Origin of the sequence: Kerstersia gyiorum (assembly GCF_004216755.1) — a bacterium.
In the GTDB taxonomy this organism is placed as follows: Bacteria; Pseudomonadota; Gammaproteobacteria; order Burkholderiales; family Burkholderiaceae_B; genus Kerstersia; species Kerstersia gyiorum.
Genome location: NZ_SGWZ01000004.1, coordinates 205,829 through 319,724 on the forward strand (window position 1 = coordinate 205,829; position 113,896 = coordinate 319,724).

The window sequence follows — 113,896 nt, forward strand, 5'->3', positions numbered from 1 at the left end:
AGCTGTTGCCTGCCGAATGGCGCGGCATTGCCGCACGGCGGGTGTTCAGTGAACTGCACCGGGTGCTGAAGCCTCTTTCGGCGCGTTACGTCGACAGCCTGTCGCAAGCCTGTGTCTGACTGTCAGGCCTGGGCTGTATTCCATACGCCAGCAGTTCCTGTGCGTTGTCTGCCTGATACCCCTGTGTAATGGCACTGGCGGCAATCAGCGTATTGCCCGGAACCTGGGGCAAGTCATGCTGGCGCCAACGCCGCGCCCGCCTGCGGCGTTTTGTGGCCGCGGGAATCAGGGGTGTTCCATCAGCATGACGGCACTGGTGTCCGGAACCAGCGCTTCGAAGATATGGGTTTCATCCGCAGGATAGCTGGCGTAGTCGCCAGGGCCGAGTTCCACGGTCTGGTTGAGCGGGCCGACGCGCGCGCGGCCATGGCAGATGACAACATGCTCGGCAGTGCCGGACGGGTGGGGGATGGACACCCGGGGCTTGCCCGGTTGCGCGACCAGGCGGTACATATCGCGCTGCATGCCGGCCGGGCAAACCGCCAGCAGGGTTGCCACATAGTTGGCCTGTTCCGATGCCAGGGCCATGCCTTCGCCGGCACGCAGCACCTGTATCGGCGGCCTGGCGGGCGCAATCAGGCGCGTTACCTGGATTTCCAGTGCCATGGCGAGCGACCAAAGGGTTTCGAGACCAGGGTTGCCGATGCCAGCTTCGATTTGCGAGAGCGTGGATTTGGCTACGCCCGCTCGCTTGGCCAGTTCCGAAACTGACAGGCCCATGCGTTCCCGTTCGCGTCGCAACGAAGCGGAAAGAATAGTGATCGGAGAAGAAAATGGCGCTTCAGGCATGCATGAATCCTTGTTCAACGGGCTAGCCAGGCTATTTGACCATGACGTATTGCCGTGCGTGCTGTTGGATTAGTGATGCGCCGCGCCGGCGTGTTGTACAGGGCTGGTCCGAAGGAGGCCTTTCGGGCATGGGCAGGCTGGCCTGTCGGGCTTGGAGGAGTCTCTTTTTGTTCATTTTACAGAACGTTTGTTCAGTTTGGCGAACTTGGAATATTTGTCCATTATATCGTCCACTTGTTTTATTTATAGAACGGTGGTCTGGCACACCCTAGACTGGAGAGGTGCTGCAGACATGCCGATACATGGAAAAGAGATGGATAGACGGACAAGCGGCGTGGTGGAAATGATCGTGGCCATGGTGATTTCCGGCACGATAGGCTGGTTGGTACTGGAAACCGACATGCCGGTCATGACAGTGGTGTTCTGGCGTTGCGCATTCGGCGGCCTGGCCATGTTGCTGGCCTGTATCGTCCTGGGACTGCTGCGAGGTGCCTGGCCCGGCCGGGGCCAGGCGGCGCTGGCCGCGCTGGGGGGCGTGGCGCTGGTGGCCAACTGGTATTGCCTTTTTTCGGCCTATTCCTATTCATCCATCGCGCTGGCCACGATTACCTACCATACCCAGCCATTCATGCTGGTGGCGCTGGGGGCAATTTTCTTTGGCGAGTCGCTGAGGCTGCGCCAATTGGCCTGGCTGGCACTGGCGTTCTGCGGTGTGTTGCTGATCGTCGCCGGCGGCCAGCATGCGCAAGGCGATTCGCAGGCCTATCTGGCCGGAATCGGGCTGGCACTGGCCGCTGCGTTCTTCTACGCGGTGGCGGCAGCGATCACGAAACGCCTGCGCGATGTGCCACCACACTTGATCGTACTGATACAGATGGGTACTGGCTTGCTATTGCTCTGGCCTGCTGCCGCCGTTCCGCACGGGAGCAATGCGGCCGGTACCTGGGGGTTGTTGCTCATGCTGGGCTTTGTCCATACAGGCTTCATGTCCACCTTGCTGTATGGCGCCCTCCAGAAAATATCCACTGCCTTGGTGGGGGCGCTGTCATTCATCTATCCTGTCATGACGGTCATGGTAGATGCCTGGGTCTTCGACCATCGGTTGGGCCTGCTGCAATGGGCGGGGGCGCTGGCTATCCTGCTGGCGGTGGCGGGTATGAACTTCGGCTGGCGAGTGCCGGGTCTGCGCCGAAACGCTTCTGTAGCCGGCCAGGGGTAACACCGTTGTTCAATTGCGCCGCAACAGGTGGGGCGTGCATGCAGGCATGGCAGGCAATATGGCAAGGCAGGGTGACAAGGCGGCGTAGATTGGGGGGCGCATGGTGGCATGGGCGTGATGGCCATGAATAGCGCGAGAGCAACAGGCTGTAGCATGAATGAAGGCCAGCGCCGATATGATCGGTTGCGGGTACGCATTCTGCCATTGGTTTGAGCGTTCTCCCGGCCAGTGCAAACCGCCGAACCATGTCCGGTGTGCGGCGCTCAGCTTGCCTGGCATGGTCCGCGCCAGTACGGCACAAGGCGTCGTGCTGGAAAGCATCCGGGGTTGGTGGCATTCATGGAAACAACGATGAACACAGCAGCTGCATTGGTCTGTAGTGCTTTGGCAGGTACTAGCGTTCTGCCGGGCGGCCGGCAAGGATGCTCAATCATGCCGGCAGTCGGAGGCTGAATGGCCAGGCGACGGCGCCAACCGGCATTGGCCAAGATAATTTCCAGGAATCTGGCGGCTTTTACTCGCCAGGTCGTGAAAAACGGCGAAAAGGCAGCGCGCCAGGCCTGGCAGCCGGTAACGGCGGGATTCAAGGCGCCCGGAGGTGCGGGTGACTGGATCTCGGGAATAGCGGTCGGCCCGGCGGGTATGCGCCGCTTCCAGCTATACCGGCCGCCAGGCGCGCACGCCGGTGAGCGGCTGCCCTTGATGGTCATGCTGCATGGTTGCGGACAGAATGCGCAGTCTTTTGCGGCCAGCACGAGAATGAACCGGGTCGCGGCAAGGGAGCGCTTCCTGGTGCTGTACCCCGAGCAGGATCGCCTGTCGAATATGCAGGGTTGTTGGAACTGGTTCGATACCCGTACGGGGCGAGCCCAGGGAGAGGCGGCCCTGATCATGAGCGCGATAGACCAGGTTTGCTTGCTGCATGGCGCGGACAGCAGCCGCGTCGCGGTCGCCGGGCTGTCTGCCGGCGCCAGTATGGCGGCCCTACTGGCAGTGCGCTATCCCGCGCGTTTTGCTGCACTTGCGATGCATTCGGGCATTGCGCCGGGATGGGCGGATTCCAGCCGCTCGGCGGCACGCGCCATGCGTGGCCAGCTGGCCCCTGACGAAGCCCCGGACCTGACGCTCATGGATACCAGGGAGGCCTGGCCGCCCTTGCTGGTCATCCAGGGGAGCCTGGATGCGGTCGTATCGGGCAACAATGCGCAGGCAGCCGTCGGCCTGTGGACAGGCATGGCAGGCGCGCGTGCAGGCAGGCCGCGCGAGGTACAGCGTGGCAAGCGCCGGGCCATGACCCTGACGGATTACAAAAGTGCGGGAAGATTGGTGGCGACGCTGGCGCTGGTCCAGGGCCTGGGGCATGCCTGGAGTGGCGGTGCTGCCGCACAGGCATTCAGCGACCCGGAAGGGCCGGATGCCGCCCGCTTGATATGGACCTTCTCGGCCCGTCGTTTTCGCGACCGCCCGTCATCAGGCTGAGGCAGGCGCCGTGCGGCGCCTGCCTCGCAGGGCGCAAACCGGCCGCCACCTGGACGCACCGGGAGGTGGGCCAGGTGGCAGGGGCGGGATCAGCCCTTGATGACGGCAGCGATGGCGTTGGCCACGGCGTCGATGTTGCCGCTGTTCAGGGCGGCAACGCAGATGCGGCCGCTACCCACGGCGTAGATGCCGTGGTCCACGCGCAGCTTTTCGACCTGGTCGGCCGTCAGGCCGGAATAGGAGAACATGCCGCGTTGTGCCTTGACGAAGCTGAAGTCACCGGGCACGCCGGCCGCAGCCAGCTTTTCCACGAGCTGGGCGCGCATGGCACGGATGCGGTCACGCATGCCGGTCAGTTCCTGTTCCCACTCAGCAAACAGTTTGGAGTCGCCCAGAACGGTAGCGACGACGCGGCCACCATGCGTGGGTGGGTTGGAGTAGTTGGTGCGGATGACGCGCTTGATCTGGCTCAGCACGGCCTTGGCTTCGTCGCTGTTGGCGGCAACCATGGTCAGCGCGCCGACGCGCTCGCCGTACAGCGAGAACGATTTCGAGAACGAAGAGCTGATGAACAGCGTCAGGCCCTTGTCGGCAAACAGGCGAACGACTGCGCCATCTTGCTCCAGACCGTCGCCAAAGCCCTGGTAGGCGATGTCGAGGAAGGGAACCAGGTTCTTTTCCTTGACGATTTCGGCGATTTCGTCCCATTGCGCCAGCGAGGGGTCCACACCGGTCGGATTGTGGCAGCACGCGTGCAGCACGACGATGGTGCGGGCCGGCAGGGCGCGCAGGCTGGCCTTCATGCCTTCGAAGTCCAGGCCATGCGTGGCCGGATCATAGTAGCGGTAGGTCACGACAGGGAAGCCGGCGCGGGTGAACAGCGCGCGGTGGTTTTCCCAGCTGGGATCGCTGATGGCGACTTGCGCGTCAGGCAGCAATTCCTTCAGGAAATCGGCGCCGACCTTGAGGGCACCGGTGCCGCCCAGGGCTTGTACCGTGACCAGGCGGCCGGATGTCAGCAGCGGGGAATCTTGGCCAAACAGCAGCTTCTGTACACCGCTGTTGTAGTCGCTCAGGCCGTCGATGGGCAGGTAGCCGCGTGCGGCAGCCTTGGCGGTCAGCGCTTCCTCGGCTTGCTTGACGCAGTTGAGCAGGGGCAGGCGGCCCTTGTCGTCGTAATACACACCAACGCCAAGATTGGCCTTGTTGGGACGGGTGTCCGCTGCGAACTGTTCGTTCAGACCCAGGATTGGGTCGCGCGGTGCGACTTCGACGGATGCGAAAAGTGAACTCATGATGGAAGGGAGAGTAGAGAAGATGGACGCAGTGATGCGTGACAGGGATAATGTAGAGCTTTCCCCGACTTAAAAGTCTAGCATGAGCACAGCGGCCTCTTCCGATGATTTTTCAACGCGGCCCGATGGTGAGGGCAATGAAAGCAGCGGGATGACCCACGGCGGTGAGGGCGTGTTCCAGCGTTTTCCCGGTAGCCCGTTCCTGTTGCACCAGCCCTATCCGCCGGCCGGCGACCAGCCGAACGCCATCGAGGCGCTGGTCGAAGGCGCCAACGACGGCTTGATGCGCCAGACTTTGCTGGGTGTGACGGGCTCCGGCAAGACCTACACCATGGCCAATGTCATCGCCCGCCTGGGGCGGCCCGCATTGGTGTTAGCCCCCAACAAAACGCTGGCGGCCCAGCTGTATGCGGAAATGCGCGAGTTTTTCCCGCGCAATGCGGTCGAGTATTTCGTTTCCTATTACGATTACTACCAGCCCGAAGCCTATGTGCCGTCCCGGGATCTCTTCATCGAGAAAGACTCGGCGATCAACGAGCACATCGAGCAGATGCGCCTGTCGGCGACCAAAAGCCTGCTGGAGCGCCGTGATACGGTGATTGTTGGCACGGTGTCGTGTATCTACGGTATTGGTAATCCGGGCGATTACCATGCAATGGTGCTGATCCTGCGCACTGGCGATCGCATTGGCCGCCGTGAAGTGCTGGAGCGCCTGGTGGCGATGCAGTACACGCGCAACGACGCCGAATTCACGCGGGGCGTGTTCCGTGTGCGTGGCGACACGATAGACATCTTTCCGGCGGAAAGCGCGGAGCTCGCCGTGCGCGTCAGCATGTTTGACGACGAAGTCGAAACGCTGGAACTGTTCGATCCGCTGACCGGGCGCGTGCGTCAGAAAATTCCGCGCTTTACAGTCTACCCTGGGTCGCATTACGTGACGCCGCGTGAAACGGTGTTGCGAGCCATAGAAACCATCAAGCAAGAACTGAAGGAACGCCTGGCGCTGTTTGTCGCGGACGGCAAGCTGGTCGAGGCGCAGCGGCTGGAGCAGCGCACCCGTTTCGACCTGGAAATGCTGCAGGAGCTGGGCTTTTGCAAAGGGATCGAAAACTACTCCAGGCATTTGTCCGGTGCAGCGCCCGGCGATCCCCCGCCGACGCTGATCGACTACCTGCCAGCAGATGCCCTGATGTTCATCGACGAAAGCCACGTCATGATGGGGCAGCTGGGCGGGATGTACCGGGGTGACCGTTCACGCAAGGAAACGCTGGTGACCTACGGTTTCCGGCTGCCTTCGGCGCTGGACAACCGCCCGTTGAAAATGGATGAGTTCGAGGCGCGCATGCGCCAGTGCGTCTTCGTTTCCGCCACGCCCGGCCCCTACGAGAACGGGTCGTCGGACAACGTGGTCGAGCAGGTGGTACGCCCCACCGGCCTGGTGGACCCGGTGGTCGAGGTGCGGCCGGCCATCACGCAGGTGGACGACCTGCTGGGGGAAATCCGCTTGCGCGTGGACCAGGGGGATCGCGTCCTGGTGACCACGCTGACCAAGCGCATGTCCGAGGAACTGACCGAGTACCTGACGGAAAACGGCGTCAAGGTACGCTATCTCCACTCGGACATAGATACGGTCGAACGGGTGGAAATCATCCGGGACCTGCGCCTGGGGGTGTTCGACGTGCTGGTCGGCATCAACCTGCTGCGTGAAGGGCTGGATATTCCGGAAGTGTCGTTGGTGGCGATTCTGGATGCGGACAAGGAAGGTTTCCTGCGGTCCGAGCGCAGCTTGATCCAGACCATCGGCCGGGCGGCGCGCAACCTGAACGGCAAGGCCATCCTGTACGCCGACCGGGTGACGGACTCCATGCATCGCGCCATTGGCGAGACAGAGCGCCGCCGGGCGCGCCAGGTGGCCTATAACGCCGAGCATGGCATACAGCCGCGCGGTGTGCACAAGGCGGTGCGCGAACTGATCGACGGCGTGGTAGCGCCGAGCAAGGAACTGGACGTCGCGCCTGCCTATGATATGACCGGCATTCCCCAGGATGAAAAAAGCCTGGCGCAGGAAATCCGCCGCCTGGAAAAGGCGATGCTGGAACACGCCCGCAATCTGGAGTTCGAGCAGGCGGCCGCTGCCCGCGACGCACTCAAGACGCTCAAGGAAAAAGCTTTCCGTTGATGGCTTGGCGAACTGCTGGCAGCCGGTCCTGGACCCATGCTGCCGGGTGAAGGCCGTGAGGCTGTCCGGCAATACGGCCATCTGGCCGCATAGGCTCAGGCGCCTGGAGCGCGGCGCAAGTGTTCGCCGCTGCTGGCGGCCATGCGCATGACATCGACGACTCCCAGGACGGCGATCAGCGCGACACACACCAGCGCAAAGCGGTAGCTCAGTGCGGGGACGTGCTCCCAGGCCGGGAATTGAGGCGCCAGGCGGCTTTGCAACCATTCGCCCAGGCGGATGCAGATTGCGCCAAAGGCGATACCCAGGCCCAACGCCATCTGCTGGATGGTGCTGGCCAGGGTATTGGCAGCCGCCATCTGTGGCGCCGGCACATCGGCAAAGGCCAGGGTGTTGATGGCCGTGAACTGCATGGAACGGCACAGGCCGCTGACGAACAGCACGGCGACGATCACGAACGTGGGGGTGGCAGGGGTCAGCATCGCGCAGGCCAGCAAGGCGAGCACGTTCAGGATGCCATTGATGGCCAGGATGCGTTTGAATCCATGCCGATGCAGCAGGCGCGTCGTGAACAGTTTCATGGACAGGTTACCCGCAAATACTGCCAGCACCAGCATGCCTGCTTCCACGGCGCTCAGGCCGAATCCCAGCTGGAACATCAGCGGCAGGATGAAGGGCAAGGCATTGATGGCCAGGCGAAAGCAGCTGCCGCCACGTACTGATACTGCATAGGTGGGAATACGCAGTGGGGCGAGATCGACCAGCGGATGCCGGGTGTGCAGCAAATGGCGCACCGTGATCGCCAGCAGTAGCGCACCGCCAGCCAGATAGGCGAGGATAGCGCTGGTTCCTGCGCCCAGACCGGCCAGTTCCATGCCATAAAGCAGCCCGAGCAAGGCCAGGCCGCTGCCCAGGAAGCCGATGAGATCAAAGGGGCGGGGCTGGTCTGCGCGCATGCCGGGAATCAGCAGCCAGGCGGCCAGCAGGGCCAGCAGCCCGATGGGTAGATTGATATAGAAAATCCAGCGCCAAGAGGCATAGGTGGCGAACAGGCCGCCAAGAGGCGGTCCCAGGACCGGCGCGATCAGCGCGGGCCAGGTAATCATGGAGATGGCCGCAATCAGTTGCTGCTTCGGTGTGTGGCTGAGCACGACCAGCCGTCCCACCGGCACCATGAGGGCGCCGCCCATGCCTTGCAGCACGCGCATCGCGACGAATTCCGGCAGGCTGTCGGCTTGCGCGCACAGCAGCGAGGCCAGGGTGAACAGAACGATGGCGCAGCAGAATACCCGGCGTGCACCCAGCCTGCCGGCCAGCCAGCCGCTGGGCGGAATACAGACGGCGAGTGTCAGGAGGTAGGCGCTGACACCGAGATTCAGGTCGACGGCGGAAACCCCGAAACTGAGCGCCATCTGCGGGAGCGCCGTCACGATGATGGTGCCGTCCAGGTTTTCCATGAACATCACGGCGGCGACCAGCAAGGCGATCAGAGCCGGGCGCGGCGGCCGCGAGGCATCAGAGTGGCTGGAGGAGGGAGGCATGCTGGTCATCGGAAATAACGGTAGGCAGGCAAGCAGCGTTGGTGCTTGGGGCGTTCAGGTTGGCAGATGCCCGGGCTGCAGGCCAGCGCACAGGACGGCACCAGCGCTGCTTGCTGCCGCAGATTTTTAGGAACGTGAGAGACGAAGCGATCCCTGGCGATGGCCGCGATTCTAGCATTCGGCCATCGGCCAGTTTAAAGCTCCGGTGGGCCTGCGGGTCTCGTGCCCGTCTGCAGCCAGTATCCGTACTTGCGCCAGTTCAGGAAAAAAAGAGCCCTCACGTTTGAACGGCACGCCGGAAGTTGGACACTTATCTGATCCCTGGGATGCAGTGCACTTGCAGCCCAGGGGGAGCTTGGGGCGGCGGCCCTGCGATCAAAAAGGCTCTCCTCACGCTGCGCCTTCGGCTTGCTGCCCCCCGGGGGCGTATTGGTCTTGGGGCGGTCCTGCGATAAAAAACGCCCCGGCGCCCGGAAACTTGCGTCCGGGCGCCGGGGCGTGAGCCGACTGCCTTGCACCGACTGGATGCAGAGGGCAGGCTGGCGCGCCGGATAGTGTCTATGCGGCGGCCAGCAAAAGGGCAGGATCAGCGTTCAATGGCGATAGCCACGCCCTGGCCGCCACCGATGCACAAGGTGGCCAGGCCCTTCTTGGCATCGCGGCGGTTCATTTCATGAACCAGCGATACCAGGATGCGCGCACCCGACGCGCCGATGGGGTGGCCCAGTGCAATGGCGCCGCCATTGACGTTGACCTTGCTGTTGTCCCATTGCAGTTCACGGGCAACGGCCAGCGATTGTGCTGCAAAGGCTTCATTGGCTTCGATCAGGTCGAGGTCCTCCAGTTTCCAGCCAGCCTTTTCCAGCGTCTTGCGCGTGGCCGGGACCGGGCCCAGGCCCATGACGGAGGGATCGACTCCGGCACTGGCGTAGGACTTGATCCAGCCCAGCACGGGCAGGCCCAGTTCCTTGGCTTTTTCGGCGCTGGCCAGCAACAGGGCGGCGGCGCCGTCGTTCAGCGTGGATGCATTGCCGGCGGTGACAGTGCCGTCTTTCTTGAAAGCAGGGCGCAGGCGGGCCAGCGTTTCCAGGCTGGTGTCCGGGCGCGGCTGCTCATCGGTTTCGATGCGTACGGGGTCGCCCTTGCGTTGCGGGATTTCGACCGGAGCGATTTCGTCCTTGAAGCGGCCGGCCTTGATGGCGGCGCCGGCTTTCTGCTGCGATTCGTAGGAGAACTGGTCCAGCTCTTCACGCGTCAGGCCATAGCGCTCGACCAGGTTTTCCGCCGTGATGCCCATGTGGTAGTCATTGAAGGCGTCCCACAGGCCGTCCTGGATCATGCTGTCGAGCAGCTGGGCGTGCGCCATGCGCAGGCCGGTACGCGCCTTGGGCAGCACATAGGGCGACAGGCTCATGTTTTCCTGGCCGCCGGCGATGATCAGGTCGGCGTCGCCGCTGCGGATGGCCTGGGCGGCCAGGTGCACGGCCTTGAGGCCGGAGCCACACACCTTGTTGATGGTCAGCGCGGGCGTTTCGACGGGCAGGCCGGCATGGATGCTGGACTGGCGTGCCGGGTTCTGGCCCGAACCGGCTGCGAGCACCTGGCCGAGGATCACTTCGTCGATGGCTTCGGCAGGGATGCCGGTCTTGGCGAGCAGGTGCCGGATGACCGTTGCACCGAGCTCATGGGCAGGGGTATGGCCCAGGGCGCCCTGGAAGGCGCCGATGGCGGTGCGGGATGCGGCGAGAATTGCAACGTCACTCATGATTCGACCTCATTGAGACATAACAGAAAAATGACCACGCGCCAAAGCGCAAGCCCCGGCCTGCTGGCCGAGGTCAAGCAGAGCATTGTCCATACGGTGCCGAAGTTGCCCCGGTATGGTGGTGGCGCATCCCGGCCAGCCAGCCTGGGTGCACCGCCGGTATCCGGACTGCACACCTGCCGGTGTTGGGGCCGGGCAGGCGAGAGTTCGGATAATCCTTATATCAACACTGTATTGCATTTCTGCCTGCCCGCAAACCTCCGGGCAGAGACAGACGGGACGGTATCAGGCCATGCGGGTAATGGTTTTCCGGAAGCGGCTGAGCGAAAACCCGAACAGTGCGCAACCGATCAGGAAGAGCACCAGGAACGGCTGCCAGACCACATCCAGGCCGGCGCCCCGGAACAGGATGGCCTGGCTCAGTTCCACATAGTGGGTGTTGGGCGCGAAGTACATGATGTCCTGCACGAACTGCGGCATGCTTTCACGTGGCGTCATCGAGCCGGAAAGCAATTGCAGCGGTAGCAGCGCCAGAATCAGCAGCAGGCCGAACTGCGGCATGCTGCGCGCCAGAGTGGCGAAGAAAATCCCCATGGACGTGGTGGCGAACAGGTGCAGCGCGGTGCCGGCAATGAAGAGCAGTACCGACCCTTCCACCGGTACCTTCAGCAACTGCATGACGACCAACAACAGCGAAAGCGAAGCCGCCACCAGCACGACCAGTCCCATGGACCAGACCTTGGCCAGCATGATCTGCGTGGGCGTGACGGGCATGACCAGCAGGTGTTCCACCGTGCCATGCTCGCGCTCGCGTATCAGCGCCGCACCCGTCAGGATGATGGACAGCATGGTGACGTTGTTGATGATCTGCATCAGCGCGCCGAACCAGGACGGTGTGAGGCTCGGGTTGAAGCGCATGCGCATCGCGAGCTCCACCGGAGCGACCTGGGCGCCGCGATAGCGCTGTAGGAACTCGTTGACCTCGGCCAGCACGATCTGCTGGATATAGCTGCTGCCGGTGAAGGCCTGGCTGACGCGGGTTGCATCGACATTCAGCTGTACTTCGGGGTTGAGGCCCGCCAGGACATCACGCTGGAAGTTGGGCGGAATGTCCAGGACGAAGGTGTATTGCCCGGAGTCCAGCGCGGCGTCCATCTGTTGCGGTCCTATCATGTCCGGCGCTGTGAATTGCGGCGGGTAGAAGGCTGACGCAATGCGTGCCGACAATGGGGAATCATCTTCATCCACAACGGCGATGGAGGCGTGGTTGAGGTTCTCCGGCATGGAGGTGGCGGCAGAGTAGACCGACACGGTGAAGGTGTAGACGATCAGCACCAGCATGATCGGATCGCGCGCCAGGCTCCAGAGCTCCTTGACGCCCAACCGGAATATATTTTTCAGCCCTTGCATGTGGTTTCCTTCAGCGCTCCTGTTTGTTCAGCAGGGCGATGGCCAGGCCCAGAATGATGGGCACGGACACGGCCATGGCCCAGAACTCGGGCCGCAGGTCTGAGATGTAAAGCGCCTTGTTGAAAATGCCGCGGCTGATGGTCAGCATATAGCTGGCCGGATGCAGTTCACCGATGATGCGCCCGGAGCCTTCCAGCGACGACACCGGGTTGATCAGGCCGGCGAACTGAATGGCCGGTATCAGGGTGCCGATGATGGTGAAGAACATGGCGGCGATCTGGCTGCGAGTGAAGGTCGAGGCCAGCAGGCCGAAGCCGGTCGCGGCCGTGCAGTAGATCAGTGCGGCCAGCGTCAGCGACAGGAAGCTGCCCTTGACCGGCACGTCGAAGACCACGATGGAGAAAATCACCATCAGCACGAAGCTGATCATGGCCAGCACTACATAGGGAATCTGCTTGCCGAGCAGGAACTCCGCGCGGGTGACAGGCGTGACGTAAAGATTGATGATGGAACCCAGCTCCTTTTCACGTACGACCGACAGTGCAGTCAGCATGGCGGGCAGCATCAGGAGCAGCAGGGGAATCACTGCGGGCACCATGGCGACCAGGCTCTTGACGTCCGGGTTGTAGCGGAAGCGGGTTTCCACCGATGCCGCGTTGGCGTAGTTGATGCCCAGGCGTTCCTTGGCTTGTTGCTGCAGCCAGGTCATGTGCATGCCCTGCACGTAGCCCTTGACCGTTTCTGCCCGTGAGGGCATGGCGCCGTTGACCCAAACGCCTATCTCCACGGAATTGCCGCGACTGACGTCGCGGGCGAAGCCCGGGGGGATTTCGATTGCCAGGGCCAGTTCGCCGCTGCGCAGGCGCTTGTCCACGTCTTCATAGTCGCGCAACGGCGGTTGTTCGACGAAGTAGCGTGAGCCCGATAGGTTGAGGGCGTAGTTCTGGCTCAGCCCGGACTGGTCATGGTCCAGGACGGCGAATTTCAGGTCCTCGACGTCCATGCTGATCCCGAAGCCGATCACGAACATGAGGATGAGGGAACCCAGCAGCGCCAGCGTGGCGCGCAGCGGGTCGCGCTGCAGCTCCAGCATTTCGCGCCACATGTAGCTGAACATGCGGTTGACGCTGAACGCCTGGTGCTTCTGTGGCGGGTGTGCGGTATCGGGTGCACCGCTGGCGACCAGCGCGGGCGCGGCATCACCGGCCTGCGCCGCCTTGGCGTCCTTTTCGGCGGCGGCGTCTGCCTTGGCCTGGGCCGGATCGTTCTGTTCGATGGCCTCGACCAGGTACGAAATAAACGCTTCTTCGAGATTGGCCGAGCCGCGCTTGCGTACCAGTTCTGCCGGCGTATCGCTGACCAGCACCTTGCCGGCGTGCATCAGCGACATGCGGTCACAGCGCTCGGCTTCGTTCATGAAGTGGGTGGAGATGAAAATGGTCACGCGATCGCGGCGTGCCAGTTCTATCATCAGGCGCCAGAAATTGTCGCGCGCCACCGGGTCCACGCCCGAGGTCGGTTCGTCGAGGATCAGCAGTTCCGGCTTGTGCACCATGGCGACGGCCAGCGACAGGCGCTGGCGCACGCCCAGCGGCAGTTGCTCGGGCAGGGTTTCCATGACGTCCTGCAGTGCGAAGCGCTCCGCGCTTTCCTCGACGCGGGCCGGGATATCGGCTTCCGGGACGGAAAACAGCCGTGCGTGCAACACCAGGTTCTGGCGTACGGTCAATTCGCCATAGAGCGAGAAGGCCTGCGACATGTAACCGACGCGGCGGCGCGTTTCGATATCGTTGGCGGCAATTTCCTTGCCGAACAACCAGGCCTGGCCTTCGCTGGCCGGCAGCAGGCCGGTCAGCATCTTCATGGTGGTGGATTTGCCGCAACCGTTGGAACCAAGGAAGCCGAAAATTTCGCCACGGCGAATGCGGAAGCTGACATGGTCGACGGCAACAAAATTGCCGAAGCGCATGGTCAGGTCCTTGGCCTCGATGGCGATTTCGTCGTCATCGTCGTCTTGCAGCGGGGTGATCACGACGGCTTCGTGGTCGCGTTTTTTTTCTTCCGGCAGCAGCTCAATGAAGGCTGCTTCCAGCGAGCTGGTACCGGTACGCTGTAGCAGCTCCTTGGGCGTTCCGGTATCCAGAATCTTGCCGCTGTCCATGGCGACCAGCCAGTCAAAGCGCTGGGCCTCGTCCATGTAGGCCGTGGCCACCAGCACGCTCATGCCGGGGCGCTCGGTGCGGATGCGTGCGATCAGGTCCCAGAACTGGGCTCGCGCCAGCGGATCGACCCCGGTGGTCGGTTCGTCGAGAATCAGCAGGTCGGGGTCGTGGATCAGCGAGCAGCACAGCCCGAGCTTCTGCTTCATCCCGCCGGACAGTTTGCCGGCCGGACGATCCAGGAACGGGTGCAGGCCGGTGGCGCGTGTCAGGTCATCAATGCGGCGGCGGCGTTCGGCGGCATTGTGGCCGAACAAGCGTGCAAAGAACTGCAGGTTTTCTTCTACCGACAGGGTGGGATAGAGGTTTTTCCCCAGCCCCTGGGGCATGTAGGCGATGCGCGGGCAGACCGAATCACGGTGCGCCTTGCTGCGCATGTCGCCACCCAGCACTTCGACGGTACCTTGCTGAACTGCGCGGGCGCCAGCAATGAGCGATAGCAGGCTGGACTTGCCGACGCCGTCTGGGCCGATAAGGCCGATCATGAGGCCGGCAGGAATATCCAGCGTGAAGTCCCGCAGCGCGGAGACTTCGCCGTAATTCAGGCTGACGCCTTCCAGCCGGACGGCGACGTCCTGCGGGGATTGAGAGGGCTGCGGCATGATTACTCCGGCAGCCGGACCTGCAGGGATTCAGGCCATTGGGCGTTGCTGTCGATCTTCACCCAGGTGACGCCGGGCAGGCCGGTCTTGACTTGCGTGAGGTGCTTGCGCAGCAGTTCCGGGTCGATGCGGGCCTTGACACGGAACATCAGCTTTTCGCGTTCGCTGGCGGTTTCGACGGTCTTGGGTGTGAACTGCGCGGTGCTGGCCACGAAGGATACCGATGCCGGGATCACCAGCTGCGGCGCGGCGTCGAGGATGATGCGCGCTTCAGAGCCGAGCGCCACCTTGCCGGCTTCCGTCGCCGGCAGGAAGAATGTCATGTAGACGTCGGACAGGTCGACGAAATTGAGCACCTTGCCGCCGGCGCCCAGCACTTCACCGGGTTGTGCCACGCGGTACTGCACGCGGCCGTCGCGCGGAGCGATCAATTGGCTGTCCTTGATGTCCGCTTCGATGCGGGCAATGGTAGCCTGGGCGGCGGTGACTGCAGACTCGGCACCTACGACCTGTGCCCGGGCCGCTTCGATGGCGGCATCAGCGGCTGCAACCTGGGCCTTGGCGGCCTCGACTGCCGCCTGGGCGCTGCGCACCCGGGCGCGGTCGTCGTCCAGTTCCTGGCGCGAGGTCGCGCCACGCTGGGCCAGCGTTTCAGAGCGGTTCAGGCGTTGGCGCGCAGCCAGGTGTTCGCTTTCGCGTTGCAGCACGGCAGCTTCGGCAGCACGCTTGTCGCTGATGCGGGCTGCCACCTGGGCCTTGGCGCCGGCCACGGTGTTGATGGCCTTCTGCAGGTTGGCCTTGGCCTCGTCGCGCTGGGCTTCCAGCACGTCTATCTGCATGGCGGCCAGCGGTTGCCCGGTAGTGACGAAATCGCCTTCATTGACCGCGATGGATTCAACCCGGCCGGCCAGCTTGGTCGACACGTCGATTTCCGTGGCCTCGATGCGGCCGTTGCCCTTGGCGAAGCACGGTCCGGGGCCTGCATTCTGGGATGCCTGCCAGGCGTAGTAGGCGCCGCCAGCGATGGCGATTACCAAAACGGGGACGATGAATTTCCTGATTTTTGGGTTCATGCGTAGTGCCTGCTGAGTTCTGATCCGGAGCCGCGCTGGGCGGACTCAATTGAGAATGTGAAAAGCGTTGTCTACGAACAGCGTGCTGCCGGAAATGGCACGCGCCGCGTCCGATGCGAGAAAAGCGCAGAGGGCGCCAGCGTCTTCGATATCAAGAGTATGCCGCAATGGCGCGCGTTCCATACTGTCCTTGATCAAGGAATCGAAACCCGCGATGCCGGAAGCCGCCCGTGTTTCCAGCGGCCCGGGAGAGACGGCATTGACACGGATGCCGCGGGGCCCCAGTTCGCTGGCGAGATAGCGGACGCTGGCTTCCAATGCTGCCTTGACCGGGCCCATGATGCCGTAGCCGGGCATGACAGCCTGGGCACCCAGGTAGCTGATCGTCATCATGCTGCCGCCTTGGGCCATCAGCGGCTCGGCATCCCGGGCCAGCCGGATGAAGGAATGGCAGGAAAGATCCATGGCCTGGGCAAAGCCTGCGGCGGAGCTGTCCAGCACCCGGCCGTGAAGGTCGTCCCTGGGGGCGAAGGCAACCGAATGCACCAGGAAGTCCAGCCGGCCCCAGCGCTCGCGCAGCGTGTCGAATAGCGCCTGCTGTTGCGCGGTGTCGCTGACATCCAGCGGCAGGCGCAGTGTGGCGCCGATTTCATCGAACAGTGGCGTGACATAGGGCAGTGATTTGTCGGAGTACCAGGTCACGGCCAGCTCGGCACCCGAGGCGCGCATGGCACGGGCTGCGCCCCAGGCAATGCTCTGATCGTTGGCGATGCCCACGACCAGGCCTTTTTTGCCGGCAAGGTTGGCTGAACGCATCCTACTTCTCCAGGACATACTGGCCGGGCGCAGCTTCCAGCGGGCGGTAGCCGGCCTTGGCGGCGCCCATTGCCGGCGGATTGACCTGCTGTGAGCTGGAATGGCGGGCAAGCCACTGCTCCCAGGCCGGCCACCAGGAGCTTTCCTGGCGCGCAGCGCTGGCCTGCCAGTCATCCGGGGACTGGTAGGGCGCGTCGTGGGCGTGGGTGGCGATCTGATAATGGCGGCGCGGATGCCCGGGAGGCGACACAATGCCGGCGTTGTGCCCGCCGCTGGTCAGCACGAAGGTGATCTCGGTCGTGGTGAGGTGGTGTAGCTTATAGACGGATTGCCATGGCGCTACGTGGTCGGTCACCGTGCCGACCGCGAAAATCGGTAGCGAAATGTCGCTGATCGCGACCGGCCGGTTGCCGACCGGGTAGCGGCCATGCGCCAGGTCATTGTCGAGGAACAGGCGGCGCAGGTATTCGCCGTGCATGCGCGCGGGCATGCGGGTGGCGTCAGCGTTCCAGGCCATCAGGTCGTTCAGGCCACGGCGGTCGCCCAGCAGGTAGTCATTGACCATCTTCGACCACAGCAGGTCGTAGGAGCGCAGCATCTGGAACGCGCCGGCCATCTGGCTGCCCTTGAGGTAGCCCGTCTCGCGCATCTGCGCTTCCAGCATATTGACCTGGCTTTCGTCGATGAACAGGCTCAGCTCGCCCGGCTCGCTGAAGTCTGTCTGGGCGGCAAACAGCGTCATGGTGGCCAGGCGCTCATCTTTGTCGCGTGCCATCGCTGCGGCGGCAATGGCCAGCAGGGTGCCGCCCAGGCAGTAACCCACGGCGTGCACGCGCTGCTTGGGCACGATGGTGTTGACGGCAGCCAGGGCGGCAAAAATACCGCTCTGCAGATAATCATCCATGCCGAGATCACGTTCGGCGACGCCAGGATTCTTCCAGGAAATGCAGAAAACGGTATGGCCCTGGTCGACCAGATACTTGATAAGCGAGTTGTCCTGCGACAAATCCAGGATGTAGTACTTCATGATCCAGGCCGGAACGATCAGCACTGGCTCGGCATAGACCTTGGGTGTTGCGGGCGAATACTGGATCAACTCCATCAGCTGATTGCGCAGGACCACCTTGCCAGGCGTGGCGGCCACCTGCTTGCCGGGAATATAGTTTTCCGCACCCTCTGGCGGTTCATCGCTGCGCAGGCGGGCGATATCGTCGAGCAGGTGCATCATGCCGCGATAAAGATTGGCGCCGCCCTGGTCGCGCGTTTGCTGCTGCACGACAGGGTTGGTCAGCAGCTGGTTGCCGGGAGAGAACACATCCAGCCACTGGCGCGCGGCGAAGGCGACGACATTTTCGTGATGCTTGCTGACCCCGCGAATACCGGTGGTGGCCTCATGCCACCACTGTTGCTGCGCCAGGAAAAGCTTCTGCCAGAACGAAAACGGCCATTCCTGCCACGCGGGCGCGGCGAATCGGCGGTCCTGGGGAGCTTGGGATGTCTCGCAAACCCCGGCCATCTGCGGCAGGGTGCAGAGCAGGTCCGAATACTGCCGCGCTGCCAGCGCACCCAGGCTCAGCTGCTTGCCCGGCGACATGGCCAGATGCAGGCCCCAGTCATACGCCGCCAACAGCATCGAGGCCGGCGACAGCCCGCCGGTCATGCGGGCCAGGGCAGCGTAAGAGGATTGATCCAGTTGGGCTGCGGCGTCTTGCAGTTCTTGCGATACGGGCATGGCGGCGAGTTGTTCCTGATATGAGAGCTAGGAGGGGGCTGAAGAAGGAATGCGATAGAGTGTTGAGCGTATCAACCTAATTTGAAGTTTTTCTTATTTTTGCATAACGGCAGGGTTTTTTGTCTGTTTGTAACGCATTGTGATCCCACGACGAGAACAAGGCGCGTTTACCCTGTTTTCAATTTGATAATTTGAGTGAAGGCGTATGAGTCCGAGCAATAGTTTGCGATAATCGGAGCTTTGCCAGCTAGATAAATCATTCCAATGATGCAAGTGTTATCGGTTCGTTCGGAAAGTCGCAGCCCCTTGTTTTTTATGGTTTTGGTGGCGTGTTTATTGACGGCATTAGGAGATTTGAGAAATGTATTGACTCCGCTGGGATATTGGATTGCATGGGCAGCATGGGCTGCTGCATCTTTGTGCCTGCTGGTGTGTCAGGATCGTCGCTTTCTATCTCGGCTATGGTCGGATATGCCTTGGCCCGTTCTTTTCGCATTCATGCTGCTGATTGCAGGAATGCTGTTGACGGCGTTGATTGTGCCGCAATATCTGGCGCTGTATCAGGCCGTCAAGTTGTTGGTCATTGCATTTCTTTTTTTGGTCTTTTTAATGGTGGTGCAGTGGGTGCCGCCCGCACGAGTGGTCAGTGCGATTTGTTATGTATTGATCGCGATGGCAGGATTGTTTTTGATTGCCAAGTTATGGGGCGAGCCATTGTTTATTCTTTTTGGGGATGGCCGTCAGGGAATAATCGTTGCCTGGCCCGGTGAACTGTGGAAACCGGCCGTGCTATTCCTGTCCTTGCTTATTGCGGATCTGTATGTGTCTCCGCAGAAATGGCTCAGGGATGGTGCATGTATTGGGATATGCCTTTATCTGCTCAAATTGGACGGTTCTCGTACTGGATTGTTGCTAGTGCTGTGCTTGGCAGTGGCACTTGCATGGCCGTTGCTGTGTAGCGCAGCATTCAGGCAGAAGATGCTGCGGCCGGGCTGGGTGGTCTCCTGTTGCATCGTTTTGCTGGTTTTTGGTATGGCGGATTCCCGCATTGAAATAAGTGGGCTTGATGAGGAGGATGGAATCAGCACGCTTGCCTGGGAGCGCTTGAAGCAGGGGGATGAAGACAGGCTGTCCTTGCTGAGGAACGGCTGGCGGCATGCTCAGCAGTGCCTGCCATTCGGCTGTGGTTTCGAAACGACTGCGTCGATGAGCCATGGGGTCATCATGTCGGTTCATAATGCATATCTGGCGGCATTGGGTGACTTTGGCCTATTGGGGGCTCTTGGTATGTTGGCATTTCTGCTGGTATCAGTCTGGCCATTATGGAGATTGTGGCGCGAAGAAAAAAAGAAGCCACAGCCGTCCGTTGAAGGACTGAGTGCGAGACAGATATATCTGATCGGTGCGGCACTGGGTGCTTTGGCATTTTGCTGCACCCTGATGTTGCATACATTCACCAGTGAGATGTCTGAGTGGGGATTTTTTTCCTTGCTATTGGCAATGTCGTGGACACTGATGGGAAAAAAAGTGTGAGTGAAATGCAAGGGGGGTACGCCACGGTTGCCAAAAATGCGGCCGCATTGTATGTCGTGCAGTTGGTGGCTTATGCTATTCCGATTCTTGAAATTCCCATATTGGCACGCGCATTGGGCGTTTCGCTGTATGGGGAGGTTTTGTTTTGCCAGGCGCTGGCATTGACGCTATCAATTTTTGTAGAGTATGGCTTCAATATCAATGCGTCCCGCCAAGTGGCTTTGTTGCAGAATGACAAGGTGGCATTGTCGAGACTGTTCTGGGATATTACGCTGGCCAAAATATTTTTATTTTTGCTGCTGGCTGTACTGCTGGTCGTGATCTGGGGGACAGGATTGCTGGATGGTTTCTTTTCCCATCCGGAGCTGATGCTGTTTGTTCTGGCCTATTTTGCGACGTTTGGGTTTAGCGTCATGTGGTATTTCCAGGGGCGAGAGCGGCTTGGAGGCTACATCGTGCTGGATGTGGTGCTGCGGGGCCTGGGCTTGGCGGTACTGGCGTTGACGGTGCAGGAACCAGAGGATTTCCTGTTGGCTCTGCCCATCATGGCCTTGCCCCCCTTGCTGCATACCGTGCTGGGGAATGCATGGTGCCTGAAAACGCTGGGTTATGCGGGGTTTCGGATACGCGGGGCTTGGGATGAACTGAGGGAAGGCTTCCACTTCTTTATCTATCGCAGTGCGGGGGACATTATTCTGGCGTCCGCGCCGATGCTGTTGGGGCTGATCTCGGGTAATCGAGCGGTAGGGGAATTCGGTCCTGCAGAAAAGCTGGTGCGCGGCATGACCCGTCTGGCCACCCCTTTCCTGACTGCAGCCTTTCCTTTCTTTTCCAGAAAATTCGGAGCAGGTGGCAAGGCTTCAGTGGTCGGCGCCTTGCGGGTATTGATAGTGATCGGAGCCCTCTCCCTGTTGGGAACTGTCGTTGGTTACGCGTTGGGTGAATGGGCGATTAACTTGATGTTGGGGCCGGGCTTCTCGACGGCTTTGAGCATTTTTTACATCTTGTTGGCAATGGCACCTTTACGCATCATGAACCAAAGCGTGGCCATGTTGTTTTTGATACCGGCGGGACGCGCGCGGGCAGCCAGCTATCTGTTATCTGCATTTTCGTCGGGCGCTATTGTTTTGGGTGCTGTGTTGGCGTGGTTGTATGAAGGGCGCGGCATGGCGTTGGGGCTGCTGACAGGAGAGTTCCTGCTGTTCGTGGCCCAGGCGTTGTATGCGCGAAAAATTGCAGGCTCAGGTAATGTGACGGCGTCACGGGAAGAAATGGCAGATTTGAAATGAAGATTCTTTTTGTAACGACTGGCCTGGGCTTGGGCGGGGCTGAGCGGCAGGTCTGTGATCTGGCGGATCGTCTGGTTGCCGCCGGGCACGATGTAGCGATTGCCTACATGGTGGATGGCATTAGTGTCCGGCCAGGGAATGAGGCCGTCAGGCTGATTCCCCTGCACTGCAAGAAAACTCCCCTGGGATTGCTGCAAGGTTTTCTCCGTTTGCGCCGCCTCGTCAGGGAGGTAAGGCCGGATGTGGTGCACAGCCATATGGTGCATGCCAATATCCTGACTCGTCTGGCACGGATTGGTTGCCGGATGCCTCGCTTGATTTGTACGGCCCACAGTACCAATGAGGGCGGCCGCATATGGATGCTTGCCTATCGGTGGACCGATAGACTGGCTGATGTCACGACCAATGTCAGTAAGGAGGCGGTCAAGGTTTTTGAAGAAAAGGGAGCGGTTCCTCCAGGGAGAATGGTGGCGATCTATAACGGCATAGATGTCGAACAGTTTGCCGTTAATCCCGTGCAACGAGAACAGCTGCGCGAACAAATGGGCGTTGAGCCACACCATCGTTTGTTGCTCGCGCTGGGCCGGCTGGTGCATGCCAAGGGGTACGATATCCTCATTGATGTGTTTGCCCGCATGGCAGGCGAAAACGACAATCTGAGGTTATGGATAGCGGGCGAAGGGGAGTTGAGGCAGGCGTTGCAGCAACAGATTAATGCAGCAGATCTGCAGGATAAAGTGCTGTTGCTGGGGGCTCGTAGCGATGTTCCAGCATTATTGAATGCGGCGGACGTATTTGTGCTGCCTTCCCGCTTTGAGGGCTTTGGCCTGGTGGTCGCGGAAGCAATGGCGTGTACCAAGCCTGTCGTGGCGACGGATGCGGGTGGCGTGGCTGAAGTGATGGGAGGGCATGGGTGGCTCGTGCCTGTGGAAGCACCCGAGCGACTGCGCCTGGCCGTGGAGGAGGCACTGACATTGACGCGTGAACAACTGGCTGTGAGCGGCAAGCAGGCGCGTCAGCATATTGTTGACAATTTTGGTATCGACGCCGCCTTGCGCCGCTGGTTGGACCTTTATCAAACCGGGACTGTATCCCCTTGAGGCGATAGCAGCCGGGTTGGCTGCCAGTCGGGAATGCCAGCCTTGCCTATTTGCCGTTGATGACCTGAACGTAGAGATCAAGGGTGCGCGAGAGCATGAGTGAAAAAGAGAACTGTTGCTCGTACTTTGTCCTTCCTGCATTCCCATAGGCCTGACGCAACTCAGGATTCTGGGCCAGGTGTTCCAATGCGTGGCGTAGGCCCTTTACATCGTTACGACCGATGAGCATGCCGGTTGTTCCTGGAAACACCAGCTCCTTGACGCCACCAACATCGGATGCAACGACGGGAATACCGGCCCGCATGGCCTCAATGATCGAAAGAGGCAGTCCTTCCCAGGCGCTGCTGAGCACAAATATATCTGCCCGGGCGAGGCGTTCTGGGATGTCGTCGCATTCGCCGGGGAAATCGACCTGATGTGCGACCTTCAAAGTTTGGGCCAGGTGCCGGGTGTCTTCCAGCAATGGGCCGTCGCCGATGAGTTCCAGTCGCCAATCCGGGATATCTGAACTGGCAAGGGCGCGAACGACCGAAGCCTGGTCTTTTGGGGGACTGAAACGAGCCACCATCGTCACGTTAAGTTGGCCTTGTTCTGGGCGTGAGGGGCCTGAATGACGAAGATGACTGTCATGTACACCATTGTGAATGGTGACCAGTTTTCCCGGGGGAGCGACCCGCATTTTTAATGCGAGTTGTCGGTCGTATTCGGAAACCGTAATAATTCGCTGAGCAAGAAAGGCGCACATTTTTTCGATGTGCTGATAAACCTTTCTTTTGTTTTTGGATACGCCTTCTGTAAAAGCCCAGCCATGGGCGGTGAAAATGCACGGTGTTTTTGTTATGCGTGCAGAGATTCTGCCAATGATGCCGGCCTTAGATGAGTGCAGGTGAATGATATCTGGTGAGAAATCTCGGATATGGTGTGAGAGTTCTTTGACGGCACAGATATCTTGCCATGGAGATATTTCTCGCACCATGTGTTGCAGGGCTTGGTAGGGAATGCTCCGTTGTCTGGCGAGAGTTGCCAACTTGCCGGTACCGCCGGCGAGTAAAAGAACCTCGTGACCTGCTACCTGGGCACCGGCCGCTAGATCCAGAACGTGAAGGCTGGCGCCGCCGATCGAATCCGACTGGGTAATGACGTAAAGTATTTTCATCTTAAAAATCGCTATCTGGCGCCAAAACCGGTCAACATGATCTTTACGGTCAGGATGATAATGATGGCGTCCAGTGCGATTGAGCAGTGCTTGATGTAATAAAAGTCGTGCTCGATTTTGACTTGTGTTTCATCTGTACTGGCGGTATAGCCTTGACGTACCTGAGCCCAGCCTGTAATGCCGGGCTTGACGATATGACGGTAATTGTAGAAAGGAATCTGGCAGTCGTATTCCTGCACGAAAGATGGCTGCTCGGGCCGGGGCCCGATAAGACTCATATCCCCTTTGAGAATATTCAGGAATTGTGGTAATTCGTCAATGCGAAGTTTTCGGATGACACGGCCAACGCGAGTAATGCGAGGGTCTTCCTCACCAGCGAACTGTTCCGGAGCATCTCGATCGAAGCGCATGCTGCGGAATTTGTAAATGGTAAAGGGCTTGCACCCTTGACCAATGCGGGTTTGGGTGTAAATGACAGGTCCAGGGCTTTCAAGGCGAATCAGAACCGCTGTAATCAGTCCGATGAATAGCGCCAGAGGCAGGAACAGAAGAACCAGGGCAATATCCATCAGCCACTTGATGATGGTATAACTACGGCTCGGAAGCAGTGAGCCGATGTTGTTTTCCGACATTCTGTGGATCTTGACTCTGCCAGTCAGGGATTCATAAATCTGGCGTGCGTTGTACACCGCGATATGCTGAAGGGCGCACTGCGTCAGAAAACGCTCAACTTCAGGCGTCAGGTTGCTGAAGTCCGCGACGATCCCGTCATAGCGGCGATTCTGGAGGTCCAGGACTTCCAGGCGGCGCCCGTCTATGGATTCCAGGTTGATCAATTCCTCCGTGTACTTGCCCCCGGGAATAATGGCCAGTTTCAGCCTCGCGTATTTTTCGGTCAGAACATATTCAATATGCAACCAGATCAGGGCCATAATGCCGCTGCTGACCAGCAGGAAACGAGACACTTCGATGCGCAACAGCAAGGCGATGGTGATCGCCAGGCCATAGATCACAATGATCTGCGGGGCAATGAACCCGAGGGAGCGGCCGCCTGGGTAAATTTTGCGCAGCCGATTGACGGCGAGATTGCTCAGCACAAATGCGATGCTGGTTACAGCGAGTGCAGTTTTTTGCCCTTGGTCGGGGGTCAGCAAGCTGGCCAGGGGCCAGGAAAACGAAAAAGGCAGGGCGATACTGATCACCCAGCCCAACAGGAGTGAAAATGGCCTGGAGAGCAACAACTGCTCGTGAATCCGGCCAAAGCGGCGATGGGGCAGAGAACTCATCTACAAGGAATAATTTTTTGTGGGGTGTCACCAGAACTCAGGATATTAAAGGGAAACAGCCGGCGATGTGATGAGAAATCCGATATTTATTGTCACAACTGAATCAATTTAAAACGAATTGCTGATAAGTAATCCGAGACAGAGTTGGTTCGGGTTTGTGTCAATAATCTAATTGAGAATTATGATTATTTGTGTAATTGACGTTTGCGAGCGCTATACCATTCCAATATCCCGATCGCAATCCCGCTGCTGCAAATAATCCCTATTCCAACCCAGGACCATGCATCCGGCATGTGGCGGTAGATGATCCAGCCCCAGGCGCAGGCGCCCAGGATGTGGGCATAGTTGAAGGGGGCGAGGACCGAGGCCGGGGCGCTGCGGTAGGCCTGGATTTGCAGCAGGTGTCCGAGCGCGCCGAAGACGCCCGTGGCCAGCAGCGGCAACCAGTAGAAGAGCGGCGCATCCCAGAGCGGCTGCCAGGCATCCTGGAAGAAGAACAGCGTCAGTGTCAGTGCGATGGTGCCGAACAGGCCGCTCCAGATCAGGGAGGTCAAGGCGTGGTCGTTGGCGAGGCGGCGCGTGACGATGAACTGGCCCGCCAGGAAACAGGCGGTCAGGATGCCATACAGGACGCCGATGGGGTCCAGGCCGCTGCCCGGGCGGACGATGAACAGCACGCCGATGAAGCCCGCCAGCGCCGCGATCCAGCGCGAGCGCTTGGGCGGTTCGCGCAGCAGCCAGGGGGCCGCGCTGAGCATGATGAGCGGTGCGAGGAAGATGATCGCCGTGGCTTCCGCCTGCGGCAGGTAGCGCAGCGTGGTGAAGGCACAGAGGGTGGTGAGCAGCATCAGCAGGCCGCGCACCAGCTGCGGCACAGGCTGGGAAGAACGCATGACTGTCATGCCCTGCTTGGGCAGTACCAGCGCCAGAACCAGCACGACATGGATGAGGTACCTGACCCAGGCTGTCAGCAGTACCGGCATGCCTGCCAGCATCAGCCATTTGCTGCTGGCGTCCAGTGTGCTCAGCGTTGCCGTGGAGGCAACCAGGAGCAGGATGCCGGAAAGATAACGGGTGGCGGGCAGGCTGGTATTGAAGGGGGCGGAGACAGGTTTCATGGCATCGGTTTTTTTTATTGTCTTCAAGATACCGTATTCCTGCCGGGCGTTGGGTATTCAAGGATGCAATGTGTCGGGACGGGGCGGATGAGTGATTAGTCGAAACTGAAATAACTTGAAACCGCTTGCACAGAATTCGCGCGGGAATAAGCGCTTTTCTTGTGCAGCGCCTTGCTCTGCGTCAATATCGCCGCAGTGCGCCATGTTTTTTTAAGACAACCTTGGTACCATCCAGAATATTCTGAAGTAAGGCAATTTCTCGACTGGCGCTGGTTTTGCCGGTTGTTCCCGGTGCCGTGGACCCACCATGGCGCCGTTAAAAAAACGTAGAGGGAAGCTATGACGCAAAAAGTTGCATTGGTTACCGGTGGTATGGGCGGCATTGGAACGGCGATCTGCCGCAAATTGGCCGATGCAGGTTTCAAGGTCATTGCCGGGGCGAGCCTGTCGCGCGATCCCAAGGCCTGGCTGGAAGAGCAAAAGGCGGCTGGCTATGAGTTTCAGGCCATGCTGAGCGATGTGTCTGACTGGGAGAGCACCCAGGCGGCGGTCGCCAAGGCCGTGGAGACGGTCGGCCCGATCGACGTGCTGGTCAACAATGCAGGGATCACCCGTGATGGCGTGTTTCGCAAGATGTCGCTTGAAAACTGGCGTGCCGTTATCGACACCAACCTGAACAGCTTGTTCAATGTGACCAAGCAGGTGATCGAGGGAATGGTCGAGCGCAAGTGGGGGCGCGTGATCAATATCAGTTCGGTCAATGGCCAGAAGGGGCAGTTCGGCCAGGTGAACTATTCGGCTGCCAAGGCCGGCATTCATGGCTTTACCATGGCGCTGGCCCAGGAAGTGGCAGCCAAGGGGGTGACGGTCAATACTGTTTCGCCGGGCTATATCGCGACGGAAATGGTGCGTGCCGTTCCTGAGGAAGCATTGCAAAAGATCGTGGCCGGCATTCCGGTGCGCCGCCTGGGCGAGCCGGTGGAAATTGCCTCTATCGTGGCCTGGCTGGCTTCCGATGAAGCGGGTTTTGCCACTGGCGGGGATTTCTCCGTCAACGGCGGTCTGCACATGATGTGATGCGAGCCTGACATGACACAGCAACAGGTGGCCGGCCATCCGGCAGGCAATACTCAGTCCAGCTCCCAGGGCGGGGCTCATTACGAAGCCCTGATTGCCAAGGCCAAGAGCCTGAAGGCTCAAGTGTGCGCCGTGGCGCATCCTTGTGATGAGGTTTCGCTGTCGGGGGCGTTGGAAGCCGGCCGCCTGGGCCTGATGCAGCCGCTGCTGGTGGGCCCCGAGGCCCGCATCCGCAGCGTTGCCGAACAGGCCGGGCTGGATTTGAACGGGGTGGAGATTATCGACACCCCGCACAGCCATGCGTCGGCAGAAGTTGCGGTCCAGCAGGTACGTTGCGGCCGTGCCGCGCTGCTGATGAAGGGCAGCCTGCATACCGACGAGCTGATGAGCGCCGTGGTGGCGCGCGAAACCGGGCTGCGCACCGGGCGCCGCATCAGCCATGTGTTCGTGATGGAAGTGCCGTCCTATACCTATCCGCTCTTCATTACGGATGCAGCGATCAACATCAACCCCGATCTTGAGGCCAAGGCCGATATCGTACGCAACGTGATCGACCTGCATATCGGGCTGGGCCTGGGCGAGCCACGCGTAGCGATTCTGTCGGCGGTGGAGCAGGTTACGCCACAGATCCCGAACACGATTGTTGCTGCGGCCTTGTGCAAGATGGCCGATCGCGGGCAGATCGCGGGTGGGGTGCTGGATGGCCCGCTGGCGCTGGATAATGCCATCGACATGGATGCGGCGAGGATCAAGGGGATCAAATCCCCGGTTGCAGGCCGCGCCCAAGTGCTGGTGGTGCCGGATCTCGAAGCCGGGAACATGCTGGCGAAGAACCTGATTTTCCTGTCTGGCGCCAGTTCCGCCGGGGTGGTAGTAGGCGCCCGCGTGCCTATTATTCTGACGAGCCGGGCCGAGCATATGCGTGCCCGACTGGCTTCGTGCGCGGTCAGTGCCATTTACGCCAATTACCTGCTGCGTCAGCGGCCAGTAGTCTGAGCGTGTGCCAGCCATCGCTAAGCGGCATATTCAGTCAACGTAGTACACCGAGGTTTGCAGCCCGTCATGGACGATACGATTCTGGTAGTCAACGCTGGTAGTTCCAGCTTCAAGTTCCGGCTTTACGGTGTGCCCGCCACGCGGGACCCTGCGGCACTGGAACCGTTGCTGGATGGCCAGGTGTCGGGCATAGGCGGGCGGCAGCCGCATTTCAAGGTCAAGGCGGCTGACGGGCAGCGGCTGGCTGATCAGTTGCTGACGCCGGAGGCGGCGCGCGACATAGGCGCAGCGCAGGAGCTGCTGAGTAACTGGCTGGCGGATCGTCTCGATAATCCGCCGGTGGCCATCGGCCATCGCGTTGTGCATGGCGGGCCGGATTTTACCGAGCCGGTGCGGGTGGATGCCAAGGTGCTGCAGCAATTGCATGCCCTGGTGCCGCTGGCGCCGTTGCATCAGCCTTCGGCGCTGGAAGCCATCGAGGTGATACGCCGGATTGCTCCCGATATGGCCCAGGTGGCGTGTTTCGATACGGCGTTCCATCGCACGCACTCGGGCGTTGCAGACCGCTATGCCATCCCTGAAGCCATGTTCGAGCAAGGGGTGCGCCGCTATGGATTTCATGGGCTGTCCTACGAGTTTATCCAGCGGCGCATGCGTGAAATCGCGCCTGCCCTCGCAGCGGGCAGGCTGATCGTGGCTCATCTGGGCTCGGGTTCGTCGGCCTGCGCCATGAAGGACGGCCTGAGCGTGGACAGCACCATGGGTTTTACCGCGCTGGACGGTCTGCCGATGTCGACCCGGCCGGGGCGGCTGGATGCCGGCGTCGTGCTCTGGATGATGGAACGCGGCATGACGCCCGAACAGGTCCAGCGCGTGCTTTACAAGGAAAGCGGCATGCTGGGGCTATCGGGCATCAGCGCCGATATGCGCGAGATTGCCGCCAGCGATACCGACGCCGCCCGGCGTGCACGCGAATACTTTGCCTGGCGTACGGCCGAAGGCATTGCCGGCCTGTGCGTCGCGATTGGCGGGCTGGATGCGCTGGTGTTCACGGCAGGGGTCGGTGAAAACGATGCCGCTGCACGGGCGTTGATCTGCGAGCGGCTGGATTGGCTGGGCGTGCGGTTGGACGCCACCCGCAACCAGGGGTGCGCAACCCTGATTTCGGCTGAGGACAGCCGGGTTGCCGTGTATGTGGTGCCGACCAATGAAGAACTGGTGATTGCCGAACATACCCTGGCCTTGCTGCGTTGAACGAGCTGGCTATTCGCGTGTGGGCCTTGAAGGCAGGCCCAGCGTATTGAGGGAAAAACCGGGATGCAGTGTATCTGCTGCATCCCGGTTTTTTTGTGGTCAGGACAAATGCCTGGCCGGCCATCGGGCCAAGGTTTAGGCCTGGTGGGGTTGGGGGGGAGTGGGGCGGGAGCCTCGGGCGATCGCGGCGGCCAGCATGGCCGAACAGCACATGGACGCGCCAGCGGCAAGCCAGGGGCCCTGCAGCTTACCGGCATCCATCATGACGCCGAAAATCAGCGGGCCGAGCGCGGCGCCGACATCCATGCCGGAATACACCAGGCCGTAGACGGCGCCGACCGACCCCTTGGGCGTGACGCGGCGGATCAGCATGTCGCGCGATGGGCCTGCGATGCCGGAGAAAAATCCTGCCAGCGCGATGGCAGCCAGGACTGCCTGCGAAGGAATCCAGTTCAAGGCCACCAGGACGAGCATCAGGCCGGACAGGACCAGCGCTGCGCCGATGACTAGCTCATTGCGTGCGCTGGCCCGCGCCATGAAGCCACCGGCCAGCATGCCCAGCGCCGAAGCGACCATATAGCCTGACAGGGCCGAGCTGGCCACGATGGCGGTCAGGTGATGGACGTTCTCGAGGATGGGAATGGTGTAGTTCTGGACCGACGAGAAGGCCAGTGAACTGGTGGCGAAAAAGGCGAAGGCAGCCCATAGCACGGGGTTGCGCAGCAGGGACATCAGGCTGGCAGGGACGGCCGCAGCATGGCCGGGCTGGGCAGTTGCCGCCAGGGCGGCCTGTTTGCGCCGCGTTATGCTGTCGCCGAGGTGGTCTCGCCCCAGCAGGCACAGCAGCAGGACGACACCCGCCAGCAACCCGGCGCACAGCGCAGCGCTGCGCCATCCGGCCACGACGCTGATCGTGCTCAGGAAGACCGGCGCCAGCGCCCAGCCCAGGCTGCCGGTCAGCAGGTGCAGGCTGAAGGCATGCCCCAGCCTGGAGGGGTGGATGCGCTGGTTGATGATGGCGTAATCCACCGGGTGGAACACGGAATTGCCCAGTCCTGCGATCAGCGACGCCAGGATCAGGACCGTGTAGTTGGGGGCTGCGCTGATCAGCAGGCCTGCAGTCATGAAGCTGCCCAGGCCGAACCAGAGTACGCTGCGCGCGCCGATACGATCGACGATGAAGCCCGAAGATGCCTGCCCGACGCCGGAGGCCACGAAGAATAGCGAGACCAGCAGGCCAAGCTGGGCGTAATCCAGGCCGAAAGCCAGGCCCAGCGAGGTATACAGCGTTGGAATGACGAGCTGGAAGAAATGCGAAGTGGCATGGGCGATGCCCACCAGCGTAATGGTGTGCCAATCGCGATTCGCGGGAGGTTGCTCGTTTTCGGGCAGGGTGGAGGATGCCGTGCGGCTCATACGGGGCTCTGTGGCCTGGGAACAGAAAAAGAGTCAGTCCAGGCAGATCAGGCCTGGTGTGACGGCAGCGAACGCCATTGCGCGTGCATGGACCAGCGGCGCGCCAGTTCATCGCGCAGCAGGGCGGCGTTGTCCGGGGTCAAGGCCAGCCGGGAGTTCAGGTGCGAGCCGTCGCGCATTTGCATGGCGATGCCGTAGCTGGTGAACTGCTTGGTCCGGTTGGGCAGGCCGACGCGGCCGACATAAAGGCCGCCGGCCAGGGCCAGCGCGAAGATGAACGCATAAACGACCGGGCCGCCATTGCTCAGTATGATGCCGATACTGGTGCCAAAGGAGATGCTGATCGCGATGAAGGCGACCGTACCCAGCAGCCAGCCGCCCATGCGTTGTTCCGTTACCTTGGCATTGGGGTGGAATGCAATGCTGGAAATCTGTTCGCGGGGGTACACCTGGCCGTCAAGAGTCAGGGCGTCGTCCTGCAGGCCGTAGGCGGAAGAGGTGTCGGAAGTTTGCATGCTCATGGAGGGGAGATCCTGAATCCGGAAATGCACAGGTGCGAAAATGCACAGGGAAAAACGAAAACTGCCGCGCAAAATGGCATGATCCGCCGTGCTCGGGCCAGGCCAGAGGCTGCGCTGGCAGCCAGCAGAGCGCTGGCCGGAATATCGGGCAGGCAGATGACGGAGCACCATCAAACGGTATCATTCGCAAGTGTAGCTTGAGTCTGCTGAAGCTGCGCTGAAGCCCCTGTTGCGCTGTGTATGTCTGGGCGGACGTTGGCGGGCGTGTGCCGGAAGCACGGTTGCGGCAGAGGCACTGCACAAGCGGGCCGCCTGTGCCAAAGCGTCATGTTTCGGGGCGGGGGGCGAGCAGGAAGGCTGCCGGCAAAGATGCTGCCTGGCAGCGCCGAGCACCCCTGTTCGCGGGGGCTCGGCGCTGAACGTCAGGCTCAGAGCTCGAGGTTGTCGATCAGGCGGGTATTGCCCAGCCGGGCCGCGCCCAGAGCAACCAGGCGGGACTCGTCGGGCGTCGGCAATTGCAGGGTATCGGCCTGGCGCAGGGTCAGGTAGTCGGGTTTCCAGCCCTGGCTGGCAAGTTGGGCCCGGGCTTCACTTTCCATGGCGGCCAGGTCGCGGCGGCCTTGATGCCAGGCATCTGCCAGGGCTTGCAGGGCGGCATGCAATTGCGGCGCGGCCTGACGTTCGGCATCGCCGAGATAGCCATTGCGTGAAGACAGCGCCAGGCCGTCGGCCGCGCGTTCGGTGGCGCCTGCCACGATTTCCACCGGCAGTGCAAACTGGCGCGCCATGGCGCGTATGACCTGCAACTGCTGGTAGTCTTTCTTGCCGAATACCGCATAGGCGGGCTGCACGCAACAAAACAGCTTCATGACGACTGTGCAGACGCCGGTGAAGAATCCGGGCCGGAATTCGCCTTCGAGGATATCCGCAATGGCCGGATCTGGCTGCACCTTGAAGGTCTGTGGTGCTGGATAGAGATCGCCTTCACGCGGTGCGAACAGGATGTCGCAGCCATTTTGGCGCAGTTTTTCGCAATCGGCTTCCCAGGTACGTGGGTAGCTGTCGAAATCCTCGTGCGGCAGGAACTGCAGCCGGTTGACGAAGATGCTGGCCACCGTGGTATCGCCCAATGTGGCGGCCTGGCGCACGAGCGAGAGGTGCCCGTCGTGCAGGTTGCCCATGGTTGGAACGAAAGCCGGGCGCTGGCTGTCGGCCAGCGCGGTACGCAGTTCAGCGGGGGTATGTACGATTTTCATGATGTGCGTCACCAGGCGTGGAGGCTGTCATCCGGATATTGGCCGGACTTGACGGCAGCGACATAGGCGGCCATGGCGCCTGCGATGCCGCCTTCATGGTTGCCATCTGCCAGGAAGTTGCGCACGAAGCGCGGTAACCTGCCGGTGGTGGCGCCCAACATATCATGCACGACCAGTACCTGGCCGTCGGTGCCGCTGCCTGCACCGATCCCTATGGTGGCGCAGTGGGCCAGCGCAGCGGTCACCTGGCGAGCCAGTGCCGCTGGTACCATTTCCAGCACGACCATGGCCGCGCCGGCCTGTTCCAGCGCGATCGCGTCGTTGAGCAGCTTTTGCGCGGCAGCGTCTTCCCGGCCCTGCAGACGGTAGCCGCCCAGCACATGAACAGTCTGTGGCGTCAGGCCCAGGTGGGCACAGACGGGCACACCGCGCTCAACCAGGAAAGCGACCATTTCCGCCGTCCAGCCGCCACCTTCGAGCTTGATCATTTGGGCGCCGGCCTGAATCAGCCGCAGCGCGCTGGCAAGTGCCTGCTCGCGCGACAGGTGATAGCTGCCGAAAGGCAGGTCGGTCAGCAGCCAGGCGCTGCCGCCGCCGTGGCGCAGGCCCCGGGAGACGGATTCCGTGTGGTAGACCATGGTGTCCAGGCTGACCGGTGTGGTGCTGGTCAGGCCCTGGCATACCATGCCAAGCGAATCACCTACCAGCAGGCAATCCATGCCGGCGCGGTCGGCCAGCAGGCCGAACGTCGCGTCATAGGCGGTCAGCATGGCGATTTTTTCGCCACGCGCACGTTGTGCGGCCAGGCTGGCCAGAGTAACGGCGGGGCGCTGGGCCGCAGCGCCAGGTTGGGGTGTGCTGCTCAAGTCTTCTCCGGGTAAGTCTTTTAGTTATGGGTAGGCGCTGCGCATGGCGCAGGCAATGGACAGTTCTGCCCGGCGTAGGGAATCAGTCCGCACCGCCGTTTGCGAGGCCGCCGTCTTCCTGCAGCGGGACGTGGTCACGGGCGGCGACGGCACGGTTGGCCGCGTCGACGAAGACCAGTTGCGGCTTGTAGCCGGCGGCCAGTTCTTCTTCGCTGACCTGTGCAAAGGCGGCAATGATGACGAGGTCGCCGGTGGATGCCTTGCGGGCGGCCGAACCGTTGAGGGAAATGATGCCGCTGCCGCGCTTGCCGCGGATGGCATAGGTAATAAGGCGTTCGCCGTTATTGATGTTCCAGATGTGGACTTGCTCGTTTTCGAGGATGCCGGAGGCGTCCAGCAAGTCTTCGTCTATGGCGCAGGACCCTTCGTAGTGCAATTCGCAGTCAGTGACTGTGGCACGATGGATCTTGGATTTCAGCAGGGTGCGGTACATGGCTGTCTTGCGTATTTATTCTGGTGGTTCGGGCGGCGCATGGCGGCGCCGACTGGGCCGCACCGCGCCAGGGCGGGGTGCCCATGAATCGCATTATCGCGGAATTAGGCGTACAGATGCGATTTTTGCCCGGCAATGCTGCTAGAGCCGGTCCTTGTGCTCAACGGCATATTTGATCAGCTCGGCCTGGCCGTCGATCTGCAGCTTGCGGCGGATGTTCAGGCGGTGGCTTTCCACTGTCCGCACCGACAGGTCCAGTTCCCTGGCGATCTGCTTGCTGGAACTGCCGCTGCCTATGAGCGCCAGGATCTGCTTTTCGCGTTGTGTCAGCAGTGGTTCCGGCCCGTAGGGCTGGCTGCGGGCGAGCTGCGCCATCACCGACGCGCTGAAGTAGGGTTGGCCGTTCATGACGGCGCCCAGCGCCTGGACCAGTTCCTGAGACGGGCCGTCCTTGAGCAGATATCCGCGCGCGCCAGCACGCAGGGCGCGGGTGATGTATTCGGTGTTGTCGTGCATGGACAGCACCAGCGTGGCGATCTGCGGCCAGCGTTCATGGATGGCGGCGATCAGGGCCAGGCCGTCCGGGCCGCGCATGTTCAGGTCTGTCAGCACCAGGTCGGGCAAGCCGGCGCCGTCCGCCTGGCCTGACAGTTGGGCCAGCAGGGCCAGGGCCTGGTCGTGCCCGGCCGCTTCGCCGACGATTTCCAGTTCCGGATGGGCGCTCAGGCACAGCCGGATGCCGTCGCGCACCAGTTCATGGTCATCGACCAGCATGATTCGTATGGGAGCAAGCATGGCCTGGGGAGGTAGGTTGGGCTGCATCAGGAAAGTGCGCGGGTAGTGCTGGCTGCGGCGCGGGCTTCAGGCAGCGGAATTTTTGCGAGCACGGTGGTGCCGTGGCCGCCAGCTGAAATATACAGGCTGCCTCCCAGTGTTTCCAGGCGTTCGCGCATGCTGCGCAGGCCCAGCCCGCGCATGGGGTCGCTGTGCACGCTTTCCAGGTCGAAGCCTTGCCCGTCATCGGCGATATACAGGGAGATGTCGCTGGCGTTGTAGCTCAGGATGACCCGCACACTGTGGGCCCGGGCATGGCGCAGCACGTTGACCAGGGCTTCCTGGGCGATGCGAAACAGCGTGGTGGCATGGGTGTCGGGCAAAGGACGGGCTGTGCCGTGGCTGCTGAATTCCGCGCATATCGGCAGTCCCTCGGCCGTGGCGTCGGCGTCGGGCAGTTCCTGCACCAGGTGGCGCAATGCGGCATCCAGGCCCAGGTCGTCCAGCAGGGTGGGACGCAGATTATGGGAAATACGCCGCACTTCCGCCAGTGTGGTATTCAGGCGTTCCTGGGCTTGCTGCAGGGTGTCGTCGAGGTTGCCGCGTGGCGCCTGGCAGATGCTGGCGTGGCGGCCCAGCGCATGACGTGCGCTCTCCAGTATCAGCTTGACCGAAACCAGCAGTTGGCTGATGCCGTCGTGCAGTTCGCGCGCCAGGCGGGCGCGCTCTTCCTCTTGCGAGTGCACGACCTGGCGCGCCATGCGTTGCAGCTTGGCATCCGATTGCCTTTGGTCGCTGATATTGAGCGCCAGGCCGCAGAGCATGACGAGCGCCACGCCCAGCAGGGCGATGCCGGCAATGCGGATCTGGGTGGTGTGGATATTGTTGAGCGCCGTCTCGTCGATGCGCGCCAGCGTGGCGTCTATGTCGTCCAGGTAGAGGCCGGTGCCCATCATCCAGCCCCAGGGGGCGACCTCTACGACATAACCCAGCTTTTCGGTCGTCTGGCGGGCCGAGGGCTTTTCCCAATAATAGGGCAGCGCTTCGCCTTGGGCACCGCTGCGCCTGGCGGCGGCCAGCAGATGTTGGATGGTGGGTTCGCCCCAGGGGTCGCGCAGCTCCCACAGAGAACGGCCGACGAGCTCGGGCTGGCGCGGGTGCATGAGGTTCACCCCCTGCTGGTCGTAGACGTAGAAATACCCGTCAGGCCCGAAATCCAGCCGGTGCAGCAAGGCCAGTGCCTGGCGTTGCAGCGCATCGGTATCGGCACCATCCTGGCCAGTGGCTGCCACCAGTGGGGCAATGGCGCTCTGGGCGATACGCACGTAGTGGCGCAATTCGCTGATGCGCCCCTGCATCCAGGCCTGGCGTATGGCTTCCTTTTCCTTGTCGGCCAGGGCGAGTCCCTGGTGCAGCGTGAAAGCGGAGATCGCGGCCATGGCGACGAGGAAGGGCAGGATGGCCAGCAGCAGGATTTTCAGGCGGAGTTTCATGGACTGATGGTTTTCCCCTGCGTGGTACTACGGACGCGGATTCAGTAGCTCCACGCTTGTACGCCTGCGGGCAAACCGAAATACTAACGGGGCCCGGCGCTATATCTAATTCTACTTAAATGATGCCCGAGTGCGGAGCATGACCGAACGCCGGTCCGGCGTGCCCGAACCACAGGAGGAGAGAGCTTATGCATGCCCAGCAGCAGAATGGATGGGCGCAAGGAATCGTCTGGATCGTGATTGCAGTGCTGGGGGCGTTCGCGCTTGGCACCGTGGCACTGACCCGAGGCGAAACCGTCAATGCGCTATGGATCGTGGTCGCGGCAGTCTGCGTCTACCTGATCGCCTACCGTTATTACAGCCGTTTCATCGCGCGCAATGTGTTCCGCCTGGACGCCACGCGCATGACGCCGGCCTGGAAACACAATGATGGCCTGGACTATGTCCCGACCAACAAGCATATCCTGTTCGGCCACCATTTCGCCGCAATCGCCGGCGCCGGGCCGCTGGTCGGGCCGGTGCTGGCCGCGCAGATGGGCTATCTGCCTGGCATGCTGTGGCTGCTGGCTGGCGTAGTCTTTGCCGGCGCGGTGCAGGATTTCATTGTGCTGTTCATTTCCACCCGCCGCGACGGCCGCTCGCTGGGCGACCTCATCAAGGGCGAGCTGGGCCAGGTGCCGGGCGTGATCGCACTGTTCGGCGCCTTCATGATTATGGTGATCATTCTGGCCGTGCTGGCGCTGATCGTTGTCAAGGCGCTGACGCACTCCCCCTGGGGGACGTTCACGGTGGCGGCCACCATTCCCATCGCGTTGTTCATGGGTGTGTATTTGCGCTATATCCGGCCCGGACGCATCGGCGAGATTTCCATCATCGGCTTTGTGCTGCTGATGGCCGCCATTATTTTTGGCCAGGATGTTGCCGCCAGTGCCGAATGGGCGCCGGTGTTTGATCTGGACGGCCCGCAACTGACCTGGGCGCTGATTATTTACGGCTTTATTGCGGCGGTGCTGCCGGTATGGCTGCTGCTGGCGCCGCGTGATTACCTGTCCACCTTCCTGAAAATCGGGACGATCATCGGGCTGGCGCTGGGCATCCTGATTGTCGCGCCGGAACTGAAGATGCCGGCGACCACGCGCTTTATCGACGGCACAGGCCCGGTCTGGTCCGGCGATCTGTTCCCCTTCCTGTTCATTACGATTGCCTGCGGCGCCGTGTCCGGTTTCCATGCCCTGATTTCTTCGGGAACCACGCCCAAGTTGATCGAAAATGAAACCCAGGCGCGCTATATCGGTTATGGCGGCATGCTGATGGAGTCCTTTGTGGCGATCATGGCGCTGGTGGCGGCTTGTGTGATCGAGCCGGGTATCTACTATGCGATGAACAGCCCGGCGGCGCTGATCGGCACCACGCCTGAACAGGCTGCCCAGGTGGTCTCCAGCTGGGGCTTCCTGATTACGCCGGATCAGCTGACGCAGATGGCGGCCAATGTCGGCGAAGGCACGATCATCTCTCGTGCGGGTGGCGCGCCGACGCTGGCAGTCGGCATGGCCTACATCCTGCAGCAGCTGATAGGCGGCCAAGCCATGATGGCGTTCTGGTATCACTTCGCCATTCTGTTCGAAGCGTTGTTCATCCTGACGGCAGTCGATGCCGGCACGCGGGCAGGCCGCTTCATGCTGCAGGACTTGCTGGGCACTTTCGCGCCCAGCCTGCGCCGCACGGAGTCGCTGCCTGCCAACTTGCTGGCGACGGCGCTGTGCGTGGCGGCCTGGGGCTACTTCCTGTACCAGGGCGTGGTGGATCCGCTGGGTGGCATCAATACCTTGTGGCCGCTGTTCGGTATTGCCAACCAGATGCTTGCGGCAGTGGCGCTGATGCTGGGCACGGTGGTGCTCTTCAAGATGAAGCGCGACCGCTATGCATGGGTGACTATTCTGCCGACCATCTGGTTGCTGGCTTGCACCCTGACGGCTGGCTTTGAGAAGATCTTCCATAGCAATCCGAAGATCGGTTTCGTGGCCCACGCCAAGGTGTATGCGCAGGCGCTGGCGGAAGACAAGGTGCTGGCACCGGCCAAATCCCTGTCTGAAATGAGCCGCGTCATCTTCAATGACTACGTCAATGCCACGCTGTGCGGCATCTTTATCTTCGTTGTGGTCAGCATCCTGGTGTTCGGTATCCGTTCGGTGCTGCTGGCGCGCCGCCAATCGCAGCCGACTGCCAACGAAACGCCATACGAGCCGCTGCCGCCCGAAGCCGCCGTGGCAGTGGGAGCGCACTGATGGCCCGCATGAACCTGGCCGGACGCTTTTCCGGGGCGGCTAGCGCCGCCGGAGAGGCGGGCCGTTACCTGGGGCGCACCTTGCGCCTCATGGTAGGGGTGCCGGATTACGACACCTACGTGGCGCATATGCGCCGCGTGCACCCGGACCAGGAACCCATGAGCTATGAGGCGTTTTTCAAGGAACGTCAGGAGGCGCGTTACGGAGGCAAGGGCCGGATAGGCTGCTGCTGATACTGCTCGCTTGTATTGCCCAGGCAGGCCCGCGATGATCGCGGGCCTGTTTTTTTCAGGGAGACGGTAGGATTGGTCACTACCGTGGCGGCGCGGCGGAGCAGAGGTCGGGAGAGGGCGCTTACCCGGGTGTTATTGGTGATTTAATTTTATCCGGGTAATATTTGGCTGGTGGTCAGTGCGAGTTGTCGCAGGCGACGGTCCACGCATGGGCAGGGACGAGTGGCCCCTGATCAATCCTAAAGAGTACGTAATGAATAAATTTGAGTTTCGCCTGTCGACTGGACAGGATCTGCCGCGTGTCATGGAGATCTGGCGCAGCGCCGTCGATGCCACGCATGATTTTCTTGCCCCGGCCGATAGGGCGGCGATCGAGGCAGAGTTGCTGGCGTTCCTGCCACAGGTCAGCCTCTTGCTGGCAGCTGGATGCTGCGGGCCTGCCTCAGGGCTTCATGTTTCTGCACGATGGCCATCTGGAAGCGCTATTCATCGAACCGGGCCAGCACGGCCGGGGGATGGGCAAGGGCGCTATCGCGGCGTCCGTGCCGCGTCACAATAAATAGAGGTACCCATGATGAATCCATCCATTTCCAATTCCTACAGCAGTTTCGAGGGATATCGGCGCATCGCCACCGGGTCATTGCAGACCAATGCCCTGGCGGTCAAGCGGGCCCGCGAAAGCGGGGCGGCCGGCCCCATCCTGATCTTTGACGATACGACCGGTCGCTCCATGGATGTCGATACCCGTGGCGCGGATGATGCGGTGTTGGCGCGCCTGGCGGCCGTTGCGCCGGTCGCAGACCCATCCGCCAGCCCAGGCGAGACGGAGGATGCGGCCGGGCCCAGGGGCAGGGGGCGCCCCAGGCTGGGCGTGATTGCGCGTGAAGTGACATTGCTGCCCCGTCACTGGGAATGGCTGGCCGGGCAACCTGGCGGCGCTTCGGTGGCATTGCGCAAGCTGGTGGAAGAAGCGCGGCGGTCCGGCGGCGAAAAAGACAGGGCGCGCAGGGCGCAAGAGCGGACCTATCACTTCATGCTCGCCATCGCGGGCGATCTGCCCGGATTCGAAGAAGTGACTCGGGCGCTTTTTGCCAACGATTTCGACAAGTTTCGGGGTTTGCTTGCCGCCTGGCCCGGCGATGTCAGGGATCATGCCTTGCAACTGGCATCGGTGGGATAGCTGCAAATGCGGGGGCCGGGGCGGGCCAGGTGTGTGCCCCGGCCGGGGTTTCTCAAGGTATGGGCTTGGCTATATAATTGGCATTCAAATTATTTTAATCAAAAGATAATATGCCCTATCAGGAAACCCCACGCCAGCGTTTCGGCTGTCTGTTCGTCGGCGTAGCGCGGCGCTGGCGTGCCGCGCTGGACGCCAGCCTGGCGGAAGTGGGCCTGTCTGACGCGACCTGGAGCCCGTTGGTGCATATCGGCCGCAGCGGCGGGGGCATCAGCCAGAAGGATCTGGCCGCCAGGGTGGGAATAGATACTTCCACCCTGGTGCGCTTGCTGGACATCCTGTCCGCCAAGGGCTTGATCGAGCGCCGCCAGGACCCGGCAGACCGGCGCGCCAATCTGCTGTATCTGACGCCAGAAGGGCAATCCATGCTGGCGCGCATCCAGCAGGTGCTGGATGTGGCGGAAACCCGCATGCTGGCGGATTGGGATGATGAGACCATGCAGCAGTTGACCGACAGGCTGGAGCAGCTGGACCAGCGCCTGCGGGCCGGGCGCACGCAGGAGGAACCGGCATGAACCTGGCGGAACGCTTGGATACCTGGGGGTTCGACCGTGCACGGCTGGGGTTCACGTTGCGTACGGCAATCGCTGCCTGCTGCGCTGTGGTGCTGGCCTGGCTGGCGGGCTTCGAGCATCCTCAATGGTCAGGCATGACGGTCTGGGCAGCATCGCAGCCCATGCGTGGGCAACTGCTGGAGAAAAGCGTATTCCGTGTGCAGGGCACGATCCTGGGCGCTTTGTTTGGCACAGGTCTGCTGGCTGCTGCGCAGGGGCAGGCCTGGGTGCTGGTGCTGGGCCTGTCGGTGTGGATAGGCCTGTGCGCCTGGGCTGGCAATGTGATGCGTGGCTTCGCTTCCTATGGCGCCATGTTGGCCGGCTATTCGGCGGCGATGGTGGCGCTGTTGCATAGCCAGCAGGCCGACAACCCGTTTGCGGTGGGCCTGGACCGCCTGTTGACCGTCTTGCTGGGGGTACTGGTTGCGCTGGCGCTGGGCTGGTTTTTTGCACGTAAAAGCAACTACAGGCATTTGGCGCAGCAGGCACGCCAGCAAGGCAGAGAAGTCTTGGAACTGCTGTGCCAGGCGCTGGTGCCTGGCAAGGGAGCGGATTTCCGGCGCAGCCAGCAATTGCTGGCAGATATGGCTGCCGCAGAGGAAGCACTGGACGGCCAGGGGGCCGGTTCGCTCAAGGCGCGGGCTGCTGTCCGTGCTCTGCGGCGCCAGCTGGCTGCTCAGGTGTCCCTGCTGCTGTGGATGCGGCGCTTGCCGCAGGCATCGGAAACCGCCGCATTTGGGCAGGCCTTGCAGGATGCGGCGGCGGTGTTGGCCAGCGGCGGCTCGGCCCGGCAGGCTGGCGTGGCCTTGGCGCGCGCCGCCGGGCTGGCGCACTCGCGCGCATTGCAGGAAGCGCTGGAAAGCATGGCTCAGGCGTGCCGGCGTTATGACCAGGTGGAAACAGACACCGTCGCCCGGCGTGGCGTGGCTGCCATGCAATTGGCTACGCGTTGGCCCGGCCGCGTGCGCCAGCGAGCAGCAGTCAGGCAGGCCGGGATGCGGCAGAATGAAGTCGCCTTGCACCGCGATTGGCGCGGTGGCCGTGAGGCCGGGGCGAGGGCGGCGCTGGCCATTCTGTTTGCCGGGACCGTTTGGCAGTGGACCGAGTGGGAGGCCGGCCCATTCATGCTGCTGGGCGTGGCCATCATGACCACCATTTTTTCCACGGCAGACAATCCGGTGCGTTTGCTGCGCATGGTTGTTCTGGGGCAGTCGCTGGGCGTCCTGGGGGCGCTGGCCTGCCGCTGGCTGGTCTGGCCGCAGATGGACAGTGCCGCGGGGTTGGTATTTTCAATGCTGCCCTTCGTACTGCTGGGCGGCTTGTTCATGGGGCATCGGCGCGGTGCCGGCCCGCTGGGTTTTGATTTCAGCATGGTATTCCTGCTGCTATTGCAGCCGGACTGGCCTTTGCCGGTTTCGGACGCGGCCAGCCTGCTGCATTCCTTGCAGACGGCGCTGGCGGTGGTGCTGGGGCCTTTGCTGGGCCTGCTGGCCTTTGCCCTGGTGTTCCCGGTGGACAGCGCCCGCCGCATGCGTGCCTTGAGTGCGGCCATGATGCAGGAGTTGCAGAAGATGGCGGCGCGGCGCGGGGTATCGCGGCGGCGCAGCGGCTGGCGCATCCGCCTGAGCCATCGGGTGCTGGCGCTGGTGCGTTGGGCTGATAAGTCCGGGCGTAGCCGGGATGAAGTCATCCAGGAAGGTTATGCTGCCATGCTGCTGGGCGCATCCATCCTGCATATGGATGAAGTGCTCTTGACGCCGGGCCAGACGCCGGTGGCGGCACGGCGCCTGGCGGCCACCCTGATCCGCCTGCAACGCCTGGAGGATGCGCCTGTCCGTGCGGCGCAGGCCTTGCACCGCTGCGCGGCCAGCCTGGCAGGGGCGCCAGGTGTGGATGTCCGCTTGCTGGGCGACGCCGCGCAGGCGCTGGAACAGTCATTGGCGCGGCGGCCGGCAGGCAGAGGGCCGCGGCGTCCTAAATAGGTTCGCGGTACTCTGCGATGACGCGCCGCAGCGTGGCTTTCAGGGCCTCGCTGTCCAGCGGCGCCAGGCGTGCCAGCACCTCTTCTTCATGGCGCTTGGCCTGCACTGCCAGGTCGGCAATCAGCGCCTGGCCAGTGTCGGTGATGCGCACCAGCGTGATGCGCCGGTCGGATTCATGGGCGATGCGGCGCAAATGCCCCAGCGTTTCCAGGCGGTCGAGCAGGCGCGTCACAGTGGGCTGTTTGGTCAGCGTGACCTGGGCCAGGTTGCCGATGCTGATTTCCCCTGCGCCCAGCAGGGTGGACAGGATGCGCCATTCCGTGACAGAAAGATTGTGGCGCCGGACGACTTCGTGGAATTCGGTCGAGATCAACTGACTGGCCTGCGCCAGCAGGGCGGGCAGGTAGTCGTCTATGAACGTGGGCGTGGGTTCTGCAGGCATATTCTTTGTTTGATGGATGCCGCGTCGCATCCATGTCATTGCGCTGGCACGACTATAACTGTTTCCATGTGGCCTGCGCTTGCCCCCCGGCGGGCATGACCAGGAACGGTAGTTCGCCGTGCCTGGGGTTTTCCTGCGCCCGGCCTGTTACCACAGACGCTTCTGTCCCGCCGTCAGCCAGTTCTGGCGCGGCTTCCCCGGAAAAATGAAGGATTTCCCCTAGCAGTGCGTCTAGGGAAAACCATGATTTTAAATTAGTTCATAAATAAATATATTCACATGGAATTAATTGCAAATGCATGTGTGAATAGCGCACAGGGGAACTGACATGGCGGAAAGGTCATTTGTCGAAGAAGTCAAGAAACTGCGTCTGGGCGAAGGCGAGGTGTTCAGCGGGGAAGGGATTCTGGCAGTCACCAAGGCCTTGCTGGAATCCGGCGTTTCCTATGTGGCGGGCTACCAGGGCGCGCCCATTTCGCACCTGATGGACGTGCTGGCGGATGCCCAGGACATTCTGCAGGAAAACGGCATCCGTTTCGAGAACAGCGCGAGCGAGGCCACGGCGGCCGCGACGCTGGCAGCTTCGGTCAATTACCCGCTGCGCGGCGCTGTTACGTTCAAGGCGACGGTGGGCACCAATGTGGCGTCGGACGCGCTGGCCAATCTGGCATCCGGTGGCGTGAAGGGCGGCGCGCTGGTGATCGTCGGGGAAGATTACGGCGAAGGCTCTTCCATCATGCAGGAGCGCAGCCATGCATTCGCGATGAAGTCGCAGATGTGGCTGCTGGACCCGCGCCCCAGTCTTCCCTGTATTGTGCAAGCGGTGAAAGACGGGTTCGACCTGTCCGAAGCCAGCAATACGCCGGTGATGCTGCAATTGCGCATCCGGGCCTGTCACGTGCACGGCCAGTTCGTGGCGTCGGATAACAAACGCGCCGCGTTTACCCTCAAGGAAGCGCTGGAAAATCCGGAGCGTGACGTCAGCCGCATCGTGCTGCCGCCGGCCAGCTTCCTGCACGAACAGGAAAAAATTCGCGACCGCTGGCCCAATGCCGTGCGCTTCATCCAGGAGCGCGGGCTCAATGAATTCATTGCCGACGGCAAGGACGAGCTCGGTATCATCGTGCCCGGCGGCGATTACAACACTGCCATCCGCGCCCTGGAAAAGCTGGGCCTGGCGGATGTCTACGGCCAGACCGAAATTCCGCTTTACGTCATGAATGTGGTGTATCCGGTCGTGGACGAGGAGGTGCTGCGTTTCTGCAAGAGCAAGCGCGCTGTGCTGCTGCTCGAACAGGGCCAGCCCAATTTCCTTGAGCAGAACATGGCAACCATCCTGCGCCAGGACGGCTGCAACACGGCCTTGCATGGTAAAGATATGCTGCCTATGTCTGGCGAGTACAACACCGCCACCATGGTGAAGGGCATGCGCACGTTCTTCGAGCGCTATGGTCGCATCGAGGCGCAGCCGGTGCAGCGCAAGATTATTCCGCTGGTGGCGCAACAGGTGTCGCGTGAGCGTCCGGCCCCTGGCGGTCAGGGTGGGGGAACGGCGGTGGCAGAGCGCACGGAATTGGCGGTCGAGGAAGACCTGTCGGAAAGCCGCGCTGCAGTGGCCGCCAGCGTGGCCATTGCCCAGGCGGCCGCTGGCAGCCAGCAGGGCCAGGGCGCATCCAGCGCCACCGGACTGGCGCCGGAGACCGATACCCTGGACCAGCACGTGCATGCGCGTCCGCCCGGCTTCTGTACCGGTTGCCCCGAACGCCCCATCTTCACCGCGATGAAGCTGGTCGAGCGCGAACTGGGGCCGCACCACGTCAGCGCAGATATCGGCTGCCACCTGTTTTCCATCCTGCCGCCTTTCAACCTGGGTAATACCACCATGGGCTACGGCCTGGGCGGCGCAGGCGCGGCGGCGCTCAATACCCAGGCGGGCAAGCGTGCCATTTCCGTTATGGGCGATGGCGGCTTCTGGCACAACGGCCTGGTTAGCGGTATTGCCAATGCGGTGTTCAATCGCAGCGATAACCTGACCATTGTGATCGACAACAGCTACACCTCGGCCACGGGCGGCCAGGACATCCTGTCGTCCAAGGCGCTCAATGCCACGCGCAGCACCGGCCATGAAATCGAAAAAGCCGTGCGCGGGGTCGGGGGCGAATGGGTACGCACTGTCAAGCGTACCTATGACCTGAAGACCATGACTGCGACGCTGCGCGAAGCGCTGACGACCAGTGAAAAAGGCCCCAAGGTGCTGGTGGCCCAGAGCGAGTGCATGCTGAACCTGCAGCGCCGCGAAAAGCCCAAGGTGCGCAAGGCGATCGCCGCTGGCGAGCGGGTGGTGCGCGAGCGTTTCGGCGTTGATCCCGACACCTGCACGGGTGACCACTCCTGCATCCGCTTGTCGGGCTGCCCGTCGCTGAGCATTCGTCCCAACCCCGATCCGCTGCGTACCGACCCCGTCGCGCGTGTCATGGACAGCTGCGTGGGCTGCGGGCTGTGTGGCGAAGTGTCGCACGCCGCCGTGCTGTGCCCGTCGTTCTACCGCGCGCAGATCATCACCAACCCGACGCGCTGGGACAAGTTCCGCCAGAAGCTGCGCGAAGGCGTGATCGGCTGGTTGCAGCGCCGCGATGCGCAGCGTCGCGCCCGCCTGGCGTTCTGAGGCAGGCAAGGAGCCGGGCAGGTGCCAGAGGCGCCGCCCGGTGCGAGAGGGACAAGGTAATAGAGGCCGTCCGGCGTGCAGCCGGAAGCACCGCAGGATAAGAAAATGAAGACAAACGTACAACCGATCAAAATCGCCATTCTCGCCATGGGCGGCGAGGGCGGTGGCGTGCTGGCAGACTGGATCGTCAGCCTGGGCGAGCACAACGGCTATATTGCGCAGACGACTTCGGTGCCTGGCGTGGCGCAGCGTACCGGCGCTACGATCTACTACGTCGAACTGTTTCCCGAGGAAGAGGCGAAAAAGAACGGCAAGGAGCCGGTTCTGGCGCTGATGCCCATGCCGGGGGATGTGGATGTCGTGCTCGCCTCCGAACTGATGGAAGCCGGTCGTGCGGTGCAGCGCGGCCTGGTGACGCCGGAGCGCACGACCCTGCTGGCATCTACCCACCGGGTGTATTCCATTGCAGAAAAATCTGCCATGGGCGATGGCCGGGTCGATAACGAGGCGCTGATCCGCCACGCGACACGGGCATCGCGCCGCTTCATCCATTTCAATATGGAGCAGGCTGCCGAGGAAACCGGCAGCGTTATCAGTGCCGTGCTGTTCGGCGCGCTGGCGTCGGCGGGTGTGCTGCCGTTCACGCGGGAACAGTTCGAAGCCACCATTGAGCGTGGTGGCGTGGGCGTCAAGCCCAGCCTGCGCGCATTCGGCTATGCCTTTGACCGCGTCGGCAAAACGCAATCCGACGCAGCCGGCCAGGCCGCAGCCGATGGTGCCCAGACCAGTGCTGCACCGCGTCCGGCCATGGAACCCAAGGACCCGGTACTCAAGCAGCTGCTGGCGCGGCTGGAGCATGAGATTCCTGCCGCCGCGCGCGACCTGGCGCTGGAAGGCGTGCGCCGCACGGTGGATTACCAGGATGCTGCCTATGCCGGGCTCTACCTGGACCGCCTGGTGCGCGTGCGCGATGCCGCGCGGCAGGATGATGCCGTATTGCTGCGTGAAACGGCCCGCTACCTGGCGCTGTGGATGTCCTACGAGGATGCGATCCGGGTGGCGGAACTGAAAACGCGTGACACCCGCTTCCAGCGCGTGCGCGGCGAGGTCCGTGCCAAGGAAGAGCAGATTCTGGCGATCCAGGAGTTCATGCATCCCCGCGTCGAGGAAATCAGTGAAATTCTGCCTGTGGCGGCGGTGGGGCGCTGGCTGATGCGGCCTACTTGGGGCAATTGGCTGGTGCGTCGCTTCACGCGCCAGGGGCGCGTCATGCGTACCAGTTCGCTGCGGGGCTACTTGCCGCTCTATCTGCTGTCCGGCTTCAAGCGCTGGCGCCGCAATACCTTGCGCTACGCCACCGAGCAGCAGCGCATCGAGGAATGGCTGGCGCACGTGATCGCTTTCGCGCCCGCGCATCCGGCGCTGGCCTTGGAAGTGGTGCAATGCCAGCGCCTGGTGAAGGGCTATGGCGACACCCACGTGCGCGGCTGGAAGAATTTCCAGACCTTGATGGGCGCGGTGGCGAACAAGCGCGAAAACCTGGCGCCGGACACTTTGCGCAGCCTGCGCGAAGCGGCACTGGCGGATGAGCACGGTCGAGAACTGAATGTCGCCTTGCAACGTTTTGCACTGGCCTGAGACAGGAGTTTCAGGCGGATACAGCGCATTGTTCCAGATCAAGTATTTGTTCTTCTGAATTGTTTACCTATCAAGTAATTAAGGTAGAATGACCAACACCGCACAGACATTGCAAAAGCAGGGCGCGTGCCAGGACATTCCGCCCGCGCCGGGACAGTTATCGGCAAGCGTGCCCAGCGCCAGGCAAGGCCGGCGCCGTGCACGGATAGCCAAACAGCAGGAAGAAATCACCATGGAGCACAAGGACAGTTCGCACGCATTGCTGCACGAGGCCCAGGAGCTGGGTTACGAAGGGCGTGTGCGTTCTCAGGATCCGGCCAGCCTCAAACTGTGGCTGCGGATGATGGCCTGCACCAAGCAGGTGGAGGACGAAATCCGCCGCCGCCTGCGCTTGAACTTTGATATTTCCCTGGCGCGTTTCGACTATATGGCGCAGCTGTATCGCTATCCGGACGGACTGAAGATGGGCGAACTGTCGCGCTATCTAATGGTTACCGGCGGCAATATCACGGGGCTGACCGACGAGTTGTCGCGCGAGGGCTTGGTCTCTCGTGCCAGCAGCCCAACTGACCGGCGCGCCTGGATACTGAGGCTGACGCCCGAGGGACGCAGCAGTTTCGAGGTCATGGCCAAAGCCCATGCGGGCTGGGTGACCGAAATGTTTTCCGGGCTGGAGCCCGAGGCGGTACGTCAGTTGCATCAGCATCTGGGCGCCTTGCGGGTCCACCTGGTCAATCTGGCGGCCGGCCAGCAAAGCTGAGCCGGTATCGCAAATTTCATGACAGGTGGCAGATGACTGATACAACTGTATTCCAGCGCCCGCACCGCATCCGGTTCTCCGAATGCGATCCGGCGGGCATCGTGTTCTACCCGCAGTATTTCGTGATGTTCAACGATCTGCTTGAGGCCTGGGTGGATGCCATCACGACCGGCGGTTTCCACGACATGATAGGCAGGCAGCAGGTGGGAATGCCGACCGTGCATCTGGAGGCCGATTTCAAGGCAATCAGCCGCATGGGCGACGATGTGGTCCTGAGCCTGGCGGTGGAGCACATGGGCAGCCGCTCGCTGCGGTTGGTGCTACGCTGTATTGGTACCGATGGCGTGCTGCGCATGCAGGTTAACCAGGTCATCGTGACGACCTCGCTGGTGACGCACAAGGCCATCCAGATTCCCGATGCGCTGAGGCAGGCCATGCAGGCTTATGTACTGCCCCAGGAAGTGGTGGCGGGAGAAGGCGCCGCCTAGGGAAAAGGAGCATATACGAGGCAATTTTTTTGCCCATATACTTTATAAATAAAATATTCAGCGATAAAAATAATCATGCGGTAGTTTTTCTGATCCGGCTGGCGGCGGCGCAAAAATGGGCGGCGGCGGGTGCGGAAAAGGTGTGGAGAGAGCCATGAAGATTGTATGTATGGGTGGCGGGCCGTCCGGCCTGTATTTCGGATTGCTGATGAAGCTGCAGAATCCGTCCAACGAAGTGATCGTGGTGGAGCGCAACCGCCCCTACGACACCTTTGGCTGGGGCGTGGTGTTCTCCGACGCCACCATGGAGAATCTGCGCATTGCCGATCCGGTGTCGGCCAAGACCATCGGCGACGCTTTCAACCATTGGGACGACATCGAGATCCATTTCAAGGGCCGCGCCTTGCGCAGCGGCGGTCATGGATTCATCGGTATCGGCCGCAAGAAACTGCTGAACATCCTGCAGGCGCGCTGCGAAGAAGTCGGGGTCGAGCTGGTGTTCGAAACCCAGGTAACCGACGACCAGAACCTGGCTCGCCAGTACGGCGCCGACCTCGTGATCGCTTGCGACGGCATCAACAGCATCGTGCGCAAGCGCTACGAGCAGACTTTCCAGCCTGATATCGACCAGCGCAACTGCCGCTTCGTCTGGCTGGGTACGCACAAGGTGTTCGACGCCTTCAATTTCATTTTCGTGGAAAACGAGCACGGCTGGTTCCAGGCACACGCCTATCGCTTCGAAGACGGTACCTCCACGTTCATCGTGGAAACGCCGGAAGAAACCTGGCAGAAGGCTGGCATCGGCGAAATGAGCCAGGAAGAGGGCATTGCCTACTGCGAAAAGCTGTTCGAGCCCTACCTGGACGGCCACGGCCTGATCAGCAACGCGACTCACCTGCGCGGTTCCGCCATCTGGATCCGTTTCCCGCGCGTCATCTGCCGCAATTGGGTGCAGTGGACCGAGCCGGAGCCCGGCCGTCGTGTGCCGGTGGTGCTGATGGGCGATGCTGCGCATACCGCGCACTTCTCCATCGGTTCGGGCACCAAGCTGGCGCTGGAGGACGCCATCGACCTGGCGCAACGCCTGCGCGACAAGCCGCTGGAAGCGGCCTTGCAGGATTACGAGGCGCTGCGTGGCGTGGAAGTGCTGAAAATCCAGAACGCCGCGCGCAATTCCACCGAGTGGTTTGAAAACGTGTCGCGCTATGCCGGTCTGGAACCGGAACAGTTCGCCTATTCGCTGTTGACGCGTTCGCAACGCCTGTCGCACGAGAACCTGCGGCTGCGCGACCCGGCGTGGCTGGAGGGCTACGAGGCCTGGCTGGCCACGCAGGCCGGCAGCGCACCGGCGGCCGACGGCAAGGCGCCGATGCCTGTTTTCACGCCATACCGCGTGCGCGGTGTGACCTTGCCCAATCGCATGGTGTTCTCGCCCACGCTGACCTATTCCTGCGTGAACGGCGAAGGCATGCCGAATGATTTCCACCTGACGCATCTGGGGGCACGTGCCCTGGGCGGCATTGGCCTGGTCATGACGGAAATGGCCGCTGTGACGCCCGATGGCCGCATTACGCCGGCATGCCCCGGCCTCTGGAGTGATGAGCAGGCGGGCGCCTGGAAGCGCATTACGGATTTCGTGCATCAGCATACCGGCAGCCGCATCGGCGTGCAGATCGGGCATGCCGGCCGCCGTGGCGCCACCCAGGCCGACCCGCGCCAGTCCGACCAACCGCTGGCCGAAGGCGCCTGGCCGCTGGTGTCGGCTTCCGCGCTGGCTTACCAGCCGGGACGCACCCAGGTGCCGCAGGCGCTGGATCGCGACGGCATGAAAGCGGTGACGGCTGCTTTTGTCGCGGCGACGCAGCGCGCGGCGCAGGCCGGGTTTGACTGGCTGGAGCTGCAGGCGGGCCACGGCTTCCTGCTGTCGAGCTTCATTTCGCCGCTGACCAACCAGCGGGACGACGAATTCGGCGGTGCGCTGGAAAACCGCATGCGCTTCCCGCTCGAAGTGGTGCGTGCCGTACGTGCGGCCTGGCCCAAGGACCTGCCCCTGTCGGTGCGGATTTCCGCGACTGATTGGGCCGAAGGCGGCACGACGGTAGACGACGCCGTCGCCATCGCCCGCATGCTGCGCGAAGCTGGTGTGGATGTCGTGGATTGTTCCAGTGGGGAAGTCACGCCGGACCAGAAGCCGGTTTATGGCCGTATGTTCCAGACGCCGTTTGCGGATCGCATCCGCAACGAAGCGGGCATTGCCGCCATTGCCGTGGGCAATATCAGCGAGCTGGACCAGGCCAACGGCGTGATTGCCTCGGGGCGAGCCGACCTGTGCGCGCTGTCGCGGCCGCTGCTGGCCGACCCGCACTGGCTGCTGCGCGAAGCGGCGCAGCTGGGCAGCAAGGATGCCCCGTGGCCGGCAGCGTACTTCTGGGGGCAGGACTGGTAGGAACGGCAGGGCAAGCGCGGCGCCATCGCGGCATAAGGGCGTTGTTGGGTGAGTCCCGGGCCAGGCGCAGCGGCCGGCCCGGAGTCAGGCAAAGGAAAACATCATGAGCAATACAAGTTACGACACTTATCGCGAGAACGTGGCTGGCCGTGCGGATGTGGAAGATACGCCGGAGCTGGTGGCCTACTACAAAGACCTGGACCGCCTGAAGGCAGGCGCGCTCTGGACCGTGGCCAACAAGATCGAGCCGTGGCAGCCCAAATCGGATTCCGTGCCGGTGCTGTGGCGCTACCGCGAGCTGCGCGATCACGTGCTGCGCTCGGTTTCGCTGGTCACGCCGGAAAAAGCCGGCCGCCGCGTCATCTACCTGAACAACCCCGGCCGCCAGGAAGTCTCGGCCGCCGTGGGCTGGCTGTACTCCGGCCTGCAGGTCATGCACCCCGGCGAGGCAGCTTCGGCTCACGCGCACTCGTCGTCGGCGCTGCGCTTCATCATGGAAGGGCGGGGCGCCTACACCATTGTCGACGGTCACAAGATGACGCTGGGCGCCAATGATTTCGTGCTGACGCCCAATGGTACCTGGCATGAACATGGCGTCGAGGCCGACGGTCTGCCCTGCATCTGGCAGGACGGCCTGGATATTCCGCTGGTCAACGCGCTGGAAGCCGGTTTCTACGCCGTGCACCCGGACCTGAGCCAGGCGGTGGGTTACCCGGTGGATGATTCCGTGTCCATCTGGGGCGCTGCCGGGCTGCGCCCGCAGAATGTGGGCTGGAGCAAGCCGTACTCACCGCTCTTCAAGTATCAGTGGGAGCCGACCTACGAAGCGCTGCGCAAGCTGTCGGGGGCGCGCGAGGACAATCCTTTCGATGGCGCGCTGATGCACTACACCAATCCGGTCAGTGGCGGTCATGTCATGGCCACCATCGGCGCCAGCATGCAATTGCTGCGCCCGGGCTTCGAAGGCAAGGCTCATCGCCACACCGGCAGCTTCCTGTACCAGGTGGCCAAGGGCAAGGGCTATTCCATCATCAATGGCCAGCGTTTCGACTGGCAGGAACGGGACATCTTCTGCGTTCCGTCCTGGGCCTGGCACGAACACGTCAATGCCTCGCAAAGCGAAGATGCCTGCCTGTTCTGCTTCAACGACCTGCCGGTCATGGAAAAGCTCGGCCTGTATCGTGAAGAAGCGCTGGCCGACAACGGCGGCCATCAGCCGGTCCTGTCGCAGGAATAATGCCGCAGCCCGGTGTGCGCTGGGCCACCGGGCCGCTTTCAATCACACCGCCGGGCAGCCATCAAGGCTTGCACGGTCCAGCAGTGCCGCCGGCAACGGCGGCGGGAATCTAGGCCGCAGCGCATCGTCGCGGCCCATTACGGAGAAAAGAAATGCGTCTTGTCACTTACCGCACCGAACCGGCAGCCGCCGGACGCCTGGGCGCCATCGTCGACGACCTGGTGGTTGATCTGGAACTGTTTGGCGACGTCGCCGGCCAGCCCCTGCCCGACAACATGTTGGACTTCATCGACCTGGGCCCGTCGGCCGTCAAGCTCACCAGCCAGCTGCTGGCCGAGATGGAAGGTGAATTCCCCGTGGGCGTGGCGCTGCCGCTGGCCAACGTCAAGCTGCTGGCGCCGATTCCGCGCCCCCGCAAGAACATCTTCGGCATCGGCCTGAATTACGTCGAGCACGTGGCCGAATCCAGCCGTACCCTGGATACCTCCAAGGAACTGCCCAAGGAGCCGGTGATTTTCTCCAAGCCGCCCACGAGCATCATCGGGCCGGGGGATGCCATCGAGCACAACAAGAAGATTACCCAGCAACTGGACTGGGAAGTGGAGTTGGCGGCCATTATCGGCACTCGCGCCACCCGCGTGAAAAAGGAAGATGCGCTGAAGTACGTGTTCGGCTACAGCGTGATGATCGACGTCAGCGCACGCGATTGCCGCCGCGCCGGCCAGTGGATCTATTCCAAGGGTCAGGACACCTACGCGCCCTTCGGGCCGGTCATCGTCACTGCCGATGAAATCCCGGATCCCCACGTGCTGGACCTGAGCCTGACGCTCAATGGCGTGACCAAGCAATCGTCCAATACGCGCCACATGCTGTTCAAGGTGGATACCCTGATTGCCGATATCAGCGCAGCCATTACGCTGGAACCGGGCGATATCATCGCCACCGGCACGCCCGAAGGCGTGGGTGCCGGCCGTTCGCCACAGGAATGGATGTGGCCGGGCGATGTGGTGCATGCCGTGGTCGAAGGCATCGGCGAATTGCGCCATCCCGTGGTTGACGCCACGCCGTTGGACTAACAGGGAAAGAGGCCTGTCATGTTGAATCTTCCCCGTTTCAAGGCAGCTGCCGTGCAGGCGGCGCCGGTTTTCCTCGATACCGATGCGACGGTCGACAAGGTTTGCGCGCTGATCCGCGAAGCCGCGGACAATGGCGCCAAGCTGGTTGCCTTCCCGGAAGTCTTCGTGGCAGGCTACCCCTACTGGAGCTGGATCATGAATCCGGTGGAGGGCAGCCCCTGGTTCGAGAAACTGGTGCGCTCCTCTATTGAGATTCCCGGCCCGGAGATCGCCAAGATCGCTCAGGCTGCGGCACGCCATGACATCAATGTCGTGATCGGCGTCAACGAGCGTTCGCGCTACGGCATCGGCACGATCTACAACACGGTTGTCACCATCAGCAATGAAGGCCGCATCCTGGGGCGCCACCGCAAGTTGGTGCCAACCTGGGCGGAAAAGCTGACCTGGACGCCGGGCGACGGTTCCGCCTTGCGCGTGCATCAGACCAACATCGGCCCGCTGGGCGCGCTGGCCTGCGGCGAGAACACCAATACGCTGGCGCGCTTTGCGCTGCTGGCGCAAGGCGAACTGGTACACGTGGCCAGCTATATCGCCTTGCCGGTGGCACCGGCGGACTATGACATGGCCGAAGCCATCAAGGTCCGCGCCGCCGCGCACTGTTTCGAAGGCAAGCTGTTCACCATTGTGTCCTGCTCGACGGTGTCCGAAGAAATCATCGCTGCGATGGAAGCCACGCATCCGCAAGCGCGCGAGCTGCTGAGCCGCCGCAACAGCGCCTTCTCCGGTTTCCTGGGCCCGGACGGGCGCGTGATCGGCCAGCCGCTGATCGACGATGAAGGCATCGTGTATGCGGAGCTGGATCTGTCGCGTTGCATCCAGCCGCGCCAGATGCACGACATTACCGGCCACTACAACCGCTTCGATGTGTTCGACCTGCGCGTCAACCGGCGTCCGCTGGAGGCCGCCCAATTCAACGATGGCGGCGCGCCGCTTCCCGAATTTGACCTCGAGCCGGTGCGTCCCGGCGAGGCGGAGTAAAGCATTATGAGCAATCAGATGAATTACCGCATCGGCCAGATCGTCCCGTCGTCGAATACGACGATGGAAACCGAGATCCCAGCCATCCTGCGCGCGCGCGAACTGGTGGCGCCGGAGCGCTTCACCTTCCATTCGAGCCGTATGCGCATGAAGCATGTGACCAAGGAAGAGCTGAGCAAGATGGACGGCGACAGCGACCGTTGCGCATTGGAACTGTCCGACGCCAGGGTGGATGTGCTGGGCTACGCCTGCCTGGTCGCCATTATGAGCATGGGGCGCGGCTACCATCGCGTGTCTGAGCAGCGACTGCACCAACGCACCGTGGAAAACGGCGGGCCGGCGCCGGTGGTGACCAGCGCCGGTGCGCTGGTGGACGGCCTGCATGCGATAGGCGCGAAGAAAGTCTCCATCCTGGCGCCCTACATGAAGCCGCTGACGGCGCTGGTCATCGACTACATCGAAAACGAAGGCATCGAGGTCGTTGACAGCATTTCGCTGGAAATCCCCGACAACCTGGAAGTCGGCCGCCAGGACCCGCGCGCGCCCATCGAAATCACCAAGAAGCTCAACACCCAGGGCGTGGATGCGGTGATCGCGTCGGCCTGCGTGCAGATGCCTTCGCTGGCCTCGATTCAGGCGATCGAGGACCGCGTCGGCCTGCCGGTGCTGTCGTCGTCGGTGGCAACCACCTACATGATGCTCAAGCGCCTGGGGTTGGATACCTCGGTGCCGGGCTTCGGATCGCTGCTGTCGGGCAAGTACTGACGCAGGCTGCGCCACCCGCCTTGCCCGGCCGGTGGCGTGGCCCGGCCCGCCCGGTGCCGCCGGGCGGGCTGCCTGCAGAACACAAGCGGCAGCTCCAATGACGGGCGCCGCAAAAAAGGAGGAGCAAGACATGGCTGGAGAACAAGTTCTGGGTACCCTGGTGCAGGCGTTGGCAGGTGGCAGCGTGCGCATCGTCGACCTCACACAGGTGCTGTCGCCGCGCTTTCCTGCGCTGCAACTGCCGCCGCAATTCGGCCAGACCGCCGGCTTCAGCATCGAGCGCATCAGCCGCTACGATGAAAACGGCCCGGGCTGGTACTGGAACAACTTCACCTGTGGTGAACATACCGGTACCCATTTCGATGCGCCCGCGCACTGGATCACCGGCAAGGACCACCCCTGCAATACTGTCGATACGATCCCCGCTGAAAATTTCGTGCGTCCGGCAGTGGTCATTGATGCGAGCGCGCAGGTAGCGCAGGATGCAGACTGGCTGCTGACACCTGAATTCCTGGAAGCGTGGGAAAGCCAGCATGGGCGCATCCCCGAAGGGGCCTGGGTGCTGTTCCGTACGGATTGGTCATTGCGTGCCGATGATGCCGAGGCCTTCCTGGGCATGCGTGAAGATGGCGCCCATACGCCCGGCCCATCGCAGGCGGCGGTTGAGTGGATGATTCACCAGCGCAAGGTGCATGGCTTTGGCGTGGAAACCATCAATACCGATGCCGGACAATCCTATGCCTGGCCCGTGCCGTATCCCTGCCATACCCTGATGCATGGCTCGAACCGCTACGGCCTGCAGTGCCTGAAGAACCTGGACAAGCTGCCGCCGCAAGGCGCGGTGATCCTGTCGGCGCCGCTGAAGATCGAAGGCGGCTCCGGCAGCCCGCTGCGCGTGCTGGCGCTGGTGCCCGCAGCATAAATACATTGCTGCGCACCGGCTGGCAGGCAGGCCGGGCGTGGTGTGGGGAACCCTCTCGGGTCTCGGGAGGGGTATTGACCACACGCCTAAGCGCAAGCCCTGGACTTTAGTCCGGGGTCAAGCGTGGCGGTATTTATCAGGTGCCGCAGGCACCCCCGTAGGGTGGCGGAGAGGCTTCGGCCTTCAGGCCGAAGTTCTTCACAGCAGCACCCGGGTTATCGGGTGCTGTTTTTTTTGTCCGGACGGCGGGCAGCCAGCAGGAAACCGGCTGCCCGGGGAATGAATGCAGGCGAATACAGGGCAGGGCGTCTGTCCCTGGCCAGTTTCGTCAATTACTATACTTTTCACGTTTTTCTTCAAGCATTCAGAGAGAAATTTTTCCATCAGTACATACGCTTAATGGTTTCCTACCATTTTCAGTGGAATATGTTTAGAAATAAACTATTCATCACTGATATAAGTCCTTGGCGCTGGCGCTTTGGGGCGCTGCACGTAGGAGATGATGATGGAAATTCTGGATCTGGTTGTCAGCGACACCAGGCAATTGACCCCCCTGGTGCGGCAGATCACGCTGCGTTCAGTGGACGGCGCCGCCTTGCCGGCAGCCCAGGCAGGGGCACACCTGAAGATCGCGATTCCCGGACTGGACGAGCCGCGCTGCTATTCGCTGGTGCTGGCCGGAGAAGAATCCTGTACGGATGATGGGCCGCAGCAGGCGTACTGCCTCGGGGTGCGCCTGGAGTCGGACAGCAGTGGGGGCTCGCGCTTCATGCACGCCCTGAAAATGGGGGATCGCGTACAGGCCAGTGTGCCGCGCAATGATTTTCCCTTGCAGGAACATGCAGGCCAGGCCGTGCTGATTGCCGGTGGTATCGGCATTACCCCCATTCTCAGCATGGCAGTCGCATTGCGTTGTGCAGGCCGCCCGTTCCAGACCCACTACTGCGCCAGCAGCCGCGAGCACATGGCATTCCTGCCCGAGCTGCAGGCCGTGGCCGGCGATGGCCTGGCCTTGCACCCGGCCGATGAACCCGGTGGCCGGCTGGACCTGTCGCAACTCATGGCCAGCGTCCCGCGCGACAGCCATCTTTATGTGTGCGGCCCGCGCCGCATGCTGGACGCCTTGCTGGAGCACGGCAAGGAACTGGCCTGGCCGGCCTGCCAGCTGCACTTCGAATTGTTCGAGACGGCAACCCCGCAGGAAGGCGACCAGGCGTTTGAAATCGAGCTGCGGCAATCGGGCATGGTTCTGCAGGTGCCCGCCGACCGCACGATTGCGGATGTGCTCGAAGAAGCCGGTTGCGATCCCATGTACGACTGCAAACGGGGTGAGTGCGGCGTGTGTTCGGTCGATGTGCTCGACGGCACCCCCGATCATCGCGACTACTTCCTGTCCGACTCCGAAAAGGCGGCAGGCAAGGTGATCCAGATCTGTATTTCACGCTCGAAAAGCCCGCGGCTGGTGCTCGATCTCTGAGCCGCTGCGCAAAGTACGCCTGGCGCCTGGCGGCACTGGCAAGGATACCGGCCCGGCCAGGCAACAGGATAACGATAGGGAGACTGATATGACGATGGAAGCGCAGTCAGCGGTAGCAACGGCGCCCCACGCGGCACCTGGCGCCTGTGGAACGGCGATCCGCCAGCCCGGCGAAGCCGGCGGGGTATCTGCCGGCAAGTACCGCAACAACCCCGCCGCAATACGCGCCCTGGTGCGCGACACGGAGGTCCACAAGGATTTGTACGTCGACCCGGAGCTGTTCGAGCTGGAGATGCGCCATCTCTTTGCCAATACCTGGGTGTATGTCGGCCATGCCAGCCAGGTGCCGAACAAGGGCGACTATTACACCACTACGGTGGGTACTGAGCCCGTCATCATGGTGCGTCACACCGATGACAGCATCAAGGTGCTCTATAACCGCTGCCCGCACAAGGGCGTGAAGATCGCAGCCGAGGCCTGTGGCAATACCGGGAAATTCTTCCGCTGTCCGTATCACGCCTGGACTTTCCGTACCGACGGCCGGCTGCTTGCGATTCCGCTCAAGAAGGGCTACGAGAACACCGGCTTTGAAAACAGCGAAGCGACCCGGGGCATGGCGCCGGTCGGAGCGGTGGAGGTCTATCGTGATTTTGTGTTCTGCCGCCTGAATCCCGAAGGCGACGATTTCCAGAGTTTCTTCGGCGAATCGCTGTCCACGCTGGACAACATGGTGGACCGCTCGCCGGAGGGCCGCCTGGAAGTGGCTGGCGGCGTGGTGCGCTACATGCATCACTGCAACTGGAAGATGCTGGTAGACAACCAGACGGACACCTGTCACCCGATGGTCGCGCACGAATCCTCGGCGGGAACGGCAGTCAAGGTCTGGAACGAGGCGCCGGAAGGCACGCCCAAGCCCATGGCGGTAGAGCTGTTCGCGCCCTTCATGTCGCCCTATGAGTTTTTCGAAGGCATGGGCATCCGAGTCTGGCAGAACGGCCATGGGCACACCGGTGTGGCGGATTCCATTCATGCGGCCTACTCGGAAATCCCGGAATACTGGGACCGCATGGTGGCGGCCTATGGCGAGCAACGAGCCAAGGAAATCCTGGGCGACGTGCGTCACAACACGGTTTATTTCCCGCACATCATGGTGAAGGGCCCGATCCAGACCCTGCGTATCTTCAAGCCGGTGGCCGTGGACAAGACACTGGTCGAATCCTGGACTTTCCGGCTGGTGGGCGCGCCGGACAAATTGCTGGAACGCACGCTCATGTACAACCGGCTGATCAATGCACCGACCTCGGTGGTGGGCCATGACGACCTGGAAATGTACGAACGCGCCCAGGAAGGCCTGCAATCGCGTGGCCGCGACTGGATGAACGTCGGGCGCCTGTATGAAGCGGGCGAGGAAGACCGGACCAACGTCGTGACCAACGGCACCAATGAAATGCAGATGCGCGCCCAGTTCCGGGCCTGGTTGCGCTACATGCTGGCTGACATGCAAGGAGAACAGGCATGAGCGTGACCAAGGACGAGCTGGCGGACTTCGTGTATGCCGAGGCGCGCATGTTGGACGAGCAGCGTTTCGAGGAATGGCTGGCGCTGTTCACGGCAGATGGCCGCTACTGGATGCCGCTCAGTCACGGCCAGACTGATCCGGTGCTGGAGAACTCGTTGATGTACGAAGACGGCCTGTTGCTGCGCATCCGCGTCGAGCGCCTAGCAGGGCAGCGCACATTCTCGCAGCAGCCCAAGAGCCGTTGCCATCACCTGTTGCAAAGGCCGGAGGTAGAGCAGCACGGCGAGCAAGGCGAGCACGTGGTACGCACCGCCTTCCATTACACGGAAACCCGGCAGGACCAGCAGACCATGTATGTCGGCTGGACTCGCCACCATCTGGTGGAAACGCCGGATGGCCTGCGCATCCGCCTGAAACGCGTCGACCTGCTGAACTGCGACGCGCCCTTCAGCAATATCCAGCTCTTCATGTAACGAGGCTACGATGAGCAAAAGCCAAAGTTCCACCCAGGAGCGGCCTGCCGCCGATCCCTTGTCCCATCCGGCCCAGGCGCCATCGGTCTATGAGGCCTTCGCCCGTACCGCTGCCCGCTGGCGTCAGCGGCCTTTTCTGTGCGTTCTGCCGGAAACCGCTGCTATCTATGGCGACGCGGCCGGTGAATGGAGCTATGCCCAGGTGCTGGCGGAAGTCGATGCCCTGGCGCAAGCCTATGCGCGGGCCGGCTACGGTCATGGTCACCGGGTCGGCCTGCTACTGGAAAACCGCCGGGTCTTTTTTTCGCACTGGTTTGCACTTAACCGCTTGGGCGTCTCGGTTGTGCCCATCAGCGCGGAGATGCGCGCGTCGGAACTGGAATACCTGATCGGCCATTCCGAACTGATCCTGGCAGTTTCCCTGGCGGGTCGTCATGCGGACCTGCTGGCGGCGGCAGAGCGCGTCGGCCGCCCGCTGGCGGTCATGACGGCCGATGAGACGCCACCTGCCGCCTTGATGCCGGCACCGGCCAGTGGCGAGCCGGACCTGCGCACTGAATGCGCCTTGCTTTATACCTCGGGCACGACCGGGCGCCCCAAGGGCTGCATGTTGTCGAACCGCTATTTCCTGCGTGCCGGGCAGTGGTATGCCGAACTGGATGGGCTGGTATCCCTGAAGCCGGGAGCGGAGCGCATGCTTACACCCTTGCCGCTCAACCACATGAATGCCATGGCGACCTCGGCGATGGCTATGGTCATGACGGGCGGCTGTCTCATTGCCCTGGACCGCTTCCATCCGCGCAGCTGGTGGCAAAGCGTGCGCGAGTCCGGCGCCACCGTGGTGCATTATCTGGGCGTCATGCCGGCGATCCTGATGAAAGCGCCGGAGGAAGCCAGCGATACCCGTCATGCCGTGCGTTTCGGTTTTGGCGCTGGTGTTGATGGCAAGCTGCATGCGCCATTTGAAGCACGCTTCGGCTTTCCGCTGCTGGAAGCCTGGGCCATGACGGAAACCGGTGCAGGCGCGGTAGTGATCGCCAACCACGAACCCAGGCATGTGGGCACGCATTGTTTCGGCAAGGAAAGCGCTGCCATGCAAGTGCGCCTGGTGGCCGACGACGGCAGCGATGCGGTGCCGGGCATGCCGGGTGAACTGTGGGTGCGCAGCAGCGGGCCAGACGCTCGCGACGGGTTTTTCAGTGCGTACTGGAAAGACCCGCAGGCGACCGAAGAAGCCTGGCAGGGCGGCTGGTTTCATACCGGGGATATCGTCAGCCGGGGCGAGGATGGCCAACTGCATTTCGTAGACCGCAAGAAGAACGTGATCCGACGCAGCGGCGAAAACATTTCCGCCGTGGACGTCGAGACCGTGCTGTTACAGCATCCCGCAGTGAAATCGGTAGCGGTCGCGGCTGTGCCAGACGACGTACGCGGCGACGAAGTGCTGGCGATGGTGGTGCCGCATGCCATGGCGGCCGATACCTCGGCCAGGCAGGCGGCTGCGGTCGAACTGGTGCAATGGGCGCTGGGCCAGATGGCGTATTACAAGGTGCCGGGCTACGTGGCCTGGGTGGATGCCTTGCCCCTGACTGCCACCAACAAGATACAGCGTGGTGAAATCCGGGAGCTGGCCCGCCGCCTGATGGCCGAGGCAGATGCCGTAACCGATACCCGTGCCATGAAAAAGCGGCAGGAGGCAGCATGACGGTACAAGCGGATGCCGGGCCTGCCAGGGCAGGCGGCAGGCAGCAGGGCTACGACGGCGTGGCTGTCGTGGTGCCGGTGACGGTGCCGTACCAGCGTTTCTCCGGGCAAACAGCGCACTGGTGGCTGGGGCAGGCCCTGCGCCAGCTTTTGCAGGGCGCCGGTGTGGACAAGTGCGAGGTGGACGGCCTGTGCGTTTCCAGCTTTACGCTGGGCAGTGATACTGCCGTGGGGCTGGTGCAGCATTTCGGCCTGTCACCGCGCTTCCTGGAGCATATTCCCATGGGTGGGGCCAGCGGCGTGGTGGCCTTGCGGCGCGCGGCGCGCGCGATCCAGGCGGGAGATGCGCAAGTCGTGGCGTGCATTGCCGGCGATACCAACCAGGCCGGTTCGTTCCAGGAAACCATCAGCCAGTTCTCGCGCTTCAGCCAGGACGCGGTACTGCCTTATGGCGCAGGCGGGCCAAATGCCAGCTTTGCCTTGCTGACGGATCACTACATGCGCCGCTATGGCGCGCGCCGCGAGGATTTCGGACGCCTGTGCGTGGCACAGCGCGACAACGCCTTGCGCAATCCGCATGCCTTGATGAAAAAACCTTTGAGCCTTCAGCAATATATGGAGGCCCGCCCGATTGCAGACCCCATTCACCTGTTCGATTGCGTGATGCCGTGCGCTGGCGCCGAAGGCTACCTGGTCATGAGCGCAGACCGCGCCCGTCAGCTGGGCCTGCCCGCAGCGCGCATCCTGGCAACCCAGGAACGCCATAACGCCTTTCCTGAAGACGATATCCAGTATCGCGGCGGTTGGGCGATGGATCGCGAGGCGTTCTATGCCCAGGCCGGCGTGGGGCCGGACGCAGCCGATTTTTTCGAGGCCTACGACGATTACCCGGTGATCAACTTCATGCAGCTGGAAGACCTGGGTTTTTGCGCCAAGGGCGAAGCGGCGGCGTTCGTGCGCCGCAATGATTTCACCATCAGTGGCAGTTTGCCGTTCAACACGTCGGGCGGTCAGCTTTCTGCCGGCCAGGCCGGGGCAGCAGGGGGATATCTGGGCCTGGTGCAGGCGCTGCGGCAACTGACGGGCCAGGCTGGCGCCATGCAGGTAGCGCAGGCCCGTATCGGGCTGGTTTCCGGCTTCGGCATGATCAATTACGACCGTGGTCTGTGCACGGCGGCAGCCATGCTGCAAAGGGAGAAGGCATGAGCCAGGACACGAACACGCCCCAATGGGATGCGGCTCGCTGGCCGGCGCAGCCGCTGGATGCACCGGCAGAACAATTGCCGCCACGCCTGCGTAGCGGTGCGGGATTGGCGTTGGCCAGCGGCGAGGGGCTGGGCCGCCTGCGCCTGCAGGTTTGCCAAGGCTGCGGACAGACGCAGTATCCGCCACGCGACGTCTGCGTCCATTGCCTGGACGACGCCCTGGATTGGCAGGATGTGCCGCAAGGTGCGCGGCTGGTGGCCAGCACCACGCTGCATCACAGTCATTTCCCGTATTTCCAGGCGCGTCTGCCCTGGCGTATCGCCACCGTGCGGCTGGATTGCGGACCGGTGGCTGTCATCCATCTGGGCGACGGCTGCCGGGAGGAACCGGGAGAGCGCCTGAGTGTGACCTTGCGGCGCGATGGCGGCGGCATGGCCGTGTTGTTCGGCCAGCCGGAAGAGTGAGTGGCAAACAAGGAAGAATCATGAGCGAGCGAAATATAGCAGTGGTGACTGGGGGTAGTGCCGGGATAGGCGCGGAGATCTGCCGCCAGATGCTGGATGCCGGCTATGAAGTGATATCGCTGGCGCGGCGTGCGCCGGAATGGCGCCATACAAGGTTGCGCAGCGTGCAGGTGGATTTGCTGGACCCGCAGGCTACGCAGCAGGCGGCGCAGGCGGTGGCCGGCCAGCACCCGGTGACGCATTTCGTGCATAACGCTGGCGTGATCTGGCCCAAGTTGCTGGGCGACGTCACCCAGGCAGAGTTGCAGGGGCTGACGCAATTGCACCTGGGGGCAGCCATAGACATCATGCAGGCGATTCTGCCGGGCATGCGCGAACGCGGCTGGGGCAGGGTGGTGCTGATGTCTTCGCGCGGCGCGCTGGGCCTGCAGACGCGCACGGCCTACTCCGCGACCAAGGCCGGGATGATAGGCATGGCGCGTACCTGGGCGCTGGAGCTGGCAGGCAATGGCATTACGGTGAATGTCGTGGCGCCGGGACCGGTGCAGACCGACATGTTCCACGATGTCGTCGAAGCTGGCAGCGAGCGTGAGCGCAAGATCGCCGCGTCGATTCCAGTTCAGCGCCTGGGCCGTCCCGATGACGTGGCGCGTGCAGTCATGTTTTTTGGCGACAGCGCCAATGGTTTCGTGACCGGGCAGGTGCTGTATGTCTGTGGTGGAGCCAGCGTGGGCACGCTGGTGATCTGAACGGTGCCTTTGCAATAAGAAAAACCGGATCCGAACTGGCGATCGCGGCCCCGTCCCTGGGGCTGCGCTGGCCGGTCCGGCATGAAAAAAAGACAAGCAGCGGATCGACCGTGCCGGAAAGAGCACGGCAGGCGCTGGAGACAGAGGAGTTCTTATGCAAGACACTGACTTGCCTGTGATGGCCGTTGCCCGTTCCAGGGGGCCGGCCAGGGTGCTGGAGGCCATCCTGGACTGGGTGGCGGGCACGCTGCTGTTCATCATGATGATGGTCACCACGGTAGACGTGGTCGGTCGTTATTTCTTCCATTCTCCTTTGCATGGCGCCTACGAGGGCAACGAGCTGCTGCTGGGCGTGCTGGTGTTCACCGCCTTGCCACGCGTTACCTGGCACGGCACGCACCTGACGGTATCCATGGTGGACAGCTTGTTGTCCGCGCGGGCGCGCTGCTTCAAGCAAGGGCTGCTGGACTGGGTGTCCGGGGGCATCCTGGCGGTGCTGGCCTGGCAGCTGTACCTGCATGCCAGCGGCATGGCGGAGTTCGGCGACCGCAGCAATGCGCTCGACCTGCCGCTGGCGCCGCTGGCCTGGCTGATTGCCGCGCTGACCGCGTTGGCCGCACTGGCGGCGCTGCTGCGGCCGTTCTTCTTCCGCCTGGCGGACGCTGAAACTCAAAAGGGAGCCTGAGATGCTCATATCCCTGATCGGGCTGCTGGCCCTTCTGATCTGCCTGTTCATCGGCCTGCCTATCGCCTGGGGCATGATGCTGGTAGGCGTACTTGGCTTCAGCTATTTTGCCGGCCTGGAAGCGGCGCTGTCCATGGCGGCGCAGCTCAGTTTCGATACCGTCATGAGCTACAGCTTCACCGTGCTGCCGCTGTTCATCCTGATGGGCAACCTGGTCAATGCTTCTGGCCTGTCTAATGACTTGTACCGTGCGGCCTATGCGTTCATCGGGCATTTCCGCGGCGGACTGGCGATGGCGACCATCCTGGCCTGTGGCGCCTTCAGCGCACTGTGCGGCTCCAGCATGGCGACGGCGGCGGCCATGGGGCGTGTGGCCATGCCAGCCATGCGCCGCTACCAGTACGACGACAGGCTGGCCACGGGCAGTATCGCCGCCGGCGGCACGCTGGGTATCCTGATCCCGCCCAGCGTCATGATGGTGGTGTACGGCATCCTGACCGACACGGACATTGGCAAGCTGTTCGCCGCCGGTTTCCTGCCCGGTATCCTGGCCATCCTGATGTACCTGCTCACCATCGTCATCATCACGGCCATCAACCCGGCGCTGGGCAAGCCGGGTGAATGCACCTCCTGGCGCGAACGCCTGTCGGCGGCCAAAGGCGTCATCACCATTACCGTTCTTTTCGTGGGCATCATGGGCGGCATCTACGGTGGCGTGTTCACCCCCACGGAAGCGGCAGGGGTGGGCGCATTCGGCACGTTTCTGATGACGCTCTACCGCCGTGGCTGGAAGCCGCGTCTGTATCTCACCGTCCTGATCGAGGCGGCGCAGACGACAGCGGTGATGTTCGCGCTGGTGATCGGGGCGCTGGCCTTCAACAACTTCCTCAATGTGGCTGGCCTGCCTGCCGGATTGCAGGACTGGGTACAGGGCATGGACGTGCCGCCGCTGGTGGTGATCCTGGCCATTTGCCTGATCTACCTGGTGCTGGGGTGCTTCCTGGAAACCATGTCCATGGTACTGCTGACAGTGCCTATCTTCTTTCCGGTAGTGGCCGGGCTGGGCTACGACCTGATCTGGTTCGGCATCATCGTGGTCGTGGCGGCGGAAATCAGCCTGATCACGCCGCCGCTGGGGCTGAACCTGTTCATGATCAAGAACATCATGCCCGAGATCGGCCTGGGCACGCTGATACGTGGCGCCATCCCCTTCGTGCTGGCCGACATCACGCGGCTGCTGATCCTGATCCTGGTGCCGTGGATCATCCTGGCCCTGCCCAACAGCATGGGCTGACCCCCGACGATTTCTGTTTCCGCATGCGCAAGCATGTGTCCTTCCCCCTCTGGAGAAAGCCATGAAGCTATCCAAAATCCTCTGTCTGGGCGCGGTCTCCCTGGCGGCCGCCTTTGCCCCGCTGCGCGGTGCCGTCGCCCAGGAAGTCCTGCGTTTTTCCAACTGGTTGCCGCCCACGCACTACATCGTCCAGGAAATGCTGATTCCCTGGGCGGCGGATGTCGAACAGGCAACCGAAGGCCGGGTGAAAGTCGAGTTCATCAATGCGCTGGGCAAGCCGCCCGCCCACCTGGACCTGGTGCGCAACGGCGTGGCGGACATGGGCATGTCGGTGCACAGCTATACCGCCAACCGTTTCCCGCTGATCGAATTTGCCGAACTGCCCCTGACCACCGAAGACGGCGAGGTCAATTCGGTGGCCTACTGGCGTACCTATGACAAGTTCATGAAGGATGCCGGTGAGCACCGGGGCGTCAAGCTGCTGGGGCTCTGGACCAGCCCGGCCACGGTCATCTTTACGACCAAGGAGTCGCTGGACGGGCTGGATTCGCTCAGGGGGCTGAAACTGCGTTCCCCCAGCCCGCTGTTCGATACCATCGGCCAGAAACTCAACTTCGTGACGGTCAATGCGCCGGCTTCGGAAAGCTATGAAATGCTGTCGCGCGGCGTGATCGACGGAATGTACTTCCAGTACGACCAGATCGAGAACTTCAAGCTCGACCGCCTGATCCGCAGTGCCCTGCAGGCGCCGGGCGGCTTTGGCAAGAGCAGCCAGTACATGTTCATGAACGAGCGCAAATGGAACCGCTTGTCGGAAGCGGACCGCGCAGCCATCGAAAAACTGTCGGGTGAACATATCGCCCGCGCGTTTGGCGGCAAGTGGAACGAATCCGAGCAGCAGTCCATCAAGCGCCTGGCCGAGGCAGGGCTGAAGACCACCAAGCTGGAAGGCGCGGAACTGGAAGCCTTGCGCGGACGCCTGCAATCCATCGAGGACGACTGGATTGCCACGGCAGACAAAAAAGGCGTGGATGGCAAGGCGGCGCTGCAATACTATCGCGAGCAGATTGCCGAGCTGGAAAAGGAAAAAGCGGAAAAATCCGGTTCCTGATCTGGCTGCAACCCGGAAAAACAGGCCAGACCTATGAACGGCCCCCTGAAAGTTGAAAACATCACCAGCCTTCAGGGGCCGTTCACACATACGGCCTGTTTTTTATTCGCAGCCAGCTTGCGCTGAAGACAAGGCTGATGGCATGCGGGGTGCCGGCTTGGATAGCGTCCCTGATGGCAGACCTGATGCCGGGACCGAAGCCGCCATCTCCCGTTGGCGGGCGTAGACGACCAGCCTCAGATGCCGGTCGGCGTCGATGGTCAGCATGGTGTGTTCATAGGCCTCGGCCTTGCCATCCAGCATCAAGGTACGCACACCATCGCAAGGCGCATGCACATCGTGCTGTTGCCACCAGGTCTTGAAATCCGGCGATATTCTTTCCAGTTCGTCCACCAGGCCGGTGGTATCGGCATCCCGGGTGGCGCGGACATAGTCGCGGCGGAAACTTGACAGCATCAATGGCGCCTGCGTTGTCCAATCGACGAGGCGGGCCTGCAGCAGCGGGTCAGCAAACAGCAGCCACAGCAGATTGCGCCGCTCGGGCGTATGGCGGCCGAAACCGAATAGCACATCGGCCGGCGCATTGAAACCCAAGACATCCCAACGAAGATTCAGTACGAAAGCCGGATGGGGCAGGTCGTGCATCAGGCGTCCTACCAGTGGCGGCAGCACGCACCAGGTTTTTCCGGGTTCCGCGGGCGGCCGTTCATGGGCCAGCAGGAACAGGTGGCGGCGTTCGGCTGCGTCCAGTTTCAGTACCCGGGCCAGGTTGTCCAGGAAATTGGCAGACACACCGATGTCGCGGCCTTGTTCCAGCCAGGTATACCAGGTGAGCCCGACCCCGGCCAGCGCTGCGACTTCTTCGCGCCTGAGCCCGGGCGTACGGCGGCGCGCCCCACTGGGCAGGCCGACATCGGCGGGTGTCAGACGTTCGCGGTGGGCGCGCAGGAAGGCAGCCAGGTCGGTACGGGTTCGTTCCAGGGTTCGCATTCGTGGTTCCGGTGAATGGCGGGAAGGCTGCACTGACAGTCAGCAGGCTGACCATCACTATAGGTAATAGTATAAATGGTTAAATTGTAATGGCTTAAAAAGCATCCGAGAATGGCGTTTCATATTACTGGATACGCAAGATGAACTCGGATACCTCTTGGCCTGCTTCACCGGCACGTGCCGCCGATGGTCCTCCCTGGCTGGGGTTGGCCGTGCTGTTGCTGGCGGGCTTTGTCACTATTTTCGACCTGTTTGTGGTCAACGTCGCCATTCCCGCCATGCAGTCCGGGCTAGGGGCAAGCCTGGCTCAGATCGGCTTTGTCGTGGCAGGCTACGAACTGGCATTTGGTGTTCTGCTGATCACTGGCGGGCGCCTGGGGGACCTGTTTGGGCGCCGTCGTCTTTTCATGGCGGGCATGGTGAGCTTCACCCTGGCTTCAGCCCTGTGCGGCCTGGCGCCGGACGCTGCATTCCTGATCGGTGCACGGGTGCTGCAGGGGCTGGCAGCCGCACTGCTGTTTCCTCAGGTTTATGCCTCTATCCGAGTCAACTTCGAGGGCGATGACAGCCGCCGCGCCTTTGGCCTGTTGGGCATGACCCTGGGTCTGGCAGCCATTGCAGGGCAGGTGTTGGGCGGATGGCTGGTGCATGCCGATCTGTTCGGTTTGGGTTGGCGCAATATTTTTCTCATCAATATCCCCATCGGTGTCTTTGCCATTGCAACAGCCCGCTTCATTCCCGAGTCCCGCGCTGCGCAACGCCCCTCGCTGGACTGGGGCGGGGTCGTACTGGTGAGCGCAGGGCTGACATTGCTGCTGGTGCCGCTTATCGAAGGGCCGGCGCAGCACTGGCCGGCCTGGAGCCTGCTTTCGTTCGCGCTTGCCGTGGCATTGCTGCTGTTGTTCCATCGGCAACAGGAATGGCGCCGGGAGGCGGGCGGGTTGCCATTGGTGGACATGCGGCTGCTGGGGCAGCGCCGCTTTGCGCTGGGCGCATTACTGGTGTTGCTGATCTATTCCACGGCCAGTTCATTTTTCCTGTGTTTTGCGTTACTGGTGCAAAACGGGCTGGGCCTGGACCCTTTCGTGGCGGGCAGCATCTTCGCGCCTTGCAGCGTGGGCTTCGTGCTGGCATCGCTGGCTGCCCCAAGGCTGGTCGCTCGCTGGGGAACGCCAGCCATAGCTGCCGGGGCGCTGGTGTATGCCATGGCCATCGGTGTGCTGGTGTTGCAGGTGGGCCAGGCTGGTGCCGCCCTGGCGCCGGCCTGGCTGATCCCGGTGCTGGTGGTGCTGGGCGCGGGGCAGGGGCTCATCATGACGCCCTTGTTGAACCTGGTGCTGGGGTTTGTCGACGCAGCCCAGGCCGGCATGGCGGCAGGAGTGATCTCAACCGTCCAGCAGGTGGGTGCGGCGCTGGGAGTGGCGGTGGTAGGCATGTTGTTTGGCGCCGCGCTGGCCGCTGATCATACCGTGGGCGGAGCAGCCGGCCAGTATGCGACGGCCTTCGTTGCCGGCATGCGCTACAACCTGGTGGCGGCCGTGCTGGTTTGCGTACTGTTGCTGATGCTCGCGAAAATCCGGCAGCCCCGGGACTGAAGGCTGCCGGATAGGGGCAGATCATGCACTTTAGATCCGGCGCTTCAGATCGGCGCGCGATCCAGCAAGGACAAGCCGGGATTGACGGCGAATATCTTTGCATTCACCTGCGCGATACCGAAGGAACGCAGCCGGGCCGCATGCATGTCCAGGTAGGCCTGGGCGCTATTCTGGTCCTCGAATAGATAGATGCCGCCCGCTTCGCCGGTGTCCGGGTTTTCCGTCCAGATTTTCCAGATCAGGCCGGGTTCGGTGGCGATGGAGGCAGCCAGATCGGTCATGGCGGCAGTCATGGCTGCTCCCCAGGGGCCGGGATAAGGAAAGTCGACTTGCAGGAGATAAGGCATGGAAAGCGAGTCCGTGGTGAATGAGGAAAGCCGGGGCCGGGTCTAGGCGGCCCAGTGGTCGTAGTTTTCCAGGCAGCGTACCAGATGCGCCGCCCATTCCGTCGCTGGTGCCGGAATGTGCAGTGCCTGCCCGGCGCGCACGATGGCGCCGTTGATGGCTTCTATTTCAGTAGGGCGCCGGTTGAAGACGTCCGTTGCCATGGAAGGGACGTGGCCCCTGGTTTTCTCGGCGACATGCAGGACATGCTGCAAGGCAGCCTGCCGGGAAATGCCCAGTCCCTTGGCATTGGCGATATCGGCGGTTTCATAGACGATGCTTTCCAGAATCCGCCGGGTGCCGGGATGGTCCACCACATGCCCGACGTTCTGGCGGGTGATGGCGCACAGGCTGTTGAGCGAGGCATTGACCAGCAGTTTCATCCAGACGTCCCGTTCCACCTGGTCGGAAATCACGGTTTGCAGCCCGGCCTGGTTCATCAGCTGGCAAAGTTCCTGCAGGCGCGCATCGGGCTGGTGGGTCAAGGGCCACATCGCCGTGTGCAGGTTGAGGTCGCAGGTGACGTGGATGTGGCCTGGGCCGACAAGGTCGCTGGTCAGCGTGCTGAACCCCTGGACAATCTGGGCTGGCGCAAGCAATTCGCGCATCACTTCGATATTGCCCAGACCGTTCTGCAGGCTGATGACCTGGGTGTCCGGCGTGATGGCCCGCTGCAGACCATCGAGCAGGGCAGCTCGAGTGTGGGGTGATTTGACGAACAGGATGACGGCATCCATTGCGGGTACGGCGGAGGGATCGCTGGTGGCGGTAACCTCGGCGATTTCGTCCTGGCCGGAGAAACTCATGCGCAGGCCATGTGCACGCATGGCGTCGACGTGGGCCTGGTTGAGGTCGTAAAGGATGGGCTGGCAGGTGCGGGCGAGCAGGCCTCCGAAGAGGCTGCCCATCGCGCCTGCGCCGATGATGGCGATTTTCATGGTTTAGGCGCTAGTTGATGAGGTTGGGCAGCCCGGTGGCGATGCCGGGCAGCAGGAAGACACTGGCAAGGACGACGATCTCTATCACCAGGAAAGGCACGGCTGCGCGGTAGATCTGCGGTAACCGTATCGACGGCGGCACCACACTTTGCATGACGATCAACAGCAAGCCGAAAGGCGGCGTCAGCAGGCCGATTTCGAGCGCGATCAACATCATCACGCCCAGCCAGACCGTATCCACGCCGGCGGCCAGGGCCAGCGGCATGAAAAAGGGAAGGGTGATCATCATCATGCTGATCTGATCCAGCACGGTGCCGATCACCAGCAGGACCAGCAGCATGCAGATGACCAGTATCGCAGGCGAGAGGTTCATTTCCTTGATCAGGCCCAGGAAGCCCGTGCTGGCGCCGGAGAAGCTCAGCAGCTGCGCGAAGGTGGTCGAGGCGGCCAGAATGAACAGGATCACCACCGAAACCTTGGTGGTTTCGATCAGGCTCTTCCACAGCGCCTGCAATGAGAAGGCGCGGTAGCAGAAGGTGGCCAGCACCGAGGCCAGCACGCCAATGGCGGCGGATTCCGTTGGCGAGGCCCAGCCGGCCAGCATGGAACCCACCACGGCGATGAAAATACCCAGCAAAGGCAGCACGTTCTTGACGAAGGGCAGCCATTTCTGCATGCCGGACAGACTGGTGCCGTCCTTATCCGACGGGGGCGCATCCTGCGGGCGCAGGCGGCTGCGGATGATAACGTAGCCGAGAAAGCCGATAGCCATCAGCATACCGGGCAGGATGCCGCCAATCAGCAGCCGTTCGATGGAAATTCCGGCCAGGCTGCCCAGCATGACGGCCAGTGCCGACGGTGGAATCAGCATGGCGATGCCACCTACTGCCATGATAGGCCCCATGGACATGGTGGGGTGATAGCCGCGCCGCATCATTTCCGGCATCATCACGCCGCCCATCATCGCGGTATTGGCGATAGAAGAGCCTGACAGGGTGGCGAATGTGGTGCCGCCCAGGATGCTGACGATGGAAAGTTTGCCGGGGACCTTGTCTATGGCTTTTTCAATGGAATCAATGGCCTTGAAAGCCAGCCCGGTATGAAACAGCACTTCGCCCATGAGGACGAACAGCGGGATGGGCGTGAGGGAAAAACTGACCAGCGATGAGGTGGTGTTGCGTACCCATTGGCCCAGGCCGATTTCACCGCCCAGGAAGGTAAAGGCGCCGATCAGGTTGACGGCCAGGAAGGAGAAGACCACCGGTGCGCCGATAGCCATGAAGAAAAATAGTGTGCCCAGCATAAGGGCCAGTGCGTAATACCAGTCCATGATCAGTTTCCTTGATGGCGCAGTGCTTGCAGGGACAGGTAAAGGCGGCGCAGGAATTCGATGCAGAGCAGTGTGGCGCCGAACAGCAGCGGCAGGTTCAGCCACCACTCGGGAAAGATGATTTCCTTGAAGACCAGGTTGCCCTGGGCGGCGGCATCCAGCGCCACCAGCAGCGATTGCCAGGCCAGCACCGCGCAGACGACCGCGCCGATGAAATTACACAGCACTTCGCAAAGCTGGGCCGTCAGGCGCGGCATCTTGGAGACCAGGACGTCGATGCGGATGTGGCCGCCCTGGTACAGCAGCCAGGGGGCCGCCACGAAGGTAGCGATCATCAGCATGTATTCCGAGATTTCCACGCTGGAAGGCAGCCAGTTCAGGCCGAGGTTGCGCAGGATGACGTCGCAGCCGATGAGCAGGGCCATCAGGCCGAAGGTCAGTGCGCCGACCGCGCCGCAGGCGGACATGAGCAGCAGGTAGGCATGGGCCAGTGGCGAGCGCGGCGGCTCCTGGCGGTCTATGGCAGGGGTGTGCATAAGGAGCCCTCTTTGGGGTAGCAACGGCAGCGCGATGGCCTGCACGGGGAAACAGGTGAACGGGTGAGTGGGGGGGCAGGCGCGCCAGCCGTGCCAGTACCCCTGAAGACGGCGCGTGCCGGAGAGGCGTACTGGTGTGTTTTATTGGTGCGGCCCGCTGGGGCCGCGTGCTGGGGTTGCGTGTTCAGGGCTGGCTGTCGCCGTGCCCGAACAAGCGTTCGATTTCCACCGCGTGGCGTGAGCCTGTCTTGGCAATACCGTCCCAGCCAGCCTTGTAGGCCACCGCACGCATGGCCTGTGCTTCCGCTTCCGGCAGGGTGATGGTCTGCACGCCGGCCTGGGCCTGGCGTTCTTTTTCCTGGATCGCCAGGGTCAGGTCTTCCTTATTCAGGGACTCAACCCATTCCACCTTTTCCTTCAGGAAGTTCTTTTGCGCGTCATCGAGCTTGTCCCAGCTTTTCTGGTTCATGAACAGGCTGACTTCGACGTTATAGAAACCAGGTTCGATGCGGTATTTGGTCTTTTCCTGCCAGCCCAGGTCCAGCACGCCCACCGAAGGCCAGCCATAGCCGTCCACCACGCCGCGCTCCAGCGCGGTATAGACCTCGCCGGGTGGAATCTGCAGCGCCGATGCGTTGACGGCACGGAAGAACGCCAGATAGGTCGGCACGCTGCGCAGTTTCAGGCCCTTGAGATCCTGGACGCTATTGACGGGCTTGTTGCTGTAGATGTGGTACTGCAAACCGTCGGTCAGGCGTGCCAGCCACAGCATGTTGGCCTTTTCGCGGTGGATCTGGTCCATCAGCGCATGGCCGCCGTTGGCCCGCAATTCCTGGATGGTTTTGTCCGTCAGCGTCATGGCCAGGGCTTCGGGCACCATGTTGGCGTGGAACACGGCAGAACTATTGGCCAGATCGACCACCCCGGCGCGCACGGCGTTGCCGACCTCGAAGGTCGGGATGGCTTCCGGCCCGCCGATCATCTGGATCTGCAGGATGCCTTTGCCGTCTTCATTGACCTTGTCGACGAATACCTTGAAGCGGTCGGTGAAGAAGGTGTCGGTATTGAAGGCACTGACGGCCTTCAGGGTGGTTTCGGCAGCCTGGACAGCCAGGGAGTGACAGGCCAGCAGGGTGGCGGCCAGCGTGAGGGCGACGTGTTTTTTGCTCATGATGCGAGATTCCGTGAAAACCGCTGGGGAAGAACTGCGTCGTGCATGCCAGGACACCGGCTAGCCGGGGTGCTTCACGCCCGTGATGGATTTAATTCCATATTGAATATTTTATTTATCAACATATCTATCTGGGCATGATGGGAAACCATTAGGCGTATGCCCTGATGGCGCAGGCGAACCGCGCCTGCGCCTGCCGGCGCAACGCCCGGGGTTTTCCCTTGAAACGTGATTTCCTTGCGCGAAATGGATGATGCCTGCGCGAAATGGATAGCTGCCGCCAGGGCGCTTTTCTAGCATTGCCGCCATCGGCCTGAACAAAAAAACAGGCGCAGCCGCCGTGCCCCTACCGGCAGGCGGCCCAGGCCGGAGCCCGTCACCAGGCATGGGGCTGGCGCGCGACACAGGCCGTACCGACCCGCAGCAGGCGGGCGGCCAAAGACAACAACCGGAGACATACAGCATGCGGAACAAAGGAAAACAGGCAGGGATGCGATTGGCCGTATTGGGCCTGTTCTGTGGCGCCCTGGCGGGCGGAGCGGCCAACGCCACGGAAGGCGGCGGCTTGCCCGTCTATGCCGATGGACTGGAAAATTTCATGTCGGGCGCCTTGCCGCCCCCCGGCGTGCACTGGCTGTCCTATGCCGGCGCGCTGCACTATGACAAGGTAAGGGATGCCTCGGGGGACCAGATTCCCATCCCCGGTTTCAAGGTCAATGTCGGCGTGATTGCTCCGCGCCTGATCTGGGTGACGGAGCAGAAGGTAATGGGCGGCCAGCTGGCCTTCCACGTCATTGCCCCGTTGCTGACCGTCAAGGCCGAAGCCATGGGCGAGAGCCAGCGCAAGAGCGGGTTGGGCGACATCGTATTCGGGCCGGCGCTGGGTTACCACCCCAGCGAGCGCCTGCACTATGTGCTGGGCCTGGACGTCTATGCACCGACCGGCCGCTACCGCAAGGAAGATTCGGCCAATCTGGGGCGTAACTACTGGGCCTTCCAGCCGGTCGCGGCGGTGACCTACATGCAGCCCACGGGCCTGAATATAGACACGAAGTTCATGTTTGATGTGAACATGGAAAACAATGACACCGACACCCGCTCGGGCAATGCCCTGCATGTGGACTATGCCGTGAGTTGGGGTTGGGGCAACGGCCTGGTGACCGGCGTGGGCGGCTACTGGTATCGCCAGTTAGGCGACGACCACGGCCCCAATGCCGGCCCGGGCAAGGCTCGCGCCTTCGCCATTGGTCCGAGCCTGCGCTACGCCAACGACAAGGGTTTCATGATCACCGCCAAATGGCAGACTGAAATGGGCGTACGCAGCCGCCCGGAAGGCAGTGCGTTCATGCTCAAGGCATCGCTGCCATTCTGAGATCGGTAACACCGCACGGAAGCGTACCGGCAGGCCCTTTCTGGGGCCTGTTTTTTGTCGCCGGGCCGCCCCAAGACAAAAATGCCCCCTCGGGGGGCAGCAAGCCGAAGGCGCAGCGTGGGGGCGCTTTTTTTGCCGGGCTGCCCCAAGACAAAAATGCCCCCTTGGTCTAGGGGTTTCCCCCTGGAAAGCCGCTTGCAGACTCATTTTTATGCACGAAACGGATGCTGGCTGCACAGGGTGGATAGCAGGCGGCGCCGCTCGCTTCTAGCATGGAAACCACAGGCGGAAAAGTGTTGCTGGCGGGGGGCGAACCCCGATGTCCTTGCGGGCAACCGGCAGCAGGCACGACATAACAGGAGACAGACATGAAAGGTTTGCAAGACAAGGTGTATCTGGTGACGGGCGGCGCAACGCGCATCGGCGCGGGCGTGGCGGAAGTTCTGTTGGGCTATGGTGCCCGTGTGGCAATTTTCGATATCGACGCCGAAGGCGGCCGGCGTGCTGCCGGCAACGATGCGGCGCGTGCGGTGTTCCACCAGGTGGACATCACGGATGACGCCGCCTTGCAGGCAGGCATGGCAGCAGTGGCTAGCCATTTCGGCCGGGTCGATGGCCTGGTCAATCTGGCGTGTACGTATCTGGATGACGGCCCGGCGTCGAACCGTTCGGACTGGCTCAAGGCGCTGGACGTCAACGTCGTCAGCGCCATCCAGGCGGCACTGGCGGTGCGTCCATACCTGCAGCGCCAGCAGGGCGGCGCGATCGTCAATTTCACGTCCATTTCCTCCAAGGCCGCGCAGACCGGGCGCTGGCTCTACCCGGTGTCCAAGGCGGCACTGCTGCAGGCCACGCGCAATATGGCCCTGGATTTTGCGGCAGACGGTATCCGCGTGAATTCAGTGTCGCCGGGCTGGATCTGGTCTCGCGTCATGGATGAACTCAGCGGCGGCGACCGCGCCAAGACGGATCGCGTCGCCGCGCCGTTCCACATGCTGGGCCGGGTCGGCAATCCGGCCGAAGTCGGCGAAGTCGTGGCCTTCCTGTTGTCCGATGCCGCGTCCTTCGTCACTGGCGCTGATTACGCCGTCGATGGTGGTTACTCGGCCATGGGGCCGGAGCAGGGCAAGCCGGCCATCCCCTTGCTGGCAGGCTGAACCTTTTTCCCATCGGTGTGGCGCGGGCCATTCGCCAAGCACCATCACAAGTTGAGCAGTCAGGCTCCGTGCCGCTGGCGGCGGCGCGGATAGGGCCAGTTCGTCCGTGATCTGGCCAAAAAAAACATCAGGAGAAGACAATGCGCAAAGTTGCAATCATCGGCGGTGGCCAGGCGGGCATGCCCGTGGCATTCGGGCTGCTGCAGCGGGGCTACGAAGTTTCCGTCTATACGAACCGTACGCCGGACGACATCCGCAATGGCCGGGTGATGTCCAGCCAGTGCATGTTCGCCAATGCGCTGGACGTGGAGGCCGGCCTGGGCATAGATCATTGGGCGGCGGACTGTCCGCCCGTGGAGGGCATCGGCTTTGCACTGCCCGACCCTGAACACCCCGGCCGCAAGGCGGTGGACTGGAGCGCACGCCTGGATCGCGTGGCGCAGGCCGTCGACCAGCGCGTGAAGATGCCCGCCTGGCTTGAGGAATTCGCCCGCCGCGGCGGCAACCTGGTGATCGAGGACGTGGGCGTCGCCGAACTGGAGCGTATCAGCGCCGAACACGATCTCACCATCCTCGCGGCAGGCAAGGGCGAGGTCGTGAAGCTGTTCGAGCGGGATGCCAGCCGTTCCCCCTATGACAAGCCGCAGCGCGCGCTGGCGCTGACCTACGTGCATGGCCTGAAGCCGACGCCCGACTACTCGCGCGTGTCCTTCAATTTCGTGCCGGGCGTGGGCGAGTACTTTGTGTTTCCGTCACTGACGCTCTCAGGCCCTTGCGACATCATGGTATTCGAAGGCGTGCCGGGCGGCCCGCTGGACCGCTGGCGTGATGTACAAGGCCCGGCCGACCACCTGGAACGCAGCCTGGATTTCCTGCGCACCTTTCTGCCCTGGGAAGCCGAGCGCGCCCGCAATGTCGAGTTGACTGACAGCATGGGCTATTTGTCCGGCGCTTTCCCTCCGACTGTGCGCAAGCCGGTGCTGACCTTGCCGTCGGGCCGCATGGTGCTGGGCATGGGCGACGCGGTAGTGGTCAACGACCCGATTACCGGCCAGGGCTCCAACAATGCTGCCAAGGCCGCCAAAGTCTATCTCGATGCCATTCTGGCACGTGGCGAGCAGGCCTATGACCGTGCCTGGATGGAACAGGTCTTCGAAACCTACTGGGATTATGCCGGCAAGGTGGTGGAATGGACCAACTCCATGCTGGCGCCGCCGCAACCTTCGGCCCTGAGCCTGCTGATGGGCGCGCAGGCGCATCCCGCGCTGGCGCATTTCCTGGCCAATGGCTTCAATCATCCGCCGCGCTATTTCCCGGCCTGGACGGATATGGCCGCAGCGGAAAAACTGATCAGTGATTGCGCCACCGGACGCATTGCTGCCTGAAGGAGAAACACCATGTCTATGTCTTCCATCCAGGAAAAGCCGGCAGTGCTGCTGGACAGCCGTGCATTTCGGCAGGCGCTGGGCCATTTCCCCACCGGAGTCGCGGTCGTTACGACGCGTGGTTCCGATGGGCGGCCGGTCGGCCTGACGATCAACTCGTTTTCCTCGCTGTCGCTGGATCCTCCGCTGATTCTGTGGAGCCTGGTGAACCATTCCCCCAGCCTGGATATTTTCCTGAACTGCGATCACTTCGCCATCAACATCATGAGCGAGGCGCAGGCCGAGTTGGCGTTGAACTTTGCCAATCCGAAGGTGGAAGACAAGTTTGCCATGGCCGCTCACCAGGATTGCGAGGAAGGGATTCCCCTGATCGACGGCTGCAGCGCCCGTTTTGTCTGCGAGAATTATCAAAGCCACGAAGGGGGTGACCACCGGCTGTTCATCGGGCGGGTATTGCGCCATGAGGCCGATGGTCATGCGCCCGCGGTGTTTCACCAGGGACGCTTCACCCGGCTGGCCATGGCATGAACGCGCTCCCGGGTGAATCAAACGGCCAGGGCGGCACATGCGGCCCTGGCGACGCTGCCCCTGGCTGCTGTCCCTGCGGTTCGCGCAGCGGCGCAGTGCCGTATCAGGCCGGGGGAGAGGCTTGAGGAGCTTTTCGCATCGTCAGCAAGCAGCGCCGGCCCCTGGGCCGGTGTTTGCATATATTGCGCAGCACCCGGGCGGGCGCTGCAAACTGGAAGGACAGGAGACAAAGCATGAATAAGAATCCTGACGCCGATATTATCGTCGTCGGCAGCGGCATGAATTCGCTGGTCTGCGCGGCGTTGCTGGCGCGGCGCGGCATGACGGTCACGGTGCTGGAACGCAATCCCGTGGCCGGTGGCTGCATCCGCACCGAAAGCCTGTATCCCGGCTATACCCATGAAGTCCTGTCGAGCTGGTATCCGCTGTTCATGGGCGGGGCTGCCTATGCCGAGCTTGCCGAACCCCTGAAACAGGCGGGCGTGGAATTCGTTTCCTGCGACTACAGCACCGGCGTGGCCATCCCGGGCGGCCCTGGCCTGGCGTTGCGCAAGGACATCGCCGATACGGCGGCTCGCATGAATGCCTTGGCAGCCGGGGACGGCGACGCTTTTGCCGCCATGGCCCAGCGCATGTTTGGTGACGACGCCGGGCTGGTATTCGGCCTGATGGGTAACGACCCCTACAGCTTTTCGACAGCCAGGCTGTTGTTTGGCGAATGGCGCAAGCGCGGCCTGGACGGTCTGATGGCCTTCGGTTCCGAAGCGCTGGAAAGCCTGCGGCGCTGGGCGGACCGCTCGATGAACGGTACGATCAACCGCGCCATGCTGGCGCCGTGGGTGTTGCATGGCGGCCTGGGGCCGGATGAGGCATCATCGGCCCTGATCGGCAAGCTGACCTGCGCCGCCGTGGTGGCGGGCGGCATGCCCGTCGTCAAGGGAGGCGGCGCACGTTTGGTCCAGGGGTTCATCGACATCATCAATACGGCCGGTGGCACCGTGCAGACTTCCATGAATGTCGAGCGTGTCCTGGTGGAGCGTGGCCGAGCCGTCGGTGTCCAGGCGGGCGGCCAGACGCTGCGCGCCAGGCGCGGCGTGGTCTGCAACGTGACGCCGGGGCAACTGTACGGGCAGCTCCTGAATGGCGCTCCCGAAGTCCGGGCGGCAGCGGAGCAGGCCAAACGCTTTCGTCACGGGAGAGGCGGCATGCAGGTGCATTTCACGCTGGACCGTCTGCCGGATTGGTGTGAACCCGAACTGCGTCACGTGCCGATGGTGCACGTGACGGAAAGCCTGGAGCAGGTCTGCCTGTCGGTTACCGAGGCCAGTAACGGCTGGCTGCCGGCGCGGCCTACGCTTGCCGTTGGGCAACCGGTGGCGGTGGATGTCACGCGTGCGCCGGAAGGCGGCTGGATACTCTGGGTACAGATGCAGGACATACCGTCACGCTTGCGCGGCGATGCTGCCGGGGAAATCGCCATTCCAGCAGACGGACGCTGGAATGAAGCCGTCCGCGAAGCCTATGCCGACCGCGTTCAGGCCCGGCTGGAAACTGTGATGCCCGGGCTGGGCCAATCCATCCTGGCGCGCCAAGCGTTCTCGCCGGCCGACCTGGAAGCCTGGAATGTCAATCTGGTGGGGGGAGATCCTTATTCCGGTGTGTGTTCGCCGGACCAGTTCTTCTGGATGCGCCCGTTTGCCGGGGTCAAGGCAGCGCGCACTGGCCGCACGCCGGTGAAAGACCTGCACCATATCGGCGCGTCCGTGCATCCCGGCCCCGGCCTGGGCGGACAATCGGGCTATCTGGCGGCCAAACGCATCATGGGCAAGAGATAGGGCCCCCACGCTGCGCCTTCGGCGTGCTGCCCCCAGGGGTGTTTTTGTCTTGGGGCGGCCCGTGACCCGTCCTGCCCTGGATTGACACCTCCGGACCGGTATCCGTAGCGATGCTACGGACTGAGCACCCGATGAACTTCAGCGGGTGTTTTGCATTGTCGGGACCGATCATTCTGATAGCAGTCGTTGCCGTGGGCAGCGGCGAACGGGCTCAGGCATGGCGGCGTTGCAGGCTGGCGCTGGGGGTTTCACCAAAGCGTTGGCGATATTCGGCGCTGAAGCGGCCCAGGTGGGAAAAGCCCCAGCGCAGCGCGATGGTGGAAACGGAATCGGCTTGATGCGGGTCGAGCAGGTCGCGGCGGGCCCGCTCCAGGCGTATGCCGCGCAGATACTGCATCGGGCTGATGCCGCAATACTCGCGGAAGCCCGCATACAGGCTGCGCAGGCTGACGCCGGCAAAGTGGGCCAGGTCTTCGCCGCGCACGGCTTCATGCGCATGCTCCTGCAAATAAGTTTCCACACGCTTGATATGGCGCGGCAGAATGCGCTGCGTGAGGGCAGGGCTGTCGTCGAGCTGGCGGTGCGGGTGCAGGCTGAGCAGCGTGGAAGCCGCCAGTTGTTCGATCTGCGTCAGCAGCAAGGGGGAATCGGCGCCTCCGCCCTGGGTGTGGGCGCAATCCAGCAGGTAGCGCATCATGCGCTTCCAGGGTGCGCTGGCATGGGCTTCGAAACGTACCGGAAAGCTGACGCTGCGCGGCGTCTCTGTACCGTCCATGGCGGCGGCCAGGCCCTCGACCAGGCTGCGCTCCAGCTTCAGCATGACCTGGTCGCTGTCGCCGCGCCAGCGCATGTCTATGTCTTCGTTGGGGTTCAGCAGCGTGGCCGTGCGGACGTTGGAATCCACTTCCTCGTTGCCGCAACGTACCTGGGCCGAGCCATAGAGGGGAATCTGCACAAGATAAAAGCCGGCCAGGTGTTCAGGCTGGATGCGTACATCCGCGCCGTAACACAGGCGGCTCAGCGTAATGCGGCCAAAATCGGCGTGACGGACGCGCGTATCCAGGGCCTGCCCGGTGTGCTGCATGCACAGGCGGTGCGGCTTGAGCATATTGCTCACGGCAGCCTGTGCCTGGTCCAGGTCACCGTAGGCGTGGTCTTCCCAGTGGCTGAGCATGGTCTGCATGGTGAAAGTCCCTGTCTGGGCAAGGTGGCCTGGCAATCCGGGGCTTGTCGCGTCGCCGGCACCAGACCCGCTGCCGGGCCATGGTGAAAAGGTTATTTTAGTTGTAAAGTATTTGCGTGGGCATCGGGGTTTCCCGGTGTTTTGGATGGAACAACAGTGGAAAGCAGCAGAAAAATGGAAGATCGCAACTATCACTATTACGAAACTGCCAACGGCCATGGGCTCAAGCACGACCCTATTGCTGCCATCGTCGGGCCTCGTGTGATCGGGTGGATAGGCTCCCGTTCCACTGAAGGCAAGCTGAACCTGGCGCCGTACAGCTTTTGCAATGTGTTCAATTACCGTCCACCGGTCATCGCCTTTTCCAGCGTGGGCTACAAGGACAGCGTGCGCAACGCCATAGAAACAGGGGTGTTTACCTGGAACCTAGCCACCCGTGTGCTGGCTGAAAAAATGAACCAGACCAGCCTGGAGCAGGATGTCCGCGAGTTCGAACTCGCCGGCCTGACCCCGCTTACCGGACGCCTGGTAGACGCGCCCCGGGTCGCGGAAAGCCCCGTATCGCTGGAGTGTCGCCTGACGCAGCATTTCCGCATGACGAACGCCGCAGGGCAGGAACTGGATACCTGGATGGTGCTGGGCGAAGTCGTCGCTGCCCATATCTCGCGGCATTGTCTGGTCGACGGGGTTTACCAGACTGCGCTACCCGGCCCGATCCTGCGCGGAGGCGGCCCGGGGGATTACTTCGAAGTATCAGAAGCAACAAAATTTTTCATGCGCCGTCCCTGAACGAATGTCCGGCTGACGTCGCTCCTGGGGACTTTCCCGCATTTTTGTCGCGCTGCACAAAAAGTGCTTGCCTATACGGAAAAATCTGGAAGAATAGGTTCATCACCGACGGGCCATGTTGCATTGCATCGTAACCTTGCGGTGATCCGGGAACAGGCTTTCCAAGAGACAGCAGGACAGGGCGGACCGGCGCAGCCCGTGCCCTCCATGCCCTGGCAAGGAGACGACCGTGCAGGAAAAAGAAAAAAAAGCAGCAGTCCTGGCGCCCAGCGGCACGCTGCGCGCCGCCATCAACCTTGGCAATGCGGTGCTGGCCGGGGTCACGGACAAAGGCGCGCTCAAAGGCGTGACCGTCGACCTGGCTCGCCGCCTGGCCAGCGAGCTGGGCGTGCCCCTGGAACTCATCGCCTGCCAGGCCGCGCGTGAATCGGTGGCGCTGGTATCCGGCGGCAAGGCCGATGTCGGGTTTTTTGCCATAGATCCCCAGCGCAGTGGCAGCGGCATCGCGTTTACCGACCCCTATGTTCTGATCGAAGGCTGCTACGCCGTGCGGCGCGATTCTCCTCTGCAGGCCAATGTGGATGTTGATGCCGAGGGCATAGATCTGGTTGTTGGCCAGGGCAGTGCCTACGACTTGCATCTGTCACGCACGCTCAGGCATGCGCGCCTGGTCCGTGCGCCCAGCCCCCGGGCTGTGCTCGACATCTTCCTGGAAGCCGGCTACCCGGTCATGGCGGGCGTGCGCCAGCAACTGGAAAAAGATCGGGATCACGTACCGGGGCTGCGCCTGTTGCCGGGGCATTTCATGGTCATTCCCCAAGCGATGGGCGTGCCGCAGGCGCGTGGGCAGGAGGCGCTGGCCTATCTGCAGGGCTTCATCGAATCCTGCAAGCTGGATGGCTTTGTGGCCCAGTCCCTGGACCGTCACGGCATGCGCGGCGTTTCCGTCGCACCGGTAGGGGAATGGCTGGCAGCCTGAACCACAGGCGCCATCCATCCACTGCCGGCCCTCTCCGATCCTGCCCGGCGGCGGGGTCGTCGGGCAGGATGGCAGCGTTAGCCGCTGTCGCCTGTCCTGTGGGCCACTGTCGCCCTCGTGCCCTAGGGCGTTACGCCGCGCTGTTGCGATTCTTGCTCGCAGTCTGGTCATGTGGCGCCGTAACGATGCGGTGCAATAACGACGCAGTGCCGTAACAATGCCGTGCCGTAACATTAGGCAACGCTTCCCTGACGCGACGGGTGTCGGCGCGCGCGCGGGCGACAGAAGAGCCGTGCCCTGATCAGGGATAATGGCAGCAGTTTGCCAGGCAGGAGCCATCATGTCAGATCCCTACCGTCATCAGTCCCTTCCCATCGAGTCTCCAGCCGCCGCCTCTCCGCGTGAGGCGGCAGGCCCGGCCGCGCTGGCGCAAGCCTTCCAGCGCGCATTGGTGTCGTTATGGCACCCGCGCATGCTGCTGGCGCTGCTGCTGCCTTTCATCATCATGGCGGTAGGGGCGGTGTTGCTGGTGTGGTTCGCCTGGACACCGGTCAGCCAATGGTTGATGCAGCAGCAATCGAGCTGGTCGGCACTGGAAAACGCAGACGCCTGGCTGACGGGCATCGGCCTGTTCTCGTTGAAAGTCTGGCTGACGCCGCTGCTGGCCGCCTTGCTGCTGTTGCCGCTGGCAGGCCTGCTGGGCCTTTTGATTGCCGCCGTGTTCATCACCCCGATGGTGATGTCGCACCTGGAAAAGACGCGCTACCCCGGCCTGCAACGCAAAGGCCGGCATGGTTGGGCGCTCAGCCTGTGGAATGCTTGCTGGGTCGGGACGGTCTTCTGCGTGGGCTGGGTCGTGACCTTGCCGCTCTGGCTATTGCCGCCCGCAGGCATGGTGCTGTCCATCTTCTGGTGGACCTTTGCTTTTACCCGCCTCATGCGCGTCGATGTACTGGCCGAACATGCCAGCCCGGACGAGCGCCGCTTGCTGTTGCAGCGGCAAGGCAAGGGGTTCTGGTATGCCGGCCTGATCTGCGCGCTGCTCAACCTGCTGCCGCCCGCATGGCTGGTGCTGCCGGTCTATTCGGCACTGGTTTTCGGCCACTATGGCATGGAAGGTTTGTCGCGCCTGCGCACCGGATCGGTGCATGGTCAAGGCGGCGTGAGGAGCCTATGATATGCAGTCATCAGCGGGCATGCGCAGCGTGTGCCCTGGATTGAACCCACGGATGCACATATGACGCAAGAGTTCCCGGCACGGCGCTTTTCCCTGATTATCGTCGGCGATGAAATTTTGTCCGGCAGGCGCGAAGACAAGCACCTCAGCAAGGTCATCGCCTTGCTGGGAGAGCGCGGCCTGTCGCTTTCCCATGCGGAATTCCTGCCGGATGATTTCGATACCCTGGTCGAAGCCTACCGGCGCAGCTTTGCCCGTGGCGACATCGTATTTTCCTGCGGCGGCATAGGCGCCACGCCGGATGACAAGACTCGCCAGGCGGCCGCCCGGGCGCTGGATGTGCCCCTGGCGCTGCACCCGGAAGCGGTGCGCCTGATCACCGAGCGCTGCGCCGAAATGGCCGAAAAGGGCTCGGGCAGTGCAGACATGAACACGCCGGAGAACCAGCAGCGCCTGCAAATGGGTGTTTTCCCGGAAGGGGCGGAAATCGTGCCCAACCCGTATAACCGCATTCCCGGTTTTTTCATCCACGACCACACCTTCCTGCCCGGTTTTCCGGTCATGGCATGGCCGATGATCGAATGGACGCTGGACTACCGCTATGCTGATTTGCAGCACCGGCAGAATCGCGTCGAATACTCGTTCCTGGTTTTCAAAATGCCGGAGTCCCGCATCACGCCTGCGATGGAAGAAGTGGAGCGTCGCTGGCCTGGCGTCAGTGCCTTCAGCCTGCCGACGGTCGGGGATGGCCAGGGCACCATGCCGCATATCGACCTGGGCGTGAAGGGCGAGCCCGAAGCCGCGGCCCAGGCGCTGGCCTACCTGCGTGACGAAGTGGTACGGCTGGGCGGGCTGTTGCAGGCGCCGGCAGCACATCAGGCCTGACGGCGGCAGTTTCGTTCCCATGAACGGCATTCATGGGAACGTGTGAAAAATCGTTGTGTTTTGCATGGCATTTTTTCACGATATGAGATTAAAATAAAAAATTGCTGCACCGCCGCATGCGCTATTCCAGCTGCATGGACGTCTTTGCCGATAAGAAAAATGACTCGACCCTCAGTCAAGCTGTCGCCGGGTGACCAGGCGTCCCAGCCCGAATCGTCCGGGATCGCCATTCAGGTACTGGAACGCGCCATGCGCTTGCTCGATGCGCTGGCCGCCCAGCCAGACCCTATCTCGCTGAAAGACCTGTCTCATGCCACCGGTCTGCACCCTTCGACTGCGCACCGTATCCTGCATGATCTGGTGCAAGGCCGCTTTGTCGAACGTGTCGATAGCGGCATGTACCAGCTCGGCATGCGCCTGCTGGAATTGGGCTCGCTCGTCAAGGGCAGGCTGGACGTGCGCGAGGCCTCGATTGCTGCCATGCGCAATCTGCATCGCTTGACACGCCAGACTATCAATCTTTCGGTGCAGCAGGGCGATGAAATCGTCTACATCGACCGCGCCTGGAGCGAACGCTCCGGCATGCAGGTCGTGCGTGCCATTGGCGGCCGGGCGCCGCTGCACCTGACTTCCACCGGCAAGTTGTTCCTGTCCATGGTAGACAGCCGGCAGCTGCGTTCCTATGCGATGCGTACAGGGCTGGCGGGCAATACGCGCAACAGCATCACCAGCGTGGATGCGCTCGAGCAGGAGCTGGCCAAGGTCAAGCGCCTCGGGTATGCGCGAGACAACGAAGAACTGGAGCCCGGTGTTTGCTGCATTGCCGCAGGAATACGTGACGACAGCGGCAAGCTGGTCGCCGGTCTGTCCATTTCCTCGCCAGCGAGCCGCATGCAGGACGAGTGGCTGGACTTGCTGGTGCAGGCGGCGGACAGCATTTCGTCGGCGCTGGGTTTCGAGCCTGAGCACAGCTGAAAACGACCAGGCAGGTTCTGCCCGCAGTCCCTGGACGGAACGCGTAAGTGATTTTTTCAAAAGGACAAAATCAGCCCGCGTGACGGTCCACTGGCGCGAAAGTGGCGTGAATGCTGGCGCTGCGTGATGCATGGCGAAAATTTGCAGCCAGGCTGTAACAACTCGGTCATGCCCACGTCGTTGACATTAATGAAGAAATGTATAAAATTCAGTTTGTGCAGCGCAACAACCGGCTGATCAGGCCGGCAGGTGTGGTAAGCGCGCTGCCTATCGCTACGATTCGCTGAGATTCACGTATTCCAGGGTCAACCTTTTCCGTCTCTGCCAGGAGAGACGGTAATCCAGGAGATAAGCATGAGCGCCATTCCGCAACAATTCGCCGCCGGCCAAAAGTCGGCTGTTGACAGCATCGTCAACTTCCAACAATCCCTGTTCGGCGGCTTCGAGAAGCTGGTTGAACTGAACCTGAAGACCGTGCGTGCCTCGCTGGACGAAGCCGCACAACTGGCGCAGCGTGCCCTGGAAGTCAAGGATCCGCAACAGGCCGCCGGTCTGGTGTCCGGCCTGGCCCAGCCCTCCGCCGACAAGGCGCTGGCCTACAGCCGCCAGGTTTACGACATCATCGCTTCGGTGCAGGGCGAACTGACCCGCCAGGCTGAAGCCCGCGTGGCAGAGCAACAGCGCTTCGTGTCCGAGCTGGTCGAGCAACTGAGCAAGAATGCCCCGGCAGGCTCCGAGCATGCCCAGGCACTGCTGAAGTCGGCCCTGGCTTCGGTCAACGGTGCCTATGACACCTTCTCCAAGGCTGCCAAGCAGGCTGCTGAAGTTGCCGAGAAGAATGTGCATGCTGCTGCCAATGCGTCGTTCCAGGCTGCTTCCGAAGCCGCCGGCGCCGCTGCCAAGGCTGCCAAGGTCGCCTGATCCGCTATCTGCAGGGTTCAAGAAAACCGCTGCTCCGGTTTATCCGGAGTGGCGGTTTTTTCATTTCACCAAGGCTCCAGCACCTAACTTCACTGGACTACATCGAAGTCGCAGTCGATGCGGAGCGACTTCCTGGTGTTGGCAGGGATGGTGCACAGTCTTGGCTTCATCGTGGCCGTCACGGTGGCTATCGCACCGTGAAACAACAACCCAAGGCTGGCTCAAGCCAGGCTTTCAGGGGCCAGTTTGGCGATGGCCTGATAGTGCGTGAGGTGGATGCGGCCATCAAGGTAGCGCACATTGGCGAAATACAGGCTTTCGTCGATGCGCAGTCCCAGCACATGTGCGCTGGTGCGCACCGGGTGCCGCAGCACGTTGCGGAAATGCTCGGTACCCGGCTCTTGCCCCACCACAGCGATGTGGGGACGGCTACTGCGGTATAGGTGCAACACCAGGGCTAATCCCACCCCAGTCACTAGGCCGATTTCCACGCCAGCTAGCAAGGTGGCGGCCAATGTGGCTGCCACTACCGAGAAATCGAAGCGCGAGTAGATCCACGTCCGCCGCAGCGGGCCCAACTGCAAGCGTACAGCTGCTGCCCAGGACCGCGTAGGCTAATAGCGGCAGTATGCTGGCGTACAGGCCAGTTTGAGGTGGCAGGCCGGCCAACAGGGCATAGGCCAGGCTTTGCGGGATCAGCATTAGCGTGACGACGCCAGCGGCCAGCAGGTCGCCGATGAACTGGTTCCGGTTGTAGCGTCGGCCCCACGTCAGGATAGGAAACCAGCGCCGAAAGCGCTTTGGCTGTGTGGCATGTGGGCGCTGACGTTGTGTTTGCATGCCAGGGTCTCTTTCAATATCAATTTTTATAGTTTATATTTTTATATATTGATAGTCGAAAGGCACATTTCCAGTAAGCAAACCACGCCCGAACAACTGCGCGAACATGCAGGTAAAGCCTGTGCATTGCTCAAGGCGCTTGCCAACGAAGACCGATTGATGCTCTTGTGCCAGACCGCTTTAGGACGGCAGAACGTGGAGGAACTGGAAGGGGCCACGGGTATCCGGCAGCCCTCTTTGTGTTTGGCCAGCGATAACGTCGTGTGCATCATGCGCACACTCTGGAATATCTATTGCGCCCCGACGTGACGGGGCTGACACCATGACAAGAGCAAAAGACCTCATTGGAGACATCGCATTTGATCGTCGTCGGGCATTGCTGATGCTGGGCACTGCATGCGCCGCGGGCTCGACATGTTCAGCGAATGCTGCCCGTGCGACGGGCAAGACGCCGACCAAGGCGCGTATCGTCATCGCGGGCGCCGGCGCAGCGGGCCTGACTGCGGCTTCGCGCCTGGCTGCCGCGCTCGACGGCGCCCAGATTACCCTGATCGACGCACGCAAGGAACACTTCTACCAACCGGGGTTCACGCTGGTCGGCTCAGGCATCAAGCCGGTGAACTACGTTACGTCCTCCACCGCCGACTACGTGCCAATGGGGGTGGAACAGGTTCAGGAGCGCGTGGCCGAGTTCGACCCGGAAGGCAACCGCGTCGTTACTGAAAGTGGAAAAGCCTACCCCTACGACTTCCTCATCGTCGCCACCGGCATGCAGCTGGAATACGGCTTGATCGAGGGCATGGATGACAAGCTAATCGGTCAGAACGGCATCGGCAGCATCTACCACAGTCCGGCGGGAGCGCTGGCCACCTGGCAGGCCATGTCTGCGTTTGCTGACCGGGGTGGCCGTGGTGTGTTCATGCGCCCCGCCACCGAGATGAAGTGTGCGGGCGCTCCTCTCAAGTACACCTTCGTGACCGAGGATTACCTGACGCGGCGCGGGCAACGTGGCAAGGCTGAGGTGGTCTACAACGCGAACAACAAGGCATTGTTCAGCGTGCCCATCGTCTCGGAGAAGGTGCGCATGCTGTTTCAGGCGCGTGGCATCAAGATGAACTATGACCGCGTACTCAAGGCCATCGACCCGGGCAGGAAGATCGCCACCTTCAGCACACCCGATGGCATGGAGGAGCAGAACTACGACTTCATCCATGTCATCCCGCCTATGCGTGCGCCGGAGGTTATTCGCAATAGTCCACTTCCGTGGCAGACGGGTGCCTGGTCCGTCGAAGGATGGCTGGAGGTTGACCAGGGCACGCTGCGCCATGTGCGCTATCGCAACGTCTTCGGCGTGGGCGACATCGCTGGCGTGCCCAAGGGCAAGACGGCAGCCAGCGTAAAGTGGCAGGTGCCGGTGGCAGTCGATCACATGGTCGCGGAGATAGCAGGCAAGTCGTCGGAGGCCGTCTACACCGGCTACACCTCGTGCCCGCTGATCACGCGCCTGGGCCAGGCCATGCTGGTGGAATTCGACTACCAGAACAACCTGGTGCCGTCGTTCCCGGGCGTGATCGCACCGTTGGAAGAGCTGTGGGTCAGTTGGGTCATGAAGACCATGGCCTTGAAGCCAACCTACATCAGTATGCTGCGCGGTCGCGCCTGAGGAACCCCAACATGAAAGAACTTGATCCTTTGGTCTTGCTGGTGGTCTTCCAGGAAATGCTGGGTCCCTTGCTGTGGTTGCTCATGGCAGTGGTGGTGCTGGGCTTGCCGGCGTTCATTGTTCTACTGATTCGTGAGCGCGGCATCGTGTCGCGTCGCCTGGTCCGTTCGCAAGCCCTGGGCGTGATCGGCGGTGGCCTGGCACTGGTGCTGATGGCTCAAGTGTCATCATCCGGTTTCACCGATGCTGGCGGGCCTGCAGACTGGTTCCTTATTGCCCTGGTGTTCGGGCTGGGGCTTGTGGTTTCGACCCTCCTTTTCTACACCGTCGACGGCTGGTGGTCTCGACGCGGTATGTCCGCGCGGTCTTCGGTCTGATTTCAACCTGATATTTCTACCAATGAGGAGTTTCGATGACGAACAGCTATAAACAATTGACCCAGGACGTGATGGCTAATCTGGTGCCCCTGCATAAGGGTGTTCCGCAGGTTATGAAGGGTTTCGGCGAGATGGGCAAGTCTGCCATTGCCAACGGGGCACTGGACGCCAAGACGAAAGAACTGATCGCGCTCGCGGTGGGTGTGGCGGCACGCTGTGACGGTTGCATCGCGTTCCACACCAAGGCCTTGATCAAGCTCGGCGCCACCGAAGCCGAAGTCCACGAAGCGCTGGGCGTTGCCATCTACATGGGCGGTGGTCCTTCGGCAATGTATGCCTCGAATGCCGTAGCCGCTTTCAACGAGTTTTCGGCATTGGCCGGTAACTCGGGTGCAAAAGCCTCCGAGCAATAGCAAGTGAGAGAGTCGCAGATCGTGTTGATTCTGCCCCCTCATTGGAGGCGAAGGCGACCGGCGCCTCCCTATATCCACTTTGTACGATTTAGGACCTGACCATGCAAACCACTGATTTTGTTGCGACCGTTTTCGACGGAAGAAGCAACCCCAACAAGGTGACTGTGACCTTCACCATGGCCCTCAACGCACTACTCAAGGGCTACACCGCCACCATTATCCTGATGGTGGAAGCCGTCGAACTTGGCAAGCCGGGTGCTTGCGCCGGCATGGACATCGGCAAACCCTTCGAACCTGTTGCCAGTCTGTTGGACACGTTCCTGGAAAAGGGAGGGCGGATCGCGATCTGCGGCTCTTGCATGACCCACAACGGCATGACGGCTGAACAGATGGACCCACGATTCAGCATCATCAGTGCACCGGACGTAATTGATCTGTTGATGCAGGCCAAGGGGTCGTTACAGGTGACTTGACGTCAGCCTTGACATCGCCCCTGATTGCGACTCGATGAGTCCCCCTTCAATGCCGTAGTCGCCTGGCGCGTTGCCAGGCGTCCACGCTGGCCTGCTGGGCTTTCCGTGTGGCTCTTGATGAACCGACGCGATGTCTGGGCGTGGGGAGCTCCACCTAGTATCTCCGCGATGTAGCTGTTGGTGCAGCAGTCTCGCCGTCACCGTTGCAGCAGAGATCTATTGTTCCTACGGGATATAACTCAGCCGAGCCCAAGGGAAACGACGTCCCTGGTTGAAACGGGCGTGGGCATTGGTGAACTTGGGGCCTTAGTTTTAATCCGGGGATAATCCGGCCTAAGCCATTGACACACAATGGTTTAGGTTTATCAATCTGGCTGAAAGCTTGACGGCGGACATTTTTCATGGGTGTGCGAGTGGTCAGGGGTAGCAGGGGCAGAGCCGATTTCAGCAGTGCCCGGACATGCTCGGAGCCTACCAGGGCAAGGTCAGCTGGAAATGGGTTCGGCGCCCGTGCCGGAACGGTCATTCATGACTTCGTCGCAGACTTCCAGCCAGGCCCTGGCAGCATGGGATATATAGCGTTCGCGCGGCCAGATGTGGCCCACCTGCCATTTCAGGTCGGGTTTCACCAGCCGCATCAGGCACATGTCTGCGGTCTTCAAGCGTTTGATCAGGGGGTCGGGCAGGACTGCGTAGCCCAGTCCCGCTGATGCCATCGACACCAGGAAATCCCAGTGCGCGCTGTGGGTTGCCACTTTGGGCGTGAATCCCGCGCTGCGAAATGCCTGGCGCAACCGCCGGGTCAGGGCGAAATCTTCGTCCAGCATCAACAGCGGCAGTTCGGCCAGCTGTGCGAAGGGCAAGGTCTTGCGCCCACGTAACGGGGAGCGACCCGGCCCGACGACCCAGAGGGGGTAATCGCCGAAAGCCTGTGTTACCAGCTCCGGATGGTCGGCAGGCAGAATCGTGGCCCCGACCTCCAGCTCGCCGGACGCCACCAGCCGCTCCACTCCCTGGCCGGTTGCCTCGCGCAGTTGCAGGTCAATGGCCGGGTAGCGTTCACGGAACCGTTGCACGACCGGTGTGAACAACAGGTTAACCATGGGGGGAATGCCAACCGTCAGGGTGCCGCGCACCAGGCCGGTGGTTTCCTGGACTTCCAGCGCAATGCGCCGCATTCCGGCAAGGATTTCCTGGCCGCGCTCGTAGACGATCTGGCCCACATCAGTAGTATGCACACCGCGCGCTTCCCGTATCAGCAGGGGCGCGCCGATTTCATCTTCCAGCTGGCGCACCATCTTGCTGATGGTCGACTGGGTCACGTACAGCGCTTCGGCAGCCTGGGTAAAGCTGGCCCGCCTGACGGTTTCGACGAAGTAGCGCAAAGCGCGGATATCCATGCCTGTTTCCCATGAAAAAATAGAATGGCTGGGATGATATTAAGTCATAAACTGACTGGTCACCAGTGCCTATACTCGGCTCATCGGCACTGTTCAATGCCTGGTTCCCTGGAAAGAACGGCATTGCGCATACCCGCAAAAGGGCGTTGCAACCGCAATCAATTGCGGCCTGGGCAACGGAAGAATGTCGCCGGGAGACCTTCTTGAGAAGGCCAAGGTTGGGCTATCCCGGCCAGTAGCGATATCGGAATCAGGAGACACCACACTATGCATAGCGATCGTATCCGCCTTGCCTCCCTGAAGGACAAGATCGTATCTGCCGACGCAGCGGCTGAAATCTTCCGTGACGGCATGGTCGTCGGCATGAGCGGCTTTACCCGCGCCGGCGATTGCAAGGCCGTACCGCATGCGCTGGCGCGCCGCGCCGCTCGCGATCCTCTCAGTATCACACTGATCACCGGCGCCTCGCTGGGCCACGACACCGACAAGCTGCTGGCCGAAGCCGGCGTACTGGGTCGTCGCCTGCCGTTCCAGGTGGATACCACCCTGCGTCGCAAGATCAACGCCGGTGAAGTGAAATTCATCGACCAGCATTTGTCGGAAACCGTCGAGCAACTGCGCTCCGGCTTCCTGGGCAAGCTGGATGTGGCCGTGATCGAAGCCTGTGCCATCACCGAAGATGGCGGTATTGTGCCCACCATGTCCGTGGGTAATTCGGCCACCTTCGCCACGATGGCCGAACGTATCATCATCGAGCTGAACACCCAGGTGCCAGCGGCCCTGGAAGGCTTTCATGACATCTACCTGCCGGCAGAGCGCCCGAACCGCCAGCCTGTGCCGCTGACTGACATTGGCCAGCGCATCGGCAGCACCAGCATCAAGGTCGATCCGTCGCGTATCGTCGCCATTGTCATCACCGACCAGCCGGACAGCCCGTCCAACGTGCTGCCGCCGGACGAGGAAACCGCCGCCATTGCCGGCCACATCAATGATTACCTGCTCAATGAAGTCCGTCATGGACGGCTGACTCATTCATTGCTGCCGCTGCAGGCGGGCATAGGCACCATCGCCAATGCGGTACTGCACGGCCTGGTGGATTCGCCCTTCCACGACCTGACGATGTACTCGGAAGTGCTGCAGGACAGCACCTTCGCGCTACTGGATTCCGGCCAGATGAGCTTCGCTTCGGCGTCGTCCATCACGGTCTCCAAACCGGTGTACGAGCAGCTGATCGAAAACGTCGAAAAGTACCGTTCGCGCCTGGTCCTGCGTCCGCAAGAGATCAGCAACCTGCCCGAGCTGGTACGCCGCTTTGGCCTGATCACGCTGAATACCGCGCTGGAATTCGACATCTACGGCAATGTGAACTCCACCCACGTGGGTGGCACTCACATGATGAACGGCATCGGCGGTTCGGGTGACTTCGCCCGCAATGCCCATACCTCCATCTTCGTGACCAAGTCCATTGCCAAGGGCGGGGATATCTCCAGCGTGGTGCCCATGGTGCCGCACGTGGATCACTCGGCGCATGACGTCGACATCCTGGTGACGGAAACCGGTCTGGCCGACCTGCGTGGCCTGGCGCCGCGCGAACGCGCCGCGACCATCATCGAGAACTGCGTGCATCCGCTGTATCGCGAAGAACTGCGCGAATACTTCCGTGCCGCTTGCAAGCGTGGCGGCCAGACGCCGCACATTCTCGAAGAAGCCTTTGCCTGGCATACGCGCTTCCAGCAAACGCATAGCATGCTGGCGAATCAGGAGCATGAAGTCGCCGTTGTTTGAGACAGCAACGGTATTTGCCTAGCGCCCGGAGACGCTCCGGGGCTTTTATCGGCCGTCACTGTGTGGCGGCCGTTTTTTTTGTGCTGAAACCTGGGGTGGGGCTGGCGGAATCTCGGCTGGCGCCTGGGACAGGCGCGCGCGGTACGCTGCCGCGCGCGTTCTGTCTGGCTGGAAATCTATAGCTGCGGTATATCTGCCCTGTATCAGCCTTGTTGCAGGGCCTGGACGCACTCCTGTACCAGACCAGGGCCACGATAAATCATGCCGGTGTAGATCTGTACCGCCTGGGCGCCTGCTGCAATTTTTTCCTGGGCGCGCTTGCCGGAATCTATACCACCCACCCCGATGATGGCGCAGCCGCCAGCCAGGCGGGCATGCAGGCGCCGGATGACTTCCAGGGACAATTCATGCACGGGCGGGCCGGAAAGCCCGCCGGCCTCTTGTGCATGGGGCAGGCCTTCCACGGCGCTGCGCGACAGCGTGGTATTCGTGGCGATCACGCCATCCACGCGATGGCGTAGCAGCGTTTCCGCGATGGCATCTACTTCTTCTGTGCTGAGGTCCGGAGCGATCTTGACGGCCAACGGAACGTTGCGGCCGTGGCGGTCGGCCAGCGCCTGGCGCTTTTCCTGGAGAGCGGCAAGCAAGGCATCCAGCGCGTCGCCGCTTTGCAAGCTGCGCAGGTTCTTGGTGTTGGGCGAGGAAATGTTCACGGTGACGTAATCCGCATGCGGATAGACGCCTTCCAGGCCCAGCAGATAATCGTCCACGGCGCGTTCCACGGGGGTGTCGGCATTCTTGCCAATATTCAAGCCCAGGATACCGCCATGCTGGCGCCAGGTGCTGCGTTGTACGTTCTGGAGAAAAACTTCCAGCCCTTCGTTATTGAAGCCCATGCGGTTGATGAGCGCCTGGCCCTGCGGCAGGCGAAACATGCGCGGCTTGGGGTTGCCTGGTTGCGGGCGCGGCGTGACCGTGCCAACTTCCACGAAACCGAAGCCCAGGGCGCCGAGCGCGTCGATGCAGGCGCCATTCTTGTCCAGCCCGGCGGCCAGGCCCACGCCGTTGCGCAGTGTCAGGCCCATGAGCTCCACCGGCTTGCCGGCGCAGCGTTGTTCCAGCAGTGGGCGGGTGAGCTGGCAACGTTGCAGGCGCGCCAGGTTGCGCAGCGTAAGTTCGTGCGCGGTTTCCGCGTCCAGCGAAAAAAGGGCGCGGCGTGTCAGGGGGTAAAGCGTGGAGAGCAGGGACATGGCGGGCGGTCAGGAAGAGAACCTAGAATGAATGTTCCGCGCCCGCCGGAGGGCAGGGACGGGAGAATAAGTGTAGAGGATGCTGTTCAGCCTGGGGGCTGTAAAAACGGTATACATGCTCAGGCCTGGTGTAGCGCAGGCGGATCTGGCCATTGTGCCGGCGGTAACTGTTCGAACGGCAGCCAATGTTCATCGCGCAGGATTTGCGCCGGCCTATAACCGGACTTGTAATGCATTTTCGGGTGGCCCGGGATCCAGTACCCCAGATATAGCCAGGGGCGTTGGTTTTCCTGGCATTGCGCAATCTGCCACAGGATGCTGTAGGCGCCCAGGCTGCCGGGGGTGTCAGGGTCGTAGTAGGTATAGACCGCTGATAGTCCATCATCGAGCAGGTCAATGACAGAGACCATGATCAGCCGGCCGTCGGCTGGGTCGCGGAACTCTACCAGGCGGGTCTCCACCCGGGAGGCCAGCAGGAACTGTGCGTATTGTTCGGGGTCGCCGTCGTCCATACCACCTCCGGCATGGCGTTGCGCCTGGTAGCGTTGGTAGAGCGCGTAGCTTTCCTCGGACCACGCCGGGGCCAGTACACGGGCCTGCAGGTGCGCATGGCGTTTCCAGGCACGCTTCTGGCTGCGGCTGGGCTGGAAATGTTGCGCGTCGACGCGCAGTGGCGTACAGGCTTGGCATTGGTCGCAATGCGGGCGGTAGATATGCAGGCCGCTACGGCGAAAGCCCAGCCGTATCAACTGGCTATAGGCGCCGTCATAAAGTTCCTGTCCGGCCTGGACCACCTGGGAGCGTGCCTGCCTTTCGGGCCAATAGCTACATTCATAGCTTTCTGTCCGGTAGCAGCGTAGCCAGGCACCGGAAGGCGGAGTTTGCCGCGCCTGCATCATGCCTGCCTCTCGCGAAAGACGTCGGGCGGCGCGGCCACAGATCTGGCCGCACCTGCAGGACTGGCTGTGGTATCTGGGTGGCTGGGGACAGGCAGCGGGTGCAGTCGCCCTTGGCTATCGAGCCAGCCCGGCTGCCAGGGCGGCACGGGCTGTTGGCAGGCGGCGGCAATATGGGCCAGGAATGCCTCGCGGCTGCGAGGCCGGGCGCCCAGGCTGGCCAGGTGTGCGGTCTGTTGTTGGCAATCTATCCATTGCACGCCATGGCGTGCCAGGAAACGCACCAGATGGGCCAACGCAATTTTCGATGCATTGCTGCGGCGGGTAAACATGGATTCGCCAAAGAACATGCTTCCCAGGCTGACACCATACAAGCCGCCGGCCAGCCGGCCATCCATCCAGGTTTCTATGCTGTGGACCGCCCCCGCCAGGTGCCAGTCTTCATACACACGCCGCATGGCGGGCACAATCCAGGTGCTGCCATCTTCCGTTCTGGGGGCAGCGCATGCGGCAATAACATCCGCGAAGGCGGTATCCACCTGCACGCATACGGTGTAGTCACCCTGGCCTTGTGCTCGTTCGATCTGGCGCAACTGCTTGCGCAAGGCATGTGGCGGCGAAAACTCGTCGCAGGCCAGTATCATGCGCGGATCCGGGCTCCACCATAACACCGGGTCGCCAGCGGAAAACCAGGGGAAAATACCTTGACCATAGGCTTGACGCAGCCTGGCGACCGAAAGGTCGGCGCCTGCGGCCAGTAAGCCATCCGGCACTTCAAGTGCCTGTCCGGCAGGAGGAAAAGGAGTGTCGGCTTCCAGCCAGGGAATGCGCATGCCTTTCAGTGTATGGGCAGGGTATAGCGGTGAACGCCGAATTCAGGCTGTTTGCGGTCTTCGAAAAAATGCCGCAAAGTCGACGATACGCTGAGAAATGAAAGATGATCCCAGGGGATGTCGGCTTCATCGAAAAACGCGGCTTCCAGGCTTTCCGGACCTGGGTCCAGTTTTTCGTCCAGTACGTTGGCAAGATAATAAATATGAACCTGATTGACGCCCGGCACGTCGATCACGGTGAAGAGCGGGCCGGCCTCGACCTGCGCGCCAGCTTCTTCCAGCGTTTCCCGCAGGGCACCTTGTTCTGTGGTTTCTTCCAGCTCCATGAAACCGGCGGGCAAGGTCCAGAAGCCATAGCGGGGTTCGATCGCCCGGCGGCATAGCAGCACTTTGCCGCGCCAGACCGGCACACAGCCAACCACCATGCGCGGGTTCTGATAGTGAACCGCACCACAATGCTGGCAAAGATCGCGCACGCGGTTGTCACCCGGCGGGGTGGCACGAGTCAGCAGCGTGCCGCATTGGCTGCAATAGCGTTGCTGGCGTGGGGCGGGGAAGTAAAAATCTGCGGGAAGGTCGCTCATGCGGCCATTTTAGCGACAGACGCCCTGGCCGGGGGAGTCTTCCCGGCCAAACGCGTTGAATCTGTCACGCCGGCATCGGTTCAATGCCAGATGCCTTCCAGTGTCCGGGCATCCAGCAGGCGCCGGCCCCAGGCACGCAGCGTCGTGCCATCCGCCAGTTGCAGACGTTGCAGGTCGGCCGCTGACAAGGGGCCGAACCGGACTTCCAGCTGCTCGCGCAACAGTCCCGCCATGCCTTCGTGACGTCCTGTTTCCAGGCCTTGTGTCAGGCCCTTCTTAATGCCGATTCGTTCCACGCTGCTGATATAGGCCACGTTGCGTTCCTCCTCGAAGTTTGCCAGGGATTGCCAGAATTGTTCGTCCAAAGCGGGCGGCAGGGCGAGAATGCCGTCGATGAACAGGAATAGTTGCCTGACGCGCGCGGCAGGCCAGCCGTATTGATAGAGGTTGCGTACCAGCCGGGTTTTTGCCTCCAGACGTACCTGGGGCGCATCGCGCCGGGCGGCGGCGGCGAGTTCTGCCAATACCACGACGGCAAATGGGTTGTCGGGTGCCCGGGCTTGAAGTTCGTTCTCCTGATCGGCCCAGCTCTGCAAATGTACCACCGGCACTCGATAGGCCAGGCTCAGAAAATCCTTACCTTCTGGGGCGTAGTCATAGTGCAGATGTGAGGCCCGTCCGGGGCTGCGCGTAATGATGGCAAATTGCAGGATGGGGGTGTCAGGATAGGTTTCATATAACCTGGCGAAGTAGCTATACATGCGTTTGGCAAAATGACTGGCCAGACGCTGCTGGATTTCCACGTGCAGCAGCATCAGTGCTGGCGCGCCATTGCGCAGCCGCACGCGGACCAGCTTGTCGGGATAGCGCCGGTTGCGGCGGCGACCGGGGTTCAGCGCGCGTAATTCCTTGTCGAGGAAATCGAGTGGCGAGTTCCAGTCGACCGCGTCATGCAAGTCCGGCCAGAACAAGGCCATGCAAGGTGCCAGCAGCGAGGCCAGCGCGTCTTTCCAGTGACCGTCGAAATCGGTGCCTGGCGACGTGTGGGCGGTGGGCGGCGACGTGGCCTCTGTGTGCGTCGGGGCATGCAGCATCCGCACGGGAAAGGGCAGGCATTGATAGGGCCGGCGCGGCATATCCGGGTGGCGCGGCTTGATGCCCGGCCGGGTTGCGAAAGGGGAGCGCGAGGCGGCATCCGGCGGCGGGTTGGTATTGGTGGCCTGGCTGCCTGCAGGTGAAGTGGGTGACGGTGATGGCATGGGGACGCTTCCTGGCGGATCGGACGTCATAGCCTAGCGCCTGGCGTCAGTTTGCAGGCAGACAGAGTGCTCAAATGAGCACAGTGGATTGGCCGCCGGCCGTTCGTGCAGTTTCAGCTCCGCTAGTGTCGTTTCAGCAGCTTATGCGGTTGCGGCTGTTTACGCCCTCTCGGGGGCATCTCAGCCGAATGCGCAGCGTAGGGGCCCTTTTTTGCCCAGTTTTCTGTACGTCAAAGTGCCTGGACTGCTGTGCCTGCTAGATGCTTGGGTGTCTTTGGAAACCGAGTTCGGCAGGCAGTCGTTGCTCGCCTATGCCCATCAGCGGTGCCCCTGGGAGCTGGCCGTCCAGTTGAACGTCCGGCAGCAGCAAGACGCTGGCGGCGTCGTCGGCAAGTTCCGGGTAGTGGGTCAGCCAATACTGCAACAGGCTTGCGCCATTGGGCAGCATCAGCCGCCTGGCGGTGCTTTCCAGTTCACGATCATCCAGCGCAGCCGGACCCAGGGCGGTTTGGGCATAGAGCCTGCCGTCACTGCTCAGCCACCAGGCGAAAATATTGCCGGCGGGCATACCCAGGTGGTTTTCCAGTGCACTTTGCGTGTCATTCCAGCGCAACAGGTAGGGCGCCGCCTCCAGGCTTACAAAAACACGCTGGGGCCCGTTCTGGAAAAACCAGCGGCCATGGTCGTCATGGCTGTAATTGCGTGCAATAAAGGCGCGCAGGCCGTCGTGTGCAATGCGCTCCCCCGGTGTGCCGGTATTGGCATCACCGTGTTCATGCAGGCGCCAGGCGCCACGTGCATCCAGCGAAAGCCAACCACAGGCTGCGGGAACGTCCGGCCAGCGTTGCATGGCGTCGATGACTTGTCTGTCCATTTATTGCCCATCTCGATTCAAGGCACCGTGCTGTCCGAAAAATCTCTGCGCTGGGAACGTACATCCGGCCAGTCCGTCATCATCCGCGCAGTTGCCAGTTGCCAGTTGCCAGTTGCCAGTTGCCAGTTGCCAGTTGCCAGTTGCCAGGCGGCGCTGCGCCGGAATGGCAGATGTTTTTTCAAGAAAGCGTGACATCCATCAAAGGTATTCGAATTGTCGCCTTCGAATTGCAATGAAAAGATTGGAAGTATAAATATAGTCACTCTTGTGCGACAAAATCAGCATGGCAAGTTAGCATACGGGTCGGTTGTCATTGTGGCTGGTTTTGGGTGGGGCCGCATCGTAGGTGGCATAGGCAGTCTTATGCCTGTCCCTTGCTCGGCCGGCGCTGCAACAATGCGCATGCACGCTGGCCTTGGCCCAAGTTTAGGATACAGACGGAACTGACGGTGGTGGAATCAGCTTTTCTCTCTTGGGATGAAGCGAACGGCACGGCGCGATTGAGCGGCGAGTGGACGCTCGCCCATTACTCTCAGCTGCAGGCGGCCACCGGCAATTACCCGTCGGCCAAGGTCAAGGCGTTGGATCTCGGGGATATCAAGGCCCTGGATACTGCCGGCGCGGCCATGCTGCTGGAATGGCTGGGCAAGGACGAACTGGCGCGTTTGCTGGGGCAGGGCGATGGCCTGGAACCTGGCCGGCTAGCCTTGTTGCGCGCCGTCATCCTGGCGGATCCGCCGCTGGATGCCCCGGCTGCCAAAAAGGCCAATGCCTTCACGCAGTTCCTCGAAAACGTCGGCACGGCCACGGAAAACATCTGGCACAACCTGGTTGGCCTGATGGGTTTCATCGGCCTGATCATCCAGTGCTCGCTGGGTGTGCTGCTGCGTCCCAGGCGCTGGCGCATGACGGCCATGGTGGCGCAGATCGAACAGGCGGGTTTCAACGCCATTCCCATCGTCATCATGCTGTCGTTCATGGTGGGGGCAGTGGTGGCCTTTCTGGGGGCGACCATTCTGGCGGATTTCGGCGCCAGCATTTACACCGTGAGCTTGGTCGGCTTTTCCTTCCTGCGAGAATTCGGCGTGTTGCTGACCGCCATTCTCATGGCCGGCCGTACTGCCAGTTCATTCACCGCGCAGATCGGTGCGATGAAATCCAATGAGGAAATCGACGCCATCCGGGCCCAGGGCCTGGACCCCATGGAAATGCTGGTGGTGCCCAGGGTGCTGGCGATGCTGATCGCCTTGCCGCTCCTGACGTTCATTGCCATGATGGCCGGGATTCTGGGCGGCATGCTGGTGTGTGCCGTGAGCCTGGATATTTCCCCGACCATGTTCCTGTCCATCATGCAGGAAAACATTCCGGTGCGGCATTTCGTGCTGGGGATGGTCAAGGCGCCGGTATTCGCGTTCATGATTGCCGCGATCGGTTGCCGCGAAGGTTTCAGTGTGCGCGGCAGCGCCCAGTCGGTGGGTGAACACACGACTTCCAGCGTGGTGCAGTCCATCTTCCTCGTCATCCTGCTGGATGCGGTGGCTGCATTGTTCTATATGGAGATGGGATGGTGACGGAACAGGATGTTGCTGCCGCCAGTGCGGCAGCAGCTGCACAGCCTGCCGCGGGCGCGGCAGACGCCGAACCCATTATCCAGGTGCGCGGCGTGCGTAATCAATTCGGCAAGCAGGTTGTGCACAATAATCTCGATCTCGATGTGCGCCGTGGGGAAATCATGGGCGTGGTCGGCGGCTCGGGGACCGGCAAATCGGTGTTGTTGCGCACCATCGTCGGATTGCAGCGGCCAGCCGCTGGCGAGGTCAAGGTGTTCGGCCAGAACCTGCTGGCGTTGCCCGAAGCGCAGCGTTCCAAGCTGGAACGCCGTTTCGGCGTATTGTTCCAGAGCGGCGCCCTGTTTTCCTCGCTGACGGTGACTGAAAACGTCGCTTTGCCGCTGATAGAGCATGCGGGGCTTTCGCGGCCGGAAGCCGAACGCCTGGCCGGCCTGAAGCTGGCGCTGGCGGGTTTGCCGCCCGATGCTGGCCCCAAGTCGCCATCTTCGCTGTCGGGCGGCATGGTCAAGCGCGCCGCACTGGCGCGCGCATTGGCGCTTGATCCCGATATTCTGTTTCTGGATGAACCCACTGCGGGGCTGGACCCGATCGGTGCGGCGGCATTCGACCAATTGATCCTTACCCTGCGCGGCGCGCTGGGTTTTACCGTGTTCCTCGTGACTCACGATCTGGACACGCTTTATACGATTTGCGACCGTGTCGCCGTGCTTTCCGACAAGCGGGTGCTGGTTGCAGACAGTCTGGATGTCGTGGAAGAGGTCGACAACGACTGGATTCGCGCCTATTTCCATGGCCCGCGCGGGCGCTCGGCCGAGCGTGCGGCGCGGCAAGTGAAGGAGAGCAACTGATATGGAAACCCGCGCCCATCATATTCTGATTGGCACCTTTGTCACGCTGGCCGTGGCAGCCATCATGCTGTTTGCGCTATGGCTGCACAAATCCTACGGGGATGGCGCGGTCAAGCACTACGAGGTCGTCTTCAATGAAACCGTGCGTGGCCTGTCGCAAGGCAGCGCGGTGGAATACAGCGGTATCGTGGTGGGCGACGTGGCGTCGCTGCGCCTCGATCCCAATGACCCGCGCCGGGTGTTGGCGCGTATTGCAATCAAGAGCAGTATTCCCGTTCGCAAGGATACGACTGCCGTCCTGGCCCTGACCGGCCTGACCGGCACTTCGGTGATTCAACTGGGCGGCGGTTCGCCCGGCAGCCCGCTGCTTGAAGGCAGCAACGGGCAGGACCCCGTCATAGTCGCCAGCCCGTCGCCGTTCGCCCGCATCCTCAACAGCGGTGAGAATACCGTCGCCAATATCAACGATCTGCTGCGCAACGCCAATCGAGTGTTCTCCGAAGAGAACGTGAACAACGTCAGTAAGATCCTGGCCAATGTCGAGGAAGTCAGCAATACGATGGCACAGCAAAGTGGCCATGTTTCCAGCATGCTGGATGCCCTGGCCGAAGCCGGTAAGGGGGCTGATCAAGCACTGGCGCAGATTTCGCAGCTGGCCCGTACCGCAGAAAAGGCGGTGGGCGAGCGTGGTGCTGCCATCATGGATAACGTGCGCAATACCACGGAGTCCCTGTCGCGCATTTCCGCCGAAACCGAGAACCTGCTGGCCAACCACTACGGCGCTCTGGCCAGTGGCATGCAAGGGCTGAGCGACATTGGCCCGGCGATACGTGAGCTGCGTAGCACGCTGGTGACCTTGCGTACGCTGATCCAGCGTCTGAATGAAGATCCGGCAGGTTACCTGCTGGGCCGCGATACCATACGGGAGTTCAAACCATGAGCGTCATTCTTCGTGGCCGTGTGCTGGCTGCTGCTGCCGTCCTGGCCAGCCTGGGCGCCTGCTCCATTCTGCCGGAGCCGGTCGTCCGTACCCCTTATGTCCTGCCCATGAGCCAGGTACAGGCCAATGCGCAGTTGCCGCAGGCGGGCTGGAACGTGCGTGTGGTGACGCCGCAGGCGGTACGTTCGCTGGATAGCCGGCAATGGTGGATTGTGGCACCGGATGCTAGCGTCAGTGCCTACAAGGATGTGCTCTGGGCCGAACCGGCACCGGTCATGGTACGTGAACGCCTGATCACCGCCTTCATTGATGCCCGCCGTTTCAGCGGCGTCAGCAATGAACTGTCCGGGCTGCCTGCCGATTTCGAACTGGAATCCAGCTTGAGGGCTTTCCAGGTGCTTCGTAAAACCGATGGCGGCGGTACGGTCTACCTGCGTCTGGATGCAGACTTGCTGCATCTGGATTCGCGTCGCGTCGTCGCGGATCAGGTTTTCGAAGAGCGCGTGGACGTGCCTGACCTGGGCACGGAAACCGTGGTGCAAGCCTATGGACGCGCCACTGATGCGTTGGCAGCAGACGTGCTGGCCTGGGCCATTGAGGCTGGCAACAAGAACTGGCAATCTCCGAGCACCCGGGTTGAGCCCATGCTGCTGCGCAGGCTGCCTGCGCAGCAGTAAGTATCTGCCGGATGCATTGACTGCCGGTGGTTCGGCTCTCGGTATAGCTGGACAAGGCAGTGTTCTGACTGATGCAGGGCCTCGGCCCGCGGGAAGTACGATATCGCGTTCACGACTAGCCCCTGCACGGTAACGGCAGGGGCTAGTTGCGTTGGGCGCGGCATTTGGCACGGCAGGAAGATGCCGGCTTGCACGCACCGACAGCAAGCCGGCTCATCTTCGGCAGCTTCCCGTCAATCTGATATGGTTTTTTTCCTGATTTCTGATTCTGTACTGAAATAGTGCTGGCGCTTAAGGTTCAGTTGTGGCCTTGCGTGCCCCATAAGGGCGGGCTTGGCTACCTGTGCCACGTAGCGGCGCCATGCCTGGAAACCGGGGGGGCCCGCGCTATCGGGAGTCTTCATCATGGAAGCAAGCGCATTATTGCTGGCGCGCATCCAGTTCGGTTTTACCGTGTCGTTCCACATCATTTTTCCGGCCATTACCATCGGCCTTGCCAGCTATCTGGCGGTGCTTGAGGCCTGTTGGCTGAAAACACGTCGGCCGGAATATCGTGACCTATACCACTACTGGAGCCGCATCTTTGCCGTCAACTTTGGCATGGGTGTAGTGTCAGGCCTGGTGATGGCCTATCAGTTCGGCACCAACTGGAGCTATTTTTCGGAATACGCCGGCAGTATCACCGGGCCCCTTCTGGCCTATGAGGTGTTGACCGCCTTCTTCCTGGAGGCCGGCTTCCTGGGCGTCATGCTGTTCGGCTGGCAACGCGTCGGGCCGGGCCTGCACTTCTTTTCTACCGTCATGGTGGCGATAGGAACGCTGATATCTGCGACCTGGATCCTTGCGTCCAACAGCTGGATGCAGACCCCGGCAGGCTATGCGATTGCCGACGGGCGGATCATTCCCACCGACTGGTGGGCGGTGATCTTCAACCCGTCTTTTCCGTACCGCCTGGCACATATGGGCCTGGCCGCGTTTGTGGCCACGGCCTTGCTGGTCGCGGCGACCGGGGCGTGGCACCTGCGCCAGGGCAACCAGGATAAGCGCGTCCGCCGTATGTTCGCCATGGCGCTGGGCATGCTGTTGCTCGCGGCGCCGTTGCAGGCTTTCGTGGGCGATATGCACGGCTTGAATACACTCAAGCACCAGCCGGCCAAGATAGCCGCGATGGAAGGGCATTGGGAAAACCATCCGGGCGAGGGCTTCCCATTGCTGCTGTTTGCCGTGCCGGACATGAAAACCGAGTCGAACCGCTACGAAATCGGTATTCCGCGATTGGGTAGCCTGATCCTCACGCACAGCCTGGATGGCGAAATTCCCGGCTTGAAGGCATTCCCGCCGGAAGACAGACCGAACGCAACCGTGGTGTTCTGGTCGTTCCGTGTCATGGTCGGCCTGGGCCTGCTGATGATTCTGCTGGCGCTATGGGCGGCCTGGGCGCGTTGGCGCGGCCGTTTGTACGATGCAAGGCGCTTGCAGGCCTTCGCCATCGGGATGGGGCCGACCGGGCTGATCGCGATATTGGCCGGCTGGTACACCACGGAAATCGGGCGTCAGCCCTGGGTAGTGTACGGCCTCATGCGTACCAGCGATGCGGCCACGCCGCATAGCACCCTGACGCTGGGGGTCACGCTGGCGGTATTTCTTGTTGTCTATCTGCTGGTGTTTGGTGTGGGCATCTGGTACCTGTTGCGGCTGTTGGCCAGGCCGCCGGAAATCAGCGGCCCGGATGGCCATGAACCGGATGAACAAGCGCCTGGCATGCTGCATGCGCATGGCTTGGCCGTACCCGCCAATTTCCCGGCTGCAAATGCCAAGATTCAACGCACGGAGGCCTGAATGGGTATAGATCTGGCAGTTCTGTGGGCGATCATTATCCTTTTTGGCGTGCTGATGTACGTGATCCTGGATGGATTCGACCTGGGGGTAGGCATCCTGTTTCCGTTCGTCGGCAACCGCGAAGATCGGGATGTCATGGTCAATACCGTGGCGCCGGTGTGGGACGGCAACGAAACCTGGCTGGTGCTGGGTGGGGCGGGCCTGATGGCGGCGTTTCCCTTGGCATACGCCGTGCTGCTGCACGCGTTCTACATCCCGCTGCTGGCCATGCTGCTTGGGCTGATTTTCCGTGGCGTGGCATTTGAATTCAGGTTTAAGGCAACGCCAGGCCACCGGCGCTATTGGGATATCGCCTTCACGGGCGGATCATTGGTTGCTGCCTTATGCCAGGGCATCGTGCTGGGGGCTTTCGTCGAAGGCATTGCCATGGATGGGCATCGCTACATCGGTGGCATTTTCGATTGGGCCACACCGTTCTCGCTGTTGTCTGGCGTGGGTGTGGTGGTGGGCTATGCCTTGCTGGGCAGTACCTGGCTGGTACTGAAAACGGAAGGTGCCTTGCAGCGCCGGATGATGCGTCTGGCCCGGCCGCTGACCTGGCTGATGCTGGCGTGTATTGCGCTGGTCAGCGTGTTCACGCCGCTGGTGCAGGGCCACATTGCGCAGCACTGGTTCAGCTGGCCCGGCATGTTGTGGCTGGCGCCGGTTCCGGTACTGGTGGTGCTGCTGGCCGCGGGCTTGTTGCGTGCGCTGGGCCGGCGGGCCGAAGCCGCGCCATTCGCGCTGGCGCTTTGCTTGGTCCTGCTGGGCTATGGCGGCCTGGGGGCGGCGATCTGGCCGTACATCATTCTGCCGGGCATCACTATTTGGGACGCGGCTGCTCCCCTGCAAAGCCAGGGTTTTGCCCTTGTGGGCGCCTTGCTGATCGTTCCGGTCATCCTGATGTATACGGCATGGTCCTACTTTGTGTTCCGCGGCAAGGTCAAGCGCGGCGAGGGGTATCATTGATGAAAATGGAAATCCAGAAACCGATGATGGGCAAGCCTGCCGCCAGTTCATGGCAGCAGCGCCTGGCTTGGCTGCTGGGCATCTGGCTGGTCAGCGTCCTGGTGCTGGCGGGCATGGCCTATGGCATGCGCCTATTGATGTCGGCGGCCGGCATGACGGCAACCGGCCAGAGCGCATATTCGGCCACGCATGGCAGTGCTGGAAGGCAAGTTGCAGGGCTCTTGATGCAGCCGCATGGGGCAATTGCAGCCGTTACCGCGCAAGCGACGCCTGGGGCCGGCCGGCCCATGGTGCCGCTGGAACGGCCGGGTAGGGGAATGGCGCAAGTATGAAGCGTTACGAATCATTGGCCTATGAGTTTTCCGACGCCATTCGCACCGGCATCTGGCGCGCTGGCGACCGCCTGCCGTCAGTACGCAGCCTGGCCAGGGAACGCGGCGTCAGCCCGACGACGGTGTTCAGTACCTATTACCTGCTGGAATCCTGGGGCCTGGTACGGGCGCAGGACCGTTCGGGCTATTACGTTGTTGGCCATCCCGTCGTGCGCCCGCCCGAGTTCGATGGTGCAAAGGCCGATGTAGCCGGCCATGTGGTGCAGCCTAAAGTCATAGACCGGGTGTTCGACGTCCTGAGCGCGATGCTGCGCCGGGATGTCGTGCCGCTGGGCGCGGCTTTTCCCAGCGCTCACCTGTTTCCGTTGGAGCGCCTGGGGCAACTGGTGGGCAAGGCCGCCCGCAATGTCGATCCCTGGAGCACCGTGGATAATCTCAGCATGGGTGATTTGCGCTTGCGGCGCAATATTGCGCGCCGTTATGCGGCGACGGGCAAAGCAGTGCATGCGGACGAAGTCATCATCACCAATGGCGCCATGGAAGCGCTCAACCTGTGCCTGATGTCCGTGGCAAGACCGGGGGATGCCGTGGCGGTGGAGTCGCCAGCATTTTACGGCGTGTTCCAGGCCCTGGAACGCCTGGGCCTGCGTGCCATAGAAATCCCGACGCACCCGGAGCAGGGCATGGACCTGCAGGTGCTGGAACAGGTGCTGGCCGAGCAACGCCCGGCAGCCTGCTGGGTGATGAGCCATTTCCAGAACCCGCTGGGCAGCCTCATGCCCGAGGAAAAAAAGCAGGCGCTGGCGGAAATGGCGGCGCGGCACCGCATCCCTGTCATAGAGGATGATGTTTATGGCGAGCTGCATTTCAGCAATGAAGCCTTGCGACCCATCAAATCCTATGACCGCGATGGCTGGGTGTTGCATTGCTCATCGTTCTCAAAAACCCTCGCGCCGCATTATCGCGTGGGTTGGGCGATTCCAGGGCGCTTCATTGACCGCATGGCGCGCCAGAAACTGACCTTCAGCCTGGCAGCCTCCATGCCGGCCCAGGTTGCGCTGGCGGCCTATCTGGAGCAGGGCAGCTACGACAAGCAATTGCGCCTGTTGCGGCGCACCTTGCAATCGACCCAGGGAGAAATGCTGCACGCGATTGCCGGCAGTTTTCCGGCCGAAACGCGCTGCACCCGGCCTGAAGGCGGCTATTTCCTGTGGCTGGAATTGCCGCAGGACGTCGATGCCATGACCCTGTTCCGGCTGGCGCTGGAGCAGGGCGTTTCGTTGGCGCCAGGGCCGATGTTCACTGCCAGGGACGGAGCCTATGGCAACTGCGTCCGGCTGAACTATGGGCTGGAGTGGAATGATTCCGTGGCACGCGCGGTGCAATGGCTGGGGCGGAATCTGAAGGCACCGGCGCCGCGGCAGGCAGCCTGATGAGGCGGGCTTGAGGCGGCTTGGCTACGGTCAGAAGGTGGTCTGGAGGCTGCCTTAGGCTGCTTGGGGTACCAAACGGGCGCAGCCACCTATTATTTTTCATGCTTCAAGCATCAGCTTATAGAAAAACTGTCTAAGAATGAATGGGGGGTTCTTATATCCTTGTCACTCCCCATTCCCGCCTTCATGCGGGGAAAACGGTCGCCTGGGGCCCGCAGGCTGCTGCTCCCGATGCTGCCTGCCGATAAGTGTGGCGTGCCGGCGCATCTGGATTCCTGTATGTATATTTACGATGAAATAGATCAACAACTGGTCGAGCAGCGCGTTGCTCAGTTTGCGGACCAGACCCGCCGCTTTCTCGCCAACGAGCTGACGGAAGACGAGTTCCGCGTGCTGCGCCTGCAAAACGGCCTGTACGTGCAGCGCCATGCGCCCATGCTGCGCGTGGCCATTCCCTACGGCATGCTGGCGTCACGGCAACTGCGAAAATTGGCCTTCATCGCCCGAAAATATGACCGCGGCTATGGGCACTTCAGCACACGCCAGAACATGCAGTTCAACTGGCCCAGGCTGGAAACCGTGCCGGAAATACTGGGCGAACTGGCGACGGTGCAGATGCACGCCATCCAGACCAGCGGCAACTGCATACGCAACACCACCACAGATCACTTTGCCGGTATTGCGCCGGACGAACTGGTCAACCCGCTGGTATGGTGCGAAATTATCCGCCAATGGTCCACGCTGCATCCCGAATTCGCTTTCCTGCCGCGCAAATTCAAGATCGCCGTCAGTGGCGCCGTGGTGGATCGGGCTGCCGTCGGCGTGCATGACATCGGCTTGCAAGCGGTCGAGCAGGATGGCGAAATCGGTTTTCGCGTCTGGATAGGCGGTGGCATGGGCCGCACGCCCATCGTCGGCAAGCTGGTCAAGCCATTTGTTGCCTGGTACGACCTGCTCACCTACCTGCAGGCTGCGCTGCGCGTCTATAACCTGCATGGCCGGCGTGACAACAAATACAAGGCGCGCATCAAAATCCTGGTCAAGGACCTGGGCGTCGAGGCCTACGCGGAACAGGTTGAAGAACAATGGCGGCATATCCGTGGCGGCCCAGACACCATCACCCAGGCTGAACTCGACCGCATTGCCACCCGCTTTACCTGGCCGGACTACGAAACCCTGACGACCCGACCCGAGGTGCACGATGCGCATGCGGCGGCGCACCCGCTATTCGCGCGCTGGCTGCGCACCAACGTGCATCCGCACAAGGTGCCAGGTTACGTTGCGGTGACAGTCTCTCTCAAGGCGACAGGCATCCCGCCAGGTGACATCACCGCTGACCAGATGGATTACGTGGCCGACCTGGCGGATGAGTATGGCTTTGGTGAGTTGCGCGTATCCCATGAGCAGAACCTGATCCTGGCCGACGTGCGGCACGATCGCCTGTTCGAGCTCTGGCAGCAATTGCGGGCACAGAACCTGGCAACACCGAATATCGGCATGCTGACCAACATCATCGCCTGTCCGGGGGGGGATTTCTGCGCATTGGCCAATGCGGTATCCATCCCCGTCGCCGAGGCCATACAACAACGTTTCGAGAATCTCGATTACCTATACGACATCGGGGAACTGGACTTGAATATCTCCGGCTGCATCAACTCCTGCGGTCACCATCACGTGGGGCATATCGGCATCCTGGGCGTGGATAAGGCCGGGGAGGAGTGGTATCAGGTTACGCTAGGCGGTCGCCAGAGCGGCGCCGGCGGCACGCCCGAAGGCGGTGCAGCCATAGGGAAAATCATAGGCCCGTCGTTTGCGCGGGAACATGTGCCCATCGTCGTGGAGCGACTGGTGGAAACCTATCTCTCCACCCGAGACAGTGACGCCGAGCGCTTCATTGACGTGGTCGAGCGCCTGGGCATCGCGCCCTTCAAAGACCACGTCTACGACGACCCCGTCTTGAACCCCAAGAAAGCCGCAGGAGCTGCACATGCCTGATACCCTGACAGCAAATCCGGCCGTGGACGCTCAGGCGCCTGCTGCTGAAGAATCAAAAGACGTGATCACCAAGCCGGTGCAACAGCCGCATCTGATCCGGCATGGTCAATTGGTGGAAAACGACGCCAGACTGTACGAAGCCGGGGAGGATGGGCCCGCATTGCCAGCAGATGAACCAGGCTGGCTGGTGCGTTTGCCGGCCTGGCTTGAAAACCTGGACGCGGCGAAAGGGCGCCTGCATCCGCTGGGCATCTGGATTGCTCCAGATGACGAAATCGCCAGCCTGCCCGGGGCGGAGCAGGGATTGATCCAACCGCAGGGTATCTGGTTGCTGGCGATCGACTTCCCTCAGTACACCGATGGCCGCGGCTACTCATTCGCGCAGATCCTGCGGACGCAATATGGATGGCAAGGGGAATTGCGTGCGGTAGGCGATGTGATGATAGACACCATCCACTACCAGGCGCGCTGCGGCTTTGACAGCTTCCTGGTCAAGCCCGGCCATGATCCTCAGCTGGCGCTGAAGGCTTTCCAGGCGTTTACGGTACGGTATCAGCGGTCTTATCCGGCGGCAGTACACATAGCAGGTTGCTGATGTTCAATTAGGGCGGAGTTTTTCAAAAAGAGGCTAGTCCGTTGATTGGCCTCTTTTTATTTTCCCTCTAGTTATATTGAACAGGCTCATGCATATAAAACTGTATCCGTAAAGACTTGGGCTATTGGCGCGTATATTTGAAAAAACCTTGTCCGCTTTTTCTGCCGAGAAGATTTGCTCGTACCATTTTTCGAAGTAATGGGTGGGCGCGATACTTGGGATCGCCGGTCTCGTTGTGAAGAGTTTCCATAATGGAAAGATTTACATCGTTACCGATTAGGTCGGCCAAGGCGAGGGGGCCAATTGGATGGTTGGCTCCTAATTTCATTGCCTTGTCAATTTCTTCGGCAGATGCCACTCCTTCTGCCAAAATACCTATGGCTTCATTGATCATCGGTATTAACATTCGATTGACAATAAATCCAGGTGCTTCATTGACAACAACAGGGTCTTTGCCTAGTTTTTTGGAAAAATCAAGCGCCCACTCCGTAGTGGTTGGGCTTGTTGTTAAACCAATGACAACTTCCGTGAGCTTCATCACGGTAGGCGGGTTGAAGAAATGCAACCCGATAACATTTTCGGGGTGCTTTGTCAGGCTGGCTAGTTGAGTAATGGATAATGAGGATGTGTTAGAAGCAATAATCGTGCTTTCATCAGCAATGCTAGATATTTTAGAGAAAACCGATTTTTTGCTTTCGATGTTTTCTGCAACTGCTTCAATGATAGTTTTTGCTGTTGCTAATTGTTCTATATGCTCAATAATGACTATTTTTTTGATTGCTTTTTGTGCAGCGTCAGAAGAAATTCTATTTTTTTCTTCAAGTTTTTTAATGCGCTGCTCGACGTCATGCTGAGCTGTTTGGGCAGGTGCTGGATTACGTCCAAGCCAGAGGATTTGGTCGATTAAGTCAGCTTGCGCAAGTATTTGTGCAATACCTTTTCCCATCGTTCCTGTGCCAATAAGACCAACTATCATTGCTTTCCTTTCTATTATAGTGCACGCAAGGGTTTTGCAGGGTTGCCTAGAACGGTTGCGCCTGCTGGCACGCTTTTGGTAACGACTGCACCCATGCCAACAATAGCTCCTGCCCCAATTACTATTGGTCGATTTGGCATGCTTTGTTTAATGACGGCACCAGTTCCAATATAGGCATGATCCTCAATGATAACCCCGCCATTGCACTTTACGGATGGAGCGAATGTGACATAGTCGCCAATGACGCAGTCATGTGCTACATATGAATAAATATTGGCATGAAAAAATTTGCCGATTTTGGCATTCGATGTAATTGTCGTAAACGGGCTAAGGATTGCACCAGAACCGATTTCATTAGCATCAAAAATGACAGTGCTGGGTGAGGTGATGGTAAATGGCTTGATGCCAGCAGCTATCAGTTCGTGGCTTATTCTTTCTCTCGTCTGAGAGTCACCAATGGCTATATTGAAGAATTTTTCAGTTTGAGTTAAGGCCAGGAACTCTTCTTTGCTTAAGAGCGGGTAACCGTTGATTGTTTCGGCGTTCTTGGTATCGCTGACAAAAACCAAACGGTAATTGTCTTGGAGTGACGCTTGCAACATCATTCTTGCTACAGGGATCGTTTCTCGTCCATAGCCACCGGCTCCGAAAATTGCGTATGTTTTCACGGTTTTTTCTTTGGTAAGTGTTTTTTTGCTGTATGAGATTGGCTGTTTACTTTGAGCTACCTTGGAATTTTTCCATGGTTGCTGAGCCTTCAGCTGTGATGCCGTCGCGGATAATAACTTTTTTCACTGTCAACCATAGAGTCTTGATATCCAGCCAAAGCGATTGGTGCTCCACATACCATGCATCAAATTCAAACTTTTGTTCCCAGGATATTGCGTTCCGGCCATTGACTTGGGCCCAGCCGGTAATGCCGGGTTTGACATTGTGACGGCTAGCCTGACGCGGGTTATACAGGTGCAGATATTCCATCAGCAGGGGGCGCGGGCCAACCAGGCTCATGTCACCTTTCAGGACATTCCAAAGTTCTGGTAATTCATCCAGGCTCGTGCTGCGCAGCATACGGCCAAAGGCCGTCAGGCGCTCGGCGTCCGGCAGGGGTTTGCCATTTGCATCAATCGCGTCCCGCATGGTGCGGAATTTGACCATCTCGAAAGGTTTGCCGCGCAGACCGGGACGGATTTGCCGAAACAGAACAGGCGAACCCAGTTTGCGGCGAACCTGGATTGCCACGACCAACAGCACCGGGCTGAGGAGGATCAGCGCGGTCAGGGAAACAACAATATCAAATAAACGTTTTATCATGATCAAAACCAGGAGCTAGCAATCACTGCTTACTGGGCGCCGCTTGGCGTGTATTCAGGAATCCAGCGTTTCAGCGTGGCACGTACTTCTTCGTCGCTCATCGGCGTGCGGTGCTGGCGCCATTCCAACAGGAAAACGGAGAGCTGGTCGGGTGTCTGGCGGGCACGGGCGATACGCAGTTTCGGGTGCGTGGTTTCCAGGGTTTCCTCGGCATCTGCCAACAGTTCTTCATACAGCTTTTCACCTGGGCGCAGGCCGGTAAACTCGATCCCGATCTGCTCTTCGGTCAAGCCTGCCAAACGGATCATGTTCCGCGCCATATCGGTGATTTTCACCGGTTCGCCCATATCCAGCACAAAGACTTCGCCGCCTTTACCCATGGCCGATGCCTGCAGCACCAATTGTGCCGCTTCCGGGATAGACATGAAATAGCGCGTGATTTCGGGATGGGTGACGGTAATGGGGCCGCCGGACTCGATCTGTTGCTTGAATTTCGGGATAACGCTGCCTGTGCTGCCCAGCACGTTGCCGAAACGAACCATCTGGAAGATGGTCTGGTTATCCGGACGGGTCTGCAAATCCAGGCAGGCCATCTCGGCCATGCGCTTGGTGGCGCCCATGACGTTGGTGGGATTGACAGCCTTGTCGGTAGAAATCAATACAAAACGCTTCACTCCATGGGCTTGCGCGATGCGTGCGACGTTCAGCGTACCAAAAACGTTGTTCCGGACGGCTTGCCAGGCGTTGCGCTGCTCCATCAGTGGAACGTGCTTGTAGGCCGCGGCGTGGAACACCACTTCAGGCTTGTACTCGGTGAAAATCTGGTCGATACGGATTTCGTCCTTGATATCGGCAGCCAGAGGCACAACTTCAATTTCGGAGCGGTGGGTACGGAACCATTGTTCGATGGTATAGAGGGCGAACTCGCTCGATTCCACCAGCAGAATCCGTGCGGGATGGAAGCGGGCCAGTTGGCGGCACAGTTCGCTACCAATAGAACCGCCCGCACCGGTAACCAGAATACGTCTGCCGGCCAGTAGCGTGCTGACATTCTCATCGTCGATTTTGACGGCTTCGCGTCCCAGCAAATCCTCTACCTTCACCGGGCGCATGCTGTTGATGGCGACGCGCCCGCTCATCAGTTCCGACAGGCTGGGGATGGTAAAGACTGTGGCGTGTGCGGACGTTGCAATCTGGGTAATGCGTTGGAAGGCCTCGCGGTTGGCCGTCGGGATAGCGATGATCACATGGCGCGCGTCGTAGCGGGTCAGAATCTCAGGCAGATCGTCCGTGGCGCCTTCCACCTGGTAGCCATGCAGTTCCTTGCCATGTATAGC

103 protein-coding genes and 1 pseudogene (2 of these 104 cut by a window edge) are annotated in these 113,896 nt (G+C 61.6%); 64 read left to right on the forward strand and 40 right to left on the reverse strand.

Annotated features, from left to right (window positions below; translation table 11 throughout):
- Nucleotides 1-119, forward strand: the 3' end of a protein-coding gene (locus tag EV679_RS12855) for a PaaX family transcriptional regulator (protein ID WP_083969545.1). The gene continues 757 nt to the left of window position 1, outside the view; the window shows 119 of its 876 coding nt (coding positions 758-876); its start codon lies beyond the left edge, outside the window; its stop codon occupies nucleotides 117-119.
- 166 nt (nucleotides 120-285) lie between these two features.
- Here the strand turns inward: EV679_RS12855 and EV679_RS12860 are convergent, their stop codons facing one another.
- Nucleotides 286-849, reverse strand: a complete 564-nt coding sequence (locus EV679_RS12860) for a helix-turn-helix domain-containing protein (protein WP_068369957.1) — start codon at nucleotides 847-849, stop codon at nucleotides 286-288.
- Nucleotides 850-1,162: 313 nt separating this feature from the next.
- Between EV679_RS12860 and EV679_RS12865 the strand changes: the two genes are divergently transcribed.
- Entirely contained in the window at nucleotides 1,163-2,068 is a 906-nt protein-coding gene (locus tag EV679_RS12865) for a DMT family transporter (protein ID WP_068369954.1), read from the forward strand.
- 453 nt (nucleotides 2,069-2,521) lie between these two features.
- Nucleotides 2,522-3,547 carry an extracellular catalytic domain type 1 short-chain-length polyhydroxyalkanoate depolymerase gene (locus tag EV679_RS12870; RefSeq protein WP_130487427.1) on the forward strand — a complete coding sequence of 342 codons (1,026 nt, stop codon included), beginning with the start codon at nucleotides 2,522-2,524 and terminating at the stop codon, nucleotides 3,545-3,547.
- 89 nt (nucleotides 3,548-3,636) lie between these two features.
- Here the strand turns inward: EV679_RS12870 and EV679_RS12875 are convergent, their stop codons facing one another.
- Nucleotides 3,637-4,842: an amino acid aminotransferase gene (locus tag EV679_RS12875; RefSeq protein WP_068369949.1), complete on the reverse strand. Its 1,206-nt coding sequence runs from the start codon at nucleotides 4,840-4,842 to the stop codon at nucleotides 3,637-3,639.
- A gap of 151 nt (nucleotides 4,843-4,993) precedes the next feature.
- Between EV679_RS12875 and uvrB the strand changes: the two genes are divergently transcribed.
- Nucleotides 4,994-7,021 (forward strand): excinuclease ABC subunit UvrB, encoded by a 2,028-nt coding sequence (gene uvrB / locus EV679_RS12880; RefSeq protein ID WP_130487428.1) that lies wholly within the window; start codon nucleotides 4,994-4,996, stop codon nucleotides 7,019-7,021.
- Nucleotides 7,022-7,116: 95 nt separating this feature from the next.
- Here uvrB and EV679_RS12885 read toward each other — a convergent pair whose 3' ends face one another.
- The 7 genes from EV679_RS12885 to EV679_RS12915 all read right to left on the reverse strand — a co-directional run bounded on the left by EV679_RS12885 (nucleotide 7,117) and on the right by EV679_RS12915 (nucleotide 18,179).
- A complete protein-coding gene (locus EV679_RS12885) occupies nucleotides 7,117-8,562 on the reverse strand; it encodes an MFS transporter (RefSeq protein WP_068370113.1) in 1,446 nt (481 codons plus the stop codon).
- Nucleotides 8,563-9,148: 586 nt separating this feature from the next.
- The gene (locus EV679_RS12890) at nucleotides 9,149-10,327 is read right to left on the reverse strand and encodes an acetyl-CoA C-acetyltransferase (RefSeq protein WP_130487429.1); all 1,179 of its coding nucleotides are present in this window, start codon (nucleotides 10,325-10,327) and stop codon (nucleotides 9,149-9,151) included.
- A 285-nt stretch (nucleotides 10,328-10,612) separates the two neighbouring features.
- Nucleotides 10,613-11,737, reverse strand: a complete 1,125-nt coding sequence (locus EV679_RS12895; protein ID WP_068369941.1) for an ABC transporter permease — start codon at nucleotides 11,735-11,737, stop codon at nucleotides 10,613-10,615.
- 10 nt (nucleotides 11,738-11,747) lie between these two features.
- Nucleotides 11,748-14,558 carry a ribosome-associated ATPase/putative transporter RbbA gene (gene rbbA, locus EV679_RS12900; protein WP_068369938.1) on the reverse strand — a complete coding sequence of 937 codons (2,811 nt, stop codon included), beginning with the start codon at nucleotides 14,556-14,558 and terminating at the stop codon, nucleotides 11,748-11,750.
- Nucleotides 14,559-14,560: 2 nt separating this feature from the next.
- Nucleotides 14,561-15,631 (reverse strand): HlyD family secretion protein, encoded by a 1,071-nt coding sequence (locus EV679_RS12905; RefSeq protein WP_130487430.1) that lies wholly within the window; start codon nucleotides 15,629-15,631, stop codon nucleotides 14,561-14,563.
- 45 nt (nucleotides 15,632-15,676) lie between these two features.
- The gene (gene fabI / locus EV679_RS12910) at nucleotides 15,677-16,447 is read right to left on the reverse strand and encodes an enoyl-ACP reductase FabI (protein ID WP_130487431.1); all 771 of its coding nucleotides are present in this window, start codon (nucleotides 16,445-16,447) and stop codon (nucleotides 15,677-15,679) included.
- 1 nt (nucleotide 16,448) lies between these two features.
- Nucleotides 16,449-18,179, reverse strand: coding sequence for a PHA/PHB synthase family protein (locus tag EV679_RS12915; RefSeq protein WP_130487432.1), 1,731 nt, complete (start codon nucleotides 18,177-18,179; stop codon nucleotides 16,449-16,451).
- 264 nt (nucleotides 18,180-18,443) lie between these two features.
- Here EV679_RS12915 and EV679_RS12920 point away from each other — a divergent pair, with 264 nt between their 5' ends.
- The 3 genes from EV679_RS12920 to EV679_RS12930 are packed head-to-tail and all read left to right on the forward strand — an operon-like array spanning nucleotide 18,444 to nucleotide 22,101.
- On the forward strand, nucleotides 18,444-19,712 hold the full coding sequence (locus EV679_RS12920) for an O-antigen ligase family protein (RefSeq protein ID WP_130487433.1): 1,269 nt from the start codon (nucleotides 18,444-18,446) through the stop codon (nucleotides 19,710-19,712).
- Nucleotides 19,713-19,717: 5 nt separating this feature from the next.
- Nucleotides 19,718-21,001 (forward strand): oligosaccharide flippase family protein, encoded by a 1,284-nt coding sequence (locus EV679_RS12925; RefSeq protein WP_242611500.1) that lies wholly within the window; start codon nucleotides 19,718-19,720, stop codon nucleotides 20,999-21,001.
- Nucleotides 20,998-22,101: a glycosyltransferase gene (locus EV679_RS12930; protein ID WP_130487435.1), complete on the forward strand. Its 1,104-nt coding sequence runs from the start codon at nucleotides 20,998-21,000 to the stop codon at nucleotides 22,099-22,101. Before EV679_RS12925 ends, EV679_RS12930 begins: the two co-directional genes overlap by 4 nt.
- Nucleotides 22,102-22,147: 46 nt before the next feature.
- On the opposite strand, the gene EV679_RS12935 is transcribed toward EV679_RS12930, so the two are convergent.
- The 3 genes from EV679_RS12935 to EV679_RS12945 form a co-directional block, all read right to left on the reverse strand.
- Nucleotides 22,148-23,257, reverse strand: coding sequence for a glycosyltransferase family 4 protein (locus tag EV679_RS12935; protein WP_130487436.1), 1,110 nt, complete (start codon nucleotides 23,255-23,257; stop codon nucleotides 22,148-22,150).
- Nucleotides 23,258-23,268: 11 nt separating this feature from the next.
- The gene (locus EV679_RS12940; protein ID WP_130487437.1) at nucleotides 23,269-24,543 is read right to left on the reverse strand and encodes an exopolysaccharide biosynthesis polyprenyl glycosylphosphotransferase; all 1,275 of its coding nucleotides are present in this window, start codon (nucleotides 24,541-24,543) and stop codon (nucleotides 23,269-23,271) included.
- A 185-nt stretch (nucleotides 24,544-24,728) separates the two neighbouring features.
- Nucleotides 24,729-25,661 (reverse strand): DMT family transporter, encoded by a 933-nt coding sequence (locus EV679_RS12945; RefSeq protein WP_130487534.1) that lies wholly within the window; start codon nucleotides 25,659-25,661, stop codon nucleotides 24,729-24,731.
- A 339-nt stretch (nucleotides 25,662-26,000) separates the two neighbouring features.
- Here EV679_RS12945 and phbB point away from each other — a divergent pair, with 339 nt between their 5' ends.
- From phbB to EV679_RS12960, 3 genes are all read left to right on the forward strand, one after another.
- Complete coding sequence (phbB, locus tag EV679_RS12950; protein ID WP_130487438.1) at nucleotides 26,001-26,738, forward strand: beta-ketoacyl-ACP reductase; 738 nt, start codon at nucleotides 26,001-26,003, stop codon at nucleotides 26,736-26,738.
- A 12-nt stretch (nucleotides 26,739-26,750) separates the two neighbouring features.
- Nucleotides 26,751-27,734, forward strand: a complete 984-nt coding sequence (locus EV679_RS12955) for a phosphate acetyltransferase (protein ID WP_083969543.1) — start codon at nucleotides 26,751-26,753, stop codon at nucleotides 27,732-27,734.
- 66 nt (nucleotides 27,735-27,800) lie between these two features.
- Nucleotides 27,801-28,988 carry an acetate/propionate family kinase gene (locus EV679_RS12960; protein WP_130487439.1) on the forward strand — a complete coding sequence of 396 codons (1,188 nt, stop codon included), beginning with the start codon at nucleotides 27,801-27,803 and terminating at the stop codon, nucleotides 28,986-28,988.
- Nucleotides 28,989-29,123: 135 nt separating this feature from the next.
- Here EV679_RS12960 and EV679_RS12965 read toward each other — a convergent pair whose 3' ends face one another.
- From EV679_RS12965 to EV679_RS12995, 7 genes are all read right to left on the reverse strand, one after another.
- Nucleotides 29,124-30,404 (reverse strand): MFS transporter, encoded by a 1,281-nt coding sequence (locus tag EV679_RS12965; protein WP_068369907.1) that lies wholly within the window; start codon nucleotides 30,402-30,404, stop codon nucleotides 29,124-29,126.
- Between the two features lie 47 nt (nucleotides 30,405-30,451).
- On the reverse strand, nucleotides 30,452-30,925 hold the full coding sequence (locus EV679_RS12970; protein WP_127774506.1) for a hypothetical protein: 474 nt from the start codon (nucleotides 30,923-30,925) through the stop codon (nucleotides 30,452-30,454).
- A 428-nt stretch (nucleotides 30,926-31,353) separates the two neighbouring features.
- Nucleotides 31,354-32,181, reverse strand: a complete 828-nt coding sequence (panC, locus tag EV679_RS12975; protein WP_130487440.1) for a pantoate--beta-alanine ligase — start codon at nucleotides 32,179-32,181, stop codon at nucleotides 31,354-31,356.
- Between the two features lie 8 nt (nucleotides 32,182-32,189).
- On the reverse strand, nucleotides 32,190-33,047 hold the full coding sequence (gene panB / locus EV679_RS12980) for a 3-methyl-2-oxobutanoate hydroxymethyltransferase (protein WP_068369901.1): 858 nt from the start codon (nucleotides 33,045-33,047) through the stop codon (nucleotides 32,190-32,192).
- Nucleotides 33,048-33,129: 82 nt separating this feature from the next.
- On the reverse strand, nucleotides 33,130-33,540 hold the full coding sequence (panD, locus tag EV679_RS12985; RefSeq protein WP_068369898.1) for an aspartate 1-decarboxylase: 411 nt from the start codon (nucleotides 33,538-33,540) through the stop codon (nucleotides 33,130-33,132).
- A 141-nt stretch (nucleotides 33,541-33,681) separates the two neighbouring features.
- Entirely contained in the window at nucleotides 33,682-34,362 is a 681-nt protein-coding gene (locus EV679_RS12990) for a response regulator (protein WP_083969542.1), read from the reverse strand.
- Entirely contained in the window at nucleotides 34,362-35,807 is a 1,446-nt protein-coding gene (locus EV679_RS12995; RefSeq protein ID WP_130487441.1) for a cache domain-containing protein, read from the reverse strand. Before EV679_RS12995 ends, EV679_RS12990 begins: the two co-directional genes overlap by 1 nt.
- A 188-nt stretch (nucleotides 35,808-35,995) precedes the next feature.
- Here EV679_RS12995 and EV679_RS13000 point away from each other — a divergent pair, with 188 nt between their 5' ends.
- The 6 genes from EV679_RS13000 (at nucleotide 35,996) to EV679_RS13025 (ending at nucleotide 42,098) form a co-directional block, all read left to right on the forward strand.
- A complete protein-coding gene (locus EV679_RS13000; protein WP_130487442.1) occupies nucleotides 35,996-38,092 on the forward strand; it encodes a carbon starvation CstA family protein in 2,097 nt (698 codons plus the stop codon).
- A gap of 8 nt (nucleotides 38,093-38,100) precedes the next feature.
- Nucleotides 38,101-38,325, forward strand: coding sequence for a YbdD/YjiX family protein (locus tag EV679_RS13005; RefSeq protein WP_068370100.1), 225 nt, complete (start codon nucleotides 38,101-38,103; stop codon nucleotides 38,323-38,325).
- A gap of 253 nt (nucleotides 38,326-38,578) precedes the next feature.
- Nucleotides 38,579-38,884: a GNAT family protein gene (locus EV679_RS13010; protein ID WP_207224931.1), complete on the forward strand. Its 306-nt coding sequence runs from the start codon at nucleotides 38,579-38,581 to the stop codon at nucleotides 38,882-38,884.
- 12 nt (nucleotides 38,885-38,896) lie between these two features.
- Nucleotides 38,897-39,505 carry a DUF2239 family protein gene (locus EV679_RS13015; protein ID WP_127774503.1) on the forward strand — a complete coding sequence of 203 codons (609 nt, stop codon included), beginning with the start codon at nucleotides 38,897-38,899 and terminating at the stop codon, nucleotides 39,503-39,505.
- Between the two features lie 110 nt (nucleotides 39,506-39,615).
- Entirely contained in the window at nucleotides 39,616-40,077 is a 462-nt protein-coding gene (locus EV679_RS13020; RefSeq protein WP_068369889.1) for a MarR family winged helix-turn-helix transcriptional regulator, read from the forward strand.
- Nucleotides 40,078-40,166: 89 nt separating this feature from the next.
- The gene (locus tag EV679_RS13025; protein WP_415777766.1) at nucleotides 40,167-42,098 is read left to right on the forward strand and encodes an FUSC family protein; all 1,932 of its coding nucleotides are present in this window, start codon (nucleotides 40,167-40,169) and stop codon (nucleotides 42,096-42,098) included.
- On the opposite strand, the gene EV679_RS13030 is transcribed toward EV679_RS13025, so the two are convergent.
- A complete protein-coding gene (locus EV679_RS13030; RefSeq protein WP_068370094.1) occupies nucleotides 42,091-42,540 on the reverse strand; it encodes a MarR family winged helix-turn-helix transcriptional regulator in 450 nt (149 codons plus the stop codon). The two genes, EV679_RS13025 and EV679_RS13030, sit on opposite strands and share 8 nt — an antisense overlap.
- A 328-nt stretch (nucleotides 42,541-42,868) precedes the next feature.
- Here EV679_RS13030 and EV679_RS13035 point away from each other — a divergent pair, with 328 nt between their 5' ends.
- From EV679_RS13035 to EV679_RS13130, 20 genes are all read left to right on the forward strand, one after another.
- On the forward strand, nucleotides 42,869-45,205 hold the full coding sequence (locus EV679_RS13035; RefSeq protein ID WP_068369883.1) for a thiamine pyrophosphate-dependent enzyme: 2,337 nt from the start codon (nucleotides 42,869-42,871) through the stop codon (nucleotides 45,203-45,205).
- A gap of 105 nt (nucleotides 45,206-45,310) precedes the next feature.
- The gene (locus EV679_RS13040; protein ID WP_130487443.1) at nucleotides 45,311-46,843 is read left to right on the forward strand and encodes an indolepyruvate oxidoreductase subunit beta family protein; all 1,533 of its coding nucleotides are present in this window, start codon (nucleotides 45,311-45,313) and stop codon (nucleotides 46,841-46,843) included.
- A gap of 88 nt (nucleotides 46,844-46,931) precedes the next feature.
- The gene (locus EV679_RS13045; protein WP_341272965.1) at nucleotides 46,932-47,603 is read left to right on the forward strand and encodes a MarR family winged helix-turn-helix transcriptional regulator; all 672 of its coding nucleotides are present in this window, start codon (nucleotides 46,932-46,934) and stop codon (nucleotides 47,601-47,603) included.
- A gap of 32 nt (nucleotides 47,604-47,635) precedes the next feature.
- A complete protein-coding gene (locus EV679_RS13050) occupies nucleotides 47,636-48,091 on the forward strand; it encodes an acyl-CoA thioesterase (RefSeq protein ID WP_068369878.1) in 456 nt (151 codons plus the stop codon).
- 154 nt (nucleotides 48,092-48,245) lie between these two features.
- On the forward strand, nucleotides 48,246-50,537 hold the full coding sequence (locus EV679_RS13055; protein WP_130487444.1) for a bifunctional salicylyl-CoA 5-hydroxylase/oxidoreductase: 2,292 nt from the start codon (nucleotides 48,246-48,248) through the stop codon (nucleotides 50,535-50,537).
- A 103-nt stretch (nucleotides 50,538-50,640) separates the two neighbouring features.
- Complete coding sequence (locus EV679_RS13060; RefSeq protein WP_068369872.1) at nucleotides 50,641-51,774, forward strand: cupin domain-containing protein; 1,134 nt, start codon at nucleotides 50,641-50,643, stop codon at nucleotides 51,772-51,774.
- 152 nt (nucleotides 51,775-51,926) lie between these two features.
- Nucleotides 51,927-52,850, forward strand: a complete 924-nt coding sequence (locus EV679_RS13065; protein WP_127774497.1) for a fumarylacetoacetate hydrolase family protein — start codon at nucleotides 51,927-51,929, stop codon at nucleotides 52,848-52,850.
- An 18-nt stretch (nucleotides 52,851-52,868) separates the two neighbouring features.
- The gene (locus EV679_RS13070) at nucleotides 52,869-53,888 is read left to right on the forward strand and encodes a carbon-nitrogen hydrolase family protein (RefSeq protein ID WP_130487445.1); all 1,020 of its coding nucleotides are present in this window, start codon (nucleotides 52,869-52,871) and stop codon (nucleotides 53,886-53,888) included.
- 6 nt (nucleotides 53,889-53,894) lie between these two features.
- Entirely contained in the window at nucleotides 53,895-54,653 is a 759-nt protein-coding gene (locus tag EV679_RS13075) for a maleate cis-trans isomerase family protein (RefSeq protein WP_127774495.1), read from the forward strand.
- Between the two features lie 130 nt (nucleotides 54,654-54,783).
- On the forward strand, nucleotides 54,784-55,575 hold the full coding sequence (locus EV679_RS13080) for a cyclase family protein (RefSeq protein ID WP_130487446.1): 792 nt from the start codon (nucleotides 54,784-54,786) through the stop codon (nucleotides 55,573-55,575).
- A 505-nt stretch (nucleotides 55,576-56,080) separates the two neighbouring features.
- A complete protein-coding gene (locus EV679_RS13085) occupies nucleotides 56,081-57,052 on the forward strand; it encodes a PDR/VanB family oxidoreductase (protein ID WP_130487447.1) in 972 nt (323 codons plus the stop codon).
- Between the two features lie 88 nt (nucleotides 57,053-57,140).
- Nucleotides 57,141-58,571 (forward strand): aromatic ring-hydroxylating dioxygenase subunit alpha, encoded by a 1,431-nt coding sequence (locus EV679_RS13090; protein WP_238591341.1) that lies wholly within the window; start codon nucleotides 57,141-57,143, stop codon nucleotides 58,569-58,571.
- Nucleotides 58,568-59,044 carry an aromatic-ring-hydroxylating dioxygenase subunit beta gene (locus tag EV679_RS13095; protein ID WP_130487448.1) on the forward strand — a complete coding sequence of 159 codons (477 nt, stop codon included), beginning with the start codon at nucleotides 58,568-58,570 and terminating at the stop codon, nucleotides 59,042-59,044. Before EV679_RS13090 ends, EV679_RS13095 begins: the two co-directional genes overlap by 4 nt.
- A gap of 10 nt (nucleotides 59,045-59,054) precedes the next feature.
- Nucleotides 59,055-60,749, forward strand: coding sequence for an AMP-binding protein (locus tag EV679_RS13100; RefSeq protein ID WP_130487449.1), 1,695 nt, complete (start codon nucleotides 59,055-59,057; stop codon nucleotides 60,747-60,749).
- Nucleotides 60,746-61,954 carry a thiolase family protein gene (locus EV679_RS13105; protein ID WP_130487450.1) on the forward strand — a complete coding sequence of 403 codons (1,209 nt, stop codon included), beginning with the start codon at nucleotides 60,746-60,748 and terminating at the stop codon, nucleotides 61,952-61,954. The genes EV679_RS13100 and EV679_RS13105 overlap by 4 nt, the downstream gene beginning before the upstream one ends.
- Complete coding sequence (locus tag EV679_RS13110; RefSeq protein WP_130487451.1) at nucleotides 61,951-62,418, forward strand: Zn-ribbon domain-containing OB-fold protein; 468 nt, start codon at nucleotides 61,951-61,953, stop codon at nucleotides 62,416-62,418. Before EV679_RS13105 ends, EV679_RS13110 begins: the two co-directional genes overlap by 4 nt.
- Nucleotides 62,419-62,438: 20 nt before the next feature.
- Nucleotides 62,439-63,167, forward strand: a complete 729-nt coding sequence (locus EV679_RS13115) for an SDR family oxidoreductase (RefSeq protein ID WP_068369845.1) — start codon at nucleotides 62,439-62,441, stop codon at nucleotides 63,165-63,167.
- A gap of 154 nt (nucleotides 63,168-63,321) precedes the next feature.
- Nucleotides 63,322-63,852 (forward strand): TRAP transporter small permease, encoded by a 531-nt coding sequence (locus tag EV679_RS13120; protein WP_127774487.1) that lies wholly within the window; start codon nucleotides 63,322-63,324, stop codon nucleotides 63,850-63,852.
- A gap of 1 nt (nucleotide 63,853) precedes the next feature.
- Nucleotides 63,854-65,146 (forward strand): TRAP transporter large permease, encoded by a 1,293-nt coding sequence (locus EV679_RS13125; protein WP_130487452.1) that lies wholly within the window; start codon nucleotides 63,854-63,856, stop codon nucleotides 65,144-65,146.
- A gap of 61 nt (nucleotides 65,147-65,207) precedes the next feature.
- A complete protein-coding gene (locus tag EV679_RS13130) occupies nucleotides 65,208-66,257 on the forward strand; it encodes a TRAP transporter substrate-binding protein (RefSeq protein ID WP_130487453.1) in 1,050 nt (349 codons plus the stop codon).
- Nucleotides 66,258-66,359: 102 nt separating this feature from the next.
- On the opposite strand, the gene EV679_RS13135 is transcribed toward EV679_RS13130, so the two are convergent.
- Nucleotides 66,360-67,247 carry a helix-turn-helix transcriptional regulator gene (locus tag EV679_RS13135; RefSeq protein WP_130487454.1) on the reverse strand — a complete coding sequence of 296 codons (888 nt, stop codon included), beginning with the start codon at nucleotides 67,245-67,247 and terminating at the stop codon, nucleotides 66,360-66,362.
- A 140-nt stretch (nucleotides 67,248-67,387) separates the two neighbouring features.
- On the opposite strand from EV679_RS13135, the gene EV679_RS13140 reads away from it, so the two are divergent.
- Nucleotides 67,388-68,842 (forward strand): MFS transporter, encoded by a 1,455-nt coding sequence (locus EV679_RS13140; RefSeq protein WP_130487455.1) that lies wholly within the window; start codon nucleotides 67,388-67,390, stop codon nucleotides 68,840-68,842.
- A gap of 44 nt (nucleotides 68,843-68,886) precedes the next feature.
- Here EV679_RS13140 and EV679_RS13145 read toward each other — a convergent pair whose 3' ends face one another.
- The 5 genes from EV679_RS13145 to dctP form a co-directional block, all read right to left on the reverse strand.
- On the reverse strand, nucleotides 68,887-69,189 hold the full coding sequence (locus tag EV679_RS13145; RefSeq protein ID WP_130487456.1) for a monooxygenase: 303 nt from the start codon (nucleotides 69,187-69,189) through the stop codon (nucleotides 68,887-68,889).
- A 42-nt stretch (nucleotides 69,190-69,231) separates the two neighbouring features.
- Nucleotides 69,232-70,164 carry a ketopantoate reductase family protein gene (locus EV679_RS13150; protein ID WP_130487457.1) on the reverse strand — a complete coding sequence of 311 codons (933 nt, stop codon included), beginning with the start codon at nucleotides 70,162-70,164 and terminating at the stop codon, nucleotides 69,232-69,234.
- Between the two features lie 10 nt (nucleotides 70,165-70,174).
- Nucleotides 70,175-71,494 carry a TRAP transporter large permease gene (locus EV679_RS13155; RefSeq protein WP_130487458.1) on the reverse strand — a complete coding sequence of 440 codons (1,320 nt, stop codon included), beginning with the start codon at nucleotides 71,492-71,494 and terminating at the stop codon, nucleotides 70,175-70,177.
- Between the two features lie 2 nt (nucleotides 71,495-71,496).
- Nucleotides 71,497-72,030, reverse strand: a complete 534-nt coding sequence (locus tag EV679_RS13160) for a TRAP transporter small permease (RefSeq protein WP_068369825.1) — start codon at nucleotides 72,028-72,030, stop codon at nucleotides 71,497-71,499.
- 184 nt (nucleotides 72,031-72,214) lie between these two features.
- The gene (dctP, locus tag EV679_RS13165) at nucleotides 72,215-73,201 is read right to left on the reverse strand and encodes a TRAP transporter substrate-binding protein DctP (RefSeq protein WP_068369822.1); all 987 of its coding nucleotides are present in this window, start codon (nucleotides 73,199-73,201) and stop codon (nucleotides 72,215-72,217) included.
- 490 nt (nucleotides 73,202-73,691) lie between these two features.
- On the opposite strand from dctP, the gene EV679_RS13170 reads away from it, so the two are divergent.
- From EV679_RS13170 to EV679_RS13190, 5 genes are all read left to right on the forward strand, one after another.
- On the forward strand, nucleotides 73,692-74,573 hold the full coding sequence (locus EV679_RS13170; RefSeq protein WP_242611491.1) for a SphA family protein: 882 nt from the start codon (nucleotides 73,692-73,694) through the stop codon (nucleotides 74,571-74,573).
- Between the two features lie 368 nt (nucleotides 74,574-74,941).
- Nucleotides 74,942-75,730 carry an SDR family oxidoreductase gene (locus tag EV679_RS13175; protein ID WP_068369820.1) on the forward strand — a complete coding sequence of 263 codons (789 nt, stop codon included), beginning with the start codon at nucleotides 74,942-74,944 and terminating at the stop codon, nucleotides 75,728-75,730.
- Between the two features lie 140 nt (nucleotides 75,731-75,870).
- A complete protein-coding gene (locus tag EV679_RS13180) occupies nucleotides 75,871-77,115 on the forward strand; it encodes a styrene monooxygenase/indole monooxygenase family protein (RefSeq protein WP_127774476.1) in 1,245 nt (414 codons plus the stop codon).
- Between the two features lie 12 nt (nucleotides 77,116-77,127).
- Nucleotides 77,128-77,643, forward strand: a complete 516-nt coding sequence (locus tag EV679_RS13185; protein ID WP_238591339.1) for a flavin reductase family protein — start codon at nucleotides 77,128-77,130, stop codon at nucleotides 77,641-77,643.
- A 233-nt stretch (nucleotides 77,644-77,876) separates the two neighbouring features.
- Nucleotides 77,877-79,478, forward strand: a complete 1,602-nt coding sequence (locus EV679_RS13190; RefSeq protein ID WP_130487460.1) for a phytoene desaturase family protein — start codon at nucleotides 77,877-77,879, stop codon at nucleotides 79,476-79,478.
- A 211-nt stretch (nucleotides 79,479-79,689) separates the two neighbouring features.
- Here EV679_RS13190 and EV679_RS13195 read toward each other — a convergent pair whose 3' ends face one another.
- A complete protein-coding gene (locus EV679_RS13195; protein ID WP_068369809.1) occupies nucleotides 79,690-80,661 on the reverse strand; it encodes an AraC family transcriptional regulator in 972 nt (323 codons plus the stop codon).
- 174 nt (nucleotides 80,662-80,835) lie between these two features.
- Between EV679_RS13195 and EV679_RS13200 the strand changes: the two genes are divergently transcribed.
- From EV679_RS13200 to phaP, 6 genes are all read left to right on the forward strand, one after another.
- Nucleotides 80,836-81,450, forward strand: coding sequence for a flavin reductase family protein (locus EV679_RS13200; RefSeq protein WP_068369806.1), 615 nt, complete (start codon nucleotides 80,836-80,838; stop codon nucleotides 81,448-81,450).
- Between the two features lie 229 nt (nucleotides 81,451-81,679).
- Nucleotides 81,680-82,429 carry a transporter substrate-binding domain-containing protein gene (locus tag EV679_RS13205; RefSeq protein WP_068369804.1) on the forward strand — a complete coding sequence of 250 codons (750 nt, stop codon included), beginning with the start codon at nucleotides 81,680-81,682 and terminating at the stop codon, nucleotides 82,427-82,429.
- Nucleotides 82,430-82,769: 340 nt separating this feature from the next.
- Nucleotides 82,770-83,606, forward strand: a complete 837-nt coding sequence (locus tag EV679_RS13210) for an EI24 domain-containing protein (protein WP_068369800.1) — start codon at nucleotides 82,770-82,772, stop codon at nucleotides 83,604-83,606.
- A gap of 60 nt (nucleotides 83,607-83,666) precedes the next feature.
- Nucleotides 83,667-84,491 carry a competence/damage-inducible protein A gene (locus tag EV679_RS13215; RefSeq protein WP_068369796.1) on the forward strand — a complete coding sequence of 275 codons (825 nt, stop codon included), beginning with the start codon at nucleotides 83,667-83,669 and terminating at the stop codon, nucleotides 84,489-84,491.
- A gap of 159 nt (nucleotides 84,492-84,650) precedes the next feature.
- A complete protein-coding gene (locus EV679_RS13220; RefSeq protein WP_068369793.1) occupies nucleotides 84,651-85,466 on the forward strand; it encodes an IclR family transcriptional regulator in 816 nt (271 codons plus the stop codon).
- Nucleotides 85,467-85,820: 354 nt separating this feature from the next.
- On the forward strand, nucleotides 85,821-86,387 hold the full coding sequence (gene phaP, locus EV679_RS13225; protein ID WP_068369790.1) for a TIGR01841 family phasin: 567 nt from the start codon (nucleotides 85,821-85,823) through the stop codon (nucleotides 86,385-86,387).
- Nucleotides 86,388-86,608: 221 nt separating this feature from the next.
- Here phaP and EV679_RS17920 read toward each other — a convergent pair whose 3' ends face one another.
- Both EV679_RS17920 and EV679_RS18015 read right to left on the reverse strand, forming a co-directional pair.
- Nucleotides 86,609-86,971 carry a hypothetical protein gene (locus tag EV679_RS17920; protein WP_242611501.1) on the reverse strand — a complete coding sequence of 121 codons (363 nt, stop codon included), beginning with the start codon at nucleotides 86,969-86,971 and terminating at the stop codon, nucleotides 86,609-86,611.
- Between the two features lie 37 nt (nucleotides 86,972-87,008).
- Nucleotides 87,009-87,227 (reverse strand): annotated as a pseudogene (locus tag EV679_RS18015) (SulP family inorganic anion transporter); the annotation flags it as partial.
- Nucleotides 87,228-87,293: 66 nt separating this feature from the next.
- Here EV679_RS18015 and EV679_RS13240 point away from each other — a divergent pair.
- From EV679_RS13240 to EV679_RS13260, 5 genes are all read left to right on the forward strand, one after another.
- Nucleotides 87,294-87,536 carry a hypothetical protein gene (locus tag EV679_RS13240; RefSeq protein ID WP_130487535.1) on the forward strand — a complete coding sequence of 81 codons (243 nt, stop codon included), beginning with the start codon at nucleotides 87,294-87,296 and terminating at the stop codon, nucleotides 87,534-87,536.
- Nucleotides 87,537-87,549: 13 nt separating this feature from the next.
- Nucleotides 87,550-88,890, forward strand: a complete 1,341-nt coding sequence (locus tag EV679_RS13245; RefSeq protein WP_068369785.1) for an NAD(P)/FAD-dependent oxidoreductase — start codon at nucleotides 87,550-87,552, stop codon at nucleotides 88,888-88,890.
- A gap of 11 nt (nucleotides 88,891-88,901) precedes the next feature.
- A complete protein-coding gene (locus tag EV679_RS13250; RefSeq protein ID WP_068369784.1) occupies nucleotides 88,902-89,267 on the forward strand; it encodes a DUF5368 domain-containing protein in 366 nt (121 codons plus the stop codon).
- Between the two features lie 35 nt (nucleotides 89,268-89,302).
- The gene (locus EV679_RS13255) at nucleotides 89,303-89,680 is read left to right on the forward strand and encodes a carboxymuconolactone decarboxylase family protein (protein ID WP_130487463.1); all 378 of its coding nucleotides are present in this window, start codon (nucleotides 89,303-89,305) and stop codon (nucleotides 89,678-89,680) included.
- A 101-nt stretch (nucleotides 89,681-89,781) separates the two neighbouring features.
- Nucleotides 89,782-90,153, forward strand: coding sequence for a DsrE family protein (locus EV679_RS13260; RefSeq protein WP_068369780.1), 372 nt, complete (start codon nucleotides 89,782-89,784; stop codon nucleotides 90,151-90,153).
- A gap of 485 nt (nucleotides 90,154-90,638) precedes the next feature.
- Here EV679_RS13260 and EV679_RS13265 read toward each other — a convergent pair whose 3' ends face one another.
- A complete protein-coding gene (locus EV679_RS13265) occupies nucleotides 90,639-91,553 on the reverse strand; it encodes a LysR family transcriptional regulator (RefSeq protein ID WP_130487464.1) in 915 nt (304 codons plus the stop codon).
- Nucleotides 91,554-91,820: 267 nt separating this feature from the next.
- Here EV679_RS13265 and EV679_RS13270 point away from each other — a divergent pair, with 267 nt between their 5' ends.
- Nucleotides 91,821-93,338, forward strand: coding sequence for an acetyl-CoA hydrolase/transferase family protein (locus EV679_RS13270; RefSeq protein ID WP_068369776.1), 1,518 nt, complete (start codon nucleotides 91,821-91,823; stop codon nucleotides 93,336-93,338).
- Nucleotides 93,339-93,541: 203 nt separating this feature from the next.
- On the opposite strand, the gene EV679_RS13275 is transcribed toward EV679_RS13270, so the two are convergent.
- From EV679_RS13275 to EV679_RS13300, 6 genes are all read right to left on the reverse strand, one after another.
- Nucleotides 93,542-94,588 (reverse strand): quinone-dependent dihydroorotate dehydrogenase, encoded by a 1,047-nt coding sequence (locus EV679_RS13275; RefSeq protein ID WP_130487465.1) that lies wholly within the window; start codon nucleotides 94,586-94,588, stop codon nucleotides 93,542-93,544.
- A gap of 119 nt (nucleotides 94,589-94,707) precedes the next feature.
- Complete coding sequence (locus tag EV679_RS13280; protein WP_130487466.1) at nucleotides 94,708-95,487, reverse strand: arginyltransferase; 780 nt, start codon at nucleotides 95,485-95,487, stop codon at nucleotides 94,708-94,710.
- The gene (gene aat / locus EV679_RS13285; RefSeq protein ID WP_130487467.1) at nucleotides 95,484-96,317 is read right to left on the reverse strand and encodes a leucyl/phenylalanyl-tRNA--protein transferase; all 834 of its coding nucleotides are present in this window, start codon (nucleotides 96,315-96,317) and stop codon (nucleotides 95,484-95,486) included. The genes EV679_RS13280 and aat overlap by 4 nt, the downstream gene beginning before the upstream one ends.
- Nucleotides 96,318-96,322: 5 nt before the next feature.
- A complete protein-coding gene (locus EV679_RS13290) occupies nucleotides 96,323-96,901 on the reverse strand; it encodes an NUDIX hydrolase (RefSeq protein ID WP_130487468.1) in 579 nt (192 codons plus the stop codon).
- Nucleotides 96,902-96,981: 80 nt separating this feature from the next.
- Complete coding sequence (locus tag EV679_RS13295; protein ID WP_130487469.1) at nucleotides 96,982-98,160, reverse strand: hypothetical protein; 1,179 nt, start codon at nucleotides 98,158-98,160, stop codon at nucleotides 96,982-96,984.
- A 256-nt stretch (nucleotides 98,161-98,416) separates the two neighbouring features.
- Complete coding sequence (locus tag EV679_RS13300) at nucleotides 98,417-99,034, reverse strand: DUF2946 family protein (RefSeq protein WP_130487470.1); 618 nt, start codon at nucleotides 99,032-99,034, stop codon at nucleotides 98,417-98,419.
- A gap of 452 nt (nucleotides 99,035-99,486) precedes the next feature.
- On the opposite strand from EV679_RS13300, the gene EV679_RS13305 reads away from it, so the two are divergent.
- The 10 genes from EV679_RS13305 (at nucleotide 99,487) to EV679_RS13350 (ending at nucleotide 110,272) form a co-directional block, all read left to right on the forward strand.
- On the forward strand, nucleotides 99,487-100,605 hold the full coding sequence (locus EV679_RS13305; RefSeq protein ID WP_242611492.1) for an ABC transporter permease: 1,119 nt from the start codon (nucleotides 99,487-99,489) through the stop codon (nucleotides 100,603-100,605).
- Nucleotides 100,599-101,453: an ABC transporter ATP-binding protein gene (locus tag EV679_RS13310; protein WP_083969536.1), complete on the forward strand. Its 855-nt coding sequence runs from the start codon at nucleotides 100,599-100,601 to the stop codon at nucleotides 101,451-101,453. Before EV679_RS13305 ends, EV679_RS13310 begins: the two co-directional genes overlap by 7 nt.
- A 1-nt stretch (nucleotide 101,454) precedes the next feature.
- A complete protein-coding gene (locus EV679_RS13315) occupies nucleotides 101,455-102,393 on the forward strand; it encodes an MlaD family protein (protein WP_130487472.1) in 939 nt (312 codons plus the stop codon).
- Nucleotides 102,390-103,070: an ABC-type transport auxiliary lipoprotein family protein gene (locus EV679_RS13320; protein ID WP_130487473.1), complete on the forward strand. Its 681-nt coding sequence runs from the start codon at nucleotides 102,390-102,392 to the stop codon at nucleotides 103,068-103,070. Before EV679_RS13315 ends, EV679_RS13320 begins: the two co-directional genes overlap by 4 nt.
- Nucleotides 103,071-103,475: 405 nt before the next feature.
- Complete coding sequence (locus tag EV679_RS13325; RefSeq protein WP_130487474.1) at nucleotides 103,476-104,909, forward strand: cytochrome ubiquinol oxidase subunit I; 1,434 nt, start codon at nucleotides 103,476-103,478, stop codon at nucleotides 104,907-104,909.
- A complete protein-coding gene (gene cydB, locus EV679_RS13330; protein ID WP_068369748.1) occupies nucleotides 104,910-105,917 on the forward strand; it encodes a cytochrome d ubiquinol oxidase subunit II in 1,008 nt (335 codons plus the stop codon).
- Complete coding sequence (locus EV679_RS13335; protein WP_242611493.1) at nucleotides 105,917-106,249, forward strand: DUF2474 domain-containing protein; 333 nt, start codon at nucleotides 105,917-105,919, stop codon at nucleotides 106,247-106,249. Before cydB ends, EV679_RS13335 begins: the two co-directional genes overlap by 1 nt.
- Nucleotides 106,246-107,682, forward strand: coding sequence for an aminotransferase-like domain-containing protein (locus tag EV679_RS13340; protein ID WP_068369742.1), 1,437 nt, complete (start codon nucleotides 106,246-106,248; stop codon nucleotides 107,680-107,682). Before EV679_RS13335 ends, EV679_RS13340 begins: the two co-directional genes overlap by 4 nt.
- A gap of 279 nt (nucleotides 107,683-107,961) precedes the next feature.
- The gene (locus tag EV679_RS13345; RefSeq protein ID WP_130487475.1) at nucleotides 107,962-109,677 is read left to right on the forward strand and encodes a nitrite/sulfite reductase; all 1,716 of its coding nucleotides are present in this window, start codon (nucleotides 107,962-107,964) and stop codon (nucleotides 109,675-109,677) included.
- Nucleotides 109,670-110,272: a DUF934 domain-containing protein gene (locus tag EV679_RS13350; RefSeq protein ID WP_130487476.1), complete on the forward strand. Its 603-nt coding sequence runs from the start codon at nucleotides 109,670-109,672 to the stop codon at nucleotides 110,270-110,272. Before EV679_RS13345 ends, EV679_RS13350 begins: the two co-directional genes overlap by 8 nt.
- A gap of 121 nt (nucleotides 110,273-110,393) precedes the next feature.
- Here EV679_RS13350 and EV679_RS13355 read toward each other — a convergent pair whose 3' ends face one another.
- The 4 genes in view from EV679_RS13355 to EV679_RS13370 are tightly spaced (at most 46 nt apart) and all read right to left on the reverse strand, a layout consistent with a single transcriptional unit that may run on beyond the window.
- Nucleotides 110,394-111,248 (reverse strand): 3-hydroxyacyl-CoA dehydrogenase family protein, encoded by an 855-nt coding sequence (locus EV679_RS13355; RefSeq protein WP_130487477.1) that lies wholly within the window; start codon nucleotides 111,246-111,248, stop codon nucleotides 110,394-110,396.
- A gap of 14 nt (nucleotides 111,249-111,262) precedes the next feature.
- The gene (locus tag EV679_RS13360) at nucleotides 111,263-111,916 is read right to left on the reverse strand and encodes an acetyltransferase (RefSeq protein ID WP_130487478.1); all 654 of its coding nucleotides are present in this window, start codon (nucleotides 111,914-111,916) and stop codon (nucleotides 111,263-111,265) included.
- A gap of 46 nt (nucleotides 111,917-111,962) precedes the next feature.
- Nucleotides 111,963-112,559, reverse strand: coding sequence for a sugar transferase (locus EV679_RS13365; RefSeq protein ID WP_130487479.1), 597 nt, complete (start codon nucleotides 112,557-112,559; stop codon nucleotides 111,963-111,965).
- A 29-nt stretch (nucleotides 112,560-112,588) separates the two neighbouring features.
- Nucleotides 112,589-113,896: the 3' portion of a polysaccharide biosynthesis protein gene (locus tag EV679_RS13370; RefSeq protein ID WP_130487480.1), read on the reverse strand. 537 nt of this gene lie beyond the right edge of the window; the window shows 1,308 of its 1,845 coding nt (coding positions 538-1,845); its start codon lies off the right edge, out of view — the gene reads right to left on this strand; the stop codon is at nucleotides 112,589-112,591.

Bases quoted from the DNA above. Each gene is read 5' to 3' on its own strand.
- EV679_RS13315 (WP_130487472.1), top strand. From the start codon at position 101,455: ATGGAAACCCGCGCCCATCATATTCTGATTGGCACCTTTGTCACGCTG.
- EV679_RS13005 (WP_068370100.1), top strand. From the start codon at position 38,101: ATGAACCTGGCCGGACGCTTTTCCGGGGCGGCTAGCGCCGCCGGAGAG.
- EV679_RS13000 (WP_130487442.1), top strand. From the start codon at position 35,996: ATGCATGCCCAGCAGCAGAATGGATGGGCGCAAGGAATCGTCTGGATC.
- phaP (WP_068369790.1), top strand. From the start codon at position 85,821: ATGAGCGCCATTCCGCAACAATTCGCCGCCGGCCAAAAGTCGGCTGTT.
- EV679_RS12885 (WP_068370113.1), bottom strand. From the start codon at position 8,562: ATGCCTCCCTCCTCCAGCCACTCTGATGCCTCGCGGCCGCCGCGCCCG.
- EV679_RS13100 (WP_130487449.1), top strand. From the start codon at position 59,055: ATGAGCAAAAGCCAAAGTTCCACCCAGGAGCGGCCTGCCGCCGATCCC.
- EV679_RS13060 (WP_068369872.1), top strand. From the start codon at position 50,641: ATGAGCAATACAAGTTACGACACTTATCGCGAGAACGTGGCTGGCCGT.
- EV679_RS13180 (WP_127774476.1), top strand. From the start codon at position 75,871: ATGCGCAAAGTTGCAATCATCGGCGGTGGCCAGGCGGGCATGCCCGTG.
- EV679_RS13030 (WP_068370094.1), bottom strand. From the start codon at position 42,540: ATGCCTGCAGAACCCACGCCCACGTTCATAGACGACTACCTGCCCGCC.
- phbB (WP_130487438.1), top strand. From the start codon at position 26,001: ATGACGCAAAAAGTTGCATTGGTTACCGGTGGTATGGGCGGCATTGGA.
- EV679_RS13085 (WP_130487447.1), top strand. From the start codon at position 56,081: ATGGAAATTCTGGATCTGGTTGTCAGCGACACCAGGCAATTGACCCCC.
- EV679_RS13160 (WP_068369825.1), bottom strand. From the start codon at position 72,030: ATGCACACCCCTGCCATAGACCGCCAGGAGCCGCCGCGCTCGCCACTG.
- EV679_RS12945 (WP_130487534.1), bottom strand. From the start codon at position 25,661: ATGAAACCTGTCTCCGCCCCCTTCAATACCAGCCTGCCCGCCACCCGT.
- EV679_RS12905 (WP_130487430.1), bottom strand. From the start codon at position 15,631: ATGAACCCAAAAATCAGGAAATTCATCGTCCCCGTTTTGGTAATCGCC.
- EV679_RS13120 (WP_127774487.1), top strand. From the start codon at position 63,322: ATGCAAGACACTGACTTGCCTGTGATGGCCGTTGCCCGTTCCAGGGGG.
- EV679_RS12860 (WP_068369957.1), bottom strand. From the start codon at position 849: ATGCCTGAAGCGCCATTTTCTTCTCCGATCACTATTCTTTCCGCTTCG.
- EV679_RS13310 (WP_083969536.1), top strand. From the start codon at position 100,599: ATGGTGACGGAACAGGATGTTGCTGCCGCCAGTGCGGCAGCAGCTGCA.
- aat (WP_130487467.1), bottom strand. From the start codon at position 96,317: ATGCGCATTCCCTGGCTGGAAGCCGACACTCCTTTTCCTCCTGCCGGA.
- EV679_RS13115 (WP_068369845.1), top strand. From the start codon at position 62,439: ATGAGCGAGCGAAATATAGCAGTGGTGACTGGGGGTAGTGCCGGGATA.
- cydB (WP_068369748.1), top strand. From the start codon at position 104,910: ATGGGTATAGATCTGGCAGTTCTGTGGGCGATCATTATCCTTTTTGGC.
- rbbA (WP_068369938.1), bottom strand. From the start codon at position 14,558: ATGCCGCAGCCCTCTCAATCCCCGCAGGACGTCGCCGTCCGGCTGGAA.
- EV679_RS13105 (WP_130487450.1), top strand. From the start codon at position 60,746: ATGACGGTACAAGCGGATGCCGGGCCTGCCAGGGCAGGCGGCAGGCAG.
- EV679_RS12875 (WP_068369949.1), bottom strand. From the start codon at position 4,842: ATGAGTTCACTTTTCGCATCCGTCGAAGTCGCACCGCGCGACCCAATC.
- EV679_RS12925 (WP_242611500.1), top strand. From the start codon at position 19,718: ATGCAAGGGGGGTACGCCACGGTTGCCAAAAATGCGGCCGCATTGTAT.
- panD (WP_068369898.1), bottom strand. From the start codon at position 33,540: ATGTACCGCACCCTGCTGAAATCCAAGATCCATCGTGCCACAGTCACT.
- EV679_RS13245 (WP_068369785.1), top strand. From the start codon at position 87,550: ATGACAAGAGCAAAAGACCTCATTGGAGACATCGCATTTGATCGTCGT.
- EV679_RS13265 (WP_130487464.1), bottom strand. From the start codon at position 91,553: ATGGATATCCGCGCTTTGCGCTACTTCGTCGAAACCGTCAGGCGGGCC.
- EV679_RS13070 (WP_130487445.1), top strand. From the start codon at position 52,869: ATGTTGAATCTTCCCCGTTTCAAGGCAGCTGCCGTGCAGGCGGCGCCG.
- EV679_RS13320 (WP_130487473.1), top strand. From the start codon at position 102,390: ATGAGCGTCATTCTTCGTGGCCGTGTGCTGGCTGCTGCTGCCGTCCTG.
- EV679_RS12895 (WP_068369941.1), bottom strand. From the start codon at position 11,737: ATGCAAGGGCTGAAAAATATATTCCGGTTGGGCGTCAAGGAGCTCTGG.
- EV679_RS13340 (WP_068369742.1), top strand. From the start codon at position 106,246: ATGAAGCGTTACGAATCATTGGCCTATGAGTTTTCCGACGCCATTCGC.
- EV679_RS13255 (WP_130487463.1), top strand. From the start codon at position 89,303: ATGACGAACAGCTATAAACAATTGACCCAGGACGTGATGGCTAATCTG.
- EV679_RS13355 (WP_130487477.1), bottom strand. From the start codon at position 111,248: ATGATAGTTGGTCTTATTGGCACAGGAACGATGGGAAAAGGTATTGCA.
- EV679_RS13145 (WP_130487456.1), bottom strand. From the start codon at position 69,189: ATGCCTTATCTCCTGCAAGTCGACTTTCCTTATCCCGGCCCCTGGGGA.
- EV679_RS12930 (WP_130487435.1), top strand. From the start codon at position 20,998: ATGAAGATTCTTTTTGTAACGACTGGCCTGGGCTTGGGCGGGGCTGAG.
- EV679_RS13040 (WP_130487443.1), top strand. From the start codon at position 45,311: ATGAAGACAAACGTACAACCGATCAAAATCGCCATTCTCGCCATGGGC.
- EV679_RS12865 (WP_068369954.1), top strand. From the start codon at position 1,163: ATGGATAGACGGACAAGCGGCGTGGTGGAAATGATCGTGGCCATGGTG.
- EV679_RS13080 (WP_130487446.1), top strand. From the start codon at position 54,784: ATGGCTGGAGAACAAGTTCTGGGTACCCTGGTGCAGGCGTTGGCAGGT.
- EV679_RS13210 (WP_068369800.1), top strand. From the start codon at position 82,770: ATGTCAGATCCCTACCGTCATCAGTCCCTTCCCATCGAGTCTCCAGCC.
- EV679_RS12920 (WP_130487433.1), top strand. From the start codon at position 18,444: ATGATGCAAGTGTTATCGGTTCGTTCGGAAAGTCGCAGCCCCTTGTTT.
- EV679_RS13275 (WP_130487465.1), bottom strand. From the start codon at position 94,588: ATGTCCCTGCTCTCCACGCTTTACCCCCTGACACGCCGCGCCCTTTTT.
- EV679_RS13345 (WP_130487475.1), top strand. From the start codon at position 107,962: ATGTATATTTACGATGAAATAGATCAACAACTGGTCGAGCAGCGCGTT.
- EV679_RS13350 (WP_130487476.1), top strand. From the start codon at position 109,670: ATGCCTGATACCCTGACAGCAAATCCGGCCGTGGACGCTCAGGCGCCT.
- EV679_RS13365 (WP_130487479.1), bottom strand. From the start codon at position 112,559: ATGATAAAACGTTTATTTGATATTGTTGTTTCCCTGACCGCGCTGATC.
- panC (WP_130487440.1), bottom strand. From the start codon at position 32,181: ATGAAAATCGTACATACCCCCGCTGAACTGCGTACCGCGCTGGCCGAC.
- EV679_RS13055 (WP_130487444.1), top strand. From the start codon at position 48,246: ATGAAGATTGTATGTATGGGTGGCGGGCCGTCCGGCCTGTATTTCGGA.
- EV679_RS12870 (WP_130487427.1), top strand. From the start codon at position 2,522: ATGGCCAGGCGACGGCGCCAACCGGCATTGGCCAAGATAATTTCCAGG.
- EV679_RS13130 (WP_130487453.1), top strand. From the start codon at position 65,208: ATGAAGCTATCCAAAATCCTCTGTCTGGGCGCGGTCTCCCTGGCGGCC.
- EV679_RS13155 (WP_130487458.1), bottom strand. From the start codon at position 71,494: ATGGACTGGTATTACGCACTGGCCCTTATGCTGGGCACACTATTTTTC.
- EV679_RS12935 (WP_130487436.1), bottom strand. From the start codon at position 23,257: ATGAAAATACTTTACGTCATTACCCAGTCGGATTCGATCGGCGGCGCC.
- EV679_RS13325 (WP_130487474.1), top strand. From the start codon at position 103,476: ATGGAAGCAAGCGCATTATTGCTGGCGCGCATCCAGTTCGGTTTTACC.
- dctP (WP_068369822.1), bottom strand. From the start codon at position 73,201: ATGAGCAAAAAACACGTCGCCCTCACGCTGGCCGCCACCCTGCTGGCC.
- EV679_RS13300 (WP_130487470.1), bottom strand. From the start codon at position 99,034: ATGGACAGACAAGTCATCGACGCCATGCAACGCTGGCCGGACGTTCCC.
- EV679_RS13075 (WP_127774495.1), top strand. From the start codon at position 53,895: ATGAGCAATCAGATGAATTACCGCATCGGCCAGATCGTCCCGTCGTCG.
- EV679_RS12970 (WP_127774506.1), bottom strand. From the start codon at position 30,925: ATGAGCATGCAAACTTCCGACACCTCTTCCGCCTACGGCCTGCAGGAC.
- EV679_RS12955 (WP_083969543.1), top strand. From the start codon at position 26,751: ATGACACAGCAACAGGTGGCCGGCCATCCGGCAGGCAATACTCAGTCC.
- EV679_RS12890 (WP_130487429.1), bottom strand. From the start codon at position 10,327: ATGAGTGACGTTGCAATTCTCGCCGCATCCCGCACCGCCATCGGCGCC.
- EV679_RS13280 (WP_130487466.1), bottom strand. From the start codon at position 95,487: ATGATGCAGGCGCGGCAAACTCCGCCTTCCGGTGCCTGGCTACGCTGC.
- EV679_RS13135 (WP_130487454.1), bottom strand. From the start codon at position 67,247: ATGCGAACCCTGGAACGAACCCGTACCGACCTGGCTGCCTTCCTGCGC.
- EV679_RS13295 (WP_130487469.1), bottom strand. From the start codon at position 98,160: ATGCCATCACCGTCACCCACTTCACCTGCAGGCAGCCAGGCCACCAAT.
- EV679_RS13140 (WP_130487455.1), top strand. From the start codon at position 67,388: ATGAACTCGGATACCTCTTGGCCTGCTTCACCGGCACGTGCCGCCGAT.
- EV679_RS13175 (WP_068369820.1), top strand. From the start codon at position 74,942: ATGAAAGGTTTGCAAGACAAGGTGTATCTGGTGACGGGCGGCGCAACG.
- EV679_RS13220 (WP_068369793.1), top strand. From the start codon at position 84,651: ATGACTCGACCCTCAGTCAAGCTGTCGCCGGGTGACCAGGCGTCCCAG.
- EV679_RS13015 (WP_127774503.1), top strand. From the start codon at position 38,897: ATGATGAATCCATCCATTTCCAATTCCTACAGCAGTTTCGAGGGATAT.
- EV679_RS13270 (WP_068369776.1), top strand. From the start codon at position 91,821: ATGCATAGCGATCGTATCCGCCTTGCCTCCCTGAAGGACAAGATCGTA.
- EV679_RS13065 (WP_127774497.1), top strand. From the start codon at position 51,927: ATGCGTCTTGTCACTTACCGCACCGAACCGGCAGCCGCCGGACGCCTG.
- EV679_RS13260 (WP_068369780.1), top strand. From the start codon at position 89,782: ATGCAAACCACTGATTTTGTTGCGACCGTTTTCGACGGAAGAAGCAAC.
- EV679_RS13170 (WP_242611491.1), top strand. From the start codon at position 73,692: ATGCGATTGGCCGTATTGGGCCTGTTCTGTGGCGCCCTGGCGGGCGGA.
- fabI (WP_130487431.1), bottom strand. From the start codon at position 16,447: ATGCGTTCAGCCAACCTTGCCGGCAAAAAAGGCCTGGTCGTGGGCATC.
- EV679_RS13010 (WP_207224931.1), top strand. From the start codon at position 38,579: ATGAATAAATTTGAGTTTCGCCTGTCGACTGGACAGGATCTGCCGCGT.
- EV679_RS13185 (WP_238591339.1), top strand. From the start codon at position 77,128: ATGTCTATGTCTTCCATCCAGGAAAAGCCGGCAGTGCTGCTGGACAGC.
- EV679_RS13190 (WP_130487460.1), top strand. From the start codon at position 77,877: ATGAATAAGAATCCTGACGCCGATATTATCGTCGTCGGCAGCGGCATG.
- EV679_RS12965 (WP_068369907.1), bottom strand. From the start codon at position 30,404: ATGAGCCGCACGGCATCCTCCACCCTGCCCGAAAACGAGCAACCTCCC.
- EV679_RS13095 (WP_130487448.1), top strand. From the start codon at position 58,568: ATGAGCGTGACCAAGGACGAGCTGGCGGACTTCGTGTATGCCGAGGCG.
- EV679_RS13125 (WP_130487452.1), top strand. From the start codon at position 63,854: ATGCTCATATCCCTGATCGGGCTGCTGGCCCTTCTGATCTGCCTGTTC.
- EV679_RS13150 (WP_130487457.1), bottom strand. From the start codon at position 70,164: ATGAAAATCGCCATCATCGGCGCAGGCGCGATGGGCAGCCTCTTCGGA.
- EV679_RS13250 (WP_068369784.1), top strand. From the start codon at position 88,902: ATGAAAGAACTTGATCCTTTGGTCTTGCTGGTGGTCTTCCAGGAAATG.
- EV679_RS13200 (WP_068369806.1), top strand. From the start codon at position 80,836: ATGGAAGATCGCAACTATCACTATTACGAAACTGCCAACGGCCATGGG.
- EV679_RS13020 (WP_068369889.1), top strand. From the start codon at position 39,616: ATGCCCTATCAGGAAACCCCACGCCAGCGTTTCGGCTGTCTGTTCGTC.
- EV679_RS13290 (WP_130487468.1), bottom strand. From the start codon at position 96,901: ATGAGCGACCTTCCCGCAGATTTTTACTTCCCCGCCCCACGCCAGCAA.
- uvrB (WP_130487428.1), top strand. From the start codon at position 4,994: ATGACCCACGGCGGTGAGGGCGTGTTCCAGCGTTTTCCCGGTAGCCCG.
- EV679_RS12940 (WP_130487437.1), bottom strand. From the start codon at position 24,543: ATGAGTTCTCTGCCCCATCGCCGCTTTGGCCGGATTCACGAGCAGTTG.
- EV679_RS13335 (WP_242611493.1), top strand. From the start codon at position 105,917: ATGAAAATGGAAATCCAGAAACCGATGATGGGCAAGCCTGCCGCCAGT.
- EV679_RS13050 (WP_068369878.1), top strand. From the start codon at position 47,636: ATGACTGATACAACTGTATTCCAGCGCCCGCACCGCATCCGGTTCTCC.
- EV679_RS13195 (WP_068369809.1), bottom strand. From the start codon at position 80,661: ATGCAGACCATGCTCAGCCACTGGGAAGACCACGCCTACGGTGACCTG.
- EV679_RS12990 (WP_083969542.1), bottom strand. From the start codon at position 34,362: ATGCAGCCCAACCTACCTCCCCAGGCCATGCTTGCTCCCATACGAATC.
- EV679_RS12960 (WP_130487439.1), top strand. From the start codon at position 27,801: ATGGACGATACGATTCTGGTAGTCAACGCTGGTAGTTCCAGCTTCAAG.
- EV679_RS12995 (WP_130487441.1), bottom strand. From the start codon at position 35,807: ATGAAACTCCGCCTGAAAATCCTGCTGCTGGCCATCCTGCCCTTCCTC.
- EV679_RS13045 (WP_341272965.1), top strand. From the start codon at position 46,932: ATGACCAACACCGCACAGACATTGCAAAAGCAGGGCGCGTGCCAGGAC.
- EV679_RS13110 (WP_130487451.1), top strand. From the start codon at position 61,951: ATGAGCCAGGACACGAACACGCCCCAATGGGATGCGGCTCGCTGGCCG.
- EV679_RS13090 (WP_238591341.1), top strand. From the start codon at position 57,141: ATGACGATGGAAGCGCAGTCAGCGGTAGCAACGGCGCCCCACGCGGCA.
- EV679_RS13035 (WP_068369883.1), top strand. From the start codon at position 42,869: ATGGCGGAAAGGTCATTTGTCGAAGAAGTCAAGAAACTGCGTCTGGGC.
- EV679_RS13215 (WP_068369796.1), top strand. From the start codon at position 83,667: ATGACGCAAGAGTTCCCGGCACGGCGCTTTTCCCTGATTATCGTCGGC.
- EV679_RS12915 (WP_130487432.1), bottom strand. From the start codon at position 18,179: ATGCCCGTATCGCAAGAACTGCAAGACGCCGCAGCCCAACTGGATCAA.